The following is a 115,343-nucleotide window of genomic DNA, read 5'->3' as shown; positions in this document are numbered from 1 at the left end:
GAATAGTGCTTTCAACTACATATTTGGTTTCAATAAATAATGAATCAGGATTACTAATGTCAATGACAAAAAAACATTTTTCAATATCATCACTGCCATACACCAATAAAAAGTTGCCCAATATTGAGCCTTTGGCAAATCCAATATACCCATGGGGGTTAAAAGTGGATTCCAAAAAAGGAACGGCAGGATTGGAAATATTAATTACAAACACATCATCAGATCCAATAATAAAAAGATGTTGACCGTTTGTTTCAATGTCATGCGGACCCACTAAAGCCGGTATATAAAGTGCCGAATTTACTTTGGGATTAGACACTTCTTCAATATCAAGAATTAACAAACCATAACCAGTAGCGCAATAAGCATAATTCCCATGCGTTATAGTTAATCCAATAGTGGTCAGGCTTTGAAATCTAAGATCACGGAGTTCCAATTCCTCTGATGCGGATTGCGCAAGTGTCGCCATGTTTAATACAAACACTAATGCGCTTAAAATAACCGCAACCCGGATAATTTGTGAAAAATGAGTTCTCATAATTACCTCCCCAAAGCCCCGCAAGAAGTTTGTAGTAAATCAATATTAATTCTATATGCGATGTAAGATGCGAAATACCTTCCCACTGGTATAGTACTCAATTATAAAAATATTGTCAAGGAAATAATAATTAATGATTATTTTTCAAAAAAACTAAGTGATAGTTGGCCGTATTCCAGTTTGCCATAACTGAAGTTTTTATAAAAATCGCCGGTGTTCATATAAATTCCGTTTTCAAATTGTTTGAACTCAGGATGATGAGTGTGTCCGATTATAATCGCGTTATAATCTTCATTCAATTTTTTTCGAGCGTAATCTTCATAATCTTTGAGAAATTTATTTTCCCGACCGGCTGTGTGATTTCTTGACGACGATGACATTGCTTTGGCAAACGGAATGCCCCAGTCGGGAGGGACCAATCTATATAATGCGATAGCAAGCCTGTTTCTGAGTATTGACCTGACAAAAACGCGGTATTTCCAGTCGGCGGGAGATAAACCATCACCGTGAATCAATAGCAATTTTAATCCTTGTTCCGTTGCCTCATAACTATCCCGATGAATGTTAACCCCAACCTCATTTTCCAGAAAACCGCCCAGCCAGAAATCATGATTGCCGGTGATATAATGTATTGGAATGCCGCTTTCGACGAGCGCGGCCAATTTATATACGGCCTTCAGATGTTGTTTGGGAATAGCATGTTTATATTCAAACCAGAAATCGAAAAGATCTCCCAGGATATACAACTTTTCGCCGGTCTCTTTGACCATATCAAGAAAAGCAAAGAGCTTTTCAAGTTTTACTTTTTCGCTTTTGGCATCGTCGGATCCAAGATGAGCGTCGGATAGAAAATAAATGGCCATCAATAAATATACAGTATTTGATTATGAATGCAAAATCCAATCGTTAAACTCGTTCCACCAACTCAGGCAGGCTATTGTAATAGGCGTCGGTCATATCGGACAGCGAAACATCGATCAATTCATTTAAAATGAGTTTTTTCCCACCCACAACTCCAATTTTTTGAATAGAAGTCTCAAACTTATCAGCCATTGATTTTATCTTATCTTCATTTCCCGGAGGGCATGAGATTACAATCCGCGAGGCCGCTTCGCCAAACAAAATGGCATCAGAACGCAAATTATTTATATCGATAGAAATTTGTGCCCCCATCATATTCTCTTTATCACCGATAGTCGCTTCGGCCAGGGCTATGGCGAGCCCCCCCATGGAACAATCATGCGCCGATTTTACCATTCCGGATTTTATCATCTCCAAAACAGCATTATGCAGATTCTTTTCTTTCGCCAAATTAATATCGGGCACCTCGCCGCGCTTCATATTATGAATTACAGACAGGTATTCGGATGCTCCCAGCTCATTGGTATTCTCCCCGAGGAGGAATATTTCATCGCCCTCGTCTTTGAACCACATCGTCGTTATATGTGAAAGGTCATCAACGATACCGATCATGCCGATAACCGGTGAAGGATACACGGCTCGCTCCGGGTCTTCATTATAGAAGCTGACATTACCGCCGGTTACCGGAGTGTCGAATACGCGGCAGGCTTCTCCCATCCCTTCAACCGCTCCGGAAAAACCATAATATATTTCCGGATCATAGGGGTTGCCGAAATTCAAACAATTGGTAATGGCGCAGCCCTTTCCGCCGGAGCAGGCGATATTGCGCGCGGCTTCAGCGACAGCGTGCATTGCTCCCCGCTTCGGATTCATATAGCAATACCGGCCATTACAATCAGTTGTCATAGCCAGCGCCTTATTTGTTTTACGGATGCGCAGAACGGCGGCATCGCTGCCCGGGCCGACGACGGTATTGGTCCGGATCGTTGAGTCATATTGCTCAAACACCCAGCTTTTATCGCTGATATTAGGCGCCGCCAAAAGCTTGATAAGAACCTCATTCCAATTCATTTCGACGGGAAGGCTATCTGTATCCAATTGCGATAATTCATCGATATAGTCAGGCTTTTTGGATTCGCGAGTGTATTCCGGTGTTTTACCTCCCAAAGCGAGATATTCCGACGGAATTTCGGAGACTACTTTGCCGTTGAGAGTAACTCGGAAGATACCATCATCAGTTGTCTTGCCGATTATTTTTGAATGAAGATCCCATTTATCGAAAATCTCCATTATTTTTTCTTCGCATCCCGGTTTGGCCACAACCATCATTCGTTCCTGTGATTCGGACAATAAAATTTCATAAGGCGTCATGCCTTCTTCGCGGAGCGGCACGTCCTTGAGATCAATTTCAATTCCGGTTTTACCCTTGGCCGACATTTCCGACGAACAGCAGGTTATTCCGGCGGCGCCCATATCCTGAATTCCAACAACAAGGTCTTCCTTGATAATCTCAAGAGTGGCTTCAAGAAGTAATTTCTCGGTAAAGGGATCGCCGATCTGAACCGCTGGTCTTTTGGCTTCGTTTTCCTCGGTTAGTTCCGCCGAAGCAAAGGTTGCTCCATGGATACCGTCACGCCCGGTAGAAGAGCCGACTATCATAACATTGTTGTCCGGCCCGCCGGTTGTTGCGGAAACGATGCCGTTGGCTTTGATTAATCCCACCGCCATAGGGTTTACTAATGGATTACCGGTATAGGCCTCGTCGAAATAAACCTCTCCGCCCACGGTTGGTACGCCGAAAGAGTTTCCATAATCTCCGATGCCTCGCACGACGCCGTCAACCAGATAACGGACCCGGTCGTTTTCCAGCGAGCCAAATCGAAGAGAATCCAACGTCGCTATTGGCCGTGCCCCCATCGTAAAGATATCGCGTAAAATCCCGCCTACACCTGTTGCGGCGCCCTGATAAGGCTCGACCGCCGAAGGATGATTATGAGATTCTATCTTAAACACGACCGCCAGATTATTCCCGATATCAACAGCTCCGGCGTTTTCTTCTCCGGCTTTGGTCAGCAAATGTTTGCCGTCGCGGGGAAGAGTTTTGAGCAGTTTGATTGAATTTTTATATGAACAATGCTCCGACCACATTACAGAAAATATGCCGAGTTCGGTGAAATTCGGCTCGCGGCCCAGAATTTCCTTGATTTTTTGGTGCTCTTCCTTGTTGAGACCGTGTTCGGCGACTAATTCCGGAGTGACAACGGGGTCCGGCATAAGACTTCCTTTCAAAAAGTCGAATATATTTTATTGTTTACCCGGTGTCAATCGAAATACGAAAATGATATAAATCTTGATTTATAAACGGATAATGGGTACTCTTAATTTGCCATTTATGGGGAGGTGTATATGTTCAAATCTACGCTTTTTTTATTATACCTGACAGTTCTCGCATATTGTCCTGCGAATATCGATATATTGAATAAACCGGAGTAGCCAATAACCTAATCGATATTATGAAAAAAAGCGCGTCTCCAACCAATTTTGATATCTTCGACGCTTTACTGGAGAAGACAAAGACCGAGTTGCCTGAAATCACGGATCTCGAAAAAATGTTTGAAATTTATAACCGCCAGTATTTTGGAGGAAAACTGCTGGCCATCAAAATAAAATATTCAACACGCATGCTGGCTGCCGGAGCATATTTTTCCAATTTGAAAGAGATACGCATTTCTGAAAAATACCACCAGATTTTCCCCGATGAAGTGTATGATACCCTTAAGCATGAAATGATTCATATTTTATACCCCAAGCACGACGCATCGTTTAAGCGATTTGCGCAGCAAATCGGAGCTTCTATTCGAGCGACCGAACATCCCGATTTGAGACGCAAGCCGAAATATCTATATATCTGCCCCCGGTGTCATACCGAATATCCGCGCACAAGGCGGTTGCGGATGGCTTCGTGCGGTAAATGCTCGAAAGGTAGATTTGATGAGCGATTTAAGCTAATCCTAAAGAAAAATCCGATAAAGGTCATCAGTGATTAATCTATCTAACAGTGTTCTTTTACCGCTGACTAAAGCAGAAAGTAGAGTTTTAACATATAAATAGAATTTCCAAATAAGGAGAGTTCTATGCGTAAGCTGCTCACGATATTACTTCTGGCTATTATTATTATTGGCTGCGAAAAAAACTCGCATACAATTGTCAAAGCTGATAAATCACTTTCCCAATACTCAGCCGGGGATTCAACGGGAACCGACCATTCAGCCTTACAAAACGCCATTAATTCGTGCGAAAACAACGATACCTTATGGCTGGAAGCGGGAATATATTTTAGCGTTCCGCAGGAATTTATTGAAAGCCTGTGCGGAAATTGTTCGGAGCATCAAACCGAAGTCAACGCTTCCACCGGATTCGTTATAAAAGATAAGGCAGTTACGATAATCGGACGCGGTAAAGACTCAACCATATTAATTTCCGGCGCCGGATACGGAGTCTATTTTGAAAATTCGGGCCGATCTTCTCTGTTAAATCTCAAAGTCACCGGTGGCAAGCGAGATGTTGACGGGGCCGCGACCGATGCCGCTGTAGTCGTGCGGAATAGTAAAGTTGATATCACCAACTGCGCTTTATCCGACAATGACCACCGCATAGACAGCGTTGTAGTCGGTATCGGTGGCGTTTTCGGACGCGAAGGAGCCGAGATCTTCATCAGCAATTCTGAAATTATTAACAATGGTTGGGACGGTATGGCGCTCTACCGTGGAGCTTCAGCGGTCATAAAAGATTGTATTATTAAAAAAGGCCGAGGAGCCGGAATCGGAGTCACCTGGGACGCGCATTGCCTGGCTATCCGCAATCAAATATCTGAGTTCTGGAAAGGAATCGGTTCATTCGGGACTTCGACGGTAATGGCTCATAATAATCTCGTCTATGACAATCTTGGCTGGGGTATTATCGGAACCGGAGAATCATACATGGATGCCACTAATAATGTGGTTTATCATAACGGAAATTGTGGAGTGGCTCCTTGGTCGCAGGAATGCCGGGGTAAATTTGTTAATAATATAATCGAACGGCTGGCGCGAAGAATGGGTTTGTCCGTGCGTCGGAGTTTGGAACTATGGTAATCTCGGCAACTGGGATTTTTATAATAATCTCATCTGGAACAATGAAGCGGGTAATACAAAAGATATGCCTGATCTTACCGGTAAAGATGGCAATATTTCGATTGATCCGATGTTCGTCGGCGACGGTGATTTTCATCTTCAGCCCGGTTCTCCGGCCATCGATGCCGGATACAAAGAAATAACCGACACCGACGGTTCTCCGTCTGATTTAGGAATTTACGGAGGAACTTCGGGGCGATAGATTAAAATCGCGATTGATTTTAGTTGAAATAATATCAGGCAATTGGCATATTTTAATAAATTTGGCGAGAGGGGTTTTGAGATTATGTCGGCTACTCCATTTCAACAGAGAATTCAAACGCTGTGCTTGATAATAATAACGGTCGCCGTGGCGGGAGCGGCATTATTCTGGCTTAAACTGGTCTTCATTCCCTTTGTGTTGGCGGTGTTTTTCACATTCTGCCTGACGCCCGTAATTGACATACAATGCCGCAGACTCAAACTACCACGCTGGCTGGCGATAATTACTACAATACTAATCGGCCTGTTGATCCTCGCGCTTCTGGGTCTGTTGGTAACATCATCGGCCGGAGAAATCAAGGAACGGTCAGACGTTTATCAAGTGAGAATTCAGGAGTTGATGAATGATATAATCTCGATTTTACCCCTGCAGCAATTTGGAATCGCCCCGGAGGAACTCTCCGAATCGGTTTTGGATATTATCCCCCCCGATACTGTGACGGGTTTGCTATCGAGCACTCTCAGTGGCGTGATGAGTATATTATCCAACGGTATTCTGGTCGTAATATTCACGATGTTTCTGATAATTGGTCAAAAGAATTCTCATCCTCGAGCCGGCGGAATTCTAAATGAAGTAGAAAGTCGAGTAAAGAAATATATTCTGAATATGGCCCTGGTTTCGGGTGGAACCGGATTTCTGGTTGGAGCGACGCTGTCAATACTCGGAGTTGAGTTCGCCTGGATATTTGGACTTCTCGCATTTTTACTGAATTTCATTCCCAATATCGGGTCGATTATAGCTACGCTGTTGCCCATTCCCGTGGCCCTATTAAGCCCCGAATTATCGATACCGGCTAAAATCCTGGCCATTATCATCCCGGCTCTGATTCAATTCGCGATGGGCAATATTGTCCAGCCGAAATTAATGGGTGAATCTCTCGATTTGCATCCGGCCGTGATACTGTTATTTCTCATATTCTTTGGTATGATATGGGGAGTTGTCGGGATGTTTTTGGCCACGCCTATCGCGGCGGTTATTAAAATCGTCCTCAGTAGATTTGAATACACTGCTCCCTTTGCCGACGTTCTCGCGGGGCGTCTGGATACTCTATCATCCCGTTACTCGAACCATACATCAGGAGATATGGCCGAGGAATAAGTCCCGACATATTCAAAATAATCCTGTTTCGACGCGGCACAATCTCGACAAATTTCGTGCAATATTGATATATTTTTATCGTCAAAAATATGTCTGTCACCGGCCATAGCTAATTGTCAGGCATAAAATTCCGAACATAAAATAGATTGCGAGAATGCGGAACTAAATAGCATGCCTCCGATAACATGGTAGGTATTTGCCGATTAACCAAATTATGGATAGTCAAAATCGGCGACGGGATGGGCGCCGATTTTATTTTGGCTTGACTTCACCAAAAATTTTGGCGATTATTGGATGCGACGGAGGAGTGGCTGAGAGGTCGAAAGCGGCGGTCTTGAAAACCGTTGTACCGCAAGGTACCGTGGGTTCGAATCCTACCTCCTCCGCTTTGATTTTCTAACGGCATAACGTGCGACAGGGTAATAGCTTACGAGAAATCACTTCTCAGTAAGGCAGGGTTTCCCCGGTTATTGATAGATGTCCATAAGACGTTTTTCCGCATCGCTCGTCCCAATCAAGACCATTTCATCATGTTTCCCAAGAAGAATCGAGGGTTCGGGATTGATATTCAATTCATTTTCCCTGCCAATAGCTATCACGCTGCAGCCCGTTTGTTTACGGATATGACTTTCAGCAAGAGATTTGCCCACAAGGGACGAGTGTACCAACGCACGGAAGACATTTAGTCCCTCTGCAACCATCAGTATTTTATTGGGTTTTAGAAGATTAATTATGGTATTTGCTCCCATGGAAGCATGTGACATGACTAGGTCCGCTCCAGCACTGTGCAGTTTGGAAATATTTCGGTCCAGATTTGCCCTGCTGACAATCTGAATATCGGATCGCAGTTTACGGCAATAGATAGTGAGATAAATATTCATGGAGTCATCATGAGTGGTAATAATGACAGATGGAGCTTCCCGTATTCCGGCCCGACTCAAGGTATCAAGATCGGCAGCATTTCCTTGAATGTAGTTATTATTTTGAATGAGTGTCGGATTCTTCTCGACAACTTTATAAACAATTTTTCGATCTTCCAGTATCTGTGCTGCTGCCTGTCCGACACGACCACCACCCAGTATGAGAACAGGGGCACCAGTGGTGTGATAAGAACGGTAAACCGAAAAGACCTCGTCATATTTTTTGAGCTGTTCGGCCGAACCGGCAAGCACGAGCACAGTTGTGGAATTGATTCGAGTCTGTGGTCGTGGAATTTTGAATCGGCCTCTCTCCCAAAGCCCGACGACTGTTACGCCAGTATTTTCTCGCAGATTGCTTTCAATGAGAGTTTTTCCCTCAAGCGGCGTTCGCATGGCAGATGCTTCGGCGATGAGAAGTTTATCGAATCTTCCGATAACATTTGCCCCCATACTCATTCCGAGTGTTCTTCGCGCCAGGGATTCACCAAGCATCTTCATAAACTGAAAGACATAAGTGCTGCCGGCAAGCTGCAGAATATCAATGGAATCATCCGCATCTGCATTAGTAATGATGGGTACTTCTTTAGATATCTCCCTGACCGTAAAGGATATATTTGTGTTGACCATATCATCGTTGTTGGCAACCAGCATGGCGGCATTTTGTACGCGGAGACGTTTATATGTTTCCGGGTCACCCAGGTCTCCTACGACAACCTTGAAATTTAAATCATAAAGTTCTAACGCACGTTTCAAATCAGTGACGATAATAGCATATTCATAATTATATTTCTTTAATTTTCCTACGAGGTTTATGGTTATGGGATCATAGTTTGTCAGTATCACATGTCCTGTTGTGCTTTCCGGCAATTCCCGTGGAGTTCTAGCCCTTGATTGGGCTTCAAGCCATGGAGCATAAAAAAATTGAATGAAGGTAAAGGGCAACATGACGAGAAGAAAAATAATGCCGGACATGAGTACAAGCATCGAAAAAGCCTTGCCTAAATCACTCGCAAAGGTGATATCACCGAAACCAAGCGTGGACATCACAGTGAGCGTCCAATAGAAACCTGTAATCCAGCTAAACTCCTTTTCTTCAAGAAGCATTATGAAATGAAACAAAATGCTGTATATCACCACCAGCACTGTCAACGCCAAAAGGAACTTGAATAGAAGTTTGAAGTTCCTCTTAGTTGTTCTGCTTCGAGTAAAATAGAGAATTTGGGAAGGAAGGAATTTCATGATGAAGAACCTTTCATTGCAATAATTGGGTTATTGCCTATCCGCCTATTAATTCCCAATAAAACATAAGCGGCTATCGTAGCACACTACATTTCTTCAAAAGCATTCAGACAAATTCGGTTGAAATCTAAGAGATACATTTCTATTTCACAAGTCATAAAGAATCATAATCTTCTGATCGCCGCTATTATCTTGAATGAACAAAGTTAAGTTGCTGTTGCAATGAAAAGAAGGCCAGTACCGACACTGATTTGAACGCCCCTGATTGCGCCGAATTTTCTAACCATTTTCTAACCGGGAACTTCACGCAAGTGCCTAGTAACTTGCACTAACTTGACGCAACTTGAAGTAACTTAACCTATGTTGACCCAGTGAATTACGCGTAATTCATGGACTGCCAAGAAGTTAGACGAAATGGCCTTCTTCGAATCCTACCTCCTCCGCCATGATAAACCATTACAATACAATAAATTACAAATCAGATTGGGGTAAATGCCTTCTCCACTGCCTTTGTAAATCAATATACTCCTATATAAAACCCCGAATAACGTGATATCGTTTTAGGAACGAATTGGGTACCTACGAAAGGCCGCGGTTTACGCCCATTCGTCGCGGCCCACAATTCTTTGGCTCCAACATCAATACCGACATAAAATCCTGGCTTGCGCATAACATCCTCCGGTATTACATTGTGGTGGAAGCCAACCTCCAACCTTGTCAATGTAAGCTGTTATGTATACGCGGAACGCCTCAGATACCATCCGGAGTTTGGCAATCCTGTGAACGGATCGGGAGTTCTTATCTACAAAACAGGCTTTATGCCTCAGGGAAGGATCAGAATCATCCCGATTCGTCCTAATATAACAACTATCCGGATTTAAGATACAAGGAATGAAGCCCAACGGGCTCCTGCCCTACAACTCTTTTCCCACAAAATATTTTCAATTCCCCAACAAATTCACCATTGATTCTTACGCCTACCCTTTAATTGAAAATAAGTATATCTCTAACCGGGAGAGGCATCATATATGCCACAAAATAAAAGGAGCCAAAAAGACAATAACGAAAAAGGACAAAACGAACCCAATTCGCTGTAACAGGATTAGCCACATAAATATACAAGGAATTTTATGAAAAATGATGTGGATAACTTTTTATATGCGCAACAAAAGGAGGCATATAACTACTGATTTGTAATCTGACTAACTATCTCCGGCAGAATCTCACCCGATGGGCCGCGCAGAAACAAATTGGCGATTTCAGTCAAACCGGTTGGCTCGCATGGCTGAAGGGGCGGCCATAATCGTAAAGAGGATATAGGGGCGTTCTGTCTGTCAATAAAAAAGGCCGATGTTGGTCGGCCTTTCATCTCATATCACCTAATCAATAGACAAATGGAATGAACTTCTTAGTCTGTTTCGCGAACTCGCCAAACTCGTCTGGGTACTTCTTGCTGAGGTGCTTGTCCAGCATTGGAATCTGCAGGAAAACAAAATTCAGTATGATGATAATAGATACAAAGAGACATACATACTCTAGGGTAATCATTGCCAATCCGATGTACATGATGCTGTCCCCAAAGTAGTTTATGTGCATAGAGTACTTAAACAGTCCTTCAGTATAGAGCCGTCCTTTGTTTTCGGTATTTCTCTTCCAGGCATACCGTTGATAGTCCGCGAGTGTGTTGATATAGGAGCCTGTCACGTACAGGAAGATACCGGCAATATCGATCAATCCAATCGGTTCGAAATGACTTCCCGCGGCAGTATTGAAGAGGTAAAACATCATGAAGAACAGGAATGAAACCAGAATGCCCTCGATCCAGCCTATTTTACGTTTGAAGAAAACAAACATGCATATCACAAACCGGAATAGATAGATTAGCGAACAAGACACAATGAGTATCTGCCGATAGGTGTTTCCCTCAAGCTTTTGGAGTTTCAAAAGTTGAATCAGAAAATTTCCATGCCCGGACATCAGCAGTGCCGGGATCAGAGTTCCCATCAGAATGCCTGCAGATAGTAAGAGTTTCATGAGTGTCGATGGTGCGTGTTCATCTTTGAATGCCATAATAATTTCTCCACTACCCGGGCTTCTCAGTCACTGCCAAGATAACCATGAAGGGATTGAAAGTACAAAAGGACCATGCCTATCAAAGCCCCGGATTTTGTTTCGATATTATTCTTGTTCTATCTCCAATATCTCTGTTTTCCAGCTCCATTGGTGCCATAACCGCATACCAATGGTCGTTTCCATGTTCGTCGATTGGCGTTTACTCTACTGAAAACCTTTTTCTATTCTCCACTATTGTCCATTTCCTTTCTGATTCTCTCTTTGACGAACAACCTCGTACACTATCTGCGTCTCTTTCCCATTAGGATACGTAAGCGTTCCGACTATTTCCTGATCTTTAACTAATGATACCAAGGCTTCAACATCTATTCCGTTTAACCCGTTTTCCGGGAGTCATACAACTACTGATTTGTAATCTGACTGACTATCTCCGGTAGAACTTCACCAGATGGGCCGCGCAGGAACAAATCGGCGATTTCAGTCAAACCGGTCGGCTCGATATTGACTTCAACAACAAGCGCTCCCGAACGCCTGGCGATAAACGGCAATGACGCCGCCGGTTGAACCAGGGTCGAAGTCCCGACCGAAAAGAAAACCTCGGCCGCTTCCGCCGCCTCGAACGCCGAGCGCAAAACGTCCTGCGGCAGCATCTCGCCGAACCAGACGACATCGGGACGAATAAACCCGCCACATTGACACTTAGGCAGCTCGACATCGAGGTTAATCTCATCATGATACATTTTTTGGCAATCGAGACATTTATTACGGGTGATGTTGCCGTGCAGTTCATAGATTTTAGACGACCCGGCCCGGCGATGCAGGTCATCGACATTTTGGGTTATCAATGAAAAATCATCGAAGATATTTTCAAATTCGGCAATGGCATAATGACCCCCGTTAGGTTCGACTTCGCCCATCAGATTGCGGCGATATTGATACCATTCCCAGACGAGATTGGGATTGGACATGAATCCATCGACTGAGGCAAGTTCCTCGGCGCTCATCTTATTCCAGATGCCGTCTTTGCCTCGGAACGTCGGGACGCCCGACTCGGCCGAGACTCCGGCTCCGGTCGAGACGACGACCTTGATTGATTTTTTTAGCCGCTCGATTAATTCTGTTGGAATCTCGATCATACACCGCTTCCTATTGAGAGGTTTTCAGAGCCGCCAGCGACGCTTTGATCGCCGGTTCGATTCCGGAATACATAGCCGTGCCGCTGATATACTCGATCAAAAAACGCCCGCCGGTGGTCGTTTCGCCCAGTATTTTATAATTAACAATCTGCGAGGAATGCACCAGATATTGGTAAATTTGCATTCCGTTTATCAGGTAAGTCTGGCGATCGACACCGGAGCCTTTCAGCTTCGGCATCAGGAAATCTTCGTACTTTTCGGATATTTCCTTGAGCGTTGCTTCCGATTCCTCGATCATCGAAACATACATCATCAGGCCGGTTACTGAATCCTGATAAACCGCCAACGGATAAACCGGATAAAACTCGGTCGACATTTCGGTCCCGCCCAGCATGCGACGGAACATATCGAGTTTGGCATTATCCATTGCCGTCCATCCGTCAGGCGGGGAAACATCGAGATTTATTTCAGTATAAGTTACCGGCGCGTCAAGAAGGTTATCGTCGGCGACGTAAGGAGCCTTTTGAAAATCATCGGTTTGCGAAGAGCAGGATATGAGAATCAAACCCATGATCGCGAGAATACATGACATGAAATATTTAGCGAAAAATAAGCGCATAGATCGACCGTCCTTTGGCTATGTGTTCAGTCAATCTATGCGCAAATTTATAAAAAGTCAAAAGTTTTCGAGCGTTATGCGACCGGTTCGACCACGATCTCTTCTTCCGTGGAGCTTTTCTTTTTCTTTTTTGACTTTGTCGTTTTGTCTCCTATTGTCTTTTTCGTGCCCAGCGTTCCCTCATCTTTGGCTTTGATAAGTTCTCCGATTCGGGTCATCAACTCTTCAACGTTAAGTTTAGTGACGTGGGCGTCGGCTTGTAGAAATTCAGCCCGGGCCTTCATCCCAATATCACCGATTGAAGAATAGACGACAACGGGGAGATTCGAAGGACACTTGGCCTTGCCTTCGCGAATGGCGCAGGTCAATGCCAGTCCGTCCATCCGGGGCATTTCGACGTCAGAAATCACTAAATCGATTTCAGAATCGAGTTTTAACGTATTGAGAGCCTCCACGCCGTCGGAAACGGGGATGACCTCAAAACCAAATTCCTCGAATTCCGCCGCCAGCATGGCGCGCACGGAAGAGGAATCTTCGGCGACGAGGATTTTCCGACCTTCACCGTTTATATCCAGCCCGGCGGTCTTGAGCTTCTCCTCGACATGAAGTTCAGGACAGAGATCAAGGATGATTGTTTCATAGTCGAGCAGTAGAACAATATGGTCTTCAGTCGGTTTGACCATGCCGGTGACATAGCGATGGTCAAAGTTTTTCATAACGCCATCGGAGTCAATGACGTCTTCCCATTTGAAATGATGAATCCAATCGACCCGATCAACAAGAAAACCATTGGATTGCTCAAAGAACTCGGTTACAATAATTTTCTGATTTCGATTTTCATCCTTTTCATCGATTCCCAAAAATCGGGCCAGATTAATAATCGGCACGATACGCCCGCTATCCTCAAAAATCCCCATTACCGCGGGATGCGAATGCGGCGTTTTCGTTTTCAATTGTACTTTGGAAATGATCTTGTTGACTTTGAGAATGTTGATTCCGAAGCAGGCATCCCCCACGCGGTATTCGAGAATGCGGACTTCATTTGATCCGCTTTTCAAATATGAATCGGCTTCTAATTTCATTACCCCTCCTTGTTGACCGGTAAAGTAAACCGGAATATAGCGCCCTTTTGTTTTGCGTTTTCAGCTTTTATACTTCCGCCCATTATCTCCACAGCCTGTCGGCATAAATAGAGGCCGATACCGACGCCACGATGCAAACCCTTGCCCCTGTATTCGGCCTGTTTGAAAACCGTAAACAGATCATCGGGATTTAAATCTTTGAACCCCTCTCCCGTATCGGCCACCGATACTCGAGCCTCTTTTTTATTGGCTTCGGCAGATACTATAATTTGACCTCTGGGCGGAGCATAGCGGATAGCATTATATATTAAATTATCCAGAATTCTATCTAACAAATGGGGATCGGCCATAACAGTGATATCTTTTTTGGCAAGGTTCGTCAGTATTTCAATTTTATCTTCTTCGGCCGCGGGATGATTCATGCGGCAACTGTCAAGTATAGCCTGATTGAGATTACACGGTTCATTATTAGCTACCAGATATGATTGTCCGGCTCGAGCCGCGGACATGAGATCATATATTATCGACTCAGCTCGCCCCATAGCGATTTGACAGGAGGATAAGAGATTTTGGTGAGTCAGTTTGGAAGGATTAAATCTATCTTTTGTCAACAGGCGAAGGATTGTCTTAAACGCGGCCAACGGTCCTTCAAGATCATGGGCGAACAACGATACAAATTCCAAAGTTTTTTGTTCTTCTTCCGTGACCTGATTTAAGTTAGGTATTTTTGCCCCAACGCCCATGTAAAAGGTATCCTTTTTGGAAATTCCCCATCCCTTTTTAGATAGAATAGTTATCGGCAAAAACAGATATTACTAAATCCTAAGGTTGAGGCATCAATTGTTCGAAATAGATTAATAGAAAACCATTTGACCCGAAATAAGTATAAGCCTATATTCGAAATCTAACTTGTTATCCAAAGAAGGGATAAAAAATATGCGGGCGATTATTACGGGAATTACCGGACAGGACGGCTCCTATCTCGCCGAACTGTTGCTCTCAAAAGGCTATGAAGTTTTCGGCATGGTCCGAAGGGCATCAACGGAATCTTTTGATCGAATCAATCATATCAAAAATAAAATACAACTTCACCAGGCTGACCTTCTGGACCAATTATCGATTATCAGCGTTATAGAAGAGATTAAGCCGGACGAGGTATATAATCTTGCGGCACAATCATTTGTCCCAACTTCGTGGAGCCAGCCGGTTTTAACCGGGGAATTTAACGCTCTGGGAGTGACAAAGGTTCTTGAGGCTATCAGGTTGGTGAATAAGAACATACGATTTTACCAGGCTTCCTCATCGGAGATGTTCGGCAAAGTCCGCGAAACGCCTCAGACGGAAACGACCTCGCTCTATCCTCGTTCGCCTTACGGTGTCGCTAAAGTTTACGGTCACTGGATTACTGTCAATTATCGTGAAAGTTATGGCATTTACGCCACCAGTGGGATTTTGTTCAATCATGAATCACCCCGTCGGGGGCTGGAATTCGTTACGAGGAAAATTACCGACGGCGTTGCCCGAATAAAATTGGGATTGGCCGATAATCTGGCTCTGGGAAATCTGGACGCCAAACGGGACTGGGGTTTTGCCGGTGATTATGTTAAGGCTATGTGGCTGATGCTTCAGCAGGATTCGGCCCTGGATTATGTGATCGCGACCGGTTCGGCCCATTCGGTTAAGGATTTTGTGGTGGAGGCGTTTTCATCGGTGGATCTTGACTGGGAGAAATATGTCGTTAAAGATCCCCGCTTTATGCGTCCGGCCGAAGTCGATTTTCTCGTCGGCGACGCTTCCAAAGCCAAAAAGGATTTGGATTGGGAGTCGGAAGTAGATTTCAAAGGCCTGGTCAAGATGATGGTTGACGCCGATCTCGAACGCCTGAAAGGAAAGAGCAATTAAGGCCTATATCACTGGTATTTGCGGATTCGCAGGATCTTGGCTCGCCGAAGAGCTGTTAAATCATGGGTATTATGTCCGAGGCGCGGCGCTGCCAGGGGAATCAGATGTTAACTTAAGACATATCCCTCACAAGATTATAATCGATCGATTCGATATAACTGATCCCAAATCATGCAAAGATATATTAAGCCGCGCAAAACCCGATTATCTGTTTCATTTGGCGGCGATGGCTTCGGTCGGGAAGTCTTTTATTGAGGCGGAAAAGACTTTCAAAGTCAACGTAATCGGAACGACTAATATCTTTGAAGCTATTAAGAACAAATCATGGCTGAAAAGGCTAATTTTTATCAGCTCATCGGATGTTTACGGGTTGGTCAAACCGAATGATTTGCCGCTCAAGCCCACCCAAATTCCCAATCCGATAAACCCTTATGCCCAAAGCAAAGTGGCCGGGGAATACTTGAGCACAATCTATTTCGGTCAATTCGGTGCGCCGATTATAATCGTTCGGGCTTTTAATCATACCGGACCAGGGCAGACGCCTGATTTTGCGATTCCCGCTTTTAGCAGAAAAATCGCAAAAGCGGAAATTTCTCGAAAAAATGGAATTATCACCGTAGGGAATTTGTCGGCTCGCAGGGATTTGAGTGATGTTCGCGATATAGTCCGGGGGTACCGTATGATTGCCGAGAAGGGTCGATCGGGGGAAATCTATCAACTTTGTTCGGGCCGCGATTATCAAATCGGGGTTTTGCTAAAAAAACTGATAGAGCTATCAGATAAGCCGATAAGAATAAAAAAAGATAAAAAACTATTTCGCAAAATCGATTTGCCGGTTTTGCGGGGAAGCTATCATAAAGTCAAAAAGGAAATTGGCTGGAAACCTGAAATCCCGCTTAAGATGACCCTGAAAGACACTCTGGAATATTGGCGGGAAAGGGTTAACAGATAAGGGAGTATTTGTGAAGAAGAAAATTCTGGATAAAATCAAAGATAAAAGCGCCCGAATCGGTATCATCGGTCTTGGTTATGTCGGTTTGCCGCTGGCGGTTGAGTTCGCCGAAAGCGGTTATAAGGTCACCGGGATAGATATTTCCAAAAACAAAGTTAAACTTATTACAGGCGGCCATTCCGATATTGACGATATCCCCGATAGTCGCGTAGCCCCGCTGATTAGTTCCAAATTCCTGAAAGCCACAACTGATCAAAGCCATTTATCTAAAATGGACTGTGTTTTTATATGCGTCCCGACACCGTTATCAAAGACCAAAGACCCGGATATTAGCTATATTTTGTCGGCCTGTGAGGCGGTCGTAAAATACCTGCACAAAGATATGCTGGTGGTTCTGGAATCGACAACCTATCCGGGGACTACCGATGAGGTCATCAAACCCAAACTTGAGGAAAGCGGCCTCAAAGCGGGACGCGATTTTTATCTGGCTTTTTCGCCGGAAAGAGTCGATCCCGGAAATGCGCATTATACAACCAAAAATACTCCCCGGGTCGTGGGAGGTATTACGAATAAATGCACCCAGGTCGCTCAAAAATGTTATAAGCAGGTTATTCCCAATATTTATCCGGTATCATCGACCCGTGCCGCGGAAATGGTTAAGCTCCTCGAAAACACTTTCCGATCGGTCAATATCGGTCTGGTAAACGAAGTCGCTCTGATGTGCCATCGGTTGAATATGGACGTCTGGGAAATAATCAATGCCGCCGCAACTAAGCCTTTCGGATTTATGCCGTTCTATCCGGGGCCGGGACTCGGTGGCCATTGCATACCAATTGACCCTCATTATCTGTCATGGAAACTAAAAACGCTCAACTATTTCGCTCGTTTTATCGAATTGGCGGGCGATATAAATTCACATATGCCCGAATGGGTCGTCGAGAGAATCACTTCTCTTCTCAACGATCGTGGCAAATCAGTGAAAGGCTCACGGATTCTTGTCCTGGGCGTAGCCTACAAGAAAAACATTCAGGATATCCGCGAATCACCGGCCCTCGATGTAATTGAATTGCTCGATCGGCTGGGAGCGAAACTGAGCTACAATGATCCCTACGTCCCCGAATTAAAGCAGGACGCTCATAAGATGAAATCGATCAAGCTCACACCGGCCAGGCTAAAAAAGGCCGATCTGGTGGTTATATTGACCGATCATAAAGATTTTGATTATGACTGGATTTGCGAAAACGCTCAATTGGTTTTCGATACCCGTAATGCCACGATAGATGTCACGAAAGGTAAGAATAAGATTCACAAATTATAGCGATTTTTTTCGGATTGTATAGATCAACCGGAGATAATTCTCATCTCCGGTTTTTTATTTGGGCGAGTCCTTTAATGACCGGGCTTGCTTGTTTATATAATCTGATTTATTTTATGGCCTATGAGAAAGAGCCTGGATAAAATAATTGAAATCGGCGAATCGCTTCTTGAGCAATTGGATAACTGCGAATTATGTCCCCAGGAATGCGGAGTTGACAGAACCGTTTCCAGCGACGGACAATGCGGCGCATCGGATAAAGTACGTGTCGCAAGCTGTAATTTGCATTTTGGCGAAGAACCTCCGATTAGCGGAAATTGCGGCTCCGGAACTATATTCCTGTCCGGATGCAGCCTGTCATGTTTATATTGCCAGAATTATCCCATCAGTCAGCAATTGGTCGGTTCGGAAATGGAAATTGAAGAACTGGCCGAAAAGATTATGTCGTTGCAGGAGCGAGGGGCGCATAATATTAATTTTGTAACACCCGATCATTTTATCGGTCATATTGTCAAAGCTCTCGGACTGGCAGGCCGAAGAGGCCTGAATACCCCGATTGTTTGCAATAGCTCAGGGTATCAGAAATTGGAGACGATTGAAAGGATCGAGGGTATAATAGATATATATATGGCTGATATGCGGTACAATAACAATGAAATCGCGCGCGAATGTTCAAATGCGATTAATTACAGAGAAATCAATCGTAGCGCCATTAAGGAAATGTTTCGGCAGGTGGGCAATCTTGAAATTGACGATTCCGGCATCGCGAAACGCGGGCTTTTAATCAGGCATCTGGTTTTGCCTGGCGGATTGTCGGGCTCAAAAGAGATCTTTGACTTTCTTGCCAATGAGATTTCCACCGATATATATATCAGTTTGATGAGCCAATATTTCCCGGCCTATCGAGCGACCGAACATGATATCCTGAAGAAGAGAATCGCCGCAACCGAATTTGACAAGGTCGTTGAGATGTTCTATAATGCTGGACTGAAAAACGGTTTTATTCAGGAGTTGAGGTAATCAGGTGAATCGAAAAGCCCTATTAATAATAAACTTGATTATTATCGCGGTAATTTTAAGCTCCTGCACCAGCATTTATTTTAACACCTTTCACAACATCCGCAAAAACTTCAATGCCGCCGAAAAAACACGTAAAAAAGATGGCCGTGATAATGCCCGGGGCGGCGAAATACAGAAATACAATATTGCCATAACCAAAGCTTCAAGGATTTTGGAAAAACACCCTACTTCAAGCTGGGTCGACGACGCTTTATATATTATTGGAACCGCCTATTATTATTTGGGCGAATTCTCTGACTCATCGAGGAAATTTAAGGAACTCTTAGCCAATTACCCTGAATCTGAGTTTGTCCCGCGTGCTCGAGTACTTCTGGCGAAGGCCAAATTGAAGCTAAAGGAGGAAACCGAGGCGATTGTCATATTTGAAGAAATATTTGAGAAGAGCGAAGATAAGCAAATGAAAGCCGACGCCGCCCGGGCTCTGGGAGAATATTACTTTGAAGCGCAGGATTTTGAAACTGCCAATCAGTATTTTCAATCACTAATCGATTCTCTGGGAGAAGAGAAAGACAAGTTACACGCCCTTATGTATGTGGGCGACGGATATTTCGAGAAGTATAATTTCAAACCGGCCAGAGAAAACTATGACAAGGCCTTGGATTATAGCCCGGATACCCTTGACTATTATCGCATACAATTCAAACTCGCCGAATGTGATTATTTCCTGTTCGACATACCCGGCGGTCTGCAAATACTGGAATCTCTGGCGGATAACGAGATGTACTATGATTCATTAGCTCCGATACGACTAAAAATGGCCGAAGGATACGAGTGGGAAGGAGACCTTGAATCGGCTATTAATACTTATGAGCAGATTACTCTTGAAAATCCCGGCAAAGAGCCGTCAGCGGTTGCTTATTATGAATTGGCGCTCATATATCAATATGACTTTGAGGATTTGGTTAAGGCTCGCTCCTATTATACCAACGCTCGGGACGAAAGACGACAATCGTCGGTCTATGCAGATGCCACCAGGCGCGCGTCGCAATTAGTCCTGCTCGAAGAGTATATGCATATGGGGGATGAGGGACAGGATCAGGACAAAGCCCCCGATGAAAACTTGTCCGAACTGGAAATACTGGGTAAGAATCAATTCAGGCTGGGGGAGCTCTATTATTATGATCTTGATAAACCGGACTCCGCTATTAGCGCCTTTCGCACTCTGTTGGAGCGATTCCCAGGTTCACGCCATGCCCCGCGAGCTTTGATTTCGATGTCATATATCTATGAAAATGATTTGTTTGACACCACGGGAGCCGATAGCCTGATTCGCCTGGTGTTGAGCGATTATGCTCATTTTGATGAAGCTGAAATAGTCATTGGTAAATTGGGCTTGGCGGGAACGATTGCCGACACCGGATATGCCTTAATAGTCTACCGCAAAGCGGAGAATTTTCTTGAGGAATTTCAAAATCTTGACAAAGATTGGTACTTCCCCTTTGAAGAAAGGATTACTCGACCAATCGACACAACCAGTACGGTCGATACTACAAGCGTAGATGATGATGAAGATATTACCCCCTCCGATACTTTGACAACAGATAGCGATATCGTCGAAAGCGAAACTTCCGATACGGCTTCATCTGTTTTTGTGCCGAATACAAAACTGTTTGATTCGACAATGCAGTCAGGAGACGCGGTCAGGCTGACCGATTTGATGCGCCAGGCCAGAGGTGAAACGGCAACGCCCGGGGACTCATCCGTGATTCCTGGGGATAGTCTTACTATACAGGATTCGCTGTCTCTTTCTGAACTGCCAGAGCAAAGTTTAGATCTACAGGATAGCCTTACTGAACAGGATTCACTGCCGCTTTCTGAACCGCCAGAGCAAAGTTTAGATCTACAGGATAGCCTTACTGAACAGGATTCACTTCCGCTTTCTGAACTGCCAGAGCAAAGTTTAGATATACAGGATAGTCTTACTGTACAGGATTCACTGCCGCTTTCTGAACCGCCAGAGCAAAGTTTAGCTCTACAGGATAGCCTTACTGAACAGGATTCACTGCCGCTTTCTGAACTGCCAGAGCAAAGTTTAGATATACAGGATAGTCTTACTGTACAGGATTCACTGCCGCTTTCTGAACCGCCGGGGCAAAGCATAATTCAACCGGGAAGATCCTTGCCAAGTGACGATCGAGATGATCTTGACAGATTACGAGGCCGGAATTCGGCGCAAGCCCGGGAAGACAGCCTATTGCAACCTAACGACAGTCTATTTGCAGAAAAGCCAGTTTTAGAAGGAGATGAGACACCTGCGGATAGTCTGAATATTATTGAATCCGATAAAGGCATCTCGGATAGTCTTGGGATTCGGGACTCCGATGATTCAATCTCAGATAGCCTGGATGTTTTGGCGTCAGATATAATCGGCTCCGATAGTACAGCCTTTATTAATTTTAATGAAATGACTCAAGAAGCGGATTCTTTTGGGATTTTTGGAACCAGCGATCAGCCTCTCGATACTGTGCCTCGGGATGAAGCATATTATCACGCTCTCGGGTTGATAGATTCGGCCCGATTTTACTATCAGTATGTCGTTGACAGTTTTCCTTACTCTGAATATGGTACTCAAGCCCGGTATTTACTCCTCTGGACGTATGATAAATACTTCGCTCCCGGTGATTCGCTGCTTATAGACTTATATTCTGCTTTTGTCGATTCATTCCCTCAATCGGAGTATACTAAATTCATCGGTTCGGAATACAGGATTCATACTTCGCCTGAAATCGCGCGGCAATTGCAGGAGAAAGGAAAACAGGCTGAATATCCTGTTAAGCCGGAAGAATCACCACCCGCCGATGAACAGCCGTTTGCAGCTCAGAACCCGGCGGACACATTATCTCCGGAACTAAAGGCTATATCGAAATTTATTACCGGTCAGGATGGTAAGCAATTACCTCCGGCAAATGAATACCTACTGGCGGAAAACGTCCACTTTGAATATCCTCTTGAAGCGGTAGCGGCGAGGATTGAGGACAATTTGTATTTTCAAATCAGAATCGATTTTATGGGTAAGGTGGAAGAATTGATCCTGATGAATCCGACAACGTCACCCGAGCTTAATGAACGGATTACGGAAACCGTAGAAAACACCATTTTTGACAACGGCCGCATTCCTCCTGAATTGTATGACACCTGGTTTTATTACAAACGTAAGGTTGAGATACCTCAGGAGTACAGACAGTGAGAAAAATCATTCCTCAGGTATGCCGAGTGGTTTCCAATCGCAAGCTGAATTCTTCGGGCGCGTATTTCAAAATCGCCGTCGAAGGATTTAAATTATCAAAAAGGATTTTGCCGGGTCAATTTGTGCACGTCAAAGTCGACCCGGGCAACGATCCGTATTTTCGCCGGGCTTTTTCGGTCGCCGATTTCGATAAAGCAACCGGTCGGCTGGATATTATTTACAAAATCGTCGGCAAAGGAACATCGATTCTGGGAAATATGCGTAAAGGCGATTCTCTTGATTTAATTGGCCCGCTGGGAAATCATTTTAATAAACCGGGAAAGAACAAAAATTTGGTTATGGTCGCCGGAGGAGTCGGCCTGCCACCATTGCTATTCTATTGTCGATATCTCTTAAACAGCGGATACCCCTCCAAAAATATTATGTTCTTATACGGAGGTCGTACCAATAATGAACTGGTCGAACTTGCCTCTCTCCGGCGGCTGGGAGTTGAATTTATCCCCTGCACCGATGACGGATCTTACGGGTTTCATGGGCTAATTACGGAAGCCTTGAAGGCGAAACTCCCTGAATTGGATACAAATAAAACCATGCTTTTCGGATGCGGGCCCGAGCCGATGCTTGAAGCCTTGCAAAATTTGGCAATACAACACGGTTACAAAGGGCAATTATCATTGGAAGCACCAATGCCGTGCGGAATTGGGGTTTGCCTGGGATGTATAAAAGAACGTCTCGACCGGCCCAAAAAGTATGTCCGGGTTTGTTATGACGGTCCGGTCTTCAATATAGGCGAGGTTAAGATTTGAAGCCGAATTTGAAAATAGAAATAGCCGGCGTAAAATTCAAAAATCCGGTGATGGTGGCGTCGGGAACGTTCGGCTACGGTGAGGAATTCGAAAATCTAATCGACCTCAATGCCCTGGGCGGAATCGTCACCAAAACGATAACGATGGAGGAACGCCAGGGCCATCCTCCGCCGCGCACCTGCGAAACGGCCGCCGGTATGTTAAATGCAATCGGACTGGCCAACGTCGGCATCGAAAGATTCATTGATGAAAAAATACCGTTTCTCAAAAAGCTGAATACCAAAATTATAGTTAATGTCGCCGGATCATCATTTGATGAATATGTTGAAATCTGCCGCCGGTTGGAAAAAGCGGGCGGCTTTGATATGCTCGAGATTAACTTATCGTGTCCCAACGTTGATGAGGGCGGCATGGCGTTTGGAGTCGATCCCAAAGCTACCGAAAAAGTGATCCGAGATATCTCCAAAGTCTCCAGCCGACCGATTATTGCCAAACTTTCTCCCAATGTCACTTCAATCGCTGACATTGCCAGGGCTGCGAAAGGCGGCGGCGCCGCAGTCGTATCTCTTATAAATACGCTGGTGGGGATGGCTATTGATATAGAAACCGGATTTCCGAGATTATCATATACAACCGGAGGTTTATCCGGCCCGGCCATCAAGCCGGTTGGCATCGCAATGGTTTACAAAGTTAGTCAGGCGGTTGATATCCCGATTATCGGAATTGGCGGAATTTCATCGTGGGAAGATGCTGTCGAATATCATCTGGCCGGTGCGACCGGGATTCAAATCGGAACCGCCAATTTTATTGAGCCGGATGTGACAATGAAAATCATCAAAGGTTTATCCGGTTATTTGAAATCGAAAAAAATAAATTCATTAAAAGAAATTATCGGCAAAGTCAGGACATAAAAATGATTGCATTAAAAAAACTGTTGTCCAGCGTGGAAGAAAACAAATCGATGTTGTGTGTCGGGCTTGATATTGATCCTCGCAAACTCCCCGAAGGATGTGACGAAAGTATCAAGAGTCTGGCCCGGTTTACGCTTAATATTATAGAAGCCACGTCCGATATTGTCGCGGCGTATAAGCCCAATCTTGCTTTTTATGAGGCGCTGGGCCCCGAAGGATTATCGCTTCTCAAACTGGTCTGTGATCGCATACCTGATGATACGGTTATTATTCTCGATGGTAAAAGAGGCGATATCGGAAATACCGGCGAATTTTACGCCAAGACTTGCTTTGAAGTTTACGGTGCCGACTGGGCCACGGTCAACCCTTATATGGGGTATGATTCGATCCGTCCTTTTGTCAGGTATAAAAATAATGGCGTCTTTATCCTATGCCTGACCTCAAATTCGGGGGCGCGAGATTTTCAAAGACTCGAAATCGGCAACCGACCGTTATATATGCATGTGGCCGAAAAAACGGTGTCGTGGAACAAAAATAATAACTGTGGGTTGGTCGTGGGAGCTACCTACGCGGAACAATTGACCAAGGTCCGCCGCATTGCCGAAGATATGCCGCTTCTAATCCCCGGAGTTGGCGCACAGGGCGGTGATTTGGAAAAATCGGTTTTGGGCGGAACCGACAATTTCAAAAAACCAGCTATAATAAACGTCTCCCGTTCGGTTTTATATGCCAGTGAAAAATCCGATTATGCCGAAGCGGCTCGCGCGGTTGTCGAAAAATTGAACGGTGATATCAGCCAGTTACGCCAAAAACCGATTTCTTAATTATTCTTATTTAGCTGACAGATAATTTTTACATAAAGAAAGGGCGAAATGCTTTTTAGCATTTCGCCTTGATTCATTTGAGAGAGATTCCTTAGAGTTACTCAGACTTTTTCACCTCTTCGCTGGAATCTTCATCCTCCCCGATCAGTCCCAGTTTTACCTTAACGTCGTGCTCGATTTTATCCTTTATATCGGCATTGTCTTCAAGAAACTGTTTGACTCGTTCGCGACCCTGTCCTAAACGGTCCGAACCATAGGAAAACCATGCCCCCGATTTTTGTACAATTTCTTCCCGGACGCCGATATCAAGGATCTCGCCGACGGTTGAGATGCCTTTTCCATAGGTGATATCAAATTCGGCTTCGCGGAATGGCGGCGCGACCTTGTTTTTCACCACTCGCACCCGGGTCCGATTACCGACCACGGAATCGCCGTCTTTAATAGTGGCTATTTTCCTGATATCAAGTCTGATAGAGGCGTAGAACTTCAAAGCCCGACCTCCGGTAGTCGTTTCCGGATTGCCGAACATGACTCCGATTTTCATCCTGATTTGATTGATAAAGATAAGGCAGCATCTCGATTTCGATACGACGCCGGTAAGCTTTCTCAATGCCTGCGACATTAATCGTGCCTGAAGACCCATGTGAGAATCGCCCATTTCGCCTTCGATTTCAGCCCGCGGAACCAGGGCCGCTACCGAATCAATAACGATAATATCGACTGCTCCGGAACGAACGAGAGTCTCGACGATTTCGAGAGCCTGCTCGCCAGTATCGGGTTGAGATATTAGCAGATTGTCGAGATCAACGCCTAAAGCCCGGGAATAGGCCGGATCGACGGCATGCTCGGCGTCTATAAAGGCGGCTGTTCCTCCTTCTTTTTGCGCTTCGGCAATAGCATGCAGGGCCAGAGTCGTTTTACCGGATGATTCAGGGCCGTAAATCTCAACGACTCGCCCGCGGGGATATCCGCCGACTCCCATGGCCGCGTCCACTCCCAGCGAACCGCTGGGAATAATATCAATACCGGCAGCGACATCGTCCCCGCCGAGTTTCATAATCGAACCTTTGCCAAATTGCTTTTCAATCTGGCTAACGGCCGCTTCCAGAGCTTTTTTCTGGTCTTGTTGTTGAATAGCCATAACCTTTCCCTTATTGTACAAGTTTAAATTCTCTTAAATTTTCATAAATCGGGCCGCGCGGAGTTAACGTCGATTTTATCAGGGCCGCTCGATCCAATATAACCGCTTCGCTATCAAAATACAAGTTTCTCAGATAATTCGAAAGCCGCGACAGGTCACTTCTTCTCTTGATACGTCCCAGAGTTAAATGAGGTGACAGGCGCTTTTTGTCTTTCTCGATGCCGATTTTGGCCAATTCATTATTTATCGCCATTGCCATTTCAACGGCCGGGTCGGCTCCGTCTATGCCCGCCCAGATTACTCGCGGATTTTTTAGGTTAGGAAATCCCCCGCACTCGCTTAATTTAACTTCAAATACTCTACGCCCGGTCAGGGCACGTATGACCGCACCTGCTACCCCCTCAACGATTTCCTCTTCCGTATCGCCCAGAAACTTGAGGGTTAAATGCATATTTTTCGGTTCAACCCACTTGATTCCATCGGCAAGGGGCCGCAAATCGGAAATAACCTTTTCCAATTTCTCCTTAATTTGACCCGGCAAATGCAGGGCTATAAACAGTCGCAACATTTGTATTTTGCTTCCCTGAGTTCCCAGTTTTTAATTTCATAGAAAATACAGTAATAAGCGATTGAAGTATATCACAAATTTCAATCAATTCCCAAAAGCTCTTTTCGAACCATATTTAAAGCCGTCGCAACGGCGCGCTCACGATTAATTTCCCGATCCAGGCTCAAGTTAAATTTACGATAATGCACTCGTTCGCCCGCGGCCAGGCCGATAAAAACGGTACCGACAGGTTTTTCTTCGGTTCCTCCGCCAGGTCCTGCGATGCCGGTTATTGATACTCCCATATCGGCTCCAAATAATTTGACAAGCCCCGAAGCCATTGCCTTAGCGGTTTCGGCCGAAACGGCGCCGAATCTCTCCAATACATCGCGTGGAACTCCCAGCTTGTTTATTTTGACGTCGTTGGCGTAGGCTATAACTCCCCCCGGGAAATAATTAGAGGAACCGGGAACTGACGTAATTCGAGCTCCCAATAGACCTCCCGTGCATGATTCAGCCACCGCCAAAGTCATTCCCTTTTCGGTTAATATTTGTCCGATGACTTCTTCGAGTTCGCGATCGTCTTCGGTATATATATATTTGTCCGCCCTGGCACGAATACCATCCGCGAGAAGCCTGACTCCGGATTCGACCTCTTCGGCGATTGTACCCGAGCCCTTAATACACAAATCAACGCCCTTATATGACGGAAGATAGGCCAGAGAAACTCCTTCGGCGAAATTCAGGGCAGGTCTGATTTTTTCGGCAAGGGCTGATTCTATGATGCCGGTGGTTCGCATGCGATGACGCCTGATTATTAAATTACCCATCTGGCCCTGAAGCATCGGTAACAATTCCTCATCGGTCATCGTGCGCATTTCAATCGGAACCCCGGGCATGGCGCAGAAAAATTTCCCGCGTTCTTCGATGACGATACCGAGGGCGGAGCCGGTTTTGTTGGCGAGAAAGCGAGCGCCTTGAGGTAAAAGAGCCTGATTTTGATTTATGGCCGGCATTTTCAAATCCCGGTCGGCGAATCTTTTTTGAAGGCTGGTCAGGATATCTTCATGAAAAATCAGGTTTCGCTTAAAAACTTTGCAGATCGCTTTTTTGGTAATATCATCATCGGTCGGGCCCAGCCCTCCGGTTGTGATGACGACATTGGCGCGCCGGAGTCCCAGATTTATCGCTTCAACCAATTGATCCATTTTATCGCCGGTTGAGCTTTTATATTTGATGTCCAATCCAATACTATCAAGCCGCTGTCCCAAAAAGGCCGAATTGGTATCAATTCTCGAACCGTATAAAAGTTCATCGCCGATTGTTATTATTTCTACAACCATTTTGCTTCTCGAATTTTTAATTAAAATCCCAGCCAGTTTAGCTGACTTAAAATAATTATGCACAGCCAACAAGTCAAATTTGCGTATATCGCCGCGAAAACATCATCCATCGTTATACCCCAGCCTCTGGGCAATGACTCGCATTTTCCCGACGGATACGGTTTGATGACATCATAAAATCTAAACAGGATAAAAGCCGCGATATAAACGTCAATACGATATGGCAAATAAATAAGCGAAACAAACATTCCGGCCCACTCATCGATGACTATTTTCTTGGCGTCATGCCCGAAAAATTTTTCGGCTCGACCTGAAGCCCAGACCGATATAATTATTGTCACAATTGCGGCTATTAAAAGCAAAACCTGATTTTGTCCCAGCCAAAACCAGGCAATTATCCAGGCCGGAATCGTCCCGATACTTCCGGGTACGACAGGAAAGTATCCTGAGTACAGACCGGTCGCGATGGCCTTTACCAGACCATTCATTATTTCAAGACCTCCTTTATGATTGACCCGTTTTTTATCAGGTAGTCGATACCGGTCAAAACCGTAACGACCGTCGTGCTCAGCATCATCCAGTCAAAAACCTGTATAACAAGGGGAGAATCGAAAAATCCGCCGGAATATCCCGCCGATTCCATCACCGTTTTCAGATTTATATAGAGCAGGATAGTTACAATGGTTGTCATCTGCAAAACCGTCTTGAACTTGGCCGACATAGTCGGCGAGATGATCATACCTCGATAAGCTGCCAACGAACGCAGGCCGGTGATTATAAACTCTCTGATAATTATCAACATAATCATCCAGGCTTTAACATACCCCAGCGCCAAAAAAGAAACAAATGCCGTAGAGGTCAAAATTTTATCGGCCAGGGGATCCATGAACTTGCCGAACCCGGTTGTAATATTGTATTTGCGGGCCAGATGGCCGTCCCAGACGTCGGTTAATGCGGCAACTATAAATATGACCATAGACAAAACCCGGCAATAGACATTTTCCATCAGGAAAAATACCATAAAAACCGGTGATAACACTATGCGTGCCAATGTCAATTTATTTGGGGTATTCATTATCCTCCATTATCAGGGCAAAAAGGTAAGGCAATATAATCGGGCTGTCAAGTTATGAATCCTGATATGATTGGGACATCTGCGAAATGTAAACAAAAAAATATCCCAGACCGGAGCGCACCAGTCTGGGATGACGATGTTAGGAAGAATCCACTACTGCAACACTTTCCGTTGCAATTATAAAAAAGCAAAATTTGACAAAAATGTCAAGAGAAAAATAATAGTTTATCGAATTTTTTTAATATAAGGTTTTGCCGTTCAATAAACTTCGAAACCCGAATCACCTCAATCAGGTTAATCCGAAGGTATTAAAACTACCGGATTTTGTCTTGACAAGCATTATTGGTATGGGTTTATTGGATGGTCATAAGCAAAGCGAGGAACATTGCAGCAAGAATCAAAAAAACTTCCGCGCAAAGCGGATGATTTATTCCAAAAGTGCCGTGAATGGACTGTCGCCAAAGAGGTTATGGCAACTGGCTATTATCCCTATTTCCGCCCGATATCGTCGGCTCTGGGCGATGAAGTTGTCGTGGCCGGCAAAGAAATGATTATGATTGGGTCTAATAATTATCTCGGATTGGTAGGAGACCCACGTGTCAAGGAAGCGGCGGCCAATGCAACTCTTAAATACGGTTCAGGATGCACTGGTTCAAGATTCTTAAACGGCACCCTCGACCTGCATATTGAGCTGGAAGAGCGCTTGGCAAAATTTATGAATCGCGAGGCGGCGCTTGTTTTTTCGACCGGATTCCAGACAAATTTGGGCACTATTTCATGTCTGGTCGGCAGGGATGATATAATTCTAATTGATCGCAGCGATCACGCTTCAATCGTGGATGGTTGTCGTTTGGCGTACGGCAAGATTATGAAATATGCCCATAACGATATGGACGATATGGAACGAGTTCTGGATATTGCGTATAACAACGGACTTCGGGGCGGTATTTTAATTATAACCGACGGTGTCTTTTCGATGGAAGGTGATATTGCCGATTTACCGCGCATGTGTGACATTGCGGAAAATTACGGCGCCCGGGTTATGGTCGATGACGCGCATTCTATTGGCGTCCTCGGATCCGGCGGCCGGGGTACGGCCGAACATTTTGGCCTTTCCGACCGGGTTGATCTGATAATGGCCACTTTCTCCAAATCATTCGCGTCGTTGGGAGGATTTATTTGCGGTGATGAGGATACACTGCATTATGTAAAACATTTTGCGCGGGAACTCATATTTTCGGCGTCGATTCCCCCGGGTGCGGCGGCCGCGGCCCTGGCCGCTCTGGATATAATCGAAACCGAACCGGAACGGCGCGAAAACCTGTGGAAAAATACGCGGAAAATGCATCAAGGACTTCGAGAATTAGGATATAATATCGGCGATACTCAAACCCCGGTAGTGCCAATTATGATTGGTGATGATATGACCTGCTTCAAATTATGGAAAGATTTGAGCGATGAAGGTATTTTCGCCAACGCCATAGTTCCTCCGGCGGTCGCTCCCAAAATGTCGCTGATTCGCACAAGCTACACCGCGACCCACACCGACCAGCAACTTGATCGAGTTCTGGATGCTTTTGCTCGGCTGGGGAAAAAATATAACATTGTCTAAAACGTGGATACGGTAACCAACAAAGGTAATATCGATTTATTGGAGGTCGAGAATTCGTCCGATCTCTACGCGTTTATCAAAGTCCCCTTTGATATTTATCGCGATGATCCCAACTGGGTGCCGCCATTGATTACCGAACGCAAAGATTTTTTCAATAAAAGTAAAAATCCTTTTTTCCGATCGGCCAAGACCCGGCTGTTTCTGGCTCGGAAAAATTCAAAATACGTCGGGCGCATCGCGATATGCGTTAATTACAGCTATAATGAATTTCACGAAGTCAATACCGGTTTTTTCGGATTTTTTGACTGCATCGAAGATTACGAAGTCGCCGAATTGCTTTTCAAAGTCGCGTTGATAAAGCTAAAAGCCGAGGGTGTGGATGCCATACTCGGTCCGTGCAATTTTTCCACTAATCATGAAGTCGGGATGCTTATCGAAGGATATGATATGCCTCCGGTCGTGATGATGACTTATAATAAACCCTACTATAATGATTTCGCTGAAAAATTCGGACTGCGCAAAGCCAAAGATCTTTTCGCGTTCAAAATATACGCCGACCGAGAATTTGACCCGCGCATTATAAAAATGGCTGAACGGATGAGAGACAGAGAGGGGATTGATCTGCGGATAATCAATATGCGACGGTTCAATAAGGACGTCGAACTGATCAACGAACTTTATAATAAAGCCTGGGCCAAAAATTGGGGGTTTGTGCCCTTGTCCAAAGATGAATTCCTGCATATCGCAAAAGATATGAAGCAAATTATCGATCCCGATCTTGTATTTATCGCCGAAGTCAACGGCGAAGCGGTTGGGTTCATCCTGACTTTGCCGGATATTAATCAAGCTTTGAAATACGCCAACGGCCGCTTGTTTCCGTTAGGGCTTGCGAAACTTCTCTGGCACACCAAAGTAAAAAACAAGGTGGATTCGGTTCGCATCATAACTTTGGGTTTGATTCCGGAATATCAAAAACGTGGAATTGATACTTTACTGTATCTGAAAACATACGAAGTCGCCAATGAAAAAGGCTATAAATACGGCGAGATGAGCTGGGTTTTGGAAGACAATTTTGCCATGGTTCGGGCCGGGGAACTGATGGGCGGGGAGCTTTATAAAAAATATCGCATTTACGGTATGCAGGTGTAATCATGATAAAGAAAAATCAGTATTTATGGATTATCCTAATTCTCTTATCTCTTTTCGCATTATTGTCATGCAAGAAAACTTATTTCTATGTCTCCGAAGAAGTACATGACAATACTTCGGTCCGGTTCACAACCAAATCATCTTTTTATACCAAAGGAAAGTCGATCGCGTTGACGCATGGCGGATTTGAACTCGTCCCCAGCGACAGCACCGTTTTGTTTATTGAAGGACAATCGACCGGTGTTGGCAAAGGCGGGGTCAGCGTCGCTCAACTGAGGCTGGCTGAGACGGCGCGTTTTTATGTGACTCTGCCGAATACTATCAATGTTGGAAAATACAATATCGGACATAAGGCAATATGCGAAATCACCGGCAATTTGAATTATCGGATAGGAGAAACCCTGTTTACGTGTCAGAGAGGCAGCGTCGTCGTCGATTCGTTGGTCGGTTCCAAAATCTACGGAACGATTTCCGGCGATTATCTCAACACCCGCAACCAGACTCTAAAAATCGAAGGCAACATCAAAGCGGGACAAAAGTAGGTTTAGCCGATGTGATCTGACTAACCGAAATTTACACCTGAATACTATTTACTTATTCGGATTTGCTTTCTGGTTTTATTTAATCGTGGCAGTAAAATAGTTACCCCGCCTGGAATGCCCGTAAATATTGACTTTTCGGGGTTTAGATGGTATACTTGTATGGTAGCTTGCTTTTGATAAATTTACAAAATGTAATTTTCAAAAATACTTCTATTCCGGTGTTGTTACCGAAATTGCGCCATACTAAAGGCGGGCTAAAGATTAAATAGGTATCTAAAAAACCAAATATGGAAATTGAACAATATTACATATTAACTGACTTGAAATACATTGACTTCCAAGTCGATTATAGCTATAATGGCGTTCAAAATCTGAACACATTGGCGCACGCTGTTGGTTTTGAATCCGAATTGGTAACGAGGGAAAGGCAGAATCCGGCGGATATGTTGGGGGCTGGGCCGCATAAATGCTTGACCGGGAATTCTCAACTAATGTATAATCATTGTGCGGCGAAGAAGGCTCGGGAGCAGGGAATGGTAAATCAAAATATACAACCCACGTTGCGTGAATTGAGTAAAAAAGAAAAGGCCGATATAAAAGGCGATTATTTTCAGCGTTTTTTATCCAGTGGCATTGAAGAAGGTACCCCTGTTTCTGAAATGAGAAAAAAATATCTCGATAATAAACAGAGTTACAATAATGCCGCGGATGAATTAGAGAGTTCTCTTAAAGAGGCAAAGATGCAATTGCTACAGACCCTTTCGGCTGATGCGATTAAAGGTATTCACACTAGAGCGAAGAAAAAAGAGAGTGTTGAAAAAAAACTATTTAACAAGGCATGGAAACATTGTGAATTCAATTCAGAATCAAATTGGCCGCGATTGGTCGATCAAGATACTTTAAATAAATTAATAGACCTACCGATACTAAATACATTATATGATGATATAAAGGATTTGGTTGGGGGACGGATTATTGTGGCTTGCCGGGAAGACATAATAAAATGCGCGGATCAATTGAAACGTTGGCTGGATGATAATAATTACGAAATTGTTTCTGACAGCGATAAGGATTTTACTGACAAACCCAATGAAGGTTATTATGGATTTCATTTTGTCGTCACAATGCCGGTTCAAGAATCGGAAGAGAATATATTTCTGAAAGCAGAAATACAAGTACATTCATTGTTAACCAATGCCTGGAGCGAATTCAGTCATGATATAGTTTATAAAAGAGTTTCATGGCCGGGAGTGCAAGTGATACCAGATGAAATAAGAAAAGACATGGAACAGATTAGCAAAGATTTAATATCATCAGATGAGCGTTTTGGAACATTGAGGAATAGAATTTATAAGGATTGATGAGGAGAATATTGCTTTATGGATAGTATGATTACCGGAATTGCCATCAGGCACAGACATACAAATCGAATAATGGAATCGAAAACGGAAAGTTCAGAAAAATTAATTGAATGGCTGAACTCTATCAATGGTTCAGTACGGAGGCAGTATGACCTGGAAATGATTTCTTCAGGGAAACTCCCAGTGGGCTTTGTGGGTCGCGATAAAAACTTCAACCATGGCATGGTAGTTGCCATTCCACCTATTCCTGAAGGATTGAAGGCGGAAATTGAAACGGATTACCCAATCAGTATTGTAGAGGGAGCGGATTACCCAGTCAGTATTGAACAGGAAAAGGATTTGCCCGTAATAAAGTTTATGAAGAGATTCGGTCCCGAATTAGTCGTTATCGCTGGTGAATTAAATTATAAGGTCTTCCCTGAAGCTTTTAAAATCGAGCTGTTTCGCCAACTTGTTTTTGCCAATGACATGGTAGGCGAAGGCCATCTGCAATTTATGGCCCAGGTCGTTTGTGGCCCGATTGCGATGATCAAAAAAGCCGAAAACCGAAACAAACGAAAAGGTTCAATTATTTACGACCTTGTCGAACATCAGGACATCGAAGTTTTCTATTCGGATAAACGGCAAAGCGAACACTTTCGTATGACTCCAATGGCAGTCTGCTGGGAAGGTTGGCACGCGCCCAACGATCCTGATAGAATTGGCAGTCATGCATATTATGATGCCGATAAAGTAGTTGAGTTTCAAATAAAGAAAAACAAAATACTGTCTGATGAAGATATTGTTATTCCATGTAATACGGTTCAGGATATTGATGACAATTTCATTTTCGTTACCGAAGATGAGTTAACTGAATTGGTTGAATATGTTAATAAGAAATTTCCAAATGATGAAAAAGCATTTGACAAATTGAACAAGTTGGATCTAATACCGTATCTTAAGGATCTTGATATCCCCCTACCCCATAAGTATTGAATATAATTGGATAATTTCTGCAAATGCAAAAACCGAATCATTGCGATTCGGTTTTTTTTATATATCCAGCTCGACCGTCTGACCTTCTTCGGCGATGGCGGTATCCCATTTAAATTTCTGACGGATGACCTGAGCCATATGTCTTTGCGAATCCGGTTCGCCGTGCACCAAAAACACTTTTTCGGGGGGCCTGTTGAATCCCAATAGCCACGCCAATATTTCCTCATAATCGGCATGACCCGAAAAAGCCGTCACCGTTTCCACTTTGGCCTTCAGAGGGATTTTTTGGCCGTGAATTTTAATCGTTGGATGGCCATCCTGAATGCTTCTTCCTCTGGTTCCTTGGGCCTGGTAGCCGATTAGCAATATCGTGTTATTCGGATTGGGCATGCGATGCACGAGATGATGCAGAATTCTGCCGCCGACGGCCATGCCGCTGGCAGAGATGATAATGGCGTTATTTTTGATATCGTTTATCTGTTTTGATTTAACCCGGGTGCGGCATCGATGCAGATGGCGGGGGCGAATGAAATTTTTCCCCTGGATAGTCAAAAGCCGGCTTTCGAGATCGAGATCGGCGATGCGTTTCTCAAAGACGGTCGTTGACTCAATTGCCATTGGCGAATCGATAAATACCGGCATTTCGGGAATGGAGCCGCGCTCCTCGAGTTCGCGAAGAACGTATAAGATCGTCTGCGTACGTCCCACCGAAAAGGCGGGGATCAAAAGAACGCCGCCCCGTTCCCGGCTTTCGTTTATGATTCCGGCCAGATCTTCAAACGGCTGTTCGTTTTCATGCAGACGGCCGCCGTAAGTCGATTCCAAAACGAGATAATCGACGTTGTAAACCTGCACCGGATCGCGCAGAAGCGGGCGTGAGGTTCGCCCCAAATCACCGGAAAACAGGATCTTCCGCGCCCGTCCGTTTTTCTTGACGCGAATATCGACCAGCGATGACCCCAGTAAATGTCCGGCGTCGCGGAATTTTATACGACCGTTTTCGCCGCAGGGAACGGCATCGCCGTAATGAACCGGTTTGAACCGTTTCATCGCCAGTTTAGCATCGTCGAGGTCAAAAAGCGGCAAGGCCGGTTTGTGTTTGGAAAATCCTTTTTTGTTGGCCCAGCGGGCGTCTTCTTCCTGTAGATGAGCGCTGTCTTTGAGGAGTATCCGCACCAGTTCTCGGGTGGCGTGAGTACAATGCACCTGCCCGACAAAACCCTCCTTGACAAATCGGGGCAAATAACCGCTGTGGTCGATGTGGGCGTGAGTGAGGAGAACTTTATCTATCGAAGCCGGATCGACCGGGAACGGTTCCCAGTTTTTCATCCGATATTCTTTTTTGCCCTGAAACATACCGCAGTCGATGAGCATGCGCGCGCCGTCAACTTCGAGGAGATGCCGCGATCCGGTAACAGTCCCCGCCGCGCCCAGAAATGTCAGTTTCGCCATATAGTTCCATCCGCTTTGAATGTTTTTTTCGTTATTTCAATGTGCGAATAATATATGCGGGAGGGCAATTAAAAAAAATCGCTAAGGAGTCTATCAGTCATTAGTAATTGCAATAATCATACCACAAGGACAACTCGAGAGTTGTTGCCACCGAATCATTTTTGTAGCGACAACTCTTGAGTTGTCGTGGTTGGCGTACGTCCTGTGCGCCAACAAAAAATAAAATATCAAGTGAGGTTTGTTACCGAATCGTTACTTAGCACACCCAACCAAGGGAGGAGCGCCGTCTTTGAATACATACTTAACCAAATAAACGACGTCGTCCGCCAGACTCGTAGCCGCAGTGAATATTAGCGCACACCAGATAATGACCGCTATCATATATCTCAATTCAAACTCCCCTAATATTCAATTTGCCCGAATACATCAAGGATGCATAACAGAATCTATACTGATTGCCTGTTATGAGTATATCGAAATGAGTCCAATGTCAATGAATTATAGGAGGGGCGCAAATGCGCCCCTCCAAAAATATATTACTTCATCAAAAGCATTTTTTTCGTTTGCGATTCATTGCCGAAATTCAATTGATAAAAATAAATACCCGACGGCAATTGCTTGTTCTTGGAATCAATTCCGTCCCAATAAACATTATGTATGCCGGGGTTCAAATGTTTCGATAACGGTTCGTCAACCAATTCACCAAGTATGTTGTATATCTTCATTTCAACAAATCCCGCTCGCGGAAGATAAAATTCAATATTTGTCCCTGGATTAAACGGATTTGGCTGATTCTGTTTGAGTGCGAATTGTCCGGGAATCATCGAATTTACATTTTCATCAACTGCGGTTGGAATTCCAAAATTATTATCATAAAAATCCTGTGCGACGGTGCCTATATTTTTCATAATCGAAATAGAATTCAATCTGTCCGGACCCTGGCCAACTATTAAGGCAGCGATAATTTCCGTCGAATCACCGGGATTAAACGATAGAGGACCGGTCGTCATCATGAAGCGGCGATCAGCAGGGTAAAAATCGAGATCGCCGGTACCGGCAACCGGATTACCGGAATGTACATAGAGCAGTGTTTGGCTGTTGTATTGATAAGGATTCCCGAATTTATCGAGCCCGTTCATGTACCAATACGATTCTTTATAATTATCAGGATCGGTTCCGTTGATATATTTATTAAATGATACCATGCCAATGTTGATTGAATCGGCGTATGTCTGCCCCCACATCCGTCCGGGAATATCAGGATCGGAGATGAATCTGGGGCGCAAGGGAGTTTGGAGTAACTTGATACCCAGGCACGGTGGAGTATGGGCATAGTGGTTGTCATCACCATCGGCATTATAGCAGAAACCAATATCATTAAGCGTGTCGCACCCGACATAATCATCTCCGGCTCCGCCCAGATCAGGATCAGCCCAGATAGATATATAAAAATTATTCAAATTTCGTGTGCCTTCGTTATAAATGCGAAATCTTAAGAATATTGTATTGCCCAAACTCCCCATTTGATCAAACGCGAATACGGTTTGTTTTACCTGGATTCCGATAGGGTCGGTCAAACCCCCATCCACATCTCCGCGCTTGCCGGCGTCAGCGTCGTTATAAACGGCCCAGCACATTTGATCGCCGATCATTTCAGGCTGATCGCTATCGTTAAGCGGAGCTCCTTGCTCATCGGCATAATTGATATAGTCGAGATAGTCCTGATTTGGGTTAGATGCCAGAGAGTCACCAAATAATTTGTAGACTTGATAATACCATTGATCATCCATAAATGTACCATTGTCCATCGGTCCGGGAACATATTCGCTGCCGTATTCAGAAATCGCCAGCACCGTATCACCGGTCGAGGCATCCACGCCGCCCAGCCATAAACCGCCGGCATATAAAGGAGATCTGATAGCCGACGGATTACCATTGATGATGTCATCAGGATTACCGTCATACGGGAAAAAGGTCCCGTAATCATACCCGAAATAACCCGAAAGATCTCTCCCAATGTTACCATGATTGGTTACAAACATTAAAATCTTATTGGCGTCAATAAAGGTAGTATTGTCAATAATTGCGGTTTGGTTTGTTGTGAAGTTTTTCGGTGGCTCGGCAAAAGCAGTTGCTGTTAATAACAGGCAAATCAGTAAAAAAGGATATGGGTTTTTCATGTTAAATTCCTTCCTCGGATTTTATCCTTCAAATAGATATAGGATGATGGTTTCGTTCGATAAAATCATCAATATTAGAATTAAATACATTATTTCAAATTGTAAAGGGAAAACATTTAATCTTTTTAGAGAACTTCTCGGGGCCAAAATTGTTATATCAATAATCGCCTGAGGAGCTTGCCTTTTTGGCTAAAGTTGCGTATTTAGGCGGAGAAAAATAAATTGAAAATTGACTTTTACAAAGCAGGAAAGTGATTATGGTAGAAAATAAAAAACCTCGACGCTCATTTCGGGAAGTCCCGCGGGGACTGGCCCGGGTTAATCATATAATCGCTATCGGCAGTGGCAAAGGCGGTGTCGGCAAATCAACGGTATCGACCAATTTCGCGATGGCTCTCAAAAAAACCGGATACAAAGTCGGCCTGATGGACGCCGATATATACGGCCCCAGCCAGCCGGAAATGCTGGGCGTCGGCAAACAACAACCCCAGGTTAAAGGTGATTATCTGTTACCGCTCGAAAAACATGGTTTGGTTTTTATGTCATTGGGTTTACTGCTCGACGACAGCCAGCCGGTTATCTGGCGCGGACCGATGGCATCGAAAATGATTCAGCAGTTTTTGGGGAATGTCCTCTGGGGAGATCTCGATTATCTGATTATCGATTTACCTCCCGGCTCGGGCGACGTCCAGATTACTCTGACCCAGCAGGCTCCGCTATCGGGGGTGATTATTGTCACTACCCCTCAGCATGTCGCTCTCGGAGTTGCTCAAAAGGGTCTCCAAATGTTTCGTCATGTCAATGTCCCGATTTTGGGGATAATTGAAAATATGAGCGGCTTTACCTGCCCCAAATGCGGCGAAAAAACCGACATTTTCAAACAGGGCGGAGGCAGGAAACTGGCTGAAGATCTGGATATAAATTTCCTGGGCGGAATACCCCTCGATCCCGAACTGATGGCCTCCGGTGATAACGGAACGCCGCTGCTTCTCAATACAGCCGACAGCCCGGCCGCTAAAGAATTTATCAACATCGCCTCGAAATTCATAGATATCATGGCTAAAGGCATCGAAGCCAATGAACCGGAGAAGATCGAAATTACCGATGACGGAAATCTGAGTTTCACCTGGCCCGACGGCCATATCGCCGAGTTTACTCCTTCTGATTTGAGGGCTAATTGCGGCTGTGCTTTGTGTGTCAGCGAAGATACCGGCCAGAAAACTCTTGATATAAAATCAATACCGCTGGATATAAAAATCGGCGCGTTTGAGCGGATCGGACGTTATGCCGTTTCGATTGCTTTTTCAGACGGGCACAACACCGGTATCTATCGTTTCGATAAAATGCACCAGATGGAAATAAAACAAAAAGACGCCTCGGATAAGGCGTTTAATGTTTAAGAAAAAATACCTCGAATAGGGAGGTGGCTCATGGGAGACACCAACGAAATAAGAATCATGGCCGAACCGCAGATGAACCCCGATGTCTGCAAATTCCTCGTGGACCGACAGGTTTATGACGGCATGGCCAATTGCAAAAACAAGGATATGGCCAAAGGCTCGCCGCTTCTCGAAAGTCTGTTTGCCATCGAGGGAGTAATGGAAGTCATGGTCGCCGGCTACTCTATCACCATCGCCAAATCTCCCGAGGGCAACTGGGCCGACGTCGGAAAACAGATCGGGATCGTTATTCGCGAGAAGCTGGCCGAAGGCGGTCAGTTGATTTCCGAAGAGCAGTTAAACAAAGAGCAGCCGACCAATCCGGAATTGAAAGAGAAGATCCAAAAGATATTTGACGAGATGGTCAACCCCGGTCTGGCCTCGCACGGCGGCAGCGTCGAATTGATTGATGTCAAAGGCACGACCGTATTCTTAACGATGAGCGGTGGGTGCCAGGGATGCGCTTCGGCGACTTATACGCTTCGTTACGGCATTGAACAAATCCTCAAAGAGCATGCTCCCGAAGTAACCGATGTCATTGACGTTACCGACCACACCGCCGGCGTATCGCCTTACTTTTCATAAATAAAAATAGAAATAAGTAGAAATAAATAGAAATTTGCCCCAAGAAAATCCCCCGAATCCGGGGGATTTTTTATTTGCGAAATCGAATAATAAATCATATACTGTTTATATTAATAAAAGAGTTAGCGGGAGATTCTCTCGAATTGTAGAGAAAGAGCCCAGCGGGCTCTTGCCATATGGTCAATGAGGTCTCTTCGTTCCGTCAGGTCTTGGACGCCGAAGGCGGGTGTGACCTGACGGAGAAGTATTGAAGGGAAAAACCCCAACGGGCTCTTGCCATAAAACTTAAAACCTTTAACTATTGCCAGGGGAATGAAAATGAAATTAAATCAGATTCTCAGCTTTCTTATCATCGTTTCGAGTTTGATATCAATGGGATGCACTTCAAGCCTGGTGTACAGTCCGACAATTAACCTGCCGGTAAGACCAATGACACAGAAGCAAGCTCAATTTCTTGGCGGCGTAGGATACTTTCCCGAAACGCGCCCCGAAGTTACCAAAGAAAAAACAGCTTTTGGTGGTGAAGCAACTTTTCGCATGGCGCTGTGCGATCATTATTCTTTACAATTTAAGGGTTGGAAGGATTTATCGGAAAACCGCCGTGACGATAGATTTGGCTTTTCATTTGGAACAATGGCCATTGTAAAAAATTCCCCAAATTATAAGTTAAGCATTTCGCCTACGGCCGCGTTGGTATTTGGAGATGGGAGCTTGGAAGGCGGCGGGGCAGGTATGCCGTTTAGTTTTTGGTTTACAAAATTCAATTCAGTTAATCTATACGCTTCCGTAAATCCCGTTTTCGGTGTGCGAGCCCAAGTCCGGGAAAAAAGAGAGTGGGGCTGGGGAATAATTACAAATATAGGGACGTCAATATTAGTCAAAAATCATCTGACAATAAATCTCGAATTATCATCGGTAAAGCAGGTTAATGTTTATGAAGATAAACGAAACAACTTTCTTTGCCCAAGTGTGAATATCGGATACCTCTTTCATGGAAAGAAATAGAATGTTCTTCGTTCCGTCAGGTCTTGGACGCCGAAGGCGGGTGTGACCTGACGGAGAAGTATTGAAGGGAAAAACCCCAACAGGTTCTTGCCGAAGATTATTAGTAGTTGGTGTTGGCCTCGTGAGCCAACTTATAACAGTAGGTCAGGAGCCCTGCGCTCCTGACAATCGCGCGAAGCGCGATGCTTTGAAGATAGGAAAATATGCACACGATATTACTTTATACTTCCGGCGGGATGATACTGGGATTATTGGTACTTGTCATATCAGCAGCACTACACAGCGATAAACATCCTGGTTGGCGCAATGGTTTTTCATTCATACCGTTTTCCGGCAAAAAAGAATGGTTCCGCTCCGGCGGATATCTCCTCCACAACCTCGGCTCGATTTTATTCTCAATCGGGATTATATCCAGCATGATAAGAAGTGTTCTTGATTAGGTAGGTTAGTGAATAAAAATTATAGGGAAGGAGCCCAACAGGCTCTTGCCATAAATAAAGTTGATGTTGCGGGAACAATGGGTCACCAGTAGGCATAAATAACTAATGTTTAGCAAAGGAGGTAGGTATGCGTAGCATATGGCGGGGGAGAAATGTGGTTAACTCTATAGGGCGGAATTACTTATTAATTTGCTTTTGCATTTCCCTCACAATATCAAATGTATCTTGGGGGCAATGTATTGCAGACAAAAATTCGGGTATAAATAAAAATCATAAAAATGTAAACGTTATAGAGTGTTTCGTACCAAAAGTCATGCCGCGGCAAAATTTGGGTTTGACTACGGTAACAAAATCAGAAAACAGTTCGAATCAATCAATGGGCAGATGGCGAACATATGTGGTACAATGTAGGGATATATTAAAGATCACGACAATTAGTGGAAGAAAGATTAAAGGTCGTTACGTAGCATTGTCGAGTGAATCCTTGAGTATATGCCGTCGCGAACATTATATGGAGGTAACGAGGAGCGAAATAAAACGTCTTCAAATTGGGAAAAGAGATCTCCTCAAAAATGGTCTTGCTAGCCTTGGAGTTGCCATAGGCAGTATGCTCTTACTGGATTTGGCAAATGTTAATTACTCTGAAAATGCAATATGGCTTGGCGGTTTTGGGATAGGTGTCTTCGTCGGTATAACATCTCTTTGGTATGAAGATGTTGATTTAGACAATTCGTTCTTTGCTCAAGATTGTAGATCAACTTGTCCGAAAGATTAATATTATTTGATCCCGGGTGCCCCAAGTCTTCAGGGCGTGTTGAAAAACCACTGCCAAGAGTTGCGGCGGGTCTTGATTTTGTGAAAACAAAATTGTGACCTGCTGTGTGTCAAGAACTTACGATTCGAAATGTCTCCCCATTCCTTAGGCTGAAGATCATTTCAAGGTTTTTTCAACAGGCCCATTGGGTGGAAATTTTTTATAGATGGTTCTTGGGAGATAGAAATTTGAACGGACGGGAACATAGGTACTGTACCCCACCCATTAGGTGGAAAATTTTTATAGATGATTCTTGGGATATAGAACCGGGAGAATACAAATTACCGAACTTGAAAGCCGATTGAACTACTCCCACGTCTAAGGCGTCCGGCACCCGGCCGGACAATGGGCGACCGGCCATTAGTGAAAGGACAAAGATGGAGAATATGTTAATAAAAGCATTCGAACGTTTTGAAGAACTGTTGAATGAACGGTTTACAATGAAAGTATACACCACTGAGGATTCAGTTAGATACACTTTTTACGCAGCTTTGACGGAGAGGACCACAATATTACCTCATAATGTAGTATTAGAGCTTCCTCACAACGCCATAGAAGGGGCAGAAGTTGACACGTACATATCCGGAAATAACGGGGATAAATATGTCATTGAATTCAAGTACTACCGTCAGATACCGTCGGGACAGAACGCTAATCGAACGCAACTGGCGGGACGGTTGATCAAGGATCTATCCAGGCTTGCATGTTTCAAGCCGCAAGAAGAAGATAGGAAACTAGTTCGCTTGTTTGTATATGTTTCTGACCAAGAAATGAACTCGTACCTTTCAAATGAGCAAAACGGTCTTTGCAGTATCTATTATTTATCGCGGGGAGAGTGCCATCTAATTAACGATCAGTTGCTCGCAAAAAGGAGCAAGATTTTTATTGAAAGCTGTGGAGACATCACGGAAATGACAATTAGGACGGAACTCGCTTCGGAACTTTCAGATGATCACTACTTGAGAATCTGGTCGGTGTCCCCAAATGGAGCCTTGACACTTTAGTGATGCCTGCCGGAGAACATCAATGATAACTTTGCATCCTACCCATTGGGTGGGGATTTTTGGGTTTGTCTGCTGATTTTACTTTGCATGACCGGCGGAATCCCGCTTAAACGATTACAAATAATCAACAAATCCAACGCATTTTCTGAAATCATCCGCTTTTATAGAATGAAATGTGTCTACGACAGAGCGATAATTATAAATGGCAAAGTAGTCTTTTGCGAAGTACGAAAAAGGACAAAACGAACCCAATTCACTGTAAGTCATACGGAAACATTCACATACGAGGAATTTTCAGAAATGTAAATGTGGATAACTCTAAGCCACAGATTGCCACGCTCATTTCACTCGCTCGCAATGATAAATACAGCCTTTTGTCGGGTTTCTCGCATCGACCCTTTCGGGTCTCTGCTCGGAATGCTGACCTACTGAAAAACTAGAAAGAGATAAATGACTAAACTTTTGCCACTAATATCAGTTAGACTACGCGACAGCTGGAAACAGGCTTTCGCCTGTCATTCTCGAGAGCGAAATTCCGAAAGGAGTGAAGCGAGTCAGGTATTAGGGAAACTTATACTATGTCGCAATGATATGCCTTGCCGCGCGACAGCTGAAAACAGGCTTTCGCCTGTTGATATGACCCAAAACGTTAATCTGAGGAAACAAACCCATTTTCGACGGCAGTTTCCACATCTGCCGCGCACCAAATGTCATTTCAATTTTTAGGGTTAGGAGATTAAAATATGTGAATGTGTTGGATCGTATATGCGTATTCAATTGCCGCCGAACTACTTTCCCTTCAACCACTCCAACAGTTCTTTATCGGCGTTGGGAACGTTATGCAGAATGTCGGTTCCGTGATCCTGGCCGGGGTATTTTTTGAATACTTTTGGTCCGTTATAATTATCAAACAGCCACTGGCTCGATTCGGACGAATAGGTATCATCGGTGGCGGCGGCGATATAAATCGGTTTGGTCAGTTCTTTCTGATGCAGGACATCACCAGGTATAAGCCCTCGATAATCTTTTCCAGGCGATAATAAAACCGAACGGCTGACCCAGTTTTCTTTCAAGAGTATCGCGGCGGTATTGGCCCCTATCGACGCGCCGATTACGATTACGTCATCGTAATTATAGCTATCTGGATGTTTGGATTTGAAATCATTGAAGAACGAATTAATATCGGACGGCATCCTGGCAAATTCGGATTTATCCATACTTGAGTATGAAATTTCTTTATCGCCTACTTGGGTTGATTGTCCGTGTCCGCGCATATCAAACGCAAGAGTCGCGTAACCCAGTTCGTTTATCTTTGCGGTAAACGGAGCATAAGATTTATAAGTTTTCGACATCATCGGGAGCAGTAATGCCAATCCCGGTTTGGTTGTCTTGTTAGTAGTATCAACGATCGCCTCGGAAAGCCAGGCGTGCAGAATCAATCCGTCCGAAAGTTTTAATGTCATATGGTGATCTTCGGCGCCGGTAGCGGTGCTTTCGGAGACACCAACCGATTTCAAAAAGAAACCGGCAAAAAATAATACCACACCGATAACGATAAGTTTGCCCAAATCTTTAATCATAATTTGTCAAAAAAGCGATAAGTGACTGAACGTCAACAAAAAACTGCGAGTACCAAGTGGAAATTATAAAAATTTTCCGCCCTGCTCAGATAATATTGATTTCCTCCTCGACGGGGCCATTGATAAATCGATCCGGAGCCAGCCGACTGATATCAATCGAAGGTTCTTTTCCGCAGATGATTTCCGTGGCGACTAATCCGGCACCCGGGGCATGCATAAATCCGTGCCCGGAAAAACCGCCGATAGTGAAAAACCCCCCGACCTGATTATGGAATCCGATGATAGCATGATGGTCGGGAGTCGTCTCATACAATCCTGCCCAGCTATTGGCGACTTCGGCCGTCTCCATCTGTGGAATTCTATCGAGAGCTTTCATCAGGATGTTGTCGTTATAATCGGGGTCCTGCGACTCATCGAATCCCGGCTCGACATCTTTATCGGCCCAGCCCATCAAAAGTCCCTTGGATTCTTTGTGACAATATAAACCGGAAGAGACATCGACCACCATCGGCATTGTTGCCGGGATAAAATCAAGTTCGCCGGAAGTAACGATTTGCCGCCTGATAGGTTCAATCGGAATTTTTATTCCCGCCATATCGCCGATAAGTTTGGAATACGGACCGGCAGCATTGATAACGACGGCGACTCCAAAATTACCGTTAGATGTTTTCACCCCGCAAATTTTGTCGTTTTCGATTATTATTCCGGTGACGGGAGTTTCGGTTAGTATCTCAACGCCCAGCCGTTTGGAAGCTCGAAAATATCCCTGCAAAAATTCATGCGGATCGCCCAGGCCGTCGCGGCCGTGGAAAGTTGCTTTGATAATATCATCGGTCAGAACTGGCGGAGCTAATTTTTTTACGTCGTCGGCATCCAGTATTTCAATATTCAACCCCAGAGATCGCTGCAAATCAGCCGCCCGCAAGTATGGTTCAACCGTTGACTCTTCGGTTAATAGAAACATATATCCGACCTGGTCATATAACGTCGGTTCGTCGGTTATATGGTCGAAATTCTCAAATATCTCGATCGATTTCATTGAGATTTCTATATTGACTTTCGATGAAAATTGAGCTCGGATTCCGCCGGCGCATTTGGCGGTTGCTCCGGCGCCGATAAACATTTCCTTCTCAAGAACAAGAATATCACCGAAATTATTATTAGCAAGATTAAACGCGGTAGCTAATCCGGCTATTCCGGCTCCGATTATAATCGCGTCATAATTCTTTGTCATAGCTGTTTTCCAGACATATTCGTGAATATTTTCACGACAGCAATTTAATTTGATACCCTGCAAAGTCAAGGGAAATCAAGCCGATACCGTCAGTTGGAGGGTTTTGCGCGGATTTAATTTAAAAAATTATAACTTGCGTCGATATGATTTTTGTATAGATTGTTTGCGCCCGGGCGGAGCTAAATCATGTATAGAATATTTTCCGGAAAAATGAGACGGCGCCTAAAGCTGTCCGAAACTAATGTACTTATTATCCTGGCTCTCTTAGTCGGCGCCGGAACCGGCTATGGTGCTCTTTTATTTATTTCCCTGATTGAATTCGCTCGGGAATTATTCTTCGGATATTCGGCCGATGTCCTTTCGGGATTTCTTACCGCAGGCGAAGGCGGCTATAAATGGTGGATAATCGCCATACCCGCCGCGGGTGGATTATTGGCCGGGCCATTAATATATTATTTCGCCAAAGAAGCCAAAGGCCATGGCGTTCCCGAAGTCATGGACGCCGTCGCTCGAAAAGGCGGTATCATCAGGCCTCAGGTGGCCGCGATTAAGGCGCTGGCATCGGCGATATGTATCGGCTCAGGCGGTTCGGCCGGTCGCGAGGGTCCCATCATCCAGATAGGTTCGGCTATCGGCTCAACCATCGGACGAATATTCAAAATGTCGGGCAACCGCGTTAGAATTCTGGTAGGGTGCGGAGCGGCCGCGGGAATATCATCGGTTTTTAACGCGCCAATCGCGGGGATAATTTTCTCGCTTGAAGTCATCCTTGGTGATTTTGCCATCAAAACCTTTGCGCCGGTTTTGCTCTCGTCAGTATTGGCATCGGTTATTACTCGTTCGGCTCTGGGAAATCATCCCGCTTTTGAAGTCCCGGCTTATGAACTGGTTTCGGCCTGGGAAATGCCGATGTATGTCCTGCTTGGGGGATTGGCCGGAGTTGTCGCGGTAATTTTTACACGGATATTGGGCTGGTCGGAGACATTTTTCGATAATCTAAAAATACCGGAAATCAGTAAACCGGCTATTGGCGGACTTCTTTTGGGAATGGTCGGAATCTTTTATCCCCAGATATTCGCCGATGGTTACGATACAATTAATCTGGCCTTATACGGCCGGATGGCGTTCTGGTTGATGTTTATCCTGATTTTCCTCAAAATCCTGGGAACGTCATTGACTCTGGGGTCAGGTAACTCCGGCGGTATTTTCGCGCCGTCATTATTTATGGGAGCAATGCTGGGAGGGGCTTTTGGCAGCATGGTTCACTCTTATTTTCCCGATGTTACCGGTTCGTCGGGGGCCTACGCTTTAGTCGGTATGGCGGCTCTGGTGGGTGGAACGACTCACGCCCCGATTACGGCCATTCTCATTATCTTTGAAATGACCAGTGATTATCGTATTATCCTGCCTCTGATGGTGGCTGTGACTTTTTCAACCTTGGTCAGCCGACATCTCTATCAATATTCGATCTATACGATAAAGCTGGCGGCGCGGGGGGTGTTCCTCAAAGGCGGCAAAGATCTGATGATTTTAAGGTCACTGCAGGTTTATGAAGTCATGGATCGGAAATTCGAAACGGTGCTTCCGTCCACGCCTCTCAATAAAATAATTCACAAAATAGAATCGACTCGCGAGACATACTATATGGTCGTCGATAATGAAAATCATCTCCAGGGAATTATTTCCCTTCAGGATTTACGGAGCGTGTTGACCAGGAGCGGTCTGGATGATTTGATTATCGCCGAGGATATCGCCCATACCGATATCATTACCGTTACTCCGGATGACACCCTGGAACGGGTTCGCGAAAAAATCGGCATGCAGGATTTGCAGCTGGTGCCGGTTGTTGATTCGCCCGACAGCCGTCATATAATAGCGGTACTCAGGCGCGACGATATGATGACCGTTTATAATAAGCGCCTGATTGAATCATTCAATGAATAATTAGAATCTCAATCCGATATTTAGATACATGCGATAAGGATGATATTCGGCCTTGCCGTAACCAAATTCAAACGGTCCCAGGATGGTGTCCAGCGACAGCGCCATACCCCACCCTTTAAGAAAATCACGCATTTTAATATGCTCATATTCATCATACACATTGCCATAATCGAAATTAATAAATAAGTATAGGCGATAAGGCAGATGCAAGCGCCATCTTAGATTGGCGGCGAAAAATTTATCGCCGACTAACTGGTGAGTTCGATAACCTGAAAAATTATACATACCGCCGATGTAAAACTTTTCGATATCGGGAAGATCAGCCGTTGAAATTCCCAGAGATAGTTTGGGATTAAAGCACAGGTCTTTACCCCACGGCCAGTAAGCCTCAATGGAACTATACATTTTAGTATATTCGTCATATGTGCCGCTGAGCCATTTGCCCGAAAATTCAAGATTAAACTCCTGGCGATGGCCATAATCGGGATAGGGGAATTTGTTGTAGGTCTCCACGGTAGAACGAATCGCAAATACAGATAATACCTGATTATTCTCCACACCTGTCAACGTATGCTCGGTTCGAATATCTTCGAGTTTATATTCAAAGGTAAATGTTCCCAGACGTGAAATTTGCTGACCCGCCGATATTGATCCTCCCAGTCGGTCTTCAATACGGTAACCCTGAGGCGCTCCGTCAGGTTGGAACAATCGTCTCCTCAAACGGGAAAAGTAGCCCTTGGTTTGGGCCGTTAAAAGAGTCTTTGATAATCGGTCCGCTTTCAGGGATAAGAAGTATTTACTACGCCGGGAAGAAAACGTCACATGCGTCAAAGCCTGAATTCCGGCTCCAAAGATATTATCATCGAGTAGTTCCGAAAACATTTCCGATTGAAATTCATCATCCCAGTGAGCGCCAAAGCGCAGTTGAGTAAACGGCTTTTCTTTGACATTTATCGTTAGGTGGACACCTTTATCAGAAGGTCGTATATCGAGACTGACCCGTTCGAAAAATCCGGTGGCGTAAATATTTTCCAGTCCCCGTTCCGATTTGTGAGTATCAAACGGCTCGCCCGGACGCAACATATAATTGGCCTTGATTATCCAGCTTCGGGTTCTTTCATTCCCACGAATATCGACGTATTGAAGCAGGCCTTCGTCAATTTCCACCAGTATTTTTTTTGCTTCGTGATCGTAAATAAGATGCTTGATATAGGCCAGGTCATACCCGGATTCTCGATAAACGTCAATAATCAATGACGCGGCCGATTTAACCTCTTTCATCGAGAGTATTCTTAGATCGTGAGGGAAAAAGCTGTTTAAGAGAGTATCGGAAAATACTGAATTCCCGGAAAACACATAAGTGATGGCAGACGCGCTATGATTGGGTATTCCGTCGAATTTCACTATTGTCGAATCAGATTGTTTTTCCGGCCAAAAAACTATTTTGTGGAAATACATTTTCGGATCGAAATTTCCGTAATACTCATGATTATTGGAATTCGTCTTGTCGCTTCGATTAAACTGCCGGGAAATTAGGTCTAATAAGCTATCATCACGAGCGGATTCAATGTTTGACATTGGTATAATGGAATTATTCTTTTCATACCTGAGATATTGTTGGATTTCACTCAGAGCTTCTCTCCCGGCGCTGTATCCGATCGTTATCAGGCTATCATGGTAGCTCATATCATAATTTTCAATATCCGCCAGTGCGGGAGTGATGATCATATCGGCATGGCTCAATTGTTCCGATAATGATTCTTGCTGCATAATCGTCGTTACTTGATTGGCGACGTCTACCGGATTGATCACTTCATCGGCGGGCAACAAACGCGAGGCGGTATTAACGGCGATGACAAAATCGGCGCCCATCCGACGGCAGACATCGACCGGAATCGGCGTGACTAAACCGCCGTCCATTAATTTTTTATCTTCGAAATCTACGGCTGTAAAAGCCAGCGGAAAAGCTATCGATGCTCGCATCGCGTCGGCCATACTCCCGCTCCCGATAACAACTTCCTTTCCGGACCCGATATCAGTCGCGATTACCCGAAGAGGAATGCGCAGGTTATCAAAATTTCCGCCGCATATATAATTGGCACGAATTGTCAGATCGGTCAATAATGAAGTCAGTCTCTGTCCGGCCGCGAATCCTTGCGGGAAATATGGTTTGACACCTGTGAACCTGACTGAAAATAAGTAACGTTTCTTTTCCTCTCGTTGAGTGAAGAACATTGATTTGCGCTCTCGAGAATCTGAAAATAGCGTGGAAAAATCAAAGGACCGGGTAAAATTCTCGATTTCATTCGGAGAATACCCTAATGCATACAATCCACCGATAACGCTCCCAATAGAAGTCCCGGCGATATACGAAATCTTAATTCCCGCCTCTTCAAATGCCTTAAGGATACCAACCTGAGCGATTCCGCGCGTTCCGCCTCCAGAAAGAGCAAGCCCTATTTTTAAAGAATGGTTTTTGGGCAATTTGTCTTGATTATAAGATATAATTGTGTCCCGTACGATAATAACTGAATCGATATTTTCTTCCGGGCTTGCATCGATTATCGCGTTAGACGCATAGGCGCTTAACGACGATATCATCAAAGCGAAAAATAATATTAATCCGACCGTAGATTTCACTTGCTCCCCAAACCTAAAAATAATTCTTTTTGTTAAGTTGGCATTATTACCAGCAAAATTCAAGGATTATTTGCAATGAGATTATCTCATGCGGAAATAAAAAAGCTGACAGTGTTGAAAAGAAAAAAATATCGCCAAGCCGAAGGTTTGTTTTTGTGTGACGGAGTGAGGCTTCTGGAAGAAGCCGAGAAATCAAATTATCACCCCGAAAAAGTATATTACTCGGCCGCGCGCCTAAACGAACGAGGCCTGAAGTTGGTAAAATCATTTGAGCGAAATAAAATCGCGGTCCATGATATAAGCGTTAAAGATATTGAAAGAATTGTCAGTACCAAATCATCGCAGGGGATAGTTGGAGTATTTAAATCCCGAAAGTATAATCTGGAGCAACATTTGAATCGGGGGATGCGTAGATTACTTGTGTGTGATAATATAAATGATCCTGGTAATCTGGGGACGTTGATGAGATCGGCAGCGGCGTTTGGTTTGGCGCCGGTAATTACCAGCACAAAAACAGTCGAAATTAATAATCCCAAGACGATGCGGGCCAGTATGGGCGCATGTTTCAGTCAGCCGTTTATAGAAAAACTTGCCCCTGAGTTAATTGTGGAAAAGTTAAAAGAATCCGGTTACAAGTTGTTATTAGCTGATATTAATGGTGAAAACCTGAATAACCTAAAATCACTTCCTGGAAAGCTGGCTTTAATTATCGGTTCGGAAGCGGTCGGTGGGGACGACGTTTTTGAAAATAACGCTGATTATGCCGTTAGGATTCCCATGTCTAAAAATGTTGAATCACTAAATGCCGCTATGGCCGGAACGGCTTTAATGTTCTGGCTGAATAATTCGGAAAGGACGTCATCATGATTCGATCCATAATTTCCGTCGGTTTTATTTGTTTTATGCTGGGTTCAATAATCTCGGCCGAAAACCTGAAAAGGCAAAAGGGCGGCATCTTCTCCGGAGAATCCCAATTGATAACCGTCATCTTCCCCGGTGAGAAAAAGGTAATTATAAATTCGGCGAATTCATTGAGCGGTAATCTGTATCTCGGTGCTGGAGGAAAAAACTTCCGCATTAGTTACCAGAAAAAAATGAAGACCCCCAATGAAGCTGAAGCCGCCGCTTACGCCGATCTTATATCAGTTGAAATTGATAACCAAAAAACCGCCATAACTATCTGGCTAAGAGCCCCGGCCGACGCACCCTGGTCCGGGAGTAATAATTCCGCCAGTCTCGACGTGCGCATCGATGTTCCCGTCGGGTGTCAGATTGAGATTAATACAGCCTATTTTGATATTGAAGCCGTGGGGCCGTTTGAGGAATTCGTCGTTTCCGAATCGCTCAGTAAGGTTACCGTAAACAAGGTCAATGGATTGACAGACATAAATGTTTCCAACCGCCCGTTAGTTCTAAAGAATATCAGCGGCGATTTAAAAGCCAAAAATAAATATGAGAAAATAAAACTCGAGAATATTAAAACCGGTCAACAGACCGCGTTTATTCGAAATGAAAACGGAGAAATATCAATTGATTCATTTATCGGGAGTATAGATGTCGGAACCAGTTATGGCTTGATAAGCGGAAAAAGGATATCATTGGTCGGAAATCGCAATCGGGTGAAAAACGTTTCGGCGCCTATTGCTCTTGAATTGGATTCCCTTACCTCTGGGAGAATTCGCGTCAACAATCGGTATAGTAAAATAGTTTTGGGTATTGCCGGTAGGGTCGATGCATCCTTTATATGCAAATTCGGCTCCGATAGTTTTGTCAAAGCGGAAGGGTTTCTATTTGAACCAACCCTGGTGTACGATGAACGGCTTGAATTTGATGTCGGCGAAGCTGCAGCCGAAGCACGGTTGTCAATCAAGGGGGACGGCAACATAATAATTAACGGTCCGGATAGCGAACATCATGCGGGAGGAAATTGATGGAAAATATTCTGACTTACCAAGGACGGATATTATTAATCTTATTTTTCATATGTCTGTCAACCACCTCGGTTTGTATCGGTCAGGAAATTATCTTGCCGAGTGAATTGTTTTTCTACTCACCGGTGGCATCGACGTCAGGTCAAAATTCCATATGGTCAAATCCCGCCGCTTTGGGCAACCGGCAAATGGGAGCTATTTATTTATTCTCCCATCGGGAAGATCGCATCATAAGAGACTGGGGAGTGGCTTCAACCACGCGGGCTATGGGAGTTGCTTATAGATTTATCAAAGGCGGTCTTCTGCCGGATCACAAGGAATATATTTTGGCTTTTGGAGGCGGGCGGAGAACCTCGTTCGGATTTTCATATCGCTATATATCCGAAGGTGCCGAGCATTTAAGAAAACGTCATCTTTGGAATTTCGGTTTGCTCATACGACGCAGTAAAAATGTCAGTCTTGGAGCCCTCATTGAGAATATTAATCGGGGGAAAATAAACGGCGAGAAAAGTGATATGCGATTTGTGTATGGCATTGCTGCGCGCACCTATCGGGACCTTGTCACCGTTTCATTCGATGTTGATATGACAAGCCGTGAAAGTATCAGGCAAGCTGATTTTCGCACCGGCATCGAGTTCCGCCCTAAGCCGGGTTTATATATTTATGCCGATGTCGACAATCATTCACATTTTAGCGTCGGCTTTCGAATGAATCTTCGATCCAATTATGCCGGCCATTACAGCAGTTTCGACCGTGACGCGAAGAATATTCACGCGACTACATATATAGGCACCGTGCGCGGACAGCAGCCCTCGTTTATCAAATCTCAAAAAAAAACTCTGGTAGTAAACCTTGACGGAACCCTGCCGGAAAATCCCCAAATACCTTTTTTTGGGCGCCGGCCACTGAAGTTTATCGATTATGTGGACGCGATTTACACAGCGGCCGATGATGAAGAAATTGAGCGATTATTCTTAAACATTAAAAATCTCCGATGCGGATTGGGGAAAACCGAGGAATTATCAGACGCGGTCGATTACTTTCGTCAGTCGGGAAAATCTGTTTATTCATTTCTTCACACTCCGAATAATACCGGGTATTTACTCGCCTGCGCGGCCGACACGATAATTTTGCCGCCGGTATCACAACTGCGATTGCTGGGATTGCATGCCAATATCATGATGTATAAAGGCCTGATGGATAAACTCGGCATCGAAGCGGAATTCGAACGCATTGATGAGTACAAGACGTATCCCGAAGTGTATATGTTCGAAAAACCGAGCGAGCCATACCGTGAACAGGTGAATCGACTTCTCGATAATTTATTCGGCGAGATGATAACTGAAATCTCGGCCAATCGCGACCTGAGTTCGGATTCGGTAAAAATCCTGATAGACGCCGGGCCGCTGACATCCATCGAAGCGGTCGAATACGGTTTATGCGATGAACGCCTCTATCCGGATGAAGCCTTGAAAAGATACGCCGGGTCGAATCGTAAATTGCTCGCCGAAAGAATCTCGATTTATGACTATGTCACCCGCGACCGGGTTGATGATTATTGGGGACAACGTCCCCAAATAGGAATTATTATTGCCGAAGGAGACATCCTGCCCGGTAATGAAGGTAAAATCGGACAATATGAGATGCTCAAAGCCATTCGTCTTGCCGCCGGAAATGACGATATCAAGGGAGTAGTTCTACGTATCAATTCCCCCGGCGGAGACGCCCTGGCCTCCGATTTGATATGGCATGAAATTGAGAAGACGGCAAAGCGTAAGCCGATTGCAGTTTCGATGAGCAATGTGGCCGCTTCGGGAGGCTATTATATCGCCTCGGTAAACTCTGACATTTTTATCAACCGCAATACCGTTACCGGATCAATCGGTGTCTTTGGAGGAAAAATCAATATTGCCGGTTTATACGAAAAACTTGATTTATATTCGGAATCAATCACACGGGGCAAAAACGCCGGAATGTTCTCTTTGTCAAAACCGTTCACTCCGGAACAACGATTGACGATGAAAGAGCACCTGCGGGCTTTGTATGATAATTTTCTCGATAAAGTATCGGTTGCCCGTGGGATTTCGACCGATTCGGTAAATACTCTGGGACGAGGGCAAACCTGGACCGGCCGGGAAGCCGTAAAGAACGGACTTGCCGACAATCTGGGGGGAATCGACGCGGCCATAACCGAAGTATGTAAAAAAGCCGTGTTAAACCGTGATGATGTCGAACTGGTTTATCTGCCGCAGAAGCGTTATTTCTTTAAGAATCCGTTTTATTTATCGGGATTTGTTTCCCGATTATATGATATGTTCGCAGGCGACTCAATCGTTCAGGAAATTTTCCAAAACCCTTACGGTTCTCACGTATATTATCGTATGCCTTACGATCTGGAAATTGAATAGTCGAAAATCAAAAAAACATTTAATAGATTCTTGTGTTACGAATTAGACAAGTATGAATTTTGTCTAATAAACCACGCAATGGAGGAATTTATGAAAAAACGATTTCCGGCTTTCAGGATGATAATTTGCCAATAAAAGCGCTTTTTCAACCAATAAATGACCAAATAATAAAGATGGCCCGCCATCTTCTTGATGTTCATCGCAATCGCCGTCATCAAACATTGTTCGGTGACATTAGTCAACCCACGATACCGAGTTATTCACATTTTCTTTTTTGGAAATTCCCTGTAATCTCTTGTTTTTGTTTGAGTTACAGCGAATTGGGTTCGTTTTGTCCTTTTTCAGGCGAAAGCCTGTTTTCAGCTGTCGCGCGGTGTATCCACATCATGTTAATAGTATTTGGTGCCGTGCAGGTGTCCACACCTGCGCGGTAAAAATGGGTTTGTTTCCTCAGATTAACGTTTTTGGTCATATCAAATCGATGGTGATTCCGACAGGCGGATGCCTGTTTTTTGGCTGTTGGGGATGTTATCCCTTTTCGGCTGTCGCGTAGCTTAGCTAAACTTTTTACAGAAAATTTTGTCATTTATCTTATTCTTCCTTAATGTTCTTTTGTCATTCCAATAGTTATCCTCACCGAAAGAGGGAAGTCCGTAATTAAGGGCAATTTGGGTAAAAATTGGGTGGTTTCCGGACAGGCGGGTATGTCTGTCCGGAATGTGAATTAATTCTGTCGGGACTATGTCAGTCGCCCCTTATACAGCCACCGAAACTATTGAAGGCGTTTGATATGTCCCCATCGGTTTCGGCCCTCATCAAGCCTGTTTTAAGCTTATCCAAGCATATTTTCATCTGAATAGAATGCTCTGTAATAACAACATTCTGACCGGTCAATGAACTACGATAATAATCCAATTCGGTGTGTTCGATTGCTTCGGTGCGCTGTACAATAATTGCTTCCTGCATTTTATACGCCAGGGCAACGAGAGGATATTGCTTTTCAACTTCCTGCATTTGTTTTGTAAATTCCGCCTGCCGGCTCATAAGAAGCTTTTGAAGTTCCAAATTTCCCGATGCTTTAGTCGCCTCTTCTTCCCCTTCGCCGCTGAAGGCGATAACGCCAAAAAGCAGGCAGACTGCAACCAGTAATGAGATTTTGGTAATTCTGGAAATCATGGGTTACTCCCCAAATTAAGGTTGATTATGAAATATAATACGAGAATAATTCTTGTTGATTTGATATTATATTGATATATTAATATTTTTGGACATAGATCGGAGCATTTTGTCGGGCGAAAGTGCAAACTCCCAAAATCCATAGCAAAATGTGGCGTATCAGGGAGGGAACCCGTCACACTTAATAATATAAAAAACTATTGTTGACATAGTTCCTTATGGTATAGATATTAATATATAGAGGAGGAATTATGGAAAAACAATTGGATATTGTTATTAATCGTCTTGATAGGATAAGTAAATTGCTAACGTTAAATGTATTAGGCGATAAAACGCAAAATGTTAAAATTATGAGTCTTCACAGATGTGGTTTTGAGAATAATGAGATTTCTGATATTTTGGGTATTAAGCCAAATATCATTAGGGCGACTATTTCAAGGGAATTAAAAAAAAGTAAAGGAGATTAACAAAATGAATGAAGATGAAATATCAAAGAAATTATCAGTCATAATAAATCTCTTGGCAATACAAGCCACGAACGGATTAGAGAAAGAAAAGTCTGTATCAATGTTGAAATATAGCGGTATGGGTAATAAAGAAATCGGTGATGTTATGGGCATATCCGGATCTGCTGTTGCCGCTCATTTATCCAATCTTAAAAAGAAAAGTAAGAAGCGTAAATAATCATTCATTAGGAGGCGTGATGGAAAAAGTACTCAAGGAGATGTTGGAAGAATTAAAGAATATTAAGGCTATTTTGGCGATAACTGCTACCGAAAAATATGAGACAAAAAATGATAAGATTATTCATTTGGCCAAATTTGGTTTGAATCCTGCCGAAATATCAGAGCTAATTGGTACTACCCCCGGAACAGTTTCGGTTCAATTGAGTAAGGCAAAAAAAAAGGGAAAAAAGAAATCTAAATAAGGATAACATTAATGATAAATCGCGAATTAAAGTCAAAGTTAATTAAAGGACTTGACGTATCAGGGGCTGCTATATCAAAAAAGGCATCGGCGATAAGGGATAAGTTATTGATGCCAACCGACGTATCTTATTATATACTTGCGCATTCAATAGGTATTAAAATCAAAAAATATCTAAACGATGAGAAATTTCAAGAAACTATGAAGTATCAAAATAAATGGGCAACAATGAATGGAAATATGGCAAAAACAGGAAAGAAATTAGCCAAAAAATCAAATAAAAGAAACTCAGTAAAGGAACATATAATAAAGATTGATTCTTCAATAATTTCAAAGGAGCCGCTGCTTTCAGCCACTCAAATATCAGAATCTGCCAAAATGTTAACGACTTTTGCCACACTATATTTATTGGAAAATTCTATCCGGAAATTTCTAGAGATAGCACTTGAAAAGAAATATGGGTATGATTGGTGGAATAAGTTGCCAAAACTGGATGATTTAAAAAGGAATGTAGAAGACAGGAAAAAGAATGAAGATAAAAATCCTTGGCATCAAAAAAGGGCAAAAAGCGAAATTGGTTATCTGGATTTGAAAGAGCTTAATAAATTGGTGAAAAAAGTTGATGATAAGTTGGTTAAGGACGGAATATTGCCCAAGCGAGGTTGGCTAGAAAACATGATTGAGGAAGTTTATCATTCAAGATGCGTAATATGTCATATGAATCCTCTGAATTCAGAAAATATCAAGCTTGTGGATGTCCAGTATACAAAGTGGTGCCGTCAAATAAATGCTAAGAAGAAATTATTGTGAAATAACTTGTTTTAGAGTTTGTATGGTGTATATTAATTATTGTCCAAAATAACATCCAACACATCCACCGTTGCATTCTTACCTTTTTCGCCGAGTTCGAGGGGTGGGCCGGTGCAGGAAGGACAGCCTCCGGCGCAGCCGCAACTCAATATATGCTGTTTGACTCTCGTATAGTATGCTATAACAGACACTTAAGTCAAGCGAGAAATGTCTTGTTTTTTTTTGTTTCTGTGTATAATTTATAAGGCTTGGAAAGATCAATATAAAACTGCCGCTAAAATTGTGGTAATTGTTATCCGACACATATAATATAGTGGTGACTCGGAGGAATTTGTGGCAACGCCAAATAAACAAGTGATTTTCAGAGGTTACACCAAAAAAGAAGGCAATTATTGGGTGGCTATTTGTATCGACCTGAATATAGTAGCCCAGGGATCATCCCCAAAAGCCGCAAGAGAAGAATGCAGCATTTTAATAGGCGAATATCTTAAATATATTGCCGCCAAACATCACGATGAGTTGTCAAATTATATACCCCGCCTGGCACCGAAGGAATTTATCGAGGAATATCACTCCATTATAATGAAAAAAATCTCACATCCATCGTCAAAATTACGAAGTAAAGAATTAATGAATTTTAATTTTGGTGAATCCGGATTACAGGAGTGTGTTATATAATTGGGAAACAAACCGACAATAACATTACGTCAAGTAAGAAAAAAACTCCGCAAATTAGGATTCTGTCAAATTAGATCAAGCAAACATGAAATTTGGGAAAATGATTCCGGGAGAATTGTAATCCTTTCCCATAGTTCACAAGATGTTGGTCCTATACTATTAAAATCGATTTGTTCACAGGCGGGGATTTCGGTTGACTTATTCTTAAGTTTATAACTGCCTGTTAGAAGTGCGGACTATTATTTTGCTTTTTTAGTTCATTCATCCAGAATAACATCCAACACATCAACTGTAGCATTCTTACCTTTTTCGCCAAGCTCTAACGGCGGGCCGGTGCAGGAAGGGCAGCCTCCGGCGCAACCGCAGTTTATAATGTGCTGTTTGCAGGCACGAAAGATGTCGGGAACCATGTTGTATAATTTTTCAGCGAATCCGACTCCGGCGGGGATATTATCATAAACATATAACGTCGGACAACCGGTGAAAGTATCCTTCACGCGCGACAATGACCGGATATCGCGCGGGTCGCACATGAGCCACAACGGAGCGATTTTCTGCAGGACATTGGCGACGCCCCGCAGGCCTCCGCCCAAATTCGATTCGGTCAGGTTAGCCGAAATGGCGAGGTCGTTGGGGAACTGATACCAGAATGAAGTCGTGTGCATCTCCTGCTCGGGAAGCGCGACCGGCCCGGAACCGACATTTTCGTGAGTGTGGAATTTAACTTTTTTGAAGAGCACGATAACGCGCGTCAACGATACATCGCCGTGACCGATGGTACCGGGGGAGATGTATTTTTTCTCATCAACTTCGAGGATTTTGAGTTCCGCCTTCTCTTCGGCATCGGTGTAATAATCAACATCGGCTTCCTCGACGTAAGCGCGCCGTCCGTCCCAGTCGAGTTTTTTAACCTGATAGGTTTCGGCGCCGTGAATATAAATCGCCTCGGGATGCAGAAATTCCGGCGCGGAAAAATAATCGATCTCACCGATAACTCTATCACTATCAGAAGTATTCAAAATTACGAAATTTTCGGGCGAAGCCGAACGCAGGGAAACTTCATTGGCGGGATATATATCGGATGACCAGTAGTACTTGTCGCCCGCCGAACGAACGACTCGTTTGGTTTCGAGATATTCCATGATATCATCGACCGGTTCGGGCCCGATTTTTTCACCCATCCAGACAGGCAATTCAAAGGCGGCGCATTTGATGTGGCTGGAATGAATTATCAGGTTATCGGGATCGACGATGCCTTCTTCGGGGGTGCGTTTGAAGAAATATTCCGGGTGCGACATGAGAAACTGCGGCAAGGCCGATGAGGTCGCGACCATGATCGCCGCCGATACCCCGGCTTTGCGTCCGGCCCGTCCGGCCTGCTGCCAGACTGACGCGATGGAGCCGGGAAAACCGCACATGATAGAAACATCAAGTGAGCCGATATCGATGCCGAGTTCAAGGGCATTGGTCGAAACAATTCCTGTAATCTCGCCGGATCGGACGCCCTGCTCGATCTTGCGCCGTTCATTAGGCAGGTAACCGCCGCGGTATCCGGCGATTTTTATTCCTCGTCCGAATTCATGTTTGAATTTTTCTTTAAGATAGCGCAGGATGATTTCGACCTGCATGCGGTAACGGCCGAAGACGATAGTCTGAATTTTCTCCCGGATGAATCTCGACGCCAGCCGTTCGGTTTCGTTTACCGCCGAACGGCGGATGCCCAACTCGGCATTAACGACCGGCGGATTATACAGGATGAAATGTTTTTCTCCGGCGGGAGCTCCGTTTTTGTCAATTTTGACGACCGGCTGTTCAATTAGTTTCGAGGCCAATTCGTCGGGATTGGCAATCGTTGCCGAGCAGCAGATGAATTGCGGATGGCTGTCATAGAAATTGCAAATTCGTTTCAGTCTTCTCATAAGATTCGCCAGATGCGAACCAAAAATTCCCCGATACTGGTGTACCTCGTCGATAACTATGTATTTGAGATTCTCAAAAAGTTTTATCCATTTGGTGTGATGCGGGAGGATTCCGGCGTGGAGCATATCAGGATTGGTAATGACGATATTGCCCGCCGACCGGACGGCGCGGCGAGCTTCCTGCGGGGTGTCGCCGTCGAAGGTATAGGTTTTTATATCGACTTTAAGGTCGGTTACGAGTCCATGCAGTTCGTCAAGCTGGTCGGCTCCGAGAGCTTTGGTCGGGAAGAGGTAGAGAGCGCGAGTTTCCGGTTCGAGCATGACGCGATTTATCACGGGGATATTATAACAAAGAGTTTTGCCCGACGCGGTCGGGGTCACGACGACGACGTTTTTGCCTTCATTGATTTGTTCGATAGCCTCAAGTTGATGCGAATATAATGAATCGATGCCGCGGGTTTTGAGGCAGTTGATTAGTTTTTCGTTAATGAAATTCGGGAAAGGTTTGGTTATGGCGGGTCTTGATGAAATCGTTTCCCAGTGAGCGATGCCGTTGACCGTTTCAGGATCGGTCCGGAATGACTCGAGAATCCGGGGCAGATTCATGTGGTGCGTACCTGTTGCAGGTTCCTGACGCAGATATCGCACAGTTTATCCGATTTGTTGTCGATGTCGAGCATTTCCGTGGAATCATAATGAACACAACTGGGATTGGAACAGGCAGGGATGGAATAAATATGCGCCATCTGGTGAATTGTTTCTTTATATAGGCGAGGATAAATCTGTTTTTCGTCATCGGGGAGGCCGTAGAATTCCTGGCGGAAATGAAAGAGCGAGACAACTCCGGTAGAACTCAAATTATCGGCATAGCCGAGAACAAAATGGCGATTGGGCAAATATATGTCCTCTTCGCAAATTCCGACTATCGTTTCACGCGCGTTGGCTTTGATCCGTTCCAGTTTGGATAAAATAATCCGGGCGTAATATTGATTGCGGGTTTCATTGAATGCTTCCTGCGGCATCCGCATGCCTTTGAGAATGTCAACGCCGCGATTGAAAACGCCTCCGATAGAACCGGCCAGGCGATTGACCAGAGTTAAGTCAACATCACCGAGGGGAACGATTACGATTTTAGCCCGCAATAGACTCATAATTAATCCGCATAAAAGAATTGGCTGGTGGAGCCGTCAGGTGAAACTTTCATTTCAATTCTGCTCGCGCATTTGGGGCACCAGCCGACAAACGCCTTTCCTTTCTTATTCAAATAGATGCGGGAATAGACCCGACAACACTTGAAAAATATCCCGACTGAAGGCCGCATTCTGTTCTTTTTGCCTTCTTCCGCCATACCGTTTGATAATATAAAATTTGGAGTCAGTCAATCCAAGAGTTTTGGCGGCCTAATTGAAATTTAATTTATCGCTGAGTCGGAAGAAGACAATCACAAATTTATGTCGAAATTTGGTTCATAATTTCTACCGATGAGGAGCAGCCAATGCGAGAGGCTCCGGCTATTATCATTTCTCTTGCGGTTTCAGCCGATTTAATTCCCCCGGCCGCCTTGATGTGAATCTGATCCCGGCAAATTTCCTTGAGTTTACGAATATGCTCAACCGGGGTAGGACCGGCAAAACCGGTCGCGCTCTTGATAAAATCCGCTCCGGAATTGATTACCGCCCGGCAGGCGTCAAGCCATATGTCGGCATTCAGAATAGGGGTTTCGATGATCACTTTCAAAATAGTCGAGTTGGCAAGCGACTTTCGTATTTCGGTCAATTCGTTTTCAACCGCCGTAAAATCTCCACTTTTGAACCAACCCAGATTAGCGACGACGTCGATTTCATCAGCACCGTCCAGTTCAGCCCGCAACGCTTCGACCTTTTTTATATGAGTCGTATTGGTTCCCAGGGGAAAGCCGGAAACGGCGCCGATTTTCACATTTGAATTTTTAATTTCTTCAACGGCAACGGAAACCCGGACAGGATTAACAACAACTGAATAGAAATTAAATTTTACCGCTTCATGGCACAGATTTCTGATATCATTTTCGGTTGCATCCGACTTCAGTAGAGTATGGTCAAAAAATCGGGCCAGATCGATCATTGTATTTCTCCTAAAAAAGATTTTCCGGGAAAAGGATAATCAATTTTAAATATATCCGCGATTGTTTTCCCGGTATCGGCAAAAGATTCCCTGATGCCGAGATTTATTCCTTTCGGCATACCCGGCCGGTAAACCAAAAGAGGAACGTATTCACGGCTGTGATCGGTTGAAGGCGTGGTCGGGTCGCATCCGTGATCGGCGGTGATAATTAAAAGATCGCGGTCCTTTAATTTACCGATAAGATTCTCGAGTTGGGCATCAAATATCTCTAATCCGTTTGCGAATGATTTATAATCATTACGATGTCCCCAGAGCATGTCAAAATCAACCAGGTTTGTCATAATCAGGCCGGATGAATAAGAATCAAGGGCGGCAATCGTTTTATCCATACAGTCGTCATTGCCACTGGCGGTGATCTTTTCCGATATGCCCAGTCCGGCCATAATTTCATAAATTTTGCCGATGGCGATAACCGGAATATTCGCCTCGACTAATTTCTGATTGACAAAGGGGGAGGCGGGGAGGGCGGAAAAATCTTTTCGCCGAGGCGTTCTCACAAAGCCATCCGGCCGCCCCTCAAATGGTCGGGCAATAACGCGCCCAACATTATGTTCGCCGGTAAGTAAATTTCTCGCGATCCCGCATATTCTATATAGCTCATCAGGAGGCACGATTGATTCATGGGCGGCAATTTGGAAAACTGAATCTGCGGATGTATAGACTATAAGGGCTTGCGTGTCCAAATGTGTTTGCCCCAATCGCACGATTATTTCCGTTCCCGATGCCGGTTCATTGCCAACTACTTTGTAGCCGCTTTGTTCGGAGAATTTCTTAATCAGAGATTCGGGGAATCCGTCGGGATAGGTCGGAAACGGCTTTTCAAGAATGACTCCAAAATGTTCCCAGTGACCGGAGGTGGAATCTTTGCCCGCGGACTTTTCGGCCATTTTTCCAAACGAGGCCCGTGAATCGTTAACCGTATCTAACCCCTGAATCGTATCGATATTTCCCAAGCCGAACGATTCGAGAATAGGCAGGTTGAGTCCGCCTACGGTTGCAGCCGTATTCTGGAGAGTGGCGGAGCCTTCGTCGCCATACTTGTCGGCGTCGGGCAATTCACCGATACCGCAGGCGTCGAGAACCATGAATATGACTCGGAATATATCGTTCATTTGACGAATTTAAGATAGAAAAAAACAGATGTAAAGTATATTAATTGCTTTCAATGTTGGAGAAAACTAAGCTCCGATTTCCATCAAATTCTAGTTTAAAAAACATATCAACTATTTTTTGTTCATTTTTAGGAATATCGATCCTGTTTCCATTATCATCTATATAAAACTCCATCACATCTCGTTTTTTACGATGCGAGACAACATGCGATGAGAGATCAATTTGAACAGGCCATCCGTGTTCCAAAGAAAAATACAACAGGCCTTTAACGGTGCGCCATTCTTCTCGTTGAGTTAAAGTAGAATCAGCTGGATCAGGAAATAAGGCCGCGGCGATTTGGGCTTTTATTTCTATCAATGCGCAATCGTATCCGTTTTTCCCGGTGAAACCCTTAAAAAGATAATCCACTTTGGTTAAAGAGGTGTCTCCGTTCAGCATGATGGATGGTATGATTCTGCCCCATTTGTGCCCTGGGGAAATCGGCTCGACCGGAAAACTGACATAGACGGGACTCATAATTGTCATATAGAAATGTACTTGGTCTTCCGTTAAACTGTCATCCGGGTTATTGAGATTCAGAATAGAATCTCTATCTGAAAGATGTATAAAATAGGTTAATTCTTCAGTTGTGTCACGGGAACCATTGCCTGAATCAAGTTCAGATTTACTTTGAGATTTCCAGATATAGTAAATTCCCACCAGATAGGTGTGATCATAAAGGCGTTCTTTTATTGTTAATTTAGTATTTGTGATTGATGACCAGTCAATTTTGCTAAGCCATTTGTTATTTCTAAAAACATTGCCGTTTTCATTCGCAGTTGTAGTAATATTAATTGATTTACCAATTGGCATGTTTTTTCGAAACAAATACTTTTCCCGCTCCGTTGAACATGATTGGATTAAAAACGCGGATATAAAAACAATAAGCACCACAGCTTTTGGTGAAAAATGGTTAGAAGGGTTTGTCATTTTTTTCTCCAGAATCACCAACGAATGCCAAATACTAAATAGTCCTATTTATTCTTAATTTTCTCGGTTGTTTCATTTGAAAAATCTATGGGATTGCTTACGCCAGGGGGAATATTTCCTGTCCATCCGGCGATATTTTTCCCGTCCGCTCTAATTTCTATGGCCCGATTACCAGCTTGCGATACGTGCATGCGCGATTTAAATTCGGTGGCGAACAGTGAAACAAAAAGAAGCGTTATCACCGCCGCGACTCGAATAAGCAGTTTGTAAATATGCTGGCGAGTTAAACTCTGCCGATGAACGGTTGTTTCCGGTTCAGGCACCGGGTGAAGATGCTCCGTTCTATTTAATATAGTATCGGATAAAGCCGTGAAATAATCCTCACCGGGATCGGGCGTTTCGATCCGGCCCATTATTGATTTGAGCCGCTGGTACTGCTCCAATTCCCTCGCGCATGAGGGACAGCGAGAGAAATGATCCAAAACCTCCTGATGTTTTTCCGGAGTTAATTCTCCGTCAAGAAAATCTCCGATTAAATAAGAAATGTGGCGGTTTGACATTTTATATCTCCAATTCAATCACATCGATAAAAACTTAGAAAGTTTTTGTTTCAGTTTGTTACGCGCAATATGCAAATTTGACCTCACCGTAGCTTCCGGACATTCGAGAATCCGGGCAATTTCTTCCTTCGACCGGCCCTCTATATCATGCAAAACCAGAGTTACCTTTTGTCTTGGAGGAAGCTCCTCCGCTGCTTTAATAATCGCGTCCAATAGCTGCTTATTTTCAAGGGTCTTTTCCGGGTCGGTTACCCTTAAGGAAAGGGAAACTTGAATATTCCCCGGAAGTTCACCTTCATCCCCCATCGCCACCACCCTGCCTTTTCTTTTGCGCAACAAATCAATTGCATAATTTGTGGCGATCCGGAATAAAAACGAATCAAACCTAACCGGAGATTTCAATTGACTAATCCGGCTATAGACCCGGACGAAAGTTTCCTGGGCAACTTCATCGGCGTCAGAGTGATTCATTAGTATCTTGTAGGCCAAGGCATAAACCCTACTGTGAAACGCCTTGACCAACTCGGCAAACGCCTGCCTGTCACCCTCTCGGAAAAGCAACACCAGACGGGTTGTCTCATCTGTCATCCCGCTGATATCTCTTTCGTCTAAAAGCTTGACGATTTTGACGGTCTTTTGTGCAATCAAAAATTAATTCAATTGACATTAACTTACCGTTAGGTTATGATTCTATCGGTCGTTTGTCAATTTATTTTTATGCAACAAGTTGGGAAAATAAATGGCCGATTTGGAACATATTTCAAATAAAAGAAAATACCGTTTATTGTTTGTTACGGCGTTGTCTGCCTTTATAGGCACTCTGGACGCTTCCATCGTCAATATCAGTCTCCCGACTTTGTCCCGAAGTTTCGGTATATCAATCGATTATGTAGCTTGGGTAGTTTTAGCCTATTCTTTGACAATTGCTTCGACACTCCTATTTGTAGGCCGAATTGCCGTTAAAAAAGGATTTCGATATACCTATTTGACTGGTTTTGGTCTGTTTACTATTGGATCCTGTCTCTGTGGTATGTCCGTAACTATATGGCAATTAATAGCTTTTCGAATTATTCATGGCGTAGGCGCTTCGTTTATGATGGCCGCCGGCCCGGCCCTGATAACGCGAGCCTTTCCGGTTGAAGAACGGGGAAAAAGTATGGGGATTCTGGCCACTGTGGTGGGAATTGGTTTGATGTCGGGGCCTCCGGTTGGAGGGTTGATTGTTTCAACCCTGGGCTGGAAATGGATATTTTTCATCAATATCCCCATCGGCATTTTCGGATATATCTATTCAATGAGTACTTTGCGGGGTATGAAGCCCGATGATCCCGATACAAAGCTTGATATTCCGGGAGGATTGCTTCAGGCGGCTGCCATTATCCTGATCCTTTTAACGCTCAATCGTCTTAATGACCCGATCTGGACGTCGAATACCCTTATTTTGATGGTTTCCCTTGGGATATTTTCATTCGCGTTATTTATAATTCGCGAGACCCGGGTTGATTCTCCTCTGGTTGGTCTGGGCATATTTCGGTACAGGCAATTTTCACTGGCCATAACTTCGATGATGGTATCGTTTATCTGTATCGCCGCCTGGATGATCTTGATTCCGTTTTATCTCGAGGATATTCTGCGATATTCTCCGCGTCAAGTCGGGATGGTTTTAGTTACGGTACCATTGGTTACGGTCTTTGTCGCGCCTCTGGCCGGCAGAATATCCGACAAAATCGGGTATCGATTATTGACGACTTTGGGACTTTGCATCTCTACTGTTGGTATTTTTTTGATTTCGACATTAGATCAAAACTCCACTCGATTTGAGATTATCATTCGTCTGATTGTCATTGGGATTGGCGGGGGGATGTTTCAGGCGCCCAATTCATCGGCGATGATGTCGGCTATTCCAAAGAGAATTTCGGCCATCGCCTCCAGTCTGCTGGCTGTTGCCCGGACGCTGGGATTGGCTCTTGGGGTAGCAATATCCACGGCGATATTTACTTACCGGGTCCAAAATCAATCCGAGATTCTGGATAAGGCGACCGCCTACGAGAAGTCATTTACCTGGGTGGTAATGCTTTTCGCGATTGTATCAATTTTGGCGATTATAATATCGGCATTTAGAAAAAACAGAATCGACCAACGGAACCTAGAATTGGACCATTAAGATTATTTTATCCTGCCGTCTAACTTATTTCTTGACAGAGCCGAAATGAGGTATATATTGGCAATCTTACCCGTGTGGGGCCGTAGTTCAGTTGGGAGAACGCATGACTGGCAGTCATGAGGTCAGGGGTTCGAACCCCCTCGGCTCCACCAAAAATTTATATTTCAATAACTTACAAGATTTCAAATCAAAGCCAAACATCAAAAAGGGCACATGATTTTTTAGTGCCTTTTGCTCGTCAAGAGACCTCCGAAAGGAGAGAATCTTGGCAAATCTCAATAGAATCAAGAAAATTGAAAAAATCTTCAAAGTTTTGAATTTGAAAGTACTTCGATTCCTTCGAATTTGATTGCACGTTGAGAAATCTATCTCAAGTCACAATTGAAGGGTATATTGAGAGGCTTAACGCCCTATTTCAATATTTAATTGAGCAAAAGATAGTATTAAAGATGCCACGAATCTTCAAAGATTTTTTAATGAAAACATTGGGCGGAGACGGACTGATCTTTACCGCACTCTAAAATCGGTTGCTTTATCCATCAGTCTTATTATATTGGGTGTGCATTCTTGGAAGGTCATTTATAGAAAATTCAATCTTTATCGTCGGGGGCTGCTATGCGACAATTATCTTTATTCTTGGAATCCCTTTATACAGTCATTCGGTTTTTAAAGATATAAATATCTAACCCAGGAAGGGAGAAATCAGTCATGTGTAATTCCAAATCAAATGCATTAATTGCGATGTCAGGCTTTATAGTTTTAGCCTGTGTACTGCTCGCAGGCAGTCTTTATGCCGAGCCGATGACTAAAGTTGCAGGCAAGATGACCATGGAAATTGTCAAGGCGGATACACTTGCCGTTGCCGATACCGAGGGTCATCACATGTTCCTGCAAGTATATGAGGGTACCAACGCCAAGACGGGAGATAATGAGTTTATGGCTGGCGCCACGTTACGCAACACGTCGTTTTCTGACATCGTTCAAGGAAATGGATTTCATCAAGGGTATGTTGAATTCACTAAAGATGATGGTACAACAATTGCCAAATGGAAAGGCAAAATCACCACCACTCTTGCGGCAGACGGCACAAAAGTCACGAGTTTTGAGGGTAGTTTTTCATACATTAGCGGGACCGGCAAGTTCGAAAATATTCAGGGAAGTGGTACTTACACGGGCCAATTTACTTCGAATACGACCCTTACGGCCGACTGGGAGGGTGAGATTACACTTGGGGAGTAGAAATTATAATTTATTAGACAATATGGGTGGCCTATCATTTATGATTGACCATGCATGGCGATTCTTTTAACTCCCGACTTGGCTTCTCATTTCCGCCATCATACTCTTTTATGGAACCGGTGAGGTGTGTCCGTAAATCAGCGCGACCATTAAGAACAAAAGGGCCGACTAACATCGGCCTTTTTCTCACACAAATAAAGCCTCTATTTGTTCTTTGAGATAACACCCGACAAATCGATATTCGTGACCGATATCACATCCAAAGCAATCTCGTAAGTTGTTGTGTTATGTAGCCGTAGTTCGGTTAGGAGAACGCATGACTGGCAGTCATGAGGTCAGGGGTTCGAACTCCCTTGGCTCCACCAGATAAACCATTTCTCATTAATTTCGTTATTAGCGAATTCCCATCAAATTTGCATAAATTGCGAGTGAATACTTGACAAGCCGGACATAATAGTATTTATTAATATATATCTTTTTTATCTGAACTTAGAATAATCAGACCGATTTTCGCTACACACCAAGGGTATATTTACTAATATTTTGCCAGGAGGAATGCCATGAAATTCACACGTCTTTTTATTACGGTTATCATCTTATCAATAACAGCAGCTATCACATTTGCCGGGGTTCCGCCTTATATCAATTATCAAGGGCGACTGACTAATAGTGAAGGATTTCCCGTAAACGATAGTACTTATACTTTTAGATTTCAAATCTACGATGCAGAATCAGGTGGAGATGAACTTTGGACTTCAGCACCGGAGATTGATGCAATTGCAGTCACAAATGGCTTGTATAATTACATTTTGGGTTCATCGAATCCCCTTCCGGATTCATTGGCCAAGTATGAGTCATTATGGTTGAATATAACCATAGACGATATCGGTGAAATAGGACAGCGGATACACTTAACAAGCGTATCCTATGCTTTTAAGGCGTTGTACGCTGATGCTGCAGGTACAATCGCGGATAATGTCGTGGATAGTAATACGATTCTTAATAGTTCCATTAGTCTGAATGATATTGACAGTACGGGAGCTGGGGCTAATCAAATCATTAAACGGAATCCCGCAAACACCGCTTGGATTTTCGCTAACGATTCAATCTCATCGAATGGCCTCGGTGGCTGGAACTGGTCGGACAGCGCTGGACATGGTCCTGATTCAGTTATTTATGCGGATAGTGCTTCACAAGCGGACTATGCTGACTCAGCCGGGACAGTAAACGCGGGGGATATAAGAAGTGGGATGTTGAGTAATAGTCGCTTATCAAGCAACGTGAGTAAATTGGGCCAGACTATTGAAAGCGGCGAAATTACCGATGAACCGGGCATCGCAAGATACTATAATGACACTACTAACTACACCGTGCCATTTGCATGGACAACGGTTGGGCAGCAATCAATCAATTGCCCAACCCCTGGCTATATTCTGGCAATAGGCTCTGCAACAATAACCATTGAGCACGAGAATGGCACAGGGCGCCATCCATTAATGGGATTCTCCCATGCTCCAAATCAAGATGTCTACCGGCCACGGTCTCAATTTATGTTACCTGAGAATTATCCTACTGGTATGGTCAGGATTCAAATGCATAATATCACTTTTATTCCTTGTTCAGTAAGTGATACTTATACTTATTATTTGAATTGCGTTGAAAGCTCGTCTGGGGCAGAGATTGAAGTAAGTAATGTGCAGGTTATATTGCTATTCTTCCCAACTGCCTATGGAACAGTTTCTAAGTAAGTGGGGGAAATGCAAATAAGAGGTAGCGGTTATGAAAAATAAAGCAATGTGCCATATCGCCATATTTGCCATACTACTTTTCAGTACAGGCGGTCTGGCCGATGAAAAAGCTGATGAAGGAATAAACTGGCAGGCCATATCCTCAGGCGGTCATATGAATACTTCAATTGACACATTTTTAATCAGCGGAACTGTGGGACAAACCGCTATTGGAACAAGCTTATTTGCTGAGAATGGATTAAGTCACGGGTTTTGGCAACGAGTTTTAATCCGCGGCAATACAGAACCGGGGCCAAACGTTGAAGTACCCATAACGGATAGTCTTATAATTACTTTCGATAGTGTCATTTCACCGGGAATTACAAGCGTCATTATAAGCAATCCGGGTGAATTGACTCCACCAGAAGGGTTCAAGCTAGTCCCAAGCTCTCCCCCTATATATTATGAAATTACAACAACTGCTGATTTTTATGGGAGTATTAGGATATGTTTCACTTATGATGAGAATGATATTCAGGGAAACGAATCGAATTTACGCCTTATGCATAGGAACGATGAAGACCCGCCCGGTTGGAATGATATAACGGATACGGTATATATAGATGAAAACCGGATTTGCGGAATCACGGATTCTTTCTCCGGCTTTAGTTTGGCAGAGAAGGAATATATCTGCGGAGATGCCAATGGCGATGAGGATATTAATGTCGGCGATGCGGTCTTTATCATCAATCACGTATTCAAGGGCGGCCCCGCATCAGATCCGATTGAAACTTGCGATGCCAACTGTGATAGTGACTGCAACGTCGGGGATGCAGTATATTTAATAAATCACGTCTTCAAAGGCGGACCGGCTCCGTGCGAAAGCTGCAAATAAATGGAATATTTTTTATTTATTGGAATCCCCTCGGCTCCACCAATTTAATATCATTTCAGTATATTTTATGCGCTTTTGCGAGTTACCATTTTCATTGCCAAATCACGAAAATCCATTATATTTAGATTAGCGTTTCCGACAACTCGATTTTACATACCACGGTTGAAAAAACTGTAATATATAAATTTTATGGGCTATAAAATTGGGCAAATAGGAGGAAAACATGAAAAACACAATTAGTATTTTAGTCCTTGCGGTTGTTTTAGCATCTATGAGTTTTGCTCAGATTCCGCAGATAATCAATTATCAAGGGCGCTTGACCGATACCGGGGGAGAGCCGGTTCCAGACGGTCCATACCTGATCAATTTTGTTCTTTATAGCGGCGAAGCCTCCGATGATACTCTCTGGTTTTCGGGTCAACAGTCAATTCAGGTAACGGATGGATTGTTCAGCTATCAACTCGGTTCAAATAATCCGCTCCCGTCCGATTTTTTCGGGCCCGGTAGTGAACCGTTCTTGGGTGTTACGATTGAATCCGATCCCGAGATTTCACCGAGAACGAGAATAACATCGGCGGCTTTTTCCTGGCATTCGCATACCTCCGATACCGCCGGAGTTGCCAGGGTGGCGACTCTTGCTCAGGATCTTTCCTGTTATCATTGCGTTTCGACAGCCGACATTGACGATGGCTGCATTAACGCGGCCAAAATTGCTCCGGGCGCTGTTAATTCCGACAAAATCCAGGATGGCACAATTCGATTTGGTGATATTGGCACGAACGGAGCCGCCGAAGGCGAGGTTATGAAAATGGTTTACGGCAACTGGACAGCGGCGGCCGATGAAACCAGTTCGGGTAGCGGCAGCGGTGATATTACTGCAGTATATCCCGGTTCAGGCCTGAGCGGCGGTGGCGAAACAGGGGATGTCACTCTGTCAATTACTCCTTATGGCATTACTTCGTCTCATCTCGCTGGTAGTTCTGTTGATGGTGGTAAGATTTTAGATTTTTCCGTTACCGGAAATGATATTGCAGGTAATTCGGTCGAAACCGGTCATATACAAAACAACACCATTCTATTCAATGATATTGCTTCAAACGGAGCCGCCGAGGGCGAGGTTATGAAGATGGTGGGCGGCAACTGGATTGCGGCCGCAGATGAAACCGGCTCAGGTGGAGGGGGCGATATTACGGCAGTTATTGCTTCCACCGGATTGGATGGAGGCGGTGTATCAGGCGACGTTATGCTATCAATCGCCGATCTTGGTGTAGGAAATCTGCAACTCGCCCAAAATTCCGTTAGTGCTGCTAAAATGCAAAATAATTCCGTATGGTCAGATCATATTATGGATAACGAAGTCGGCACAGCTGAACTGGATGATAACGCAGTGACTGGCTCAAAAATCGCCAATGGTGCCGTTACTCACAATAAAATCGCCAGCAGCTCTATCAATAATTACCATATTACTAACGGCGAGGTTCTCACCGAAAAGCTAGAATATGGTGCTGTCACGAGCGCCAAAATCCTTGATGGTACAATTACCTCAGCGGATCTGGCTGAGGGTGCTGTTAATATGTCAAATATTGCTCAGTCCGGCGCGACTGAATCTCAGGCTATCACATGGAGTGAAAGCGCAGAGAACTGGCTGCCCAATACTGTCGGTGATATTACGTCAGTTACTACTCCTACCCTCGGAGGATTGCTGGGGGGAGGTGAATCGGGCGATATCGCATTGTGGATTGGGCTGGATGCTATCACTACGGGTCTCATTAAGGATGGCGCTATTATAAATGATGACATATGGTCGTCGGCTGATATTGACCCCACCAAGATAAGAGGCACAGCCGTCAACATTAGCGAAGCTCAGACAATTTCGGGAGCAAAAACCTTTGAAGATTTAAATATTAGCACGACTACAAGAAGACTGGCGATTTCAAGCGCGGCTTTTGTTCCGGGCAGCAGTTTCCATACATATTACAGAGCCACCTCATACTTGAGACTTACTGCTACTGGCGCAAACGATTTTTTTGCTCAAGTATCTTTGCCCGATGGAGCGACCGTTACTCAGGTCAAAGTCACCTATTATGATAACGATGCGAATTATAATGGATACATCCAACTGGTCAAAACTTATATGGCCAGCGGTGGCGAAATTATTATGGCAAGTGCCCTAACCACCGGTACACCGGGTTATACAACGGTAACCGATGGCTCTATTGTTAGCGAAACAGTAAGTAACGATGGCTATAACTATTCTTTAAAAGCAGACTTTGGATATAGTTCAAACCCAGTCAATATGAGGCTTTATGGTGCGGAGATTGTGTATACAATTGCCAGGCCGCTGCCATGATTATTTCGGGAGACCAAAAACAGTACACTGTTGACCTCTTGAGAGATATTTAGGAGTGAATAGATTATGAAAACTAAATTGGCAACGATTGGCCTCATTATACTGCTTCTCACAACATCTATTGGCCTTGCGGCAGAAGTTGAGAAAAAGGTGGCTGACGTAAAACAATCTGTTTCGCCGACAGAGAGCACCCAGGATAAAAATGAGCTGGCAAAGTTGGCTGTAAAAGCCATTATGACCGGTGAAGAGATAAATTGGCAGGTTATATCTGGCGGCGGCACCATTGAAGGCGAATCTTCAAATTATAAATTGAGCAGTACGGTTGGGCAGACCGCCGTTGGAGAGGGCACCGGTGGAGACAAAGTGCTGAACCATGGCTTCCTGCAGACTTTTGAAGCTGGCGCCAGTGGTTGTGCTACCGCGGGCGACGCCAATCATGATGGTTCGACCAATGTCGGCGATGCTGTTTATTTGATTGCTCATGTATTCAAAGGAGGTCCGGCGCCGCAAGAATTGAACGAAGGTGATGCCAATTTTGATTGTGCGGTTAATGTCGGTGATGCGGTCTTTTTGATCGCCCACGTTTTCAAGGGTGGACCCCCGGCGCAGTGCGGTTGTGTGGAGTAATTTGTTATTGTAACGAATTAATATTAAAGAAGCTCAGCTTAAGATCACTGCAGTTCATGGATATTAAACTCACGAGCATGCTTCTGATCTTTGGTTTTTGATTATCAATTTCCCGAATTTGCGGTTATCAGGCAGTGCCCTTTGATATGTCTGGGTATCATAGGCCGACAACCTAAACGCCTGCGATGGATTTTTTCTTTTTATTCGATTAAAGATTAGTCCGGGAATTCTCCAAAATTTAAATGCGATTCTCAGATAATCTTTTTGTTCAAACCGACTCAACCGCCGGTCAATATAATGTCTTTTATCCATGACTTGCGAGAATAGCATCTCGGGATTTTCATTCTGAAATTCCGAAAAGGCGGTAAATTCGCCGGCGTCACAATCCCGATATTTCCAATATTCATCAAAAAGGATTATACTTCCAACCGTTAATCTGTCCTTTATTTGAGAGAGAATGAATTTCGATATATCGTAAGTATCAACATCGAAATGGGCAAAATTAATATCGCCTGAATAATTGTCTAAAAATACCGGTAGAGTATTTTCGATGCGTCCTGCGATGATCTCCACATTATCCGGGAGATGCTCCGGGCGGCCCCGCATTTCACCCATTTTGTAACCGCACCATTCGACTTCATTTCCACCAAAGGAGTCGAATCCATATATGCGAGAATTCGGATATTTCTTGGCCAATTGCCTGATTGAAAAGCCATTAAGTACGCCAAATTCCAAAATTAATCCGGGCAACTTATTGTCATCGCATTCCGGATGGCTGTGATAAATATTTGTCATGCGACTGCCGGGAATTGTTATACTATCCATTAATGGTCTCTCAATTGTTTTATATCCGACATTTCCATCTCAAAAAATGTGCCAATATTGTCAATTTTTTATTTGATGCAAATGCTTATAAATCAAGGCCATACATATAATGAAAATCTGTCGCATCAGAGCCAAAGTCACACTAAGAAAATAATTCCACTCCGGGGAGGAACAATTATCTCAATCGTTTTGGCCTCGTATCAGTGGTTCGCACGGTAAAAATCACCTGCTTTGTATTTACATTGTGGAGTTTTGGGACGTAGATTCACACCGCTTTTGAAAAGCCGTTGACGAATTATATGTTTGCGTTGGACCAATTAATTTTATTCATTTTGTGCAGGAAATCTGAGGGATTAATAAAACTATCACAGGGGAGGATTATCATGAAATTAAACGTAAAAGCGTTCGCACTGACGTGCGGGATTATTTGGGGATTGGGATTATTTTTTATCACCTGGTGGGTGATGATTTTTGAAGGACAGGCCGGGAATATTCTGCCCATCGGGATTGTCTATCGCGGGTATTGTGTCACTGTCGCCGGTAGTTTTATCGGATTGGCGTGGGGACTGGTTGATGGCCTTATCGGCGGAGCGATATTTGCATGGCTGTATAATACACTCGCAGAGAAGTGTGGGAAGAAAACCGAAGCAGCGATTTAAACGAAATAGTTTCTAACAAATACTGTCAGGTCACACACGCTTGCAGCGTCCAAGACCTGACAGAACAATTTTGTCAATGGCCTATTTATTGCCGAAAGGATTGAGGGGAAGAGCTGGCTTTATCATCCGTTGGCGGTTATGATTGAGAATAGCGGCCTTATATCCTTCACCAACAAACTGATTTTCTTTTCTTATGGTAATAAAACCGCTGCCCTGGTCGGGTATCCAGTCGGCATAGAGGGGTACAAAATCCCGGAAAAAGACATTGATGCTGACGATATTGACTGCCGTTGGATTACCCAAATCACTCCACAAGATCCCGAATTCGAGGATATTCGTATCGGGCGGTAAATTCAAATAAGCAAATCCGGTCGGGTCGTAGATTACATTCCAGGTACTGCTTTGAGGATTCCAGGAAGCAAGAGCTTCATTTCCGTGCAATCCGATAATGACGCGATATTCCGCGCCGATATCATTGAGGGGAATGTTGGTGAAATCAGTATCTCCTGTGAAAGCGTTCTGATCAACATCAAAAAATATTCCCAGATCAAGAGTGGTATCATCGGGAATGGTATCATACGGGTCAAACCATGATTCCCAGCATTCATAGCGCAGTTCCAGCATCGTATCGGTACTTCGGGCAAATACCCGTCTCAAATCACTGCGCCAGAAATCATTGTTGTCCGATGCCAATTCCCGCCAGAGATAATTGACCGTAACCGTATCGGATATTCCAACCAAACCGGTCGCTTCATGCGCCCAGGCGACGATAGTATGCTCACTCGCGATCGGAAAACTCGACAAATCCCAGAAATATTCAAATGGAATGGACATATCATCGGCAATATGAGCGCCATCAATATAAAACTCGACTTTGGTTACTCCGACGGGATGCGAAGCGGCGACCTGAATGGTTACTGTATCCCCGAGGATAGTTTCATCAAACGGCCAGATAATTGATACTACCGGAATCAATGGATTAGGTTCGGTAGTGAACGACCAAATATAATCGCTTGCCAGATTTATTCCGAAGGTGTCGGCAACAGCGGTCGTGATTGTCGCGGTGTACGTTTGACTGTATTCCTTATTTGCGCGGGATGAGAGCGTCGCCGTTTTATTCGAATAGGAAATCGTTTCGCCAAATCCATTGTCAATAGTAAAAGATGAAGGTGTCAAAGTTGTAATATCAATTTCTTTGGAAAACGTCGCGGAAATTTGTGCATTGACGGGAACTTCTGTTTCTCCACCGGCGGGATCGGTTGAGATAACTATCGGAGGCAGAGTCGCGGGATCGGTTTCGGTTTGGAATGACCAGATATAATTCGAGACCAATTTATTCCCTGATATGTCTGATACGGCCGTTGTTATTGCAATCGAATATTGGGTCGAGTAGGATAATTGAACGGCTGGAGTCAGGGTTATGGTGTCGCCATTTTGTCCAAAGGTGCCATTAATTGCGGGAGATATATTGATCGTAGAAAAAGAAATAGTCGAGGTATCAATAGCCTCAGAAAATATTACATGTATTTCGGCGTCAATGGGGACGTTGGTCGCGTTATTCGCCGGAGAAGTTGATATTATTGTCGGGGGCGTCGTGTCGCCGATTGGATTGGTCGCTTCATCTTCTTTGCCGCATGACGTTAGCAAAAATGACACAAGTACCAACAACATAAGAAATGAAAATGATATATATCCACGCTTCAACATAAATTACTCTCCGACAGTTTAATGATAATAACGGCCGTTCCTGAAAACTATGTTGCATCCCACGCGATTGCAAATGTTTTTTTGCGATAAGAGCTAACCGGACTTTCGACATTATAACTTTTCGGTAATTTTCAAGGCCATTTTCCTGTTGCGTTTAGCGTTCAATTTTCTTTCATTTTTTATAAATTTTGCCGAATTCAATAATATGAGTTTTGAAACGTTCAAACATTTCAGATATGAAATCGCTCTCGATCAGCCGATCGAGATGCCCAAACCGGCGATTGATTATTATCCGCAAGAACAATATTCGGTGCAGCAGTATTTGCATATCCTGTGCAAAGTGAATATCGGTTCGCTGGGCAGGATTGACGATAAATGGGCTCTCGGCGAGGACGCTCCAGCCAGCGTCAAGTTGAGTACTCGACCGGATATTACTCAAATTTTCGATTTCGCTCTCAGAAAGGAAATCCTGGAAGAAATTCCGCTCGAAGAGCATACCGAAAATCAAAAGACCCGCGGTTTTACTCCCTATCGGCTGTCAAAGGTGTACTGGGAGAAATTCGATAAGTACGCCCAGTAGTTTTTCATTTATCCTGCGTACATATTATAGTCAAAGGATGCCAATATTGAATTCTTAAAAGCAAATAAATCACTCCAGAGGTCCGATTTCTTTTTCGACTTCCTCCAGAATTTCACATGATTTTACCAGTTCTTTCATCTTTGTATGATCGGGATACAAGGGGCGGTCTTCATCGATAAAATCAACATGGCGCCGGATAATCTCTTTTGCTTTTGTCGTTCCTTTGCCAAAATTATATTCACGAAAATCAAGAGCCTGTGCGGCGGCCATGAGTTCAATACCCAAAATTCCATAGGCATTGTCGAGAATCTGAAAATTCTTGATGGCCGTATTCATACCCATCGAGACAAAATCTTCCTGATCGGCTGCGGCCGGAATAGACTGTATCGATGCCGGAGCCGAGAGAATTCTCTGCTCCACGATTTGAGTGTCGGCCGTGTACTGGCTAAGCATCATCCCGGAAAACATCCCGGCGCCTTTGGTCAAAAACGGCGGCAACCCGGCGCTCAGAGCCGGATTGTTCAATCGATTCATGCGCCTTTCCGACAAAACGCTGATCATGGTAACACAAAAACCGGCCATATCCATCGGAACCGATACTGGCGAGCCCTGGAAATTCGCTCCGGATAAATGGATATCCTCATCGGGGAAAAATATTGGGTTATCGCCGACGCCGTTGAGCTCGATTTCAACCTGTGATTTGGCATATCCCAAAGCATCATGCGCGGCACCGATTACCTGCGGCGTGGAACGCATGGAATAAGCGTCCTGCACTTTGCACGGGATTCTGCCTTCGACAAGATCACCCCCGGCTATGACTTTATTTATCGCTCGGGAACTGCGGACGGCGCCTTTGAATCCGCGGATTTTGTGAATCCGTTCGTCGTATGGTTTCATGTTAGCTTTTAACGCTTCCAGAGACATCGCCGCGGCGATTTCGGATTGTTTTAACCAGCGGTTGGCATCATAGAGAAAAATCGCGCTCATAGCGGTCAGAACATTGGAGCCGTTTATTATAGCCAGACCATCGCGGGCTTTCAAACCGGGGATAGGGATACCGGCCTTATCCATTGCTTCTTTGCCGTCATATAATTTGCCCCGGTAATATGCCTCGCCTTCGCCCATCATCAAAAGAGCAACCTGGGACATGGGCGCCAGATCACCGCAGGCGCCGACGGAACCTTTCTGGCAGACAAACGGCGTAACGCCTTTATTCAGCATGTCTACGAGGGTTTGCGTAATTTCCAATCGACAACCCGAATTGCCATGAGCATGGACATTGATTCGAGATGCCATTGCGCCACGGACATATTCAATCGGGGCCGGATCGCCGATACCGGCGCTGTGATTATAAATAAGATAACGTTGGAATTGATTGACCTGGTCGTTGGATAGGGCGACTTCGGAAAACTCGCCGATGCCGGTATTGACGCCGTACATAATTTCCCCCGCCTCAATTTTTTTATTGAGCATGGCTCGGCACTTTTTTATGCGCTCGATTGCTTCCGTTTGAAGTTCAACCGCCTCTCCATAACGGGCAATCGCAATCAATTTTTCTATAGTTAATCCAGAGCCATTCAATTTAATTGCCATAATAACCTCTCAAATAAAAAATATACGTCAAAGCGATAAAACGATGCGTAATATAAGAAGGTTTTAGCCGGTTTGACAACCCATGACGAGAGAATATTCAAAATTAGTAGTGTTTTCCCGAAAGGCATCATTGACTATTAATCCGACTGGAGCTATCTTGGTTTAATGATCGACAAAGATACTATTTTCATAGCCTTTGACACCGAAACGACAGGTTTAACAGCTTCCGACGGCAGGATCGTCGAAATTGCCGCGCTCAAATTTGATTTCCATGAAAACGAAATCGCAAGGTTTTCCGAACTGGTGAATCCGGGAATGAAAATTCCCACGGCGGCTATGAACGTCCATCATATCAGCGACGAAGAGGTGGCCGATAAACCGATGATAGATATTATCCTGCCGAAATTTCTGGATTTTATCGGCAATGATAAATCGGTTCTTATCGCGCAGAATGCCATATTTGATATCGGCTTTGTAAATCATGAGGCGTTGCGCAACGATATAAAATTGCCGGGCAATACAATCCTTGACCAGATTGACCTGACCCGCAAAGCTCATCCCAATTTGATATCTTATAGTCTGGAGAAAATCTGCCGTCTGTTTAATCTGGTCGATACTCAAACACATCGAGCCATGGCCGATGCCGTTTTGGTCAAAAGGCTGTTTTTTCATTGCCTTAAAAAATGGATAGCGATCGACGATAAAGCGCTAATCCTGAATGAACTTTATCACTACTCCTTCGGCGGACCGATGATCGTGAAAATCAACCAAGGATTGTTGGATATAATCGAGACCGCTCTGGATAAAGGCGCCAAACTCGAAATCGTCTACGACGGAGGTTCAATGCGTAAAACGCCGCGGCAGATTATTCCCGTCGTAATGTATAATCGGGACGGAGTTATGTTTTTAACGGCGCAATGTCTGGTGTCAAATACCAAAAAGCAATTCCGCGTCGATAGAATTAAACAATGTGAAATAGTAAAATAAAAGACTAACGAAGGTGTTATTATGAGTGAACAAGTTAATGGAACACCTGCCGGTGTGCTCGTTCGACAATTAAAAATGATATCTTCATGGATGCCCGAGCAAGTGAAGGAAATGTCAAGTGAAGAGCTTTTATATCGAGCGGGCGGAAAACGCAGTCATATATTATGGTGTATTGGGCATATTATCGTGGGCAGTGATATTGTCACCTACATATCAGCCGGAGAATCAAATGTGCCAGATAAATATCGCGAGTTATTTGGCATCGGAACAACACCAAAAGACAATATTGAGGGCTATCCTCCAATCGCTGAGATTATGAATGTTTATAAAAATATGATTAATAATGTCATCGAGACAATTCAATCGTTGAGTGATGATGATCTGTATTCATCTTTAGTCGGCGATCATCCCAAAACGCTGGCCGAGTATTTCAAAACACGGCTTGATTTGGTAACCGGTACTATTGGGCATTTGACATATCATATCGGCCAGATATATTTCATCATGCGGATGCTGGGCAAACCCGGGGTGGGTTGATGTAACAAATCCATTAAACCATCATTGGAATTAATAACGAGGAAGAGTGTTATTCTCCCTCTAATCATCAAAACGTAATTACATGTTTGCCGGCTTTAATATATTCGGTTAAATCCGTGCCCATATATTTAACCTCAATTCCAAAAGCGGTCAACGCTCCCGAAACTTCATACAAATCGGCGCATGCTTTGCAGGCTTTGATAGTTATTCCATCGGCAATCATTTTCTTGATATAATCCTGAATATCGGCGTCTTCCGAGGCCAGTTTTGAAGACGGTCCCCAGACGATCAACGTTATATCTTCCCACCATCCGTATTTTTTGGCGTTATAGACATACATAAAAACCATTTTCATGGCTACATCTTTGTCGCCGCTGGTCCAGAGAACGACAAGATGATCGCTGTCGTTGTGGCCGAATTCGTGTTCACTATCCTTATCGCCGAGTTCGTGACCACTATCCTTATCGCCTTCACTATGGCCCTTATCCGAATCGGCCAGGCACGGGGTGAGCGCTAAGGATGATAATAAAAACAGCGCCATAATTGATAAAATGGTAAGCCTATTCATTATTGATGCTCCTATGGAAAAGGTTTGTTGTTATGAAAATACAGTACAGAATCTGAAACTTTGGGGGCAAGTATAAAATATTAGTGCTTTTGCTTTTGAGGACGGGATTCCGATGATCCCGTCCCACAGGTTAACACAAATTTTACTTCTTTTGAATCGGCTGGCACGGCGGCGGACCGTATTTGAACAGGAAATTTATCAGGTAAACCGGATCACCGACATTTACCCACCCATCACCGTTGACATCGCCGCATTGAAATTCACCGGTTGATTCGCAGGCATCTCCGATATTATTTCCGTTTAGATCGGCCTGGTCGGCATTAGCTACCGTGGGGCAATTATCGATATCGCCGCAGACGGAATCACCATCAATATCATTATCGGCGTCATTGGGACAGGCATCGCAAACATCTCCCAGTTCATCGCCGTCGCTGTCGGTCAAATCTTCGCTGGGTGTAGAGGGACAATTGTCGCACAGATTTCCGTAAGAATCACCATCATCGTTGGCCTGATCGGGATTGGGGACAAAAGGACAATTATCATAAGCGTCATAAATGCCGTCGTCATCGCTATCCTGATTTAGCACTATGTCGGATATATATTTTATGCCGGGGATGGCGGCTTCATGATTGGGCTGATTTTTCGTCAGGAGAACGTAATTGTTGGGCGGAACCTGGGTCGTATCAAATACGATTTCCTGTTCCTCGGTCTCGTTAACGCTCTCAACGTGGAGCCATAGCGAAGCTATTTGAAATTCTCCCGGACCGGTCAGGCCGCCGGGTGCGATAGATCCCAGAGCCGTCAGGACTGTATGAGCCGAATTGTCGATTACGCTCTGCTGAATTTCGAAAGAGTAATAAAATCTGGGAGGGAATGTCACCGAGTCGCATACGACTTCCGAAGTTGCGCACGAAAACGCGAAAGGCAACGAAATCCCATAAATATGTTCATTAGTTTTGACTTTCACCTCCACTTCGATATCGCGCACGCCGGGCAAAACGAGTCCGCCCAACACGAAGATACTATCATCGGTAACTTCGATAGTTGTATCGGGTACCGTCTGGCAGGTTAAGTCGAATTTGTAAACAAAAGCGTCAACAATGGCCTGATTATCATTCATCGTAATACCGGGAATTTGATCGACGTCAGCCGCTTCCGGATTGGCGGGAAGACCCGATTTATTCAATAAGTAGTCCAGAACGGCGACGATATCCTTAATATTTATAATCCCGTCATTATTGGCATCGCCGCAGGTATATTCCTGGGCCTGAAGCGAGCCGCTCATTATCAGGCTGAGAAGACATATAATCATAATCGAGAGTGATTTTGACTTAGACATAATGAACTCCTTCCGCAAAAAATCAGTTATTCTATTGTCGCCAAAGATAATATATAATAATCAGGGTTGAGGCGATTCGGTACTCACCTGAAGATATTCAATTTTTACAAATGTGTCAAAGCATTTGTTTGGGGGAAGCGACCGGTTCCGGAATTTACATGGAATCCCCGAATCGTCCTTTGGTTTCCTGCTCCAGAGTTGTTGGAGTATAATCAAAAGTATCTAATAAAGTTTGATGCTCTTTGGGGATATCGTCAATAAAATCCTTCGGGAAATGATTTAGGATCCGGATAAAATTGATCATTTGGTTGATAAAATAAAAACGGTCGCTGAAGAGCGCAATTGGATAAGTCATTATTTGAACCAGTCTCGGAAAAAATATGGGGATTTTTCGGAATTTTATTTTCCTGGCGAAAGCTTGGCCTATGCGCATAGCAGCCTCTTTGAATGACAACGCTTCGGGACCGGTCATACGAAATCTTTTGCCGTTCAGATCATTTCGGAAAACAGCCTGAGCGGCAATTTCTCCCATATCTACCGGCGAGATATTAAACAGGGCCGGGGGACCTCCGCCGGGGACGAGCATAGTCCGACCGCGTATCATTGCGAAAAATATTTCCATCGAAGGCGGCGCGCCCAGAATAGTACAATTTAGTTTTGATTCGCGCAGGGCGTTTTCAACATCGAGTTTCAACCGGGCCAGCTTTTGCCTGAGCGGAAAATCAAAATCTCCGGGCAGTTCCAATTTGATGTCATAAACGGAAATATAGACGATTCGGGAAACACCGAGTTTTTCGGCTTCGGCCAGAACCATCAGGACGGCATCCCGCTCGATAAGTTCTATCTTGCGAATCAATTTTGGAGAAAAGGCGGATATGCTTATAATAACACCGCCCGCGCCGTCCAGTGATTGTATAACCGATTCTTTCGATGTGATATCGCCTTCGATTATTTCCGGTCCGCCGCCCAGCTTTTTTCTGGCCTTACCGGCATTTCGGGTTAAGACTCTGACATTCGCGCCTTTTTCCAATAAACTATGGACAATATGGCTCCCGTAATGCCCCGTCCCGCCGATAACGAGAATCGGTTTGTCTCGCATGACGTCCATATTACTAATAAAGACAAAAATATTTTGTTTTGAAAGAGTTATGTTTTGATCAGGCTCCTGCGGAATCAGGCATGACAATATAAATTATCTTGCCGTTTAGATATAATCGGTGTATTATTAAATCATCGGACTAAACGTTTAAACCCACCCGATGGGTGAGATACAGGTTTAATGACTGTTGAGAGAATAGCTCTTCAAGCGACGTGATGAACAACAAAGAAATCGTCAAAGCCGGATACAATAATATCTCCGAGGCTTACCTTGCGAGTCGTACTAAAGACTCCGAAGATGTGCAATTACTTGACGATTTGGTACAACGGCTGCCTCAAGGCGCGTCGGTTCTCGATGCCGGTTGCGGTGCCGGAGTACCGGTAACTCAGTTGTTGAGTCAGTACTTCCAGGTTGTGGGTGTGGATTTCTCCGAGGCCCAGATTAAACTTGCTCGCAAAATGGTACCTCAGGCGCTGTTTATTTGCCAGGATATCACTGATCTGACCTTTCCCGACGCCACCTTCGACGCAATCTGCTCCTATTATACGATTATCCACATTCCGCGACAGGCACACGAAGCTATCTTTCAGCACTTCTTTCGAATGCTTAAGCCGTCCGGTCTGGCACTGCTTTGCCTTGGGGCAGACGATCTGGAAAATGACATCGTCGAAGATTATCTGGGCGTTCGGATGTATTGGAGTCATTACGACTTCGAGACGAATCTGGCTCTGATCGCTGCCTGTGGATTTGAGATAATCTGGTCGCGAATCGTGGAAGATGCCACTTCGCCTGGGCCGGGCCACCTCTTTGTTCTGATACAGAAGAAACCAGCCTGACACCGGCGTCCGGTGGCCTACAGCTCCGCTGCGGGGTAGACGGAGTGTGTTTCAAATGATGTCACCCGTGATGTTACATATTTAGGATCATATACGCGATAGCCAAAAACAGCCTTCTGGCTGTCATTCCCGCGAAAGCGGGAATCCATACAGCGTTTGGAGAATAGTTGTGTTTGTCAGTTGGCGATTAGTCCGCATGGATGCCAGCTTTCGCTGGTATGACAATATAATATATCTTGCCGTTAGGATATGATATTGGTATTATTAATTCACCTTATGAACTTATTACAAAATCTAAAGTCAAATCAAAGAGCCGGCAGTAAGCCTCGTTGCCATCTGATAACTCACGGGGCTCCGGAACAGGTCGCCGAGCGGTTGACCAGGTTGATCACCCCGTTGGGTTTGGTTTCTGCGAACGACAACTGGATGCCGCAAGGCTTCGATGATGTTAAAGAAGCCCAGTTGCACAACGCGCAGCGTTTGCTCGATGTAAATCCGTATGGTCAGGCGCTCAAGTCGTGGTGGCTTGCCGTTGCCAGGCGCAATCCGGTAACACCAAACTGGGATATCGCCAGCACCTGCACTATTGATGGCAAACCTGGCTTACTTCTGGTTGAGGCCAAGGCGCACCATGGGGAGTTGAATCCGAACGATTGTATCGGAGCCAAAAATGAGAAAAATATTGAGCGAATCGGAGAAGCTGTTGGCGAAGCCAATGACGGTCTTAATAAGATTCGGGATGGGTGGAATTTGTCACACAAAAGCCATTACCAACTCTGTAACCGCTTCGCGTGGAGTTGGAAGCTCGCGACTCTCGGCATTCCGGTTGTACTTGTGTATCTTGGGTTTCTGAATGCAGACGAAATGCCAAATCCCTTTCCGGATCCGCAATCCTGGGATAACGCGGTCCGTAATTATGCAAGAAACTTAGTGCCTGAAAGTGTGTGGGGCAACAAGTTGATGTTCGATGATACACCCCTTTACCCGATCATTAGATCGATGAAAATTCGATTAAATTCAATTCACGGGCTGATTGATGAGGTTGATGTAGAGGGTTTGTAGTTGGAACCTTGGCATTCTAATTTATCTTGCCGTTGGGATATAATTGGGGTATTATTAAATCAACAAGTAAATATTTTTGAACCCGGCCGATGGGTGGGGTGCAAGTGATAGGTGAGGTTTATGGACTTTGGGATAATTAACGCTCTAATAGCTAATGCTATTATTAAAAAAATAAAGGGGAATTTTGGATTGTCTATATTCGCGCGAGAAAGAGCCAAATTCGAAGGTTGGCTTAAAGTAGAGATTATTGATAGTCTAGGAGTAAATTTTAATAGTGTGGTTCCCGAAAAAAACAGAATTGATGTTTGCTTTGAGGACTGGGCGATAGAATTAAAAACTATTAATACTAATTATGGGTATGAAAATGTAAAAAATAAAAATAGGCCCATCACCAAGAATATTGAAGGGATACTTGCAGACATTGACAAGCTAAAGCGAATTAAGACTAAGAATAAAGCAGTAGTATTCATTGTTTTCCCCTGTACCGCTGATAATAAAAAATGGAAAAATCATTTGGCTAAAATTAAACCGGATTTACGAGACCTGATAGAAACAGAATTCTGTTTTAAAAATAAAATACCTGGAGTGCTTTACTTTGGTTTAGTATGATGGAACCAATTTTATTGTTTATATGCCATGCGGGTTTCCAAAACTGTGTAAATACAATTCAATCTAATTTATCTTGCCGTTAGGATATAAACGGGGTATTATTAGCATAGCAAGTGAATCGTTTTAAACCACCCAATGGGCGAGGTACAAATATTATGATGAATTTAGGTCCTAATGAAATAGAAAGACGAAAAAGAAAAAATATCATATTAGTCCCTATTGTGCTCGGTTTGTTTGGAATATTAATTTTGTTAATGGTATTTTTCCCTAATGAAAAAAATGTTTTAAGGGATAAGGCTAACTATAGTCTAGCTGATAATAGATTAATTGATTCTATCATTACTCCGCAATATTCAATTTTAAAAAAAGAGTTAGGAGATGTTGTCGGCGGGATTAGATTACATTTGGACATATTAGTTTTTGGCAACATCAGTGAGGAAGGTTTAAAGAAGCTATTAACAGAAATTGAGCGGGACATAATGACACAGTACTATACACAATCTAATGGTCATAATATTTATTATTCGATAATTGCTTACATATCAAAAGAGCATTTCGATGGTGGCAGCGCAATAGCTTCCCTAATATACAATATTGAGCGTGATATCTGGGTGAATTACGAACAGTTAAATTATTTAAATTCCCGTGATGAAATCAAATATGGTATATCTGAAGAAACTAGATTAAAAATATACTGGGATAATATCAAAGCTCAACGCCAGGCATTTGAGGAAAAGGGAGAGAATGTATCTGAATATGATCGGCAAGTGATAAAATATAAACAAGATATTTGCAATAAATATGGTATTACTGAAGATCAGCTAATGGAGATATCAATAGAGGCAATGCTAGAGGATTGGCCGTTACCGCCAATTTTGGGAATATAATTGCCGGGCGGCCACCGCAACTTGTTGTGGCAGGCTTCTGCAATTGTTGCCTTTACATTTTTCATATCAACATAACGTATTTTCCGAAATCATCCGCATTTATAGAATGAAATGTATCTACGGTAGAGCGATAATTTTGTATGGGAAAGTAGTCTTTTGACAACTACGAAAAAGGACAAAACGAACCCAATTCGCTGCAAGCTTAACTGTTGTTTACCATTACAAGGAATTTTGTAAAATGCGATTGTGGATAACTCTTATAAATTCCAACGTTCGCCGGATTGACAGATTAAAACAGGCCCCCGCCTGTCCGAATCACCACCGAGTTGATATGACCCAAAACGTTAATCTGAGGAAACAAACCCATTTTGGCAGGCAAAAGCCTGTTTTTGGCTGTCGCGCGGTGTATCAAAAGCACGAATAAAAAAAGCGACAACTCGAGAGTTGTCACTACACAATAATCTAAATGAAAAATCGCGTCGAGATTTTTGTTATGTTCTGTCGGTTCCTTAGCGTAGCGGTGAACCGACAGTGGAAGCTGTCAGGTCACAATTTCGCTTTGCGAAATCAGGACCTGACTGAACGGTTATGCCTTTTTCTCGGCCTACGCTTTTTTCTCGGCTTTGGGTTTTTTCTTGTCGGTTTTTTTGTCTTTTTCTTCTTCCGGTGGTTCTTCGATCATGGGCAGGCCCAACATGAAGCGGTGCATGGCACGAGCGGCGACTTTGCCCGCTCCGGCCGCGAGGATAACCGTCGCGCCGCCGGTGACGATATCGCCTCCGGCAAAGACGCCCGGCCGGGAAGACATCATCGTTTTTTCATCAACGGTGATGTTGCCCCAGCGATTGGTATCGAGACCGGGAGTAGTTTGCGGAATAAGAGGATTGGAGGAGTTGCCGATGGCGACCACGACAGTATCGACCGGAATCAGATAATTCGAACCTTCAATTGGAATCGGACGGCGGCGGCCGGATGAATCAGGCTCGCCCAATTCCATCTTGACGCATTCCATGTGCGTCAGCCAGCCGTCTTCATCGCCGATGAACTTGACGGGATTGGTCAGAAGCCTGAACTCAATACCTTCCTGTTTGGCGTGATGGCGCTCCTCGGTACGGGCCGGCATTTCGGTTTCACTGCGGCGATAAACGATATAAGAATTATCGGCGCCGAGACGTTTGGAAATTCGAACCGAATCCATGGCGGTATTTCCTCCGCCAAGGACGGCGACATTTTTACCGGAAAAGATAGGAGTGTCATAATCGGGGAAAGCGTATCCGCGCATCAGATTGGCACGAGTCAGATATTCATTGGCCGAATAAACGCCTTTGAGGTTTTCGCCGGGGATGCGCATGAAATTTGGAAGCCCTGCCCCGGTTCCGATAAAGACCGAATCAAAACCTTCTTCATTCAGGAGTTCGTCAATGGTATCGAGCTTACCGATGACGAAACTTGTTTTGACTTCGACGCCGAGCTGTTCGAGATAATTTACTTCCGCGGCGACGATTGATTTGGGCAGACGAAATTCGGGAATGCCGTATATTAAAACTCCGCCCGGTTTATGGAGGGCTTCGAAGATCGTGACTTTGTGGCCCATAAGAGCCAAATCAGCTGCAACGGTCAGACCGGCCGGACCGGCCCCGACGATAGCCGCTTTTTTACCGGTCGGCGGGGCGCATTTGGGAATAATGATTTCATTGTGTTCGCGTTCCCAGTCGGCTACGAATCGTTCGAGCATGCCGACACCGACTGATGTATGTTTCTTAGTAAGAACGCAAACTATTTCGCATTGCTCATCCTGCGGGCAGACACGGCCGCAGATGGCCGGGAGGGCATTGGTCTCTTTAATCTTGCGGGCCGCCTCGGAGAATTTACCTTCGGCGACCAGTTCGATAAATTCCGGAATTTTTACTTCGACCGGACAACCGGCGATACATTTAGGCTTTTTGCAGAACAGGCAGCGTTCGGCTTCCTGCATAGCCTGTTCCGGAGTTAGACCGAAAGGAACTTCATTGAAATTCGTAACTCGCTCTTCCGGCTTCTGCTCGAGCATATCAACCCGAGGGATTTTCATCCGTTCTTTATTGGTAAGTTTTTTTCTTTCAGCCACAGCGATTACTCCTTACGATTCTGACTCTTGAGCCAGACATTTTCCATGGTGTTCCAAAAATAAATCGTAGGCCACCTTCTCTTGTTTGTGATACATTTTCAGGCGGCTGGTCATTTCATCAAAGTCAACTTCATGAGCGTTAAAATCCGGACCATCGACGCAGGCGAATTTGGTTTTTCCGCCGACGGTAACACGGCAGGCGCCGCACATGCCGGTACCGTCCACCATGATCGGATTGAGACTCACCCAGGTATTAATCTTTGCCTCGCGGGTCGCCTCCGCAACGGCTCGCATCATCGGAACGGGACCAATGGCGATGACAAAATCAATAGGGGTGCCATCCTGCATCAATTGTTCCAGAACGGTTGTCACAAATCCATGAGTACCAAACGAACCATCGTCGGTTGCGATATGAAGTTTATCCGATGTGCTTTCGAGCTCTTTCTGAAAAATCAGCAAGTCTTTAGTCCGGGCGCCGATAATAGTTTCAACCTTGTTACCGGCATCTTTGAGAGCCTGGACAATAGGGTAAATCGGGGGGATGCCAACGCCGCCGCCGATACAGATGCAGCGTCCGAATTTTTCGGTATGGCTGGGTAGTCCCAACGGGCCGACGACATCAAGAAAATGATCGCCCGCTTTCATCTCGTTCATTGCTCCCGATGTTTTGCCGACTTCCTGAATGACAATCGTCAGGATGCCTTTTTCCTTATCCAGGCCGCCGATAGACATCGGAACCCGTTCCCCATGTTCGTCCTTACGCAGGATTACAAACTGACCCGCCCTGGCTTTGGAGACCAATTTGTGCGCTTCGATGCGGAAGCGGTATATTTTGGGGCACAGTTCATCTTTATCCAGAATCTTGAACACTTTTTCTTTTACCTCTCTTATCTCACAGTTTTGTGGTCACCGTTCGCGAGTTGCGGGGCTTCGTGATGAATAACTCCGGCAAGGCGAGTAACCTATTAATCTATCTCATACTTTCCTTTATACCGGCGATACCTTATCGCAAGTTCAACTTTTACTAATTATTCGTTTAGTTTGCCGGGCAATTACCAGTTCTTCGTTAGTGGGTATAACCAGGATTTTGACTTTTGAATCCTCCGCCGAAATATTTCCGATACCTTCTTTATGAGATTTATTCTTTTCGTCATCAACTTTCAGATTAAGAAATCCCAGATTCGACAAACATTTGCTTCGGACCACCGAAGAATTTTGTCCAACTCCACCGGTAAAGACGACCGCGTCCAGTCCTCCCATTACAGCGGCGTAAGAGCCAATATATTTTTTAATTCGATAGCAATAAATGTCCAGGGCGAGTTTGGCGTTGGGATGTCCTTCTTCGGCAGCCTCCTGAATTTCGCGAACGTCAGATGATAATCCAGAAATGCCAATGAGGCCGGAATGTTTATTCAAAAGCGTATTGGCTTCGTGCAGGCTTAATTCTTCACGAGCCATGATATGTAAAATTATGGCCGGATCGGCGTCGCCGGAGCGGGTTCCCATCAAAAGACCTTCCAGAGGGGTAAAACCCATAGTGGTATCAATCGATACACCGCCATCAACGGCGGCCATTGAGGCTCCATTACCGAGATGGCAGGTTATCATTTTGAGTTCTTCAATCGGTTTGCCTAATTTTTCCGCGGCTATTTGTGAAACAAATTGATGGGACGGTCCGTGGAAGCCATATCTTCGTATAGCATATTTCTTATAGAGCTGATATGGTATGCCGTATATATGTGCATGCGGAGGAATACGATGATGAAAGGCGGTATCAAAAACGGCGACTTGAGGAATATCCGGCAGATTTTTCTTGGCGGCGTTGATGCCTCGAATATTATGCGGATTGTGCAGAGGGGCCAGTTCAATAAGATTTCGTATTTCTCCCATCAAATCACGGGTAACGAGAACCGGTTCGGTAAACCTTTCGCCGCCATGGACAACCCGATGACCAACGGCGTTGATTTCGCTTTTGTCCGAGATGACGCCGTATTTTTCGGAGAGGAGCATGATTATTACTTGATCAATAGCCTGTATGTGATCAAGAATTTCCCTTGATATTTTTCGTTGCGGACGGTCATGGGGAATATGAGTCAGTACCGAGGCCGACATGCCGATGCGCTCGACCGAACCTTTTGCAAGGGCCAGTTCTTTTTCCATATCGATAAGTTGATACTTAACCGATGACGAGCCGCAATTGAGAACCAGGATCATCATACCGCGTTTTCCTCCGTTTCATCCTCTCGAATGCGATGGCCCTCACTGTCATATTTAAAAAATCCTTCGCCGGTTTTTACACCAAGATGACCGGCACGCACCATTTTTCTCAGCAGAGGACAGGGATTATATTTATGTTCGGATAACTCGCTTATGAGATTCTCCATCCAGGCCATGACTTCATCAAGTCCCATCATGTCGGCCAAAGCCAAGGGGCCAACATTAAAACCAAAACCAAGTTTCATCGCTTCATCAATGTCGTCGGCGGTAGAGATGCCTTCCATCAATACGTGCATAGCTTCATTGAGGAGAGGCACGATAACTCTCGTAGTTACATAACCGGGATATTCATGCACCAGGATAGGTTTCTTATTTATCAACTCAGCGAATTCGCGGATGTAATTGTAGGTCGCATCGGATGTTTTTAAACCCCTGACAACTTCCACGATTTGAATCTTGGTGACCGGATTTAAAAAGTGCATCCCGATAATTTTATCCGGGCGCCTCGTAGCCGAAGCAATTTCTGATATTGAAAGCGTTGAGGTGTTGGTTACGAAAATCGTTTCCAGTTTGCATAGATGATCAAGCTCTTCAAATAGTTTTCTTTTTTGTCCTAATCTATCGGGGATAGCTTCGATTACCATTTCGGCATCGCTGGCCAGATCCAGATCCGAGGACGGATGAATACGAGAAAGTATGGCCCTCTTATCTGATTCAGTTAATCCCCATTTCTCGATTTCACGGTTAATATTTTCTTCAATTGTTTTTACACCCTTTTCCGCCAGACGAGTGGTCTTATCTATTAGATATACTTCTGTTCCGGTTGACCCGATGGTTTCGGCGATTCCGCACCCCATCACACCGGCTCCGACTATATAAATATTTTGAAATGCCAAATTTCACCTCTATGGTTGGGCGATTTGTGATAATTATTACAACCGCCTCCGGTTTATTCGTTCAAATATATTGATTTGCGTCCCGGAGGCAAGCGCTTTTTGTTCATAGAAACCTTTTAATTATCCCCTGTTTTATCCTATTTGAAATGTCGGCATCTAAGGAGAGATTAATAGTATTTGTAATGATTGAGCCAATTTGACAAACGAAAGTCGTCATATTGGCAGTATGATATGCATAATTGGCAGAATGGTTATTTGCGCTAATTTATAGATTGGATTAATATGTTGTTTAATAATGACTTATAGTTTTTGGCACGGTACATGCTCAAAGAATTCCCAGAAGATAAATAAACATAGGAGGATAAAATGAGAAATTTAATAGTAAGACCCAGGCATTTTGGATTTTCAAACAGCATAGATAACCTGTATGACGACGTATTTGGCATCGCATTTGGCAATACGGCCTCGCCCAATTTCAATCCCGCAGTTGACATTCGGGAGGCTGATGATGATGTAAAATTCATATTTGAGCTTCCCGGCATGGATAAGGGCGACATTAAGGTTTGGGTGAAGGCTGGCATCCTGTCCGTTTCGGGTGAGCGCGACATCCGCTCGGAAAATAAAGATAATGGATATCTCCGCACCGAGATTCGTAGTGGAAAATTCAATCGATCATTCGGCCTGCCCAAGACGGTTAATCCGGATTCAATTACGGCCGACTATAAAAACGGTATTTTGATTGTTACCGCCGCCAAAGCTGAAGAAAAGAAGCCAAAAAAAATCGAAATCAAAATTTCCTAATTGGAAATACACTCATTATCTGCTTAAAATCCCGATGCCGGTTTCGAAAGACCGGCATTTCTATTGCGCGAAAAATCCGATTATATATCGGATCGCAACGTAGAGCATGATCAATAGTAAAAGAATTTTTATGAGGCGGGCGGGAATGTATTTCTGAATTCGAGTTCCCAGATAAATACCGAGCGATCCTCCGATACCGAACATCAGACCCAGCATCCAGTCAGGTTGCGCAGATATTTTGTCGGCCGCAAAGAGGGGAGCCAGCACGATATAGAAAAGGACTCCTACCGTCGAAGATAAAAATGTCCCAAACAGAGTTGCTCCGGAAATGGTATAAATCGGTAGGCGAAACATGATCACAAGAATCGGAGCGAGTATGGCGCCGCCGCCGATTCCATAGATGCCGCCAATGGCTCCAACAATAATGCTCAATGTAAAAAGAACCGGCGTCGAAAGGGAAAATTGTTGGCCGTTGAATACGAATGAAATTTTTCTAAATGTCAATGAAGCCGACGATACTTCGAATGCTTCAAATGAATTGACGGCCGATTCCTGCTTTTTCAAAGTATTCATGAGCAATCGAATCGCGATATAGACCAAAACAAGTCCGACAAAAAATTTAAATGCGACCGGATCGGGCAGGTATCTGACACGGATAAATACTCCCAGTACAAGCCCGGGAATAGTTCCGGTGGATATGACTTTGACCAGGGGCCAGACCATCCGCTTTTCCCGGTAGTTGCGATAAATGCCGCTTGGTATAGCAACGGTGTTATATAGCAAATTAGTGGGGGTTACTCCGGGAGAGGTGAAACCGAGAATGCTTACTTGAAAAGGAAGTAATAGAAACGCGCCCGATATTCCGGCGGTTGAGGTCAGGCATGAGACTACGAAAGCAAAAAGTATGGGGAGCCACCAGTAGGTTTCGACTCCGCTAACAGGAAATTCAATCATAATGGAAGGAATTTATTCGTTTTTTCCGGTTTCGTCAATACGATTGAGGATTTTTTGGTATCCATCAGGATCCCATTCGGGCATTTTGGCTTCTTTTAATTTTTCCTCGGCGCGAATAAAATATTTGTGGGTCTTGGTAAAGTTTTTCCTGGCCAATTCGATTTCGCCCATTTCCCGGAATGTTAATCCGATAAATTCGCCTTCCCCCATTTCTTTAAATTTGTCCGGCACAGGATTAATCCATTTGGCGGCGTTTTCTATATCTCCGATATTAATGTATGCATGACCGACGGCCCGATCCGACACCGCTCTGGTAAAGTCGTTGCCATGCTTATGATGATATTCGCGGGCTTTCAAGCAGGCTTCGAGAGATTCATAATATCGTTCCATGTCTTCCAGGATCGCGCCCCGATTATTCCAGAGAGGTCCCAGCCATGATTCCAAATCGCCAGCTTCAGCTTCATCTATAGCCTTATATGCCCAGGCTACCTGAGTCTCCAAATCGCCGGTGATGGCGAACATGTGGGCCGCGTCGATAGTGCGGTTATGTAATTTTCGTTAAGGCTTTCTTCTTTCCATAGGAATCTACCCTTGACACCCATGTACCGGGACCAACCCAGGGGCTCATCGAAATCAGCGGTCTTTTTGGCTTTTTCCAGCCAGATATATCCGGTATTAATATCATCATTAATCAAATGGGTCCGGGCGATCATTGATAAGGCTTCAGTTTGGTCGGATAAATTATTTGATTTTTCGGCCGCTTTGAGGGCCTGCATATAAATATCCCGTGATTCTTCGTATTTTCTCGATTTGAAAATCTTGTTGGTCTTCTTTAATATCTGTTGCGCGTCACTTATCGTATTTTCATTTTCGGGTTTATCGTTCGCGATAAGATACGCACTGAACAACAGAGCGATTGACACAATTACCAAAATGGTTTTTATTTTAGCCCATTGGTTTATTTGAATTGACAGCAGTAAATAATACACTATATTAATCGATAGGAAATTAGGACTGATTTTATCTTTAATTTCTGAAAAATAAATTCGCGCTGGTCAGCTATACGTATATTGACCCAATTGGGACTCTTAAGAGTGGTCAATGTTTGGTTCGAAAGGGGGCAGGTATGATTATCCGAAATGCTTATATAATTCTTATCCTACAGTTGATATTCAACAGCATAATACTGGGAAATGAAATTGAATCTCCTGATTTAAATCTTCCCAAAATGATAACCATTAAACCGGGTATTCCTGACCCAACGTTACTGCAAAAAGATATTAAATCTATTGATGCCAAAGCAGCAGTTCGCAAAATCCCAGAGAAATTTAAAAATACTACTCTTCCTTTTCGCTGGGATTGGCGGGAAAAGGGTATTATAACGGCTGTACAGGATCAGGATTGGCCAACCTGCGGGTCCTGTTATTCGTTCGGGGCATTGGCAAATGTAGAATCGATGCTTCAAATGGATGGTGCCGGAGTCTGGAATCTGTCTGAAAATCATATCAAGGAATGTAATTGGCACGATTTAAGTTGTGACGGGGGCGGTTTTAGTTGGGTATCATGCGTGCTATCCGAAAATGGAACCGTATTAGAATCTTGCGATCCCTATATTCCTGCAAATGTTTCCTGCAAAACCGATTGTGATTTTCAACATACACTTTTAGGGCTCCGAACAGTTACAGATGAGCTAATTCCCGATCCGGAATTGATTAAGAATTATCTTTATACTTATGGCCCTATGGAGGTTGGGATGGGGCTGGGAGATTTTGATACGGAATGGTATGATGAGCTTATGGCATACGACGGTTCATATACTTTATACTATTCCGAATTGATTTGGGGAATCGGACATTCAGTTTTAATCGTAGGTTGGGATGATGATCTAATCCATGAAGGTGGAACCGGCGGATGGATTATAAAAAATAGCATGGGCACATCATGGGGAGGTCCGTGTGGTTCCGGAACGGAAGGCGGATATGCCACTATCGGTTATGGAGTTGCCTATATTGGAATCTTTCCTGAATATATGTCCGATTGGCAGCCTTATGATCACAATGGTGGAATTTTGTTTTATGATGAAGCCGGCCCCACAAGAGAACTCGGTTTTAGTAGTAATACAGCCTGGGGAATGTGTAAATATGTCATTGAAAATGAAACTTACATCACACGAGTAGAATTTTGGACAAATGATCCGACAACCGATATTGATATTTATATTTATGATGACTTTGACGGAAGTGTACCCAGTAATCTATTGAGTAGCAGTCTTGATCATAGCTTTGTGGAATATGGTTACTTTTCCATAATATTGCCTGAGCCTCTTGCGGTATCGATTGGAGATGATATTTATGTTGTTACCAATGTCACCAACGAACAACATGTTTACCCCATTATGGGCGATGGCGATGGCCCGCAGGAGACGGGATATACTTTTGTTAGTGCCGATGGCGAGTTGTGGTTTGACGCCGGGTTGCTCCGCCATGCGGATGTTGGAATTAGATTGAGGTACTCTAATGTACCTTGTATTGATTCTGACGGCGATGGATTTGGCGATCCTGATTATTGGGGTAATCAGTGTGATCTGGATAATTGCCCGGATACTTATAACTCCGATCAAATCGATTCCGACGGTGATAATATTGGAGATGCGTGCGATTATAAGCGGGGAGATGCCAATAGCGATGATAATGTAAACGTTGGTGATGCTGTTTACATAATAAACTACGTTTTCAAAAACGGTCCTGGTCCGGATCGGTTAGAATGTGGTGACGCCAATTGCGATGGTGATTGTAATGTTGGCGATGCTGTATTTCTAATTAATCATGTTTTTAAAGACGGTCTTTCACCGGAAGAGGCCTGTAACTAATGAAAAAAACCCGCTTGAACAGGCGGATTTTTTGTGATTTATACCTGATATTATTCTTCTGAAATTAAATGAGCCCGACCGGAAATATACTCACGCAGGTATCTGTTTTCAACTTCGGCTTCATTCAGGCGGGCCTTGACGATATCTCCAATGGATATTATTCCGCACAGGTTGCCATCCCTGTTTATGACAGGAATATGGCGGATGCGGTTCTGGGTAATTAATCCGGCGATATATTCCAAATCATCTTCGGGAACCCCAATAATTAAATCGGTGGACATGTAATCTTTAATTAACTTTTCCTCAATATCGCAGTTGAATTTATTCATCATTCTGAATACATCACGTTCGGTTATTATGCCTGCCAAAGATTTGGAATTATCCAAAACTATGAGCGACCCGATTTTGTGCTTATTGAGGGCTTTCATCGCCTCGCCTATGGTCAGATTTTCATTTATCGTAATGGGATGTTTATGAAAGTCATCCAAAACATCTTTTACCTGCATGAAACCTCCTAATTACTTTTGAGGTGTATAACATATACGCACGTTAAAATGTTCCTACGAGAGAAAATGAGAAGAACAATAACCGGACAAAAAATGGAAAGATGAGAATTTAATCTTGCCCAAATCGAGTTCGAGTTGTAGAATAGGCTCATGCCAGAGGATATAAAACATCTAATTGAGGAAATCCAGTCAAGCGGGAAATGTCCCGGTCATGTAGCCATTATTATGGACGGTAATGGGCGCTGGGCTAATCAACGGGGATTGAAACGCACCGAAGGCCACGTGGCTGGAGTAAAGGCGGTTCGGAAGGTAGTCGAAATCGCCTCGGAAATAGGTATTGACTTTTTGACGCTGTATACATTTTCGGTAGAAAATTGGAATCGGCCCAAAGACGAAGTCGCTTCGCTGATGCAGTTATTATCCCGGACGACCCTGCAGGAGCTTGATGATTTAATGAAAAACAATGTCCGATTGATGGCAACCGGACGCATAGATGAATTACCTGTGGCAAAGAGGAAGGTCCTCAAATCAGCATTTCGCAAAACGTCAAAAAATACGGGATTGACTCTCAATCTGGCTCTTAACTACGGCGGCCGCACCGAAATTATTGATGCCATCAGGGCTCTGACCGAAGATATCAAATCCGGAAAAGTAGTCTCCGATGATATCGATGAAAAATTGTTCGCCTCGTATCTTTACACCGCCGATTTGCCCGATCCTGATTTGCTAATCAGGACTTCGGGAGAAATGAGACTATCCAATTTCCTCATCTGGCAGACGTCATATACGGAGATATATATTACCGACACACTCTGGCCCGATTTTAACAAGATCGATTTCCTGACCGCAGTCAAGGAATATATTAAGAGGGACCGGCGTTTCGGTCGGGTTAATTCTAAATGATTTCCATAAATTTGACCCAGCGGTTAATCGTCGCAGCCATAGCGATCCCAATAATTTTATTTCTTATCTTTCGAGGCGGTGAAGGGTTTCTCTATTTTGTTTTGCTATTGTCGGGAATCGGGATAATTGAGTACCTGCGCGGTGCTGAAATCCCGGTCGGTTCGCCCTGTTTTTTTCTTCCCTTTTTGGGTGTTATTGTTTCGGTTTATTTGACCGCCACCGGTCAGGCCGCATTCGGATTGTATTGCCTTTTGGGTATTTTTCTGGTAATTGGAATCATCCTGGCAACCGGAAAAGATCCGATAAAAACTCTGCATTATCGGCTTACTTATATCGTTTGGGGCAGTTTTTATATCGGATTGCTCTATCCATATATTTATTTGATTCGCGGCAACGCCGCCTGGTTAGAACCGTCACACGGGCGCTGGTGGTTGTTTTTTCTGATGGGTTCTTTATGGGTCGGGGATACGGCCGCCATGTTTTTCGGGAAACAATTCGGGAAACATCAACTCGCCCCGGCGGTGTCGCCCAATAAAACAATCGAAGGATTTGTCGGGGGATATATCGGAGTATTCATAGTTGCCGCTATTTTTAAGATTTTCTGGCTCAGAGAAATCGAGATTATTCATTTTATATTGCTGTCAGTGTTGATCGGAACGTTTGGCCAGTTGGGCGATTTGGTTGAATCTCTCTGGAAACGCTCCATAAATATTAAAGACTCTTCGGCGATAATACCCGGTCATGGCGGTGTTCTGGACCGTTTTGATTCACTGCTGTTTGCCGCTCCGGTGGTTTATTTATATCTTAAATATGTCATGAATCTATACTGGTTGTGAAGATTCTTGATTTCATATTCATGAGCCGTCCCATGCTCCTGATTCCGGTTTGGACGGTTTACCTCCATTATCTTTCCGACTGCACCGTTTCCGGGTACGGAAATATCTCGATTAATTTACAATTTATCTGGCAGTTAGTTGTCCTGACTCTTGTTTTCGCCGGAACGTATATCATCAATCAGATTTTCGATATCGAATCGGATCGAGTAAACGATAAACTGTTTTTCCTTCCGCGCGGAATTATTTCGGTAAAAGCAGCCTGGGTTTATTATGGATTATTAACGGCGATCGGTTTGGCTTTGGCCTTTTTAATATCGCGTCATACATTTTATGTGACTCTTTATATAGTGATTCTGGGAGTCATGTACTCAGCTCCACCCATCAGGCTGAAAGATAATCTTTTCGGAGGTCTTCTGGCTAACGCTGTCGCCTACGGATTTTTTATTCCATTTATGATAGGGTTGTTTTGCGCCGGAAGATTGCCTGCCATATCGAGTATTCCGTATTTCCTCGCCATCGCGACCGGATATATTTTGACGACACTGCCCGATTACGACGGCGATATGGTATCGAATAAATTGACAGTCGCGGTTGTGTTGGGAAAAAGGGGAGCCTTGATATTGGCGTTATTGTCGGCTATCGCAACAGCCGTGATTTCATTTGTCATCAGTAATTATGAAATGATGATTGTCGCCGGGATAACTATGTTGTTGGTCGTTATTCTTCTTATCAAACCGAATAAATCGGTGCTGTTATTCGCCTGCAAATTTCCAATATTGCTTTTAACGCTTTTGGCGGGTGCGCATTATCCGTTATACCTGGCGTTTCTTTTGTTGACAATCGTTTTAACAAAAATCTATTATAAGAAAAGATTTGGTGTCATTTATCCGAAACTGAGTTGATAATATGAAACGTCTGTCATTTTTAATTCTTATTCTTCCGATTCTAATCGGATGCCAGGGGACGCCTCGTTACGGCGGCGGCATACATACTACCGAAGGGAAGGCTAAGGTCAAACAGACCAAAGCCAAGAATTACGCCGTCGATCCGATTGTCATGGGAAATATCATCGACCGTTACCTGGGTAAACCGTATGCCGGCCGCAGTGAAAGCGAACGGGGATACGACTGCTCGGAATTTATCGGAGCGATTTATCTCGATTACAATTCAGTCCATCTGCCTCGAACAACCGAAAAATTATGGAAAACCGGCCGCATCGTGGAACGCGGCGATTTTTTCTTCGGCGATCTGGTCTTTTTTGATACCGGAGGAAAAGGCGTATCGCATGCTGGCATCTATATCGGTTTTGACGAATTTGTCCACGCTTCGAGTTCCAACGGCATTATTATATCGAACATGTCCGAAAAATATTGGAAGAAACGCTTCCTCGGCGCCCGCCGGGTGATTGAGTAAGTCAATGAGCATCTGGCTGGGGATAGTCAAGACAATTATCGATAATCAGCCTAAATTATTAACTGTGGGATGTTCTGAATCTAAAGAAGATTTAAAAGATCCGGTGGACAGTTATCCATTTAATTACATATTCAGGGATGCAAAAAATACTCAAGAACAGGAAACATTAGAGTTTGTTGTTAGGGTGAAAGATGTTTTAGCTGAAACTGGATTCAATAATCAGATGGATATGCACAATAATGCGATTAAATTCGGATTGTACTCAATACGGAATAATCCAAATCAGAAAGAATTTGTATTTGATTCAGAAAAGCATGATGGATTAAATAAAATTCTGTTAATAGAGAGTGATAAATTAAAACATGAGATATTGAGATTTATTTACACAATAAATTCAAATCATCCTGACGAAGGCATTAGTCATTACGATTTGATGGATAATTATTCCAACACGGATAAAGAAATTAATTCATGGCTTCGTTTCTATGAAGAACGGAAATTTTTAGTAAGAAAAAGAAGATCAGAATTATTCAGGATGAATCGGGGTCAAGTCAATACACAGCCTTTCAAAATTAATCCTGAAAAAATAGAGGATGTTAAAAAGGAATTGGGAATAGAAGATTTAGACGATAAACTAATTGAATTAATCGATCCTTCAAACCATCCGATTTTTCATTTGGTTGAAACGCAGGCGGAAAAATCCGGCAAATTTGCATTTGTTATTATGCCCCTTAACGAAGATGAATTTCCTCAAGATATCTTGCCAGAGGTTTTTCAACCTGCGGTAAAAGATGTCTTTGATTATACTTGTCATAGATCAGATACTGATAAAAGGAAAAATTACATAGAGAGTAAGATCTTTTCTCTCATCGTAAAATCAGAAATTGTCATTGCTGAATTATCAACAGAAAACAGAAATGTGGTTCTGGAATTTGGGATGGCTCTGGCATTGGGAAAAGACATTATACCGGTTTGCGATAAGAAGCACTTCAAGAGTAAACGAAAGCTCGCATTTGATTATGAACATTTTGACACAATATTCTACGATGAATATGATGATCTAAAAATAAAACTTGAAGAAGCTTTGACTGCGCTAAAAGTAGAATAAATTTCTACGGAAACATTTCCTCGCATAATTAAGTGACATTTAATTATCACGCATTGATATCCGATTAACTTCCCCAATGTGAGTGAATTGCGTGTATGCGAAAAAAATGTGAAAAAAATGCTCACATTGTCTAAATTTTCAACAGTTTTGTCCGATAAGTTTAGTGATTGAAACACATCGTACAGGTAACAGGAAGTTTAGCTTTCCAAGAGCTATGTCCATGTTGCTCTTCCCTTTGAAGTAGCCCGGCTAAAAACCCACCTAGCCGGGCTTATTTTATTACTCGAATGTGACAATTAAAAAACTGTGGCACTCGTTTCGAATATTTTCGTTATTAATTGCGGCATGAATAAAAAGCTGAAAATAAAACTGAAAAACCTGCCGAAAGAGCCCGGCGTCTATATGATGAAAAACAGCCGGGGGAAAATCATTTATATCGGTAAAGCCAAAAATCTAAAAAATAGGGTCAAATCCTATTTTCAAAGCCGCGGCTCGGCTGATTTCAAAACGGCGGTTCTGGTCACACAAGTCGATGATATTGAGCTTCTCGTGACCGATTCGGAAATCGAAGCTTTGATACTGGAAGCTAATCTTGTCAAGGAACATAAGCCGCGCTACAATGTGAATCTCAAAGACGATAAACGATTCCCGTATCTTAAATTAACTATCAACGAACCTTTCCCAAGACTACTGGTTACGCGCCGCGTTCTGCGCGATGGGGCGCGGTATTTCGGACCATATACCAATTCCGCCGGGATGCGGAGAACTTTGAAATTTCTGATGCGGCATTTTGGAATTCGTTCGTGCAACTATGAGATACCTTCGCCGACGGGACGCAAATACAAAATTTGCCTCGATTATCATATCGGGCGCTGCGCCGGAGCATGCGTTGACGAGGAAACCCCGGAGGAGTATAAAAAGCATGTTGATGCTGTTATCATGTTTCTCTCCGGTCGTCAATCGGATTTAATCGGCAGTCTCAATCAAAGAATGAATAAGGCATCAAATGACACTCGATTCGAAGAGGCCGCCCGGTTGCGCGATACCATCGAGGCAATGGAGTCGGTTTGGAGAAGACAGAAGGTTGATGTGGCTCAAAATATCAATCGGGATGTGATCGCCTATGCCAGGGAAGACAAGGACGCGGTCGCGGCGGTCATGCAGATTCGCGAGGGAATTCTCATCGGGCGCCAGGATATACAGCTTAAAGTCAGTCCCGATATTTCCGAAGAAGATTTGTTGTCCGGATTTTTGAAACAGTTTTATAATCATGCCGAGAATTTACCCGAAGAAATATTCTTACCATTGAAAATCGCAGAAGAAAAACTGATCGAGAAGTGGCTGTCAAAGTCCAAAAGAATGAAGATAAAAATACTTACCCCGCAAAGAGGAGAAAAAGTAAAACTGGTATCGATGGCCGAAACGAACGCCCGGTTGGTTCTTGATGAGATGTTGTTGCAGAAGAAAAAATATAATGAACGAATCCCGGCCTCGGCAGCGGCGCTGCGAAAAGTACTCAGGCTTGACAAAGCACCTCAGTCAATCAGTTGTTTTGATATTTCCAACCTGGGTCGTTCCGATAAGGTCGCCTCGCTGGTTTATTTTGAAAAGGGCAAACCCAGGAAATCAGAATACCGGCATTTCAAAATTAAAAGCGTCAAGGGTCAGGATGATTTTGCCGCCATGCGGGAGGTTTTCATTCGATATGTCGTACGAAGAAAGGAAGAGAACAAACCGCTTCCTGATTTGATGATGGTTGACGGGGGAAAGGGGCAGCTTTCGATTGCGGTTGAGGTCTTAAGGCAGCATAAATTAGAAAATCAGCCGATAATCGGACTGGCTAAAAAACTGGAAGAAGTTTTTATCCCCCATAAATCCGCGCCTGTGTATATTCCCAGAAATTCTCCGGCGTTAAATCTGCTAAAACGAGTCAGAGACGAGGCGCATCGTTTCGCGATTACATATCATCGCAAACTCCGCAAAAAACGAACAATAAAATCAGAACTTGATGATATCCCCGGGGTGGGACCGTCGCGCCGGAAAGTGTTATTAAAACACTTTGGTTCTGTTAAAAAGATCAAGACGGCGTCAATTGAAGAAGTGGCATCGTTAAAGGGCATTCCATTGAAGCTGGCTCAGAACATTTATAATCATTTTCATTCTGAGAAAAATAAATAGATCGATTATTGTCCGAAGCTTTCGATTTTGGTCCATTCGATTTTATCGCCAACGACAATGTTATATTTATCCGTAAAACCGGAGAGAACTTCGACGACATATTTGGCGGGTGCGTCCGACTTATAATTACTCTTATCAAACGGGACCGCGTTTTTGTGAATTGTCACAATTTCATTCCGGCTATTGACAAATAATAAATCCAGTGAAAGAATCGTATTTTTCATCCAGAATGATCGTTCGGTTTCATCGGCAAAAATAAATAGCATCCCCTGCAGCTCTTCCATCGTATCACGGCGCATCATTCCATCGGCTTGCTCGTAGCCGCTGTCTTTGATCTCAATATCAATCGTAACGACTTTATCACCATCGTTTTTGAAAAATGTCAGAGTGCCGTGTTTTTGAAATTCGGGAGCGGAAAAGATCGTCTTCGAAGCAGGCGGGGTTAAGGATTTCACAGGATTGTCATTTTGTTTTATCGTTATCAAAAATCCTATCGCAACCGCTAATACGGCAATTATCAGCCATAAAATTCGCCGCCCCGGTTTGTTTTGAGTTGCAGTATTTTTATTCCTTTTTGACATAAATTTATTAAACCTCAGCACACGGCGTATACAATTTTAATGATAAATGAATTCATCTTCTTACGCAACCAACAAAGTGATTGTCTTTTATAGTACAAAAAACTATCTTCAGTTTCATGCAAAATATTCAGGAAGAAATCTATTCCGTTTCGGCTGTTAATAAAATGGCCCGGTTTACCCTTGAAGAATCGTTTCCTTCTTTATGGGTCGAAGGTGAAATATCAAATTATCATCATCATGGTTCGGGGCATCGCTATTTCTCTCTGAAGGATGACGATTCTCAACTCCGCTGTGCCATGTGGCGTTCGAGTGGAGCGGGTCTCAAATTCGAGCCCAAAGATGGTCTAAAAGTTCTGGCCCACGGCAACTTGACCATTTATGAACGCGGTGGTTCTTATCAATTAATCGTCAAGAGGCTGTTACCGGCTGGGATGGGTGAGCTTGAACTGGCGTTTCGGCAATTAAAGGAAAAACTGGAAAAGGAAGGTTTGTTTTCGCCTCAATATAAAAAAGAACTGCCTCCGTTTCCGATGAGAATCGGAGTCGTGACTTCGCCAACCGGAGCCGTCATACATGATATTTGCCGCGTTGTCAGAAGGCATAATCCGAAATTAGATATAATCTTATGGCCCTCGGAAGTGCAGGGCGATATCGCCGCCCCGCAACTTGCCGAAGGAATACAGGAACTGAATCGGTACGGGCGAGTCGATGTGATTCTAATCGGGCGGGGAGGAGGGTCGCTTGAGGATTTATGGGCTTTCAATGATGAACGAGTTATCCGGGCGGTTTTCGATTCTGAAATTCCGGTTATTTCGGCCATCGGACATGAAGTCGATATTACTCTGACGGATTTGGTCGCCGATTATTCGGCGGCGACGCCTTCCATGGCGGCGGAGATGATTGCCTGGCCGCTGGAGGGATTCTCGGATCGCATTTCACATATCTTGCGGGATATGGACAGCGCCGTTAATACCTTATATAGAGAGCAATTTCGCCGATTTACCGATTCAATCACGTCAAGAATATTCGCCAATCCCGAGATCATACTCGAATCGAGATATCAGCAGCTTGATCAACAAATTAGACTTTTGAACTTGCTATCCCAAAGTCGGTTTGATACCTTTCGGCAATCGGCCGCGATACAGATTTCGCGCCTGGAAGCGCTGTCGCCTCTGGCGGTTTTGGCGCGAGGGTATTCTGTTGCCCGAACTGCCCCAAAGAAAGAGGTTGTAAAATCGGTGGAAGATATTCCGGTTAAAGGTATTATGGAGACTATCGTCAGCGACGGATCGATTTTTTCGAAGGTTGAAAAAAAAGAAAAGAAAAATTGAATATGTCGGCCAAGAAAGAGTATAAGGATTTTGAGAGCGCGATAAATCGGCTCGATGAAATTACGGAACAATTGGAATCGGGTGAGTTGAGTCTTGAGGATTCCATTGAGTTATATACCGAGGGGGTAGAAATCGCCGGAATTTGCAATAAAAAGCTAACTGAGGCCGAGGGGAAAATCGCCAAATTGACGAAAATCGCCGATAAATTCAACCTTGATGATTTTGCCGGGGGAGACGATGACTGAGAACATAAAAGTAACCGCTCCCGCGTATTTGATTGAAAAGGCGAAACTCATCAATGAATATTTGTTGAAATTTCTACCTGCGCCCGACGTATATCCTCATGTTTTACATAAAGCGATTCGATATTCGGTAATGGCCGGCGGGAAAAGACTTCGTCCCGTTTTGGCTTTGGCCGCGTATGAAGCCTGCGATGGAACCGGTCAGGAAATTTATAAAGCGGCCGTGGCGTTGGAATTAGTGCATACATATTCTTTGATTCACGATGATTTGCCCTGCATGGATGACGATGATTTTAGGCGAGGCAAACCCACGCTTCACAAAAAATACAATGAGGCTATAGCGCTTTTGGCAGGTGACGCCCTCCATGATTTCGCATTTAGATTGATGGCCGAAACCGGGAATGCCGAAGTGGTATTGGAACTCGCTAAGGCGATTGGCACCGGCGGGATGTTAGGTGGTCAGATGGCCGATCTGGAAGCCGAGGGGCGTAATTTAAATTTGGATGAAGTGGAATTTATCCATAATCATAAAACCGGAAAACTCATTCGGGGCGCCGTTCGCATTGGTTCGATTCTGGCAAATGCCGATAATGAGAAGCTTCAGGCTATCACACAATACGGTGAAAAAATCGGATTGGCCTTTCAAATCATTGATGATATACTTGATATTGAGGGGGATGCTGAATTGTTGGGCAAACCGATTGGATCCGATTCAAAAAATAATAAGGCAACTTACCCTTCCGTGATCGGGCTCGATAAATCACATGAAAAAGCAGGACAATTGATTGAAGAAGCGATTGACCTGGTGGAAAGCACGATACCGAAAAGCGGGAATTTCGTAACCATCGGCCGTTTTATTGGGGGACGGTGGCATTAGTATGGAGAATTATGTTTTTAGAGAAGATATTATCGGTGCAGGACCTCAAGAAGCTGTCAACGGATGATTTAAATCAACTGACCGAAGAAATTCGCGCCAACATAATTTCTACTATTAGTCAGACTGGCGGACACCTGGCATCCAACCTGGGCGTCGTGGAATTGACCATCGCGTTACATTATCTATATAATTGTCCTGCTGATCAAATCGTGTGGGATGTCGCTCACCAATCTTATGTTCATAAGCTTTTGACCGGCCGCAAAGATCGATTTAATACAATCAGACAATATGGAGGTCTTTCAGGATTTACCAAACGGAGTGAATCTGAATCCGACGCTTTTGGAGCGGGGCACGCTTCGACTTCTATTTCAGCGGCTCTCGGTTTGGCCGAAGCTAATCGTCTGAATGAAATTGACAATGATGTTATCGCGGTCATTGGCGATGGAGCTCTTACCGGGGGATTGTCCTTTGAAGGATTGAATAACGCCGGAGCGCAAAAGACAAATCTTTTGGTAATCCTAAATGATAATTCCATGTCGATTTCGGAGAACGTTGGGGCGATGTCAAGGTACCTGACTCATATCCTCGCCGATGAATCCTATAATAAATTACGGGACGATATCTGGCGGTTTATCGGACGACTTAAAAAAGCTGATAAAATTAAGGCAACGGTTCGGAATTTTGAAAAACAAATTAAAGGTATCCTGGTGCCGGGAATTATCTTTGAACGGTTAGGATTCAGATATTTCGGTCCGATTGACGGCCATGATTTACCCGTTCTATTAAAAACTCTTAAGCAAATTAAGGAACTTAACGGTCCGAGATTACTGCATGTTATTACGCAAAAAGGGAGAGGCTATGAACCGGCCGAAAAGAACGCGACCAAATTTCATGGGATATCGGCCTTCAACAAGGTAACCGGTCAGACCAATAAGACATCCAGACTACCTTCCTACACTTCTGTTTTTGGAAAAAAGATAACCGAAATCGCTGAAAGTGATTCTAAAGTTATTGCAATTACCGCCGCCATGGCTCCCGGAACTGGATTGACTGAATTCGCGGAAAAACTACCCGATCGATTTTATGATGTGGGGATTGCCGAACAGCATGCGGTTTGTTATGCCGCCGGATTGGCCGCTGGTGGATTGCGTCCCGTGGTCGCCATTTATTCTACGTTCCTGCAACGGGCTTACGATCAAATTATACATGACGTCGCTCTGCAAAAATTACCGGTCGTTTTTTGTATTGATCGGGCCGGTTTAGTCGGTGAAGACGGCCCGACGCATCACGGCGCTTTTGATATCAGTTACTTGAGGGCGGTTCCCAATATGATTATTGCCGCGCCCGCTGATGGCGATGAGTTATGCCAAATGCTCGAATATGCGGTCAAAAATAAAATCGGGCCGGTAGCGATTCGTTATCCGCGCGGGACGGTGCCTTATGAACTCGGCAGAAATATTAAAAACATCGAATGGGGACAATGGGATGTTTCCGTAGGAGGTTCGGATGTGGCGATCATTGCCACCGGGTCAATGGTGTCGCAGTGTTATCCGGTGGTTGAGCGATTGCGAATTGCCGGGATCAACGCGTCGCTGATAAATGCCCGGTTTATTAAGCCTCTCGATTCTGAAGCCTTAAAAGAAATTTCCGAAAGATTCAAACGGATCGTAACGGTTGAGGAGAATAGTCTCTTTGGCGGTTTTGGTTCAGCCGTCCATGACTATCTGGATTCGATTGATTATCGCGGCAGAATAATAAAACTTGGAATCCCCGATAGATTCGTTCAGCATGGCAGCCGCGATTTGTTGCTCAAGGAAATAGGACTCGATGAAGACGGTATTTTCCGCAGTGTCAGTTCGGTGTTCAAGAATAAACGGTCTTTTCTTAACGTTTTTCAGATTGGAAATGGTAAACGAACTGCGGGAGAGAGCGGGAAGTTAAAAACGGATATTAAAGCGGAAAAAACAATTTCCCAAAAATCTGAAATGGAAAAAAACAAATAATGCGCTTTGGAATTGTGCCCAATATGAATCGCCCCGATGCCGAAAATGTCATCCGGCGGATTATCTCCTGGGGTGATAAAAAAGACGTCTCGTTGATATTTGCCTCGCCGATGACGGATGAATTAAAATTAAATATCGAACGAGTTCCCGTCGATGAACTTCCCAACAAATCTGATATGATAGTATCTCTGGGCGGCGACGGCACTTTACTGTCTTCGGCCAGGGCAGTGAAATCAACCGGCATTCCGATCCTTGGCATTAATTTGGGCTCCCTTGGATTTTTAACACAATTAACTCCCAAGGCGTTGGAACAGACTTTGTTATTGGTTCTCGAAGGCAAATATTTGTTGGAAAAGAGAATGGTCGCAGAAGTCGAACTCGAAAATGGCCAGAAATTAGAATCACCTTTTGCTCTGAATGACATAGTCGTCGATCGAGGTTCGATTTCCCGTATTATCAATCTCGATTTGTACGCTGACGATTACTTTATCTGCTCGTATGCCGCCGACGGATTGATTATTTCTACACCAACCGGTTCGACCGCATATTCTCTGGCGGTCGGGGGACCGATATTAAATCCCCTTATGAATGCTTTTATTGTCTCCCCAATATCCGCCTTTTCATTAACAACCCGGCCTATTATTTTTTCCGATTCGAACGAATTGCGGGTCGTAACCCGTAGCAAGCATAGCGATCCGGTATTGACTCTGGATGGACAGGTATCCTGCAGTCTCTCCCGTGAATCGAGTTTTATTGTACGAAAAGCCGATTATTTCATTAATTTCGTAGTCTTTCGAAATAATACATTTTACGATGTTTTAAGGAATAAATTGCATTGGGGACTTCTCCCCGAAGCAGAACCCGATTTACCGAAATATTATTGATTTTTGTAGCCAAAGCTAAAATAATTCGTATATTATTGTGTCGAATGTAAGGTTGAATCTTTCTGCAAGCGAAAGAAATTTTGACATTTAATGGTGTTTTTACGTCATTAAGATAATGAAAACGTCTGTTAAATTTGAAAAAGGTTTGGGTATGAAATCAAATCTTTCAAAATATGTCCTGCGCGGGATATTTTCTGCGGTGGTTATATTGATTGGTTCCCATGCTTACGGATGCGAATATGATCATTGCGGAACCTTATCTATGGGTGCGTTAAAAACCAATACTATTAATTCTTCGCTTGAAATTCATTCCTATCGGTTTAGTGTCCGGGACGGGGATAATATAATGATTCGAATGGCGCGAACGGGAGGAACGTTTCAACCTCGAATTGAACTCTGGGGTCCCAATAATAATCTGCTGGACGTCTCTGGTACCGGATCGGGTTTTGCTGAAATTGTTGATAAGAGAATGTACCAAAACGGATATTGCAGGCTTTTATGTTATGATTATGACGGACCCGGACGAGGGGGATACGCCTTTACCGTTCAGCGAACCAACGATCCGATTGGAGCAAGGAAATTGAGTTACGAGGCGACTATCATAGATTCTTTAACCTCCTTCGCACAATTAAAGCCATATAAATTTAGTGTAAATGAAGGTGATGCCTTTATTGTTCAAATGATACGATTAAGTGGTGGGATTCATCCACGGTTAGAGCTTTTTAAACCTAATGGCATTTTATTAAAGGCGAGCGTTGATCCCTTCGAAGCCGTGGCGATAATTAATTCCGTATCGGTCGCCGGGGAATATTCCATTCTGGCCAGCGACGCGCAAATCAACGACACCGGTACTTTCGCTCTTATTATGCATCGTCTCCCGACCGACGTTGACAACTGGGCGGAATTGAATCCGATGATTTACAGCCTGCGGCAGAATTATCCCAATCCGTTTAATCCCTTCACCCGGATTGACTTTAATATTCCTAAAGCGTCGTTCGTAACGCTCGATATATATAATATCCTGGGCGAGAAAGTGCAGACTCTGATTTCCAAAGATATGACAGCTGGGCCTCATTCGGTTATGTGGGACAGCAAAAACGAGAACGGCCAGGAAGCGGCATCGGGAATATATTATTACCGGATCACCTCCGGTGAATTCACCGACAGCAAAAAGATGCTTCTTTTGCGCTAACAGACAAATTCGATTTAATATATATGGGCCGGGAATTCGCGACATGATTCCCGGTTTTTTTTTTGTGCACAAGGGACCTCTTGAACAGTCGGGAAGGAGCTCGCAGGGCTCCTGCCATCCCCAACCTGGCGGGGATACCATGAGTATTTTTGGTTGAAGCCCGTTAGGCTTCATCCTGCAAAATTATGCAAAAATCATGAGTTATCCACATTTTGATTTTTGAAAATTCCTTGTAATTTATTGTTGTGTCTTTGATTGCGGAGAATTGGGTTCGTTTTGTCCTTTTTCGTACTTCGTAAAAGACTTCTCCTCCATATAATTTTCAAACAGTCGCATACAAATTTCACTCTATAAACGCGGATAATCTCGGAAATAATGGTGGGTTGGTGGGGAAAATGTTGGGGGGCCTTGATGTGTAACGACAACCCCAGGGTTGTCGCTACGCAATACCAAATTGTCCTTGTGCGGTGCAGCCAGCAGGGCAGCGATCCCCGCGATCCTGCAAATTTTTTTGGCGGGATCTTTCTCGCTTCGACCCTTTTGAGTTTTCGCTTGAAACCTTTGGCAGGGATGCCCTACTAAATTATCCCGAATAAACCTCAAATACCGCTTGCAAACATGAATAAATAACACTATTATTCGTATATTAAATTGAAAGATAAGGCTCTTGCGCGAATCAGGCGAAAGTTCTTTTGCCAATAAAAAAATAAAAGGGGATTCCCCCATGCGAAGAAAAATAATTTTAGTGATGATGATAGCGATTATGACTATTGGCTATGCTGTTTGCCTTGGTCAATCTGATTCTACACAAGCGCAAAAAACAGATACGATTATAGTTCATGATGTGGATACTGTAGAGACTTCCGATACGGTTTATGTTGCTCTCACTTCAAACGATGCCATGTACGTCGAAAAAGCGCTTGATCTTATGGAATCGAATAAAGTATGGATAAATATTATGTTGACGGCCGTTGGGATATTGGTTGCAGTTATCTCTTTGGCTGCAGTTTTTGCGGTTTATCAGGGTAATAAGGCAAGAAGTGAAGCCCGTGTGGAAATGAAAGAAGTTAGACGATTAAGACAAAGGATGGAAGAACATGTTGGAAAGGCTGGATCAATAACTGAGCAACTGCAAAATCATTTGGAAGTATTCGAACAAAAAGCGGAAATTGAAACAGACGAAACAACTGATTTTAAGAAAAAACTTGATAATATTCCGAAGGATGACGCGATAGAGGCTGTCTCCTATTATGAGGCCCTATTGGGTTGGATGAAAATACAAAACATAGATTTATCTAAAATTCCTGCAGATACACATAAATTAATAGCGCGTCATTATTTTAGGCTTGAGCAATTTAATAAAGCAAAGGATGGGATGCTTGCCTGTCTTAAAGTAAAGCCAGATGATGAAGAAGCTAATTTTATGTTAGGAAATATAACTTATGGTGAAAAGAACTTTAAATCTTCTATGGGATATTTTGAAAAAGTAACAAAGATAAATCTTGATAACGATGCAGCCTATTATAATTGGGGTCTTTCACTATTTGAAATTGGCGAATCCAAAAATAAGATCGAATATTTCCATACAGCAATTGAGAAATTCAAAAAAGCGATAAAGATAGCTCCCAAAAAGGATGATGCATTTATGGATTGGGGAACCGCTCTGTGCCAAATTGGCGAAATAACCAATAGCTCTACTTATTTTCAAGATGGAATTGATAAATACAGTGAAGCGGTTGAGATAAATCCGAAAAATGATAAGGCTATTATGAATTGGGGCGTCGCACTGTTCAGTATTGCAAAAGCCGAAAACAAACCCGAATATTTCCACCATGCAATAGAGAAATACAGGACGGCGGTAGAGGTTAATCCTGAAAGGGATGCAATCTATAACAATTGGGGCGTTACGCTGGCTGAAATTGGAAAATTGAAAAACAAGGCTGAATATTTCCATAAGGCGATTGATAAGTTTAAGATATGTATTGAAATAAAACCCAATAATGACAAAGCCATTTTTAATATGGCATGTACGTTTGCTCATTTGAATGATAAAATTAAAATGCTGATTAATTTGGATAAGGCAATACAATTGAATTCCAAGTATAAATTCGTCGCTCGTAAAGACAAAGATTTAAAAGCCTATTTGGATGATCCCGACTTTCTTAAGTTGACCGAGCCGGATGATGAGGATGATAAGGAAAAAGGGGAAAAGGGGGAAGATGAGGACGATTTGGAATAGGTTAATAATTCCAAAACCAAACACACCCCGCCCCGCGCAAATGAATTTTGCTTCGGGCACAATTCTCGAGACAGGCAAAGGCCTGGTAGGGGAACAATTGGAATGTCGAAACCGCAGGGGTTTCGACCTACAAGACTGGGATGATCCGGATTTTATTGAGTTGACTAAGCCGGATGATGACGAGGATAAAAGCGAGGGAGAAAAAGATAACGGTAAGGAACCGACCGAATCCCCATAATCAGTCAAGAATTTTCTTGCCAATCCGAAGTTTCCACTATATATATATGGTCGCTCGAGCGGGAGTAACTCAGCTGGTAGAGTATTAGCCTTCCAAGCTAACTGTCGCGGGTTCGACCCCCGTCTCCCGCTCCATTTTTTTATCTTTCGAAAACCCGGAATACTTGGAAATTAGAGATTGCCACGTCGTCTCCCGCTCCATTTTTTTATCCCCACGAAACCCGGAGTAATTAAAATTTAGAGATTGCCACGTCATTTCGCCTCGCAAAACTCCTCGCAATGACTGGTCTTGCTTTTTCGATTTATATATTATTAAGAGGGGAACAAGAGATTGCCACGTCGTCTCCCGCTCCATTTTTTTATCCCCAAAATTATATCCATCGATAGTTGATTTTTTGATTTACACATTATATATAGGGGAACAATTGCCGGGATATTTCGATTGCTCAGAAGCCAGCCCCAAAACGGGGCTTTAGCATTATTGAATTCGTTTCGCGGCGAGAATTAAAATTTGTATATATTGTGCACAAATTGCGTAAACTGTGAAACGGATTTGCCGATATCCAAGATAATAACCCGGAAGGCTTTTTTTGAGGGTCGTGAGGAGGATGGCGACAGGTGTAAATCGGGACAGCTTTTCAGTTTAAGAAAATTAATTCCCGTCGTGAATTTTCACTTGACAAGCAATTCAAAAAAGGTAAATTACTGGTCTTTACTTTAGGCGATTACGCCTATTTTTGTGCTGGGAAAAAAGTTAGGCCCAGATAGCTCAGTAGGTAGAGCACATCCTTGGTAAGGATGAGGTCACCGGTTCGAATCCGGTTCTGGGCTTTAAGCGTTACTAGCGGAGGAATTGGCCATGGCCAAGGAGAAATTTAAGCGGACGAAGCCGCACGTGAATGTCGGCACGATCGGTCACGTCGATCATGGCAAGACGACATTGACGGCGGCGATGACGATGATCTTGAATCGTAAGGGTGGTGGCA

General features: G+C 44.0%; 108 protein-coding genes and 5 tRNA genes (1 of these 113 running past the window's edge). 68 read left to right on the top strand and 45 right to left on the bottom strand.

Annotated elements, in window-relative coordinates; genetic code table 11:
• The 3 genes from V3V99_08885 to purL form a co-directional block, all read right to left on the bottom strand.
• Nucleotides 1–538, bottom strand: the 5' portion of a protein-coding gene (locus tag V3V99_08885) for a dockerin type I domain-containing protein (protein ID MEE9442768.1). It extends 1,535 nt beyond the left edge of the window; the window shows 538 of its 2,073 coding nt (coding positions 1–538); its start codon is at nucleotides 536–538; the stop codon falls past the left edge of the window.
• Nucleotides 539–675: 137 nt separating this feature from the next.
• Nucleotides 676–1,401 carry a UDP-2,3-diacylglucosamine diphosphatase gene (locus V3V99_08880; protein ID MEE9442767.1) on the bottom strand — a complete coding sequence of 242 codons (726 nt, stop codon included), beginning with the start codon at nucleotides 1,399–1,401 and terminating at the stop codon, nucleotides 676–678.
• Between the two features lie 43 nt (nucleotides 1,402–1,444).
• Nucleotides 1,445–3,673 carry a phosphoribosylformylglycinamidine synthase subunit PurL gene (gene purL / locus V3V99_08875; protein ID MEE9442766.1) on the bottom strand — a complete coding sequence of 743 codons (2,229 nt, stop codon included), beginning with the start codon at nucleotides 3,671–3,673 and terminating at the stop codon, nucleotides 1,445–1,447.
• A 239-nt stretch (nucleotides 3,674–3,912) separates the two neighbouring features.
• Between purL and V3V99_08870 the strand changes: the two genes are divergently transcribed.
• The 5 genes from V3V99_08870 to V3V99_08850 all read left to right on the top strand — a co-directional run bounded on the left by V3V99_08870 (nucleotide 3,913) and on the right by V3V99_08850 (nucleotide 7,317).
• The gene (locus V3V99_08870; protein MEE9442765.1) at nucleotides 3,913–4,446 is read left to right on the top strand and encodes a SprT-like domain-containing protein; all 534 of its coding nucleotides are present in this window, start codon (nucleotides 3,913–3,915) and stop codon (nucleotides 4,444–4,446) included.
• Nucleotides 4,447–4,533: 87 nt separating this feature from the next.
• Nucleotides 4,534–5,532 carry a right-handed parallel beta-helix repeat-containing protein gene (locus V3V99_08865; GenBank protein MEE9442764.1) on the top strand — a complete coding sequence of 333 codons (999 nt, stop codon included), beginning with the start codon at nucleotides 4,534–4,536 and terminating at the stop codon, nucleotides 5,530–5,532.
• Nucleotides 5,533–5,596: 64 nt separating this feature from the next.
• Nucleotides 5,597–5,773 (top strand): hypothetical protein, encoded by a 177-nt coding sequence (locus tag V3V99_08860; protein MEE9442763.1) that lies wholly within the window; start codon nucleotides 5,597–5,599, stop codon nucleotides 5,771–5,773.
• Nucleotides 5,774–5,857: 84 nt separating this feature from the next.
• On the top strand, nucleotides 5,858–6,931 hold the full coding sequence (locus tag V3V99_08855; protein MEE9442762.1) for an AI-2E family transporter: 1,074 nt from the start codon (nucleotides 5,858–5,860) through the stop codon (nucleotides 6,929–6,931).
• Between the two features lie 301 nt (nucleotides 6,932–7,232).
• Nucleotides 7,233–7,317 (top strand) — tRNA-Ser (locus tag V3V99_08850).
• A gap of 81 nt (nucleotides 7,318–7,398) precedes the next feature.
• On the opposite strand, the gene V3V99_08845 is transcribed toward V3V99_08850, so the two are convergent.
• The 7 genes from V3V99_08845 to V3V99_08815 form a co-directional block, all read right to left on the bottom strand.
• Nucleotides 7,399–8,994 carry an NAD-binding protein gene (locus tag V3V99_08845; protein ID MEE9442761.1) on the bottom strand — a complete coding sequence of 532 codons (1,596 nt, stop codon included), beginning with the start codon at nucleotides 8,992–8,994 and terminating at the stop codon, nucleotides 7,399–7,401.
• Between the two features lie 613 nt (nucleotides 8,995–9,607).
• Entirely contained in the window at nucleotides 9,608–9,760 is a 153-nt protein-coding gene (locus V3V99_08840; protein MEE9442760.1) for a hypothetical protein, read from the bottom strand.
• Between the two features lie 713 nt (nucleotides 9,761–10,473).
• A complete protein-coding gene (locus V3V99_08835; protein MEE9442759.1) occupies nucleotides 10,474–11,094 on the bottom strand; it encodes a DUF1295 domain-containing protein in 621 nt (206 codons plus the stop codon).
• A gap of 470 nt (nucleotides 11,095–11,564) precedes the next feature.
• Entirely contained in the window at nucleotides 11,565–12,299 is a 735-nt protein-coding gene (locus V3V99_08830) for an NAD-dependent deacylase (protein ID MEE9442758.1), read from the bottom strand.
• Nucleotides 12,300–12,309: 10 nt separating this feature from the next.
• The gene (locus V3V99_08825; GenBank protein MEE9442757.1) at nucleotides 12,310–12,918 is read right to left on the bottom strand and encodes a hypothetical protein; all 609 of its coding nucleotides are present in this window, start codon (nucleotides 12,916–12,918) and stop codon (nucleotides 12,310–12,312) included.
• A gap of 74 nt (nucleotides 12,919–12,992) precedes the next feature.
• On the bottom strand, nucleotides 12,993–14,000 hold the full coding sequence (locus tag V3V99_08820) for a chemotaxis protein (protein ID MEE9442756.1): 1,008 nt from the start codon (nucleotides 13,998–14,000) through the stop codon (nucleotides 12,993–12,995).
• Nucleotides 14,000–14,743, bottom strand: a complete 744-nt coding sequence (locus V3V99_08815; GenBank protein ID MEE9442755.1) for a HAMP domain-containing sensor histidine kinase — start codon at nucleotides 14,741–14,743, stop codon at nucleotides 14,000–14,002. Before V3V99_08815 ends, V3V99_08820 begins: the two co-directional genes overlap by 1 nt.
• 184 nt (nucleotides 14,744–14,927) lie before the next feature.
• Here V3V99_08815 and gmd point away from each other — a divergent pair, with 184 nt between their 5' ends.
• From gmd to pyrF, 8 genes are all read left to right on the top strand, one after another.
• Nucleotides 14,928–15,902, top strand: coding sequence for a GDP-mannose 4,6-dehydratase (gene gmd, locus V3V99_08810; GenBank protein ID MEE9442754.1), 975 nt, complete (start codon nucleotides 14,928–14,930; stop codon nucleotides 15,900–15,902).
• Nucleotides 15,898–16,854 carry a GDP-mannose 4,6-dehydratase gene (locus V3V99_08805; protein ID MEE9442753.1) on the top strand — a complete coding sequence of 319 codons (957 nt, stop codon included), beginning with the start codon at nucleotides 15,898–15,900 and terminating at the stop codon, nucleotides 16,852–16,854. The genes gmd and V3V99_08805 overlap by 5 nt, the downstream gene beginning before the upstream one ends.
• Before the next feature lie 10 nt (nucleotides 16,855–16,864).
• A complete protein-coding gene (locus V3V99_08800) occupies nucleotides 16,865–18,172 on the top strand; it encodes a nucleotide sugar dehydrogenase (protein ID MEE9442752.1) in 1,308 nt (435 codons plus the stop codon).
• 120 nt (nucleotides 18,173–18,292) lie between these two features.
• Nucleotides 18,293–19,189 (top strand): radical SAM protein, encoded by an 897-nt coding sequence (locus V3V99_08795; GenBank protein MEE9442751.1) that lies wholly within the window; start codon nucleotides 18,293–18,295, stop codon nucleotides 19,187–19,189.
• A gap of 4 nt (nucleotides 19,190–19,193) precedes the next feature.
• Nucleotides 19,194–22,436, top strand: a complete 3,243-nt coding sequence (locus tag V3V99_08790; GenBank protein ID MEE9442750.1) for a tetratricopeptide repeat protein — start codon at nucleotides 19,194–19,196, stop codon at nucleotides 22,434–22,436.
• Nucleotides 22,433–23,242 (top strand): dihydroorotate dehydrogenase electron transfer subunit, encoded by an 810-nt coding sequence (locus V3V99_08785; protein MEE9442749.1) that lies wholly within the window; start codon nucleotides 22,433–22,435, stop codon nucleotides 23,240–23,242. The genes V3V99_08790 and V3V99_08785 overlap by 4 nt, the downstream gene beginning before the upstream one ends.
• Nucleotides 23,239–24,153: a dihydroorotate dehydrogenase gene (locus V3V99_08780; protein MEE9442748.1), complete on the top strand. Its 915-nt coding sequence runs from the start codon at nucleotides 23,239–23,241 to the stop codon at nucleotides 24,151–24,153. Before V3V99_08785 ends, V3V99_08780 begins: the two co-directional genes overlap by 4 nt.
• A gap of 2 nt (nucleotides 24,154–24,155) precedes the next feature.
• Nucleotides 24,156–24,977 (top strand): orotidine-5'-phosphate decarboxylase, encoded by an 822-nt coding sequence (pyrF, locus tag V3V99_08775; GenBank protein MEE9442747.1) that lies wholly within the window; start codon nucleotides 24,156–24,158, stop codon nucleotides 24,975–24,977.
• 97 nt (nucleotides 24,978–25,074) lie between these two features.
• On the opposite strand, the gene recA is transcribed toward pyrF, so the two are convergent.
• From recA to pgsA, 5 genes are all read right to left on the bottom strand, one after another.
• Nucleotides 25,075–26,118 (bottom strand): recombinase RecA, encoded by a 1,044-nt coding sequence (gene recA, locus V3V99_08770; protein MEE9442746.1) that lies wholly within the window; start codon nucleotides 26,116–26,118, stop codon nucleotides 25,075–25,077.
• 10 nt (nucleotides 26,119–26,128) lie between these two features.
• Nucleotides 26,129–26,686 (bottom strand): RNA 2',3'-cyclic phosphodiesterase, encoded by a 558-nt coding sequence (gene thpR / locus V3V99_08765; protein ID MEE9442745.1) that lies wholly within the window; start codon nucleotides 26,684–26,686, stop codon nucleotides 26,129–26,131.
• A gap of 80 nt (nucleotides 26,687–26,766) precedes the next feature.
• On the bottom strand, nucleotides 26,767–28,008 hold the full coding sequence (locus V3V99_08760; protein ID MEE9442744.1) for a competence/damage-inducible protein A: 1,242 nt from the start codon (nucleotides 28,006–28,008) through the stop codon (nucleotides 26,767–26,769).
• A 20-nt stretch (nucleotides 28,009–28,028) separates the two neighbouring features.
• Nucleotides 28,029–28,496 carry a phosphatidylglycerophosphatase A gene (locus V3V99_08755; protein MEE9442743.1) on the bottom strand — a complete coding sequence of 156 codons (468 nt, stop codon included), beginning with the start codon at nucleotides 28,494–28,496 and terminating at the stop codon, nucleotides 28,029–28,031.
• The gene (gene pgsA / locus V3V99_08750; GenBank protein MEE9442742.1) at nucleotides 28,496–29,083 is read right to left on the bottom strand and encodes a CDP-diacylglycerol--glycerol-3-phosphate 3-phosphatidyltransferase; all 588 of its coding nucleotides are present in this window, start codon (nucleotides 29,081–29,083) and stop codon (nucleotides 28,496–28,498) included. The genes V3V99_08755 and pgsA overlap by 1 nt, the downstream gene beginning before the upstream one ends.
• A gap of 385 nt (nucleotides 29,084–29,468) precedes the next feature.
• Here pgsA and V3V99_08745 point away from each other — a divergent pair, with 385 nt between their 5' ends.
• The 5 genes from V3V99_08745 (at nucleotide 29,469) to V3V99_08725 (ending at nucleotide 34,722) form a co-directional block, all read left to right on the top strand.
• On the top strand, nucleotides 29,469–30,695 hold the full coding sequence (locus V3V99_08745) for a pyridoxal phosphate-dependent aminotransferase family protein (protein MEE9442741.1): 1,227 nt from the start codon (nucleotides 29,469–29,471) through the stop codon (nucleotides 30,693–30,695).
• 3 nt (nucleotides 30,696–30,698) lie between these two features.
• Complete coding sequence (locus V3V99_08740; GenBank protein MEE9442740.1) at nucleotides 30,699–31,844, top strand: GNAT family N-acetyltransferase; 1,146 nt, start codon at nucleotides 30,699–30,701, stop codon at nucleotides 31,842–31,844.
• 2 nt (nucleotides 31,845–31,846) lie between these two features.
• The gene (locus tag V3V99_08735) at nucleotides 31,847–32,386 is read left to right on the top strand and encodes a hypothetical protein (GenBank protein MEE9442739.1); all 540 of its coding nucleotides are present in this window, start codon (nucleotides 31,847–31,849) and stop codon (nucleotides 32,384–32,386) included.
• Between the two features lie 287 nt (nucleotides 32,387–32,673).
• Nucleotides 32,674–33,747 (top strand): hypothetical protein, encoded by a 1,074-nt coding sequence (locus V3V99_08730; protein MEE9442738.1) that lies wholly within the window; start codon nucleotides 32,674–32,676, stop codon nucleotides 33,745–33,747.
• A gap of 18 nt (nucleotides 33,748–33,765) precedes the next feature.
• Nucleotides 33,766–34,722: a hypothetical protein gene (locus tag V3V99_08725; GenBank protein ID MEE9442737.1), complete on the top strand. Its 957-nt coding sequence runs from the start codon at nucleotides 33,766–33,768 to the stop codon at nucleotides 34,720–34,722.
• Nucleotides 34,723–34,779: 57 nt separating this feature from the next.
• On the opposite strand, the gene V3V99_08720 is transcribed toward V3V99_08725, so the two are convergent.
• From V3V99_08720 to V3V99_08710, 3 genes are all read right to left on the bottom strand, one after another.
• Nucleotides 34,780–36,174 (bottom strand): MBL fold metallo-hydrolase, encoded by a 1,395-nt coding sequence (locus V3V99_08720; protein ID MEE9442736.1) that lies wholly within the window; start codon nucleotides 36,172–36,174, stop codon nucleotides 34,780–34,782.
• A 252-nt stretch (nucleotides 36,175–36,426) separates the two neighbouring features.
• Entirely contained in the window at nucleotides 36,427–36,564 is a 138-nt protein-coding gene (locus V3V99_08715; protein ID MEE9442735.1) for a hypothetical protein, read from the bottom strand.
• 146 nt (nucleotides 36,565–36,710) lie between these two features.
• The gene (locus V3V99_08710) at nucleotides 36,711–38,354 is read right to left on the bottom strand and encodes a T9SS type A sorting domain-containing protein (GenBank protein MEE9442734.1); all 1,644 of its coding nucleotides are present in this window, start codon (nucleotides 38,352–38,354) and stop codon (nucleotides 36,711–36,713) included.
• Nucleotides 38,355–38,611: 257 nt separating this feature from the next.
• On the opposite strand from V3V99_08710, the gene V3V99_08705 reads away from it, so the two are divergent.
• From V3V99_08705 to V3V99_08680, 6 genes are all read left to right on the top strand, one after another.
• Entirely contained in the window at nucleotides 38,612–39,754 is a 1,143-nt protein-coding gene (locus V3V99_08705) for a P-loop NTPase (protein MEE9442733.1), read from the top strand.
• Nucleotides 39,755–39,784: 30 nt separating this feature from the next.
• Entirely contained in the window at nucleotides 39,785–40,378 is a 594-nt protein-coding gene (locus V3V99_08700; protein MEE9442732.1) for a NifU family protein, read from the top strand.
• 318 nt (nucleotides 40,379–40,696) lie between these two features.
• The gene (locus V3V99_08695) at nucleotides 40,697–41,383 is read left to right on the top strand and encodes a hypothetical protein (GenBank protein ID MEE9442731.1); all 687 of its coding nucleotides are present in this window, start codon (nucleotides 40,697–40,699) and stop codon (nucleotides 41,381–41,383) included.
• A gap of 203 nt (nucleotides 41,384–41,586) precedes the next feature.
• Complete coding sequence (locus tag V3V99_08690) at nucleotides 41,587–41,823, top strand: hypothetical protein (protein ID MEE9442730.1); 237 nt, start codon at nucleotides 41,587–41,589, stop codon at nucleotides 41,821–41,823.
• Nucleotides 41,824–41,950: 127 nt separating this feature from the next.
• A complete protein-coding gene (locus tag V3V99_08685) occupies nucleotides 41,951–42,598 on the top strand; it encodes a hypothetical protein (protein MEE9442729.1) in 648 nt (215 codons plus the stop codon).
• A gap of 425 nt (nucleotides 42,599–43,023) precedes the next feature.
• Entirely contained in the window at nucleotides 43,024–43,641 is a 618-nt protein-coding gene (locus V3V99_08680) for a hypothetical protein (GenBank protein MEE9442728.1), read from the top strand.
• A 788-nt stretch (nucleotides 43,642–44,429) separates the two neighbouring features.
• On the opposite strand, the gene V3V99_08675 is transcribed toward V3V99_08680, so the two are convergent.
• Both V3V99_08675 and V3V99_08670 read right to left on the bottom strand, forming a co-directional pair.
• Nucleotides 44,430–45,221, bottom strand: coding sequence for an alpha/beta fold hydrolase (locus tag V3V99_08675; protein ID MEE9442727.1), 792 nt, complete (start codon nucleotides 45,219–45,221; stop codon nucleotides 44,430–44,432).
• Nucleotides 45,222–45,306: 85 nt separating this feature from the next.
• Complete coding sequence (locus tag V3V99_08670) at nucleotides 45,307–46,455, bottom strand: FAD-binding oxidoreductase (protein ID MEE9442726.1); 1,149 nt, start codon at nucleotides 46,453–46,455, stop codon at nucleotides 45,307–45,309.
• A 186-nt stretch (nucleotides 46,456–46,641) separates the two neighbouring features.
• On the opposite strand from V3V99_08670, the gene V3V99_08665 reads away from it, so the two are divergent.
• On the top strand, nucleotides 46,642–48,399 hold the full coding sequence (locus tag V3V99_08665) for a chloride channel protein (GenBank protein MEE9442725.1): 1,758 nt from the start codon (nucleotides 46,642–46,644) through the stop codon (nucleotides 48,397–48,399).
• Here V3V99_08665 and V3V99_08660 read toward each other — a convergent pair whose 3' ends face one another.
• The gene (locus V3V99_08660; GenBank protein ID MEE9442724.1) at nucleotides 48,400–51,039 is read right to left on the bottom strand and encodes a patatin-like phospholipase family protein; all 2,640 of its coding nucleotides are present in this window, start codon (nucleotides 51,037–51,039) and stop codon (nucleotides 48,400–48,402) included.
• 75 nt (nucleotides 51,040–51,114) lie between these two features.
• On the opposite strand from V3V99_08660, the gene V3V99_08655 reads away from it, so the two are divergent.
• The 3 genes from V3V99_08655 to V3V99_08645 are packed head-to-tail and all read left to right on the top strand — an operon-like array spanning nucleotide 51,115 to nucleotide 55,378.
• Nucleotides 51,115–51,906, top strand: a complete 792-nt coding sequence (locus tag V3V99_08655; GenBank protein MEE9442723.1) for an RNA methyltransferase — start codon at nucleotides 51,115–51,117, stop codon at nucleotides 51,904–51,906.
• Nucleotides 51,903–52,970: a hypothetical protein gene (locus V3V99_08650; GenBank protein ID MEE9442722.1), complete on the top strand. Its 1,068-nt coding sequence runs from the start codon at nucleotides 51,903–51,905 to the stop codon at nucleotides 52,968–52,970. Before V3V99_08655 ends, V3V99_08650 begins: the two co-directional genes overlap by 4 nt.
• The gene (locus V3V99_08645; GenBank protein ID MEE9442721.1) at nucleotides 52,970–55,378 is read left to right on the top strand and encodes a S49 family peptidase; all 2,409 of its coding nucleotides are present in this window, start codon (nucleotides 52,970–52,972) and stop codon (nucleotides 55,376–55,378) included. The genes V3V99_08650 and V3V99_08645 overlap by 1 nt, the downstream gene beginning before the upstream one ends.
• Nucleotides 55,379–55,688: 310 nt before the next feature.
• Here V3V99_08645 and V3V99_08640 read toward each other — a convergent pair whose 3' ends face one another.
• Together V3V99_08640 and V3V99_08635 are read right to left on the bottom strand one after the other, a co-directional pair.
• Complete coding sequence (locus V3V99_08640; GenBank protein MEE9442720.1) at nucleotides 55,689–55,964, bottom strand: hypothetical protein; 276 nt, start codon at nucleotides 55,962–55,964, stop codon at nucleotides 55,689–55,691.
• Nucleotides 55,965–56,122: 158 nt separating this feature from the next.
• Nucleotides 56,123–56,554: a hypothetical protein gene (locus V3V99_08635; protein MEE9442719.1), complete on the bottom strand. Its 432-nt coding sequence runs from the start codon at nucleotides 56,552–56,554 to the stop codon at nucleotides 56,123–56,125.
• A gap of 251 nt (nucleotides 56,555–56,805) precedes the next feature.
• Here V3V99_08635 and V3V99_08630 point away from each other — a divergent pair, with 251 nt between their 5' ends.
• From V3V99_08630 to V3V99_08610, 5 genes are all read left to right on the top strand, one after another.
• Complete coding sequence (locus V3V99_08630) at nucleotides 56,806–57,021, top strand: hypothetical protein (GenBank protein ID MEE9442718.1); 216 nt, start codon at nucleotides 56,806–56,808, stop codon at nucleotides 57,019–57,021.
• 4 nt (nucleotides 57,022–57,025) lie between these two features.
• Nucleotides 57,026–57,238, top strand: coding sequence for a LuxR C-terminal-related transcriptional regulator (locus V3V99_08625; protein ID MEE9442717.1), 213 nt, complete (start codon nucleotides 57,026–57,028; stop codon nucleotides 57,236–57,238).
• Between the two features lie 19 nt (nucleotides 57,239–57,257).
• Nucleotides 57,258–57,482, top strand: coding sequence for a hypothetical protein (locus tag V3V99_08620; protein ID MEE9442716.1), 225 nt, complete (start codon nucleotides 57,258–57,260; stop codon nucleotides 57,480–57,482).
• Between the two features lie 11 nt (nucleotides 57,483–57,493).
• The gene (locus V3V99_08615) at nucleotides 57,494–58,291 is read left to right on the top strand and encodes a Swt1 family HEPN domain-containing protein (GenBank protein ID MEE9442715.1); all 798 of its coding nucleotides are present in this window, start codon (nucleotides 57,494–57,496) and stop codon (nucleotides 58,289–58,291) included.
• A 333-nt stretch (nucleotides 58,292–58,624) separates the two neighbouring features.
• Entirely contained in the window at nucleotides 58,625–58,969 is a 345-nt protein-coding gene (locus V3V99_08610) for a hypothetical protein (GenBank protein ID MEE9442714.1), read from the top strand.
• Nucleotides 58,970–59,226: 257 nt separating this feature from the next.
• Here V3V99_08610 and V3V99_08605 read toward each other — a convergent pair whose 3' ends face one another.
• From V3V99_08605 to V3V99_08575, 7 genes are all read right to left on the bottom strand, one after another.
• A complete protein-coding gene (locus V3V99_08605) occupies nucleotides 59,227–61,536 on the bottom strand; it encodes a DEAD/DEAH box helicase (GenBank protein ID MEE9442713.1) in 2,310 nt (769 codons plus the stop codon).
• Entirely contained in the window at nucleotides 61,491–62,039 is a 549-nt protein-coding gene (locus V3V99_08600) for an archaemetzincin (GenBank protein MEE9442712.1), read from the bottom strand. Before V3V99_08600 ends, V3V99_08605 begins: the two co-directional genes overlap by 46 nt.
• Before the next feature lie 298 nt (nucleotides 62,040–62,337).
• Nucleotides 62,338–62,991 (bottom strand): deoxyribose-phosphate aldolase, encoded by a 654-nt coding sequence (gene deoC, locus V3V99_08595; protein ID MEE9442711.1) that lies wholly within the window; start codon nucleotides 62,989–62,991, stop codon nucleotides 62,338–62,340.
• On the bottom strand, nucleotides 62,988–64,163 hold the full coding sequence (locus V3V99_08590) for a phosphopentomutase (protein MEE9442710.1): 1,176 nt from the start codon (nucleotides 64,161–64,163) through the stop codon (nucleotides 62,988–62,990). Before V3V99_08590 ends, deoC begins: the two co-directional genes overlap by 4 nt.
• Nucleotides 64,164–64,203: 40 nt before the next feature.
• Complete coding sequence (locus V3V99_08585) at nucleotides 64,204–65,151, bottom strand: hypothetical protein (protein MEE9442709.1); 948 nt, start codon at nucleotides 65,149–65,151, stop codon at nucleotides 64,204–64,206.
• Between the two features lie 26 nt (nucleotides 65,152–65,177).
• Nucleotides 65,178–65,693, bottom strand: a complete 516-nt coding sequence (locus V3V99_08580) for a zf-HC2 domain-containing protein (protein ID MEE9442708.1) — start codon at nucleotides 65,691–65,693, stop codon at nucleotides 65,178–65,180.
• An 18-nt stretch (nucleotides 65,694–65,711) separates the two neighbouring features.
• Entirely contained in the window at nucleotides 65,712–66,341 is a 630-nt protein-coding gene (locus tag V3V99_08575) for a sigma-70 family RNA polymerase sigma factor (GenBank protein ID MEE9442707.1), read from the bottom strand.
• 91 nt (nucleotides 66,342–66,432) lie between these two features.
• Here V3V99_08575 and V3V99_08570 point away from each other — a divergent pair, with 91 nt between their 5' ends.
• From V3V99_08570 to V3V99_08535, 8 genes are all read left to right on the top strand, one after another.
• A complete protein-coding gene (locus V3V99_08570) occupies nucleotides 66,433–67,857 on the top strand; it encodes an MFS transporter (GenBank protein ID MEE9442706.1) in 1,425 nt (474 codons plus the stop codon).
• Nucleotides 67,858–67,933: 76 nt separating this feature from the next.
• Nucleotides 67,934–68,009, top strand: a tRNA-Ala gene (locus tag V3V99_08565).
• Nucleotides 68,010–68,565: 556 nt separating this feature from the next.
• Nucleotides 68,566–69,096 carry a hypothetical protein gene (locus V3V99_08560; GenBank protein ID MEE9442705.1) on the top strand — a complete coding sequence of 177 codons (531 nt, stop codon included), beginning with the start codon at nucleotides 68,566–68,568 and terminating at the stop codon, nucleotides 69,094–69,096.
• 289 nt (nucleotides 69,097–69,385) lie between these two features.
• Nucleotides 69,386–69,461 (top strand) — tRNA-Ala (locus tag V3V99_08555).
• A gap of 195 nt (nucleotides 69,462–69,656) precedes the next feature.
• Nucleotides 69,657–70,844, top strand: coding sequence for a hypothetical protein (locus V3V99_08550; protein MEE9442704.1), 1,188 nt, complete (start codon nucleotides 69,657–69,659; stop codon nucleotides 70,842–70,844).
• A gap of 31 nt (nucleotides 70,845–70,875) precedes the next feature.
• Nucleotides 70,876–71,718 (top strand): dockerin type I repeat-containing protein, encoded by an 843-nt coding sequence (locus V3V99_08545; GenBank protein ID MEE9442703.1) that lies wholly within the window; start codon nucleotides 70,876–70,878, stop codon nucleotides 71,716–71,718.
• Between the two features lie 223 nt (nucleotides 71,719–71,941).
• Nucleotides 71,942–74,068, top strand: a complete 2,127-nt coding sequence (locus tag V3V99_08540; GenBank protein ID MEE9442702.1) for a hypothetical protein — start codon at nucleotides 71,942–71,944, stop codon at nucleotides 74,066–74,068.
• Between the two features lie 66 nt (nucleotides 74,069–74,134).
• Complete coding sequence (locus V3V99_08535) at nucleotides 74,135–74,695, top strand: dockerin type I domain-containing protein (protein ID MEE9442701.1); 561 nt, start codon at nucleotides 74,135–74,137, stop codon at nucleotides 74,693–74,695.
• 69 nt (nucleotides 74,696–74,764) lie between these two features.
• Here V3V99_08535 and V3V99_08530 read toward each other — a convergent pair whose 3' ends face one another.
• Complete coding sequence (locus V3V99_08530; GenBank protein ID MEE9442700.1) at nucleotides 74,765–75,520, bottom strand: class I SAM-dependent methyltransferase; 756 nt, start codon at nucleotides 75,518–75,520, stop codon at nucleotides 74,765–74,767.
• Nucleotides 75,521–75,903: 383 nt separating this feature from the next.
• Here V3V99_08530 and V3V99_08525 point away from each other — a divergent pair, with 383 nt between their 5' ends.
• A complete protein-coding gene (locus V3V99_08525) occupies nucleotides 75,904–76,179 on the top strand; it encodes a bacteriophage holin (protein ID MEE9442699.1) in 276 nt (91 codons plus the stop codon).
• A gap of 81 nt (nucleotides 76,180–76,260) precedes the next feature.
• Here V3V99_08525 and V3V99_08520 read toward each other — a convergent pair whose 3' ends face one another.
• Entirely contained in the window at nucleotides 76,261–77,886 is a 1,626-nt protein-coding gene (locus tag V3V99_08520) for an Ig-like domain-containing protein (GenBank protein ID MEE9442698.1), read from the bottom strand.
• Nucleotides 77,887–78,091: 205 nt separating this feature from the next.
• Between V3V99_08520 and V3V99_08515 the strand changes: the two genes are divergently transcribed.
• Nucleotides 78,092–78,466 (top strand): hypothetical protein, encoded by a 375-nt coding sequence (locus V3V99_08515; protein ID MEE9442697.1) that lies wholly within the window; start codon nucleotides 78,092–78,094, stop codon nucleotides 78,464–78,466.
• 69 nt (nucleotides 78,467–78,535) lie between these two features.
• On the opposite strand, the gene V3V99_08510 is transcribed toward V3V99_08515, so the two are convergent.
• Entirely contained in the window at nucleotides 78,536–80,059 is a 1,524-nt protein-coding gene (locus V3V99_08510; protein ID MEE9442696.1) for an aromatic amino acid ammonia-lyase, read from the bottom strand.
• Nucleotides 80,060–80,224: 165 nt separating this feature from the next.
• Here V3V99_08510 and V3V99_08505 point away from each other — a divergent pair, with 165 nt between their 5' ends.
• Together V3V99_08505 and V3V99_08500 are read left to right on the top strand one after the other, a co-directional pair.
• Complete coding sequence (locus tag V3V99_08505; GenBank protein MEE9442695.1) at nucleotides 80,225–81,046, top strand: exonuclease domain-containing protein; 822 nt, start codon at nucleotides 80,225–80,227, stop codon at nucleotides 81,044–81,046.
• Nucleotides 81,047–81,067: 21 nt separating this feature from the next.
• Entirely contained in the window at nucleotides 81,068–81,583 is a 516-nt protein-coding gene (locus V3V99_08500; GenBank protein MEE9442694.1) for a DinB family protein, read from the top strand.
• A 67-nt stretch (nucleotides 81,584–81,650) separates the two neighbouring features.
• Here the strand turns inward: V3V99_08500 and V3V99_08495 are convergent, their stop codons facing one another.
• The 3 genes from V3V99_08495 to V3V99_08485 all read right to left on the bottom strand — a co-directional run bounded on the left by V3V99_08495 (nucleotide 81,651) and on the right by V3V99_08485 (nucleotide 84,589).
• Nucleotides 81,651–82,151, bottom strand: a complete 501-nt coding sequence (locus V3V99_08495) for a DsrE family protein (protein ID MEE9442693.1) — start codon at nucleotides 82,149–82,151, stop codon at nucleotides 81,651–81,653.
• A gap of 142 nt (nucleotides 82,152–82,293) precedes the next feature.
• Entirely contained in the window at nucleotides 82,294–83,490 is a 1,197-nt protein-coding gene (locus V3V99_08490) for a thrombospondin type 3 repeat-containing protein (protein ID MEE9442692.1), read from the bottom strand.
• Nucleotides 83,491–83,644: 154 nt separating this feature from the next.
• On the bottom strand, nucleotides 83,645–84,589 hold the full coding sequence (locus V3V99_08485; protein MEE9442691.1) for an NAD(P)H-binding protein: 945 nt from the start codon (nucleotides 84,587–84,589) through the stop codon (nucleotides 83,645–83,647).
• A gap of 215 nt (nucleotides 84,590–84,804) precedes the next feature.
• Here V3V99_08485 and V3V99_08480 point away from each other — a divergent pair, with 215 nt between their 5' ends.
• The 4 genes from V3V99_08480 (at nucleotide 84,805) to V3V99_08465 (ending at nucleotide 87,983) form a co-directional block, all read left to right on the top strand.
• Nucleotides 84,805–85,425, top strand: coding sequence for a class I SAM-dependent methyltransferase (locus V3V99_08480; GenBank protein MEE9442690.1), 621 nt, complete (start codon nucleotides 84,805–84,807; stop codon nucleotides 85,423–85,425).
• A 276-nt stretch (nucleotides 85,426–85,701) separates the two neighbouring features.
• Nucleotides 85,702–86,487 (top strand): hypothetical protein, encoded by a 786-nt coding sequence (locus V3V99_08475; protein MEE9442689.1) that lies wholly within the window; start codon nucleotides 85,702–85,704, stop codon nucleotides 86,485–86,487.
• Between the two features lie 120 nt (nucleotides 86,488–86,607).
• Nucleotides 86,608–87,096 carry a hypothetical protein gene (locus tag V3V99_08470; GenBank protein MEE9442688.1) on the top strand — a complete coding sequence of 163 codons (489 nt, stop codon included), beginning with the start codon at nucleotides 86,608–86,610 and terminating at the stop codon, nucleotides 87,094–87,096.
• A 155-nt stretch (nucleotides 87,097–87,251) separates the two neighbouring features.
• Nucleotides 87,252–87,983 carry a hypothetical protein gene (locus V3V99_08465; protein MEE9442687.1) on the top strand — a complete coding sequence of 244 codons (732 nt, stop codon included), beginning with the start codon at nucleotides 87,252–87,254 and terminating at the stop codon, nucleotides 87,981–87,983.
• 604 nt (nucleotides 87,984–88,587) lie between these two features.
• Here the strand turns inward: V3V99_08465 and gltA are convergent.
• The 4 genes from gltA to V3V99_08445 form a co-directional block, all read right to left on the bottom strand.
• Nucleotides 88,588–90,054, bottom strand: coding sequence for an NADPH-dependent glutamate synthase (gene gltA, locus V3V99_08460; GenBank protein MEE9442686.1), 1,467 nt, complete (start codon nucleotides 90,052–90,054; stop codon nucleotides 88,588–88,590).
• A 48-nt stretch (nucleotides 90,055–90,102) separates the two neighbouring features.
• Entirely contained in the window at nucleotides 90,103–90,960 is an 858-nt protein-coding gene (locus V3V99_08455) for a sulfide/dihydroorotate dehydrogenase-like FAD/NAD-binding protein (protein ID MEE9442685.1), read from the bottom strand.
• A 144-nt stretch (nucleotides 90,961–91,104) separates the two neighbouring features.
• A complete protein-coding gene (locus V3V99_08450; GenBank protein ID MEE9442684.1) occupies nucleotides 91,105–92,307 on the bottom strand; it encodes an acetate kinase in 1,203 nt (400 codons plus the stop codon).
• Complete coding sequence (locus tag V3V99_08445; protein ID MEE9442683.1) at nucleotides 92,304–93,203, bottom strand: 3-hydroxyacyl-CoA dehydrogenase NAD-binding domain-containing protein; 900 nt, start codon at nucleotides 93,201–93,203, stop codon at nucleotides 92,304–92,306. The genes V3V99_08450 and V3V99_08445 overlap by 4 nt, the downstream gene beginning before the upstream one ends.
• Before the next feature lie 366 nt (nucleotides 93,204–93,569).
• Between V3V99_08445 and V3V99_08440 the strand changes: the two genes are divergently transcribed.
• Nucleotides 93,570–94,004, top strand: coding sequence for an Hsp20/alpha crystallin family protein (locus tag V3V99_08440; GenBank protein MEE9442682.1), 435 nt, complete (start codon nucleotides 93,570–93,572; stop codon nucleotides 94,002–94,004).
• Nucleotides 94,005–94,064: 60 nt separating this feature from the next.
• Here the strand turns inward: V3V99_08440 and V3V99_08435 are convergent, their stop codons facing one another.
• The 3 genes from V3V99_08435 to V3V99_08425 are packed head-to-tail and all read right to left on the bottom strand — an operon-like array spanning nucleotide 94,065 to nucleotide 95,947.
• Nucleotides 94,065–94,958, bottom strand: a complete 894-nt coding sequence (locus V3V99_08435; protein MEE9442681.1) for a sulfite exporter TauE/SafE family protein — start codon at nucleotides 94,956–94,958, stop codon at nucleotides 94,065–94,067.
• A 12-nt stretch (nucleotides 94,959–94,970) separates the two neighbouring features.
• Nucleotides 94,971–95,480: a hypothetical protein gene (locus V3V99_08430; GenBank protein MEE9442680.1), complete on the bottom strand. Its 510-nt coding sequence runs from the start codon at nucleotides 95,478–95,480 to the stop codon at nucleotides 94,971–94,973.
• Nucleotides 95,444–95,947 carry a hypothetical protein gene (locus V3V99_08425; protein ID MEE9442679.1) on the bottom strand — a complete coding sequence of 168 codons (504 nt, stop codon included), beginning with the start codon at nucleotides 95,945–95,947 and terminating at the stop codon, nucleotides 95,444–95,446. Before V3V99_08425 ends, V3V99_08430 begins: the two co-directional genes overlap by 37 nt.
• A gap of 137 nt (nucleotides 95,948–96,084) precedes the next feature.
• On the opposite strand from V3V99_08425, the gene V3V99_08420 reads away from it, so the two are divergent.
• Nucleotides 96,085–97,827 carry a C1 family peptidase gene (locus tag V3V99_08420; GenBank protein MEE9442678.1) on the top strand — a complete coding sequence of 581 codons (1,743 nt, stop codon included), beginning with the start codon at nucleotides 96,085–96,087 and terminating at the stop codon, nucleotides 97,825–97,827.
• Nucleotides 97,828–97,877: 50 nt separating this feature from the next.
• On the opposite strand, the gene V3V99_08415 is transcribed toward V3V99_08420, so the two are convergent.
• The gene (locus tag V3V99_08415) at nucleotides 97,878–98,333 is read right to left on the bottom strand and encodes a CBS domain-containing protein (GenBank protein ID MEE9442677.1); all 456 of its coding nucleotides are present in this window, start codon (nucleotides 98,331–98,333) and stop codon (nucleotides 97,878–97,880) included.
• A gap of 150 nt (nucleotides 98,334–98,483) precedes the next feature.
• Here V3V99_08415 and V3V99_08410 point away from each other — a divergent pair, with 150 nt between their 5' ends.
• The 6 genes from V3V99_08410 (at nucleotide 98,484) to uvrC (ending at nucleotide 104,771) form a co-directional block, all read left to right on the top strand.
• Nucleotides 98,484–99,236 (top strand): isoprenyl transferase, encoded by a 753-nt coding sequence (locus V3V99_08410; protein ID MEE9442676.1) that lies wholly within the window; start codon nucleotides 98,484–98,486, stop codon nucleotides 99,234–99,236.
• Complete coding sequence (locus tag V3V99_08405; protein MEE9442675.1) at nucleotides 99,233–100,072, top strand: phosphatidate cytidylyltransferase; 840 nt, start codon at nucleotides 99,233–99,235, stop codon at nucleotides 100,070–100,072. The genes V3V99_08410 and V3V99_08405 overlap by 4 nt, the downstream gene beginning before the upstream one ends.
• 20 nt (nucleotides 100,073–100,092) lie before the next feature.
• Nucleotides 100,093–100,974: a UbiA family prenyltransferase gene (locus V3V99_08400; protein MEE9442674.1), complete on the top strand. Its 882-nt coding sequence runs from the start codon at nucleotides 100,093–100,095 to the stop codon at nucleotides 100,972–100,974.
• A 4-nt stretch (nucleotides 100,975–100,978) separates the two neighbouring features.
• Nucleotides 100,979–101,485 (top strand): NlpC/P60 family protein, encoded by a 507-nt coding sequence (locus V3V99_08395; protein ID MEE9442673.1) that lies wholly within the window; start codon nucleotides 100,979–100,981, stop codon nucleotides 101,483–101,485.
• Nucleotides 101,486–101,489: 4 nt separating this feature from the next.
• A complete protein-coding gene (locus V3V99_08390) occupies nucleotides 101,490–102,593 on the top strand; it encodes a hypothetical protein (GenBank protein MEE9442672.1) in 1,104 nt (367 codons plus the stop codon).
• 345 nt (nucleotides 102,594–102,938) lie between these two features.
• Nucleotides 102,939–104,771: an excinuclease ABC subunit UvrC gene (gene uvrC / locus V3V99_08385; protein ID MEE9442671.1), complete on the top strand. Its 1,833-nt coding sequence runs from the start codon at nucleotides 102,939–102,941 to the stop codon at nucleotides 104,769–104,771.
• Nucleotides 104,772–104,776: 5 nt separating this feature from the next.
• On the opposite strand, the gene V3V99_08380 is transcribed toward uvrC, so the two are convergent.
• Nucleotides 104,777–105,352, bottom strand: a complete 576-nt coding sequence (locus V3V99_08380) for a DUF192 domain-containing protein (GenBank protein MEE9442670.1) — start codon at nucleotides 105,350–105,352, stop codon at nucleotides 104,777–104,779.
• 116 nt (nucleotides 105,353–105,468) lie between these two features.
• Between V3V99_08380 and xseA the strand changes: the two genes are divergently transcribed.
• The 11 genes from xseA to V3V99_08325 form a co-directional block, all read left to right on the top strand.
• Complete coding sequence (xseA, locus tag V3V99_08375) at nucleotides 105,469–106,683, top strand: exodeoxyribonuclease VII large subunit (GenBank protein MEE9442669.1); 1,215 nt, start codon at nucleotides 105,469–105,471, stop codon at nucleotides 106,681–106,683.
• 2 nt (nucleotides 106,684–106,685) lie between these two features.
• A complete protein-coding gene (gene xseB, locus V3V99_08370; protein ID MEE9442668.1) occupies nucleotides 106,686–106,928 on the top strand; it encodes an exodeoxyribonuclease VII small subunit in 243 nt (80 codons plus the stop codon).
• Nucleotides 106,921–107,802 carry a farnesyl diphosphate synthase gene (locus V3V99_08365; protein ID MEE9442667.1) on the top strand — a complete coding sequence of 294 codons (882 nt, stop codon included), beginning with the start codon at nucleotides 106,921–106,923 and terminating at the stop codon, nucleotides 107,800–107,802. The genes xseB and V3V99_08365 overlap by 8 nt, the downstream gene beginning before the upstream one ends.
• Nucleotides 107,803–107,813: 11 nt before the next feature.
• Nucleotides 107,814–109,805, top strand: a complete 1,992-nt coding sequence (dxs, locus tag V3V99_08360) for a 1-deoxy-D-xylulose-5-phosphate synthase (GenBank protein MEE9442666.1) — start codon at nucleotides 107,814–107,816, stop codon at nucleotides 109,803–109,805.
• On the top strand, nucleotides 109,805–110,689 hold the full coding sequence (locus V3V99_08355; GenBank protein MEE9442665.1) for an NAD(+)/NADH kinase: 885 nt from the start codon (nucleotides 109,805–109,807) through the stop codon (nucleotides 110,687–110,689). Before dxs ends, V3V99_08355 begins: the two co-directional genes overlap by 1 nt.
• Before the next feature lie 151 nt (nucleotides 110,690–110,840).
• The gene (locus tag V3V99_08350) at nucleotides 110,841–111,881 is read left to right on the top strand and encodes a FlgD immunoglobulin-like domain containing protein (protein MEE9442664.1); all 1,041 of its coding nucleotides are present in this window, start codon (nucleotides 110,841–110,843) and stop codon (nucleotides 111,879–111,881) included.
• Between the two features lie 667 nt (nucleotides 111,882–112,548).
• A complete protein-coding gene (locus V3V99_08345) occupies nucleotides 112,549–114,120 on the top strand; it encodes a tetratricopeptide repeat protein (GenBank protein ID MEE9442663.1) in 1,572 nt (523 codons plus the stop codon).
• A gap of 97 nt (nucleotides 114,121–114,217) precedes the next feature.
• Nucleotides 114,218–114,358 carry a hypothetical protein gene (locus V3V99_08340; protein MEE9442662.1) on the top strand — a complete coding sequence of 47 codons (141 nt, stop codon included), beginning with the start codon at nucleotides 114,218–114,220 and terminating at the stop codon, nucleotides 114,356–114,358.
• A gap of 58 nt (nucleotides 114,359–114,416) precedes the next feature.
• Nucleotides 114,417–114,492: transfer RNA gene (locus tag V3V99_08335), tRNA-Gly, on the top strand.
• Nucleotides 114,493–115,115: 623 nt separating this feature from the next.
• Nucleotides 115,116–115,188: transfer RNA gene (locus V3V99_08330), tRNA-Thr, on the top strand.
• A gap of 28 nt (nucleotides 115,189–115,216) precedes the next feature.
• Nucleotides 115,217–115,343 (top strand): GTP-binding protein (locus V3V99_08325; protein ID MEE9442661.1); only part of this gene is annotated, 127 nt, incomplete at its 3' end.

Source organism: Candidatus Zixiibacteriota bacterium, assembly GCA_036480375.1.
Taxonomy (GTDB): domain Bacteria; phylum Zixibacteria; class MSB-5A5; order GN15; family JAAZOE01; genus JAZGGI01.
This window is presented reverse-complemented; position numbering and strand designations above follow the sequence as displayed.

Coding starts and splice junctions, on each gene's coding strand:
- V3V99_08485 (MEE9442691.1), bottom strand. CDS start 84,589: ATGCGAGACAAACCGATTCTCGTTATCGGCGGGACGGGGCATTACGGG.
- V3V99_08735 (MEE9442739.1), top strand. CDS start 31,847: ATGATAAAGAAAAATCAGTATTTATGGATTATCCTAATTCTCTTATCT.
- dxs (MEE9442666.1), top strand. CDS start 107,814: ATGTTTTTAGAGAAGATATTATCGGTGCAGGACCTCAAGAAGCTGTCA.
- V3V99_08470 (MEE9442688.1), top strand. CDS start 86,608: ATGGACTTTGGGATAATTAACGCTCTAATAGCTAATGCTATTATTAAA.
- pyrF (MEE9442747.1), top strand. CDS start 24,156: ATGATTGCATTAAAAAAACTGTTGTCCAGCGTGGAAGAAAACAAATCG.
- V3V99_08760 (MEE9442744.1), bottom strand. CDS start 28,008: ATGGTTGTAGAAATAATAACAATCGGCGATGAACTTTTATACGGTTCG.
- V3V99_08535 (MEE9442701.1), top strand. CDS start 74,135: ATGAAAACTAAATTGGCAACGATTGGCCTCATTATACTGCTTCTCACA.
- V3V99_08880 (MEE9442767.1), bottom strand. CDS start 1,401: ATGGCCATTTATTTTCTATCCGACGCTCATCTTGGATCCGACGATGCC.
- V3V99_08870 (MEE9442765.1), top strand. CDS start 3,913: ATGAAAAAAAGCGCGTCTCCAACCAATTTTGATATCTTCGACGCTTTA.
- V3V99_08580 (MEE9442708.1), bottom strand. CDS start 65,693: ATGTCAAACCGCCACATTTCTTATTTAATCGGAGATTTTCTTGACGGA.
- V3V99_08860 (MEE9442763.1), top strand. CDS start 5,597: ATGCCTGATCTTACCGGTAAAGATGGCAATATTTCGATTGATCCGATG.
- V3V99_08525 (MEE9442699.1), top strand. CDS start 75,904: ATGAAATTAAACGTAAAAGCGTTCGCACTGACGTGCGGGATTATTTGG.
- V3V99_08480 (MEE9442690.1), top strand. CDS start 84,805: ATGAACAACAAAGAAATCGTCAAAGCCGGATACAATAATATCTCCGAG.
- xseB (MEE9442668.1), top strand. CDS start 106,686: ATGTCGGCCAAGAAAGAGTATAAGGATTTTGAGAGCGCGATAAATCGG.
- V3V99_08635 (MEE9442719.1), bottom strand. CDS start 56,554: ATGATTTCCAGAATTACCAAAATCTCATTACTGGTTGCAGTCTGCCTG.
- V3V99_08830 (MEE9442758.1), bottom strand. CDS start 12,299: ATGATCGAGATTCCAACAGAATTAATCGAGCGGCTAAAAAAATCAATC.
- V3V99_08570 (MEE9442706.1), top strand. CDS start 66,433: ATGGCCGATTTGGAACATATTTCAAATAAAAGAAAATACCGTTTATTG.
- V3V99_08820 (MEE9442756.1), bottom strand. CDS start 14,000: ATGAAATTAGAAGCCGATTCATATTTGAAAAGCGGATCAAATGAAGTC.
- V3V99_08450 (MEE9442684.1), bottom strand. CDS start 92,307: ATGATGATCCTGGTTCTCAATTGCGGCTCGTCATCGGTTAAGTATCAA.
- V3V99_08795 (MEE9442751.1), top strand. CDS start 18,293: ATGAGAAAGAGCCTGGATAAAATAATTGAAATCGGCGAATCGCTTCTT.
- V3V99_08655 (MEE9442723.1), top strand. CDS start 51,115: ATGAGATTATCTCATGCGGAAATAAAAAAGCTGACAGTGTTGAAAAGA.
- V3V99_08675 (MEE9442727.1), bottom strand. CDS start 45,221: ATGATTAAAGATTTGGGCAAACTTATCGTTATCGGTGTGGTATTATTT.
- V3V99_08405 (MEE9442675.1), top strand. CDS start 99,233: ATGATTTCCATAAATTTGACCCAGCGGTTAATCGTCGCAGCCATAGCG.
- uvrC (MEE9442671.1), top strand. CDS start 102,939: ATGAATAAAAAGCTGAAAATAAAACTGAAAAACCTGCCGAAAGAGCCC.
- V3V99_08755 (MEE9442743.1), bottom strand. CDS start 28,496: ATGAATGGTCTGGTAAAGGCCATCGCGACCGGTCTGTACTCAGGATAC.
- V3V99_08365 (MEE9442667.1), top strand. CDS start 106,921: ATGACTGAGAACATAAAAGTAACCGCTCCCGCGTATTTGATTGAAAAG.
- V3V99_08835 (MEE9442759.1), bottom strand. CDS start 11,094: ATGGGAACTCTGATCCCGGCACTGCTGATGTCCGGGCATGGAAATTTT.
- V3V99_08840 (MEE9442760.1), bottom strand. CDS start 9,760: ATGCGCAAGCCAGGATTTTATGTCGGTATTGATGTTGGAGCCAAAGAA.
- purL (MEE9442766.1), bottom strand. CDS start 3,673: ATGCCGGACCCCGTTGTCACTCCGGAATTAGTCGCCGAACACGGTCTC.
- V3V99_08500 (MEE9442694.1), top strand. CDS start 81,068: ATGAGTGAACAAGTTAATGGAACACCTGCCGGTGTGCTCGTTCGACAA.
- V3V99_08420 (MEE9442678.1), top strand. CDS start 96,085: ATGATTATCCGAAATGCTTATATAATTCTTATCCTACAGTTGATATTC.
- V3V99_08725 (MEE9442737.1), top strand. CDS start 33,766: ATGGATAGTATGATTACCGGAATTGCCATCAGGCACAGACATACAAAT.
- V3V99_08550 (MEE9442704.1), top strand. CDS start 69,657: ATGAAATTCACACGTCTTTTTATTACGGTTATCATCTTATCAATAACA.
- V3V99_08510 (MEE9442696.1), bottom strand. CDS start 80,059: ATGGCAATTAAATTGAATGGCTCTGGATTAACTATAGAAAAATTGATT.
- V3V99_08680 (MEE9442728.1), top strand. CDS start 43,024: ATGTTAATAAAAGCATTCGAACGTTTTGAAGAACTGTTGAATGAACGG.
- V3V99_08700 (MEE9442732.1), top strand. CDS start 39,785: ATGGGAGACACCAACGAAATAAGAATCATGGCCGAACCGCAGATGAAC.
- V3V99_08540 (MEE9442702.1), top strand. CDS start 71,942: ATGAAAAACACAATTAGTATTTTAGTCCTTGCGGTTGTTTTAGCATCT.
- V3V99_08590 (MEE9442710.1), bottom strand. CDS start 64,163: ATGAACGATATATTCCGAGTCATATTCATGGTTCTCGACGCCTGCGGT.
- V3V99_08650 (MEE9442722.1), top strand. CDS start 51,903: ATGATTCGATCCATAATTTCCGTCGGTTTTATTTGTTTTATGCTGGGT.
- V3V99_08600 (MEE9442712.1), bottom strand. CDS start 62,039: ATGAGTCTATTGCGGGCTAAAATCGTAATCGTTCCCCTCGGTGATGTT.
- V3V99_08530 (MEE9442700.1), bottom strand. CDS start 75,520: ATGGATAGTATAACAATTCCCGGCAGTCGCATGACAAATATTTATCAC.
- V3V99_08560 (MEE9442705.1), top strand. CDS start 68,566: ATGTGTAATTCCAAATCAAATGCATTAATTGCGATGTCAGGCTTTATA.
- V3V99_08390 (MEE9442672.1), top strand. CDS start 101,490: ATGAGCATCTGGCTGGGGATAGTCAAGACAATTATCGATAATCAGCCT.
- V3V99_08690 (MEE9442730.1), top strand. CDS start 41,587: ATGCACACGATATTACTTTATACTTCCGGCGGGATGATACTGGGATTA.
- V3V99_08640 (MEE9442720.1), bottom strand. CDS start 55,964: ATGACAAAATTTTCTGTAAAAAGTTTAGCTAAGCTACGCGACAGCCGA.
- V3V99_08475 (MEE9442689.1), top strand. CDS start 85,702: ATGAACTTATTACAAAATCTAAAGTCAAATCAAAGAGCCGGCAGTAAG.
- V3V99_08395 (MEE9442673.1), top strand. CDS start 100,979: ATGAAACGTCTGTCATTTTTAATTCTTATTCTTCCGATTCTAATCGGA.
- xseA (MEE9442669.1), top strand. CDS start 105,469: ATGCAAAATATTCAGGAAGAAATCTATTCCGTTTCGGCTGTTAATAAA.
- V3V99_08855 (MEE9442762.1), top strand. CDS start 5,858: ATGTCGGCTACTCCATTTCAACAGAGAATTCAAACGCTGTGCTTGATA.
- V3V99_08705 (MEE9442733.1), top strand. CDS start 38,612: ATGGTAGAAAATAAAAAACCTCGACGCTCATTTCGGGAAGTCCCGCGG.
- V3V99_08465 (MEE9442687.1), top strand. CDS start 87,252: ATGATGAATTTAGGTCCTAATGAAATAGAAAGACGAAAAAGAAAAAAT.
- V3V99_08615 (MEE9442715.1), top strand. CDS start 57,494: ATGATAAATCGCGAATTAAAGTCAAAGTTAATTAAAGGACTTGACGTA.
- V3V99_08710 (MEE9442734.1), bottom strand. CDS start 38,354: ATGAAAAACCCATATCCTTTTTTACTGATTTGCCTGTTATTAACAGCA.
- V3V99_08520 (MEE9442698.1), bottom strand. CDS start 77,886: ATGTTGAAGCGTGGATATATATCATTTTCATTTCTTATGTTGTTGGTA.
- V3V99_08620 (MEE9442716.1), top strand. CDS start 57,258: ATGGAAAAAGTACTCAAGGAGATGTTGGAAGAATTAAAGAATATTAAG.
- V3V99_08415 (MEE9442677.1), bottom strand. CDS start 98,333: ATGCAGGTAAAAGATGTTTTGGATGACTTTCATAAACATCCCATTACG.
- deoC (MEE9442711.1), bottom strand. CDS start 62,991: ATGATCGATCTGGCCCGATTTTTTGACCATACTCTACTGAAGTCGGAT.
- V3V99_08490 (MEE9442692.1), bottom strand. CDS start 83,490: ATGTCTAAGTCAAAATCACTCTCGATTATGATTATATGTCTTCTCAGC.
- gltA (MEE9442686.1), bottom strand. CDS start 90,054: ATGAAAATCCCTCGGGTTGATATGCTCGAGCAGAAGCCGGAAGAGCGA.
- V3V99_08685 (MEE9442729.1), top strand. CDS start 41,951: ATGCGTAGCATATGGCGGGGGAGAAATGTGGTTAACTCTATAGGGCGG.
- V3V99_08645 (MEE9442721.1), top strand. CDS start 52,970: ATGGAAAATATTCTGACTTACCAAGGACGGATATTATTAATCTTATTT.
- V3V99_08355 (MEE9442665.1), top strand. CDS start 109,805: ATGCGCTTTGGAATTGTGCCCAATATGAATCGCCCCGATGCCGAAAAT.
- V3V99_08695 (MEE9442731.1), top strand. CDS start 40,697: ATGAAATTAAATCAGATTCTCAGCTTTCTTATCATCGTTTCGAGTTTG.
- V3V99_08435 (MEE9442681.1), bottom strand. CDS start 94,958: ATGATTGAATTTCCTGTTAGCGGAGTCGAAACCTACTGGTGGCTCCCC.
- V3V99_08410 (MEE9442676.1), top strand. CDS start 98,484: ATGCCAGAGGATATAAAACATCTAATTGAGGAAATCCAGTCAAGCGGG.
- V3V99_08495 (MEE9442693.1), bottom strand. CDS start 82,151: ATGAATAGGCTTACCATTTTATCAATTATGGCGCTGTTTTTATTATCA.
- V3V99_08825 (MEE9442757.1), bottom strand. CDS start 12,918: ATGCGCTTATTTTTCGCTAAATATTTCATGTCATGTATTCTCGCGATC.
- V3V99_08730 (MEE9442738.1), top strand. CDS start 32,674: ATGGAAATTGAACAATATTACATATTAACTGACTTGAAATACATTGAC.
- pgsA (MEE9442742.1), bottom strand. CDS start 29,083: ATGAATACCCCAAATAAATTGACATTGGCACGCATAGTGTTATCACCG.
- V3V99_08630 (MEE9442718.1), top strand. CDS start 56,806: ATGGAAAAACAATTGGATATTGTTATTAATCGTCTTGATAGGATAAGT.
- thpR (MEE9442745.1), bottom strand. CDS start 26,686: ATGTTGCGACTGTTTATAGCCCTGCATTTGCCGGGTCAAATTAAGGAG.
- V3V99_08665 (MEE9442725.1), top strand. CDS start 46,642: ATGTATAGAATATTTTCCGGAAAAATGAGACGGCGCCTAAAGCTGTCC.
- V3V99_08545 (MEE9442703.1), top strand. CDS start 70,876: ATGAAAAATAAAGCAATGTGCCATATCGCCATATTTGCCATACTACTT.
- recA (MEE9442746.1), bottom strand. CDS start 26,118: ATGGCTATTCAACAACAAGACCAGAAAAAAGCTCTGGAAGCGGCCGTT.
- V3V99_08350 (MEE9442664.1), top strand. CDS start 110,841: ATGAAATCAAATCTTTCAAAATATGTCCTGCGCGGGATATTTTCTGCG.
- V3V99_08865 (MEE9442764.1), top strand. CDS start 4,534: ATGCGTAAGCTGCTCACGATATTACTTCTGGCTATTATTATTATTGGC.
- V3V99_08815 (MEE9442755.1), bottom strand. CDS start 14,743: ATGGGCGTTGGGGCAAAAATACCTAACTTAAATCAGGTCACGGAAGAA.
- V3V99_08400 (MEE9442674.1), top strand. CDS start 100,093: ATGAGCCGTCCCATGCTCCTGATTCCGGTTTGGACGGTTTACCTCCAT.
- V3V99_08670 (MEE9442726.1), bottom strand. CDS start 46,455: ATGACAAAGAATTATGACGCGATTATAATCGGAGCCGGAATAGCCGGA.
- V3V99_08440 (MEE9442682.1), top strand. CDS start 93,570: ATGAGAAATTTAATAGTAAGACCCAGGCATTTTGGATTTTCAAACAGC.
- V3V99_08720 (MEE9442736.1), bottom strand. CDS start 36,174: ATGGCGAAACTGACATTTCTGGGCGCGGCGGGGACTGTTACCGGATCG.
- V3V99_08430 (MEE9442680.1), bottom strand. CDS start 95,480: ATGTTCGCCATCACCGGCGATTTGGAGACTCAGGTAGCCTGGGCATAT.
- V3V99_08625 (MEE9442717.1), top strand. CDS start 57,026: ATGAATGAAGATGAAATATCAAAGAAATTATCAGTCATAATAAATCTC.
- V3V99_08380 (MEE9442670.1), bottom strand. CDS start 105,352: ATGTCAAAAAGGAATAAAAATACTGCAACTCAAAACAAACCGGGGCGG.
- V3V99_08515 (MEE9442697.1), top strand. CDS start 78,092: ATGAGTTTTGAAACGTTCAAACATTTCAGATATGAAATCGCTCTCGAT.
- V3V99_08505 (MEE9442695.1), top strand. CDS start 80,225: ATGATCGACAAAGATACTATTTTCATAGCCTTTGACACCGAAACGACA.